104 protein-coding genes and 3 tRNA genes (1 of these 107 only partly in view) are annotated in these 105,547 nt (G+C 66.0%); 41 read left to right on the plus strand and 66 right to left on the minus strand.

Annotation, left to right across the window (positions count from 1 at the left end):
- Nucleotides 1-185 carry the 5' end (the start) of a CaiB/BaiF CoA-transferase family protein gene (locus IPU70_RS16100; RefSeq protein WP_175213885.1) on the minus strand. The gene continues 955 nt to the left of window position 1, outside the view, so the window shows 185 of its 1,140 coding nt (coding positions 1-185); the start codon lies at nucleotides 183-185; its stop codon lies beyond the left edge, outside the window.
- Between the two features lie 272 nt (nucleotides 186-457).
- Between IPU70_RS16100 and IPU70_RS16105 the strand changes: the two genes are divergently transcribed.
- Entirely contained in the window at nucleotides 458-637 is a 180-nt protein-coding gene (locus IPU70_RS16105; RefSeq protein ID WP_059375255.1) for a hypothetical protein, read from the plus strand.
- Between the two features lie 154 nt (nucleotides 638-791).
- The gene (locus IPU70_RS16110) at nucleotides 792-2,000 is read left to right on the plus strand and encodes an NAD(P)/FAD-dependent oxidoreductase (protein WP_207468637.1); all 1,209 of its coding nucleotides are present in this window, start codon (nucleotides 792-794) and stop codon (nucleotides 1,998-2,000) included.
- A gap of 31 nt (nucleotides 2,001-2,031) precedes the next feature.
- Here the strand turns inward: IPU70_RS16110 and IPU70_RS16115 are convergent, their stop codons facing one another.
- The 6 genes from IPU70_RS16115 to IPU70_RS16140 all read right to left on the minus strand — a co-directional run bounded on the left by IPU70_RS16115 (nucleotide 2,032) and on the right by IPU70_RS16140 (nucleotide 6,502).
- A complete protein-coding gene (locus tag IPU70_RS16115) occupies nucleotides 2,032-2,598 on the minus strand; it encodes a GrpB family protein (protein ID WP_207468639.1) in 567 nt (188 codons plus the stop codon).
- Between the two features lie 41 nt (nucleotides 2,599-2,639).
- Nucleotides 2,640-2,906 (minus strand): hypothetical protein, encoded by a 267-nt coding sequence (locus tag IPU70_RS16120; RefSeq protein ID WP_207468640.1) that lies wholly within the window; start codon nucleotides 2,904-2,906, stop codon nucleotides 2,640-2,642.
- Nucleotides 2,907-3,032: 126 nt separating this feature from the next.
- Nucleotides 3,033-4,208 (minus strand): acetylornithine deacetylase, encoded by a 1,176-nt coding sequence (gene argE, locus IPU70_RS16125; protein ID WP_207468641.1) that lies wholly within the window; start codon nucleotides 4,206-4,208, stop codon nucleotides 3,033-3,035.
- Between the two features lie 46 nt (nucleotides 4,209-4,254).
- Nucleotides 4,255-5,220 carry a LysR substrate-binding domain-containing protein gene (locus tag IPU70_RS16130; protein ID WP_013391978.1) on the minus strand — a complete coding sequence of 322 codons (966 nt, stop codon included), beginning with the start codon at nucleotides 5,218-5,220 and terminating at the stop codon, nucleotides 4,255-4,257.
- Between the two features lie 176 nt (nucleotides 5,221-5,396).
- Nucleotides 5,397-6,068: a DUF1028 domain-containing protein gene (locus IPU70_RS16135; RefSeq protein ID WP_207468642.1), complete on the minus strand. Its 672-nt coding sequence runs from the start codon at nucleotides 6,066-6,068 to the stop codon at nucleotides 5,397-5,399.
- A gap of 20 nt (nucleotides 6,069-6,088) precedes the next feature.
- Nucleotides 6,089-6,502: a RidA family protein gene (locus IPU70_RS16140; RefSeq protein ID WP_207468643.1), complete on the minus strand. Its 414-nt coding sequence runs from the start codon at nucleotides 6,500-6,502 to the stop codon at nucleotides 6,089-6,091.
- A gap of 373 nt (nucleotides 6,503-6,875) precedes the next feature.
- Between IPU70_RS16140 and IPU70_RS16145 the strand changes: the two genes are divergently transcribed.
- The 8 genes from IPU70_RS16145 to IPU70_RS16180 all read left to right on the plus strand — a co-directional run bounded on the left by IPU70_RS16145 (nucleotide 6,876) and on the right by IPU70_RS16180 (nucleotide 13,611).
- Nucleotides 6,876-7,673 carry an Asp/Glu racemase gene (locus IPU70_RS16145; protein WP_013391975.1) on the plus strand — a complete coding sequence of 266 codons (798 nt, stop codon included), beginning with the start codon at nucleotides 6,876-6,878 and terminating at the stop codon, nucleotides 7,671-7,673.
- Between the two features lie 43 nt (nucleotides 7,674-7,716).
- Nucleotides 7,717-8,508, plus strand: a complete 792-nt coding sequence (locus tag IPU70_RS16150; protein WP_207468644.1) for a transporter substrate-binding domain-containing protein — start codon at nucleotides 7,717-7,719, stop codon at nucleotides 8,506-8,508.
- 86 nt (nucleotides 8,509-8,594) lie between these two features.
- Entirely contained in the window at nucleotides 8,595-9,308 is a 714-nt protein-coding gene (locus IPU70_RS16155; RefSeq protein WP_207468645.1) for an ABC transporter permease, read from the plus strand.
- The gene (locus IPU70_RS16160) at nucleotides 9,298-9,987 is read left to right on the plus strand and encodes an ABC transporter permease (protein WP_207468646.1); all 690 of its coding nucleotides are present in this window, start codon (nucleotides 9,298-9,300) and stop codon (nucleotides 9,985-9,987) included. The genes IPU70_RS16155 and IPU70_RS16160 overlap by 11 nt, the downstream gene beginning before the upstream one ends.
- 38 nt (nucleotides 9,988-10,025) lie before the next feature.
- Complete coding sequence (locus tag IPU70_RS16165; RefSeq protein ID WP_242702530.1) at nucleotides 10,026-10,811, plus strand: amino acid ABC transporter ATP-binding protein; 786 nt, start codon at nucleotides 10,026-10,028, stop codon at nucleotides 10,809-10,811.
- Between the two features lie 25 nt (nucleotides 10,812-10,836).
- Nucleotides 10,837-11,862 (plus strand): PotD/PotF family extracellular solute-binding protein, encoded by a 1,026-nt coding sequence (locus IPU70_RS16170; protein ID WP_207468647.1) that lies wholly within the window; start codon nucleotides 10,837-10,839, stop codon nucleotides 11,860-11,862.
- Nucleotides 11,863-11,933: 71 nt separating this feature from the next.
- Nucleotides 11,934-12,788, plus strand: a complete 855-nt coding sequence (locus IPU70_RS16175; RefSeq protein WP_013391969.1) for an ABC transporter permease — start codon at nucleotides 11,934-11,936, stop codon at nucleotides 12,786-12,788.
- 1 nt (nucleotide 12,789) lies between these two features.
- Nucleotides 12,790-13,611 carry an ABC transporter permease gene (locus IPU70_RS16180; RefSeq protein ID WP_207468649.1) on the plus strand — a complete coding sequence of 274 codons (822 nt, stop codon included), beginning with the start codon at nucleotides 12,790-12,792 and terminating at the stop codon, nucleotides 13,609-13,611.
- Between the two features lie 578 nt (nucleotides 13,612-14,189).
- On the opposite strand, the gene IPU70_RS16185 is transcribed toward IPU70_RS16180, so the two are convergent.
- The 5 genes from IPU70_RS16185 to IPU70_RS16205 form a co-directional block, all read right to left on the minus strand.
- Nucleotides 14,190-15,149 carry a glyoxylate/hydroxypyruvate reductase A gene (locus tag IPU70_RS16185; protein WP_207468651.1) on the minus strand — a complete coding sequence of 320 codons (960 nt, stop codon included), beginning with the start codon at nucleotides 15,147-15,149 and terminating at the stop codon, nucleotides 14,190-14,192.
- 12 nt (nucleotides 15,150-15,161) lie between these two features.
- Entirely contained in the window at nucleotides 15,162-15,632 is a 471-nt protein-coding gene (locus IPU70_RS16190; RefSeq protein ID WP_207468653.1) for a type II 3-dehydroquinate dehydratase, read from the minus strand.
- Between the two features lie 10 nt (nucleotides 15,633-15,642).
- On the minus strand, nucleotides 15,643-16,257 hold the full coding sequence (locus tag IPU70_RS16195) for a glutathione S-transferase (RefSeq protein WP_207468655.1): 615 nt from the start codon (nucleotides 16,255-16,257) through the stop codon (nucleotides 15,643-15,645).
- Between the two features lie 15 nt (nucleotides 16,258-16,272).
- On the minus strand, nucleotides 16,273-17,271 hold the full coding sequence (locus tag IPU70_RS16200; protein WP_207468657.1) for an NAD(P)H-quinone oxidoreductase: 999 nt from the start codon (nucleotides 17,269-17,271) through the stop codon (nucleotides 16,273-16,275).
- 89 nt (nucleotides 17,272-17,360) lie between these two features.
- Nucleotides 17,361-18,482, minus strand: coding sequence for an ABC transporter ATP-binding protein (locus IPU70_RS16205; RefSeq protein WP_242702531.1), 1,122 nt, complete (start codon nucleotides 18,480-18,482; stop codon nucleotides 17,361-17,363).
- On the opposite strand from IPU70_RS16205, the gene IPU70_RS16210 reads away from it, so the two are divergent.
- Together IPU70_RS16210 and IPU70_RS16215 are read left to right on the plus strand one after the other, a co-directional pair.
- Nucleotides 18,481-18,720 carry a hypothetical protein gene (locus tag IPU70_RS16210; RefSeq protein WP_207468661.1) on the plus strand — a complete coding sequence of 80 codons (240 nt, stop codon included), beginning with the start codon at nucleotides 18,481-18,483 and terminating at the stop codon, nucleotides 18,718-18,720. The two genes, IPU70_RS16205 and IPU70_RS16210, sit on opposite strands and share 2 nt — an antisense overlap.
- 170 nt (nucleotides 18,721-18,890) lie before the next feature.
- Nucleotides 18,891-20,141: an NAD(P)/FAD-dependent oxidoreductase gene (locus IPU70_RS16215; protein WP_207468663.1), complete on the plus strand. Its 1,251-nt coding sequence runs from the start codon at nucleotides 18,891-18,893 to the stop codon at nucleotides 20,139-20,141.
- 109 nt (nucleotides 20,142-20,250) lie between these two features.
- On the opposite strand, the gene IPU70_RS16220 is transcribed toward IPU70_RS16215, so the two are convergent.
- The 11 genes from IPU70_RS16220 to IPU70_RS16270 form a co-directional block, all read right to left on the minus strand.
- A tRNA-Leu gene (locus IPU70_RS16220) sits at nucleotides 20,251-20,335 on the minus strand.
- A gap of 157 nt (nucleotides 20,336-20,492) precedes the next feature.
- A complete protein-coding gene (locus tag IPU70_RS16225) occupies nucleotides 20,493-21,482 on the minus strand; it encodes a tripartite tricarboxylate transporter substrate binding protein (RefSeq protein WP_207468665.1) in 990 nt (329 codons plus the stop codon).
- Between the two features lie 100 nt (nucleotides 21,483-21,582).
- Nucleotides 21,583-22,758: an alpha-hydroxy acid oxidase gene (locus tag IPU70_RS16230; protein WP_207468667.1), complete on the minus strand. Its 1,176-nt coding sequence runs from the start codon at nucleotides 22,756-22,758 to the stop codon at nucleotides 21,583-21,585.
- The gene (locus IPU70_RS16235; protein WP_207468669.1) at nucleotides 22,755-24,152 is read right to left on the minus strand and encodes a VOC family protein; all 1,398 of its coding nucleotides are present in this window, start codon (nucleotides 24,150-24,152) and stop codon (nucleotides 22,755-22,757) included. Before IPU70_RS16235 ends, IPU70_RS16230 begins: the two co-directional genes overlap by 4 nt.
- Before the next feature lie 81 nt (nucleotides 24,153-24,233).
- Nucleotides 24,234-25,175: a LysR substrate-binding domain-containing protein gene (locus IPU70_RS16240; RefSeq protein WP_013391958.1), complete on the minus strand. Its 942-nt coding sequence runs from the start codon at nucleotides 25,173-25,175 to the stop codon at nucleotides 24,234-24,236.
- An 86-nt stretch (nucleotides 25,176-25,261) separates the two neighbouring features.
- Nucleotides 25,262-26,683 (minus strand): YadA-like family protein, encoded by a 1,422-nt coding sequence (locus tag IPU70_RS16245; RefSeq protein ID WP_207468670.1) that lies wholly within the window; start codon nucleotides 26,681-26,683, stop codon nucleotides 25,262-25,264.
- A gap of 77 nt (nucleotides 26,684-26,760) precedes the next feature.
- Nucleotides 26,761-29,016, minus strand: a complete 2,256-nt coding sequence (locus IPU70_RS16250; RefSeq protein WP_207468671.1) for a phosphocholine-specific phospholipase C — start codon at nucleotides 29,014-29,016, stop codon at nucleotides 26,761-26,763.
- Nucleotides 29,017-29,053: 37 nt separating this feature from the next.
- A complete protein-coding gene (locus tag IPU70_RS16255) occupies nucleotides 29,054-29,224 on the minus strand; it encodes a hypothetical protein (protein ID WP_013391955.1) in 171 nt (56 codons plus the stop codon).
- Nucleotides 29,225-29,310: 86 nt separating this feature from the next.
- Nucleotides 29,311-30,330 carry a phosphonate ABC transporter, permease protein PhnE gene (gene phnE / locus IPU70_RS16260; protein WP_207468672.1) on the minus strand — a complete coding sequence of 340 codons (1,020 nt, stop codon included), beginning with the start codon at nucleotides 30,328-30,330 and terminating at the stop codon, nucleotides 29,311-29,313.
- A complete protein-coding gene (locus IPU70_RS16265) occupies nucleotides 30,327-31,172 on the minus strand; it encodes a phosphonate ABC transporter ATP-binding protein (protein WP_207468673.1) in 846 nt (281 codons plus the stop codon). Before IPU70_RS16265 ends, phnE begins: the two co-directional genes overlap by 4 nt.
- Before the next feature lie 17 nt (nucleotides 31,173-31,189).
- Entirely contained in the window at nucleotides 31,190-32,125 is a 936-nt protein-coding gene (locus IPU70_RS16270) for a phosphate/phosphite/phosphonate ABC transporter substrate-binding protein (RefSeq protein WP_207468674.1), read from the minus strand.
- A 230-nt stretch (nucleotides 32,126-32,355) separates the two neighbouring features.
- Between IPU70_RS16270 and IPU70_RS16275 the strand changes: the two genes are divergently transcribed.
- The gene (locus tag IPU70_RS16275) at nucleotides 32,356-33,195 is read left to right on the plus strand and encodes an HAD-IIA family hydrolase (RefSeq protein ID WP_207468675.1); all 840 of its coding nucleotides are present in this window, start codon (nucleotides 32,356-32,358) and stop codon (nucleotides 33,193-33,195) included.
- On the opposite strand, the gene IPU70_RS16280 is transcribed toward IPU70_RS16275, so the two are convergent.
- From IPU70_RS16280 to IPU70_RS16295, 4 genes are all read right to left on the minus strand, one after another.
- The gene (locus tag IPU70_RS16280) at nucleotides 33,189-34,091 is read right to left on the minus strand and encodes a MurR/RpiR family transcriptional regulator (RefSeq protein WP_237709982.1); all 903 of its coding nucleotides are present in this window, start codon (nucleotides 34,089-34,091) and stop codon (nucleotides 33,189-33,191) included. The two genes, IPU70_RS16275 and IPU70_RS16280, sit on opposite strands and share 7 nt — an antisense overlap.
- Nucleotides 34,092-34,255: 164 nt before the next feature.
- Nucleotides 34,256-34,735, minus strand: coding sequence for a preprotein translocase subunit SecG (secG, locus tag IPU70_RS16285; protein ID WP_207468676.1), 480 nt, complete (start codon nucleotides 34,733-34,735; stop codon nucleotides 34,256-34,258).
- 21 nt (nucleotides 34,736-34,756) lie between these two features.
- Nucleotides 34,757-35,503, minus strand: a complete 747-nt coding sequence (gene tpiA, locus IPU70_RS16290; protein ID WP_207468678.1) for a triose-phosphate isomerase — start codon at nucleotides 35,501-35,503, stop codon at nucleotides 34,757-34,759.
- A 141-nt stretch (nucleotides 35,504-35,644) separates the two neighbouring features.
- On the minus strand, nucleotides 35,645-36,622 hold the full coding sequence (locus IPU70_RS16295) for an NAD(P)H-quinone oxidoreductase (protein ID WP_207468680.1): 978 nt from the start codon (nucleotides 36,620-36,622) through the stop codon (nucleotides 35,645-35,647).
- Between the two features lie 146 nt (nucleotides 36,623-36,768).
- Between IPU70_RS16295 and IPU70_RS16300 the strand changes: the two genes are divergently transcribed.
- Nucleotides 36,769-36,856 (plus strand) — tRNA-Ser (locus IPU70_RS16300).
- Between the two features lie 41 nt (nucleotides 36,857-36,897).
- Here the strand turns inward: IPU70_RS16300 and IPU70_RS16305 are convergent.
- The 7 genes from IPU70_RS16305 to IPU70_RS16335 all read right to left on the minus strand — a co-directional run bounded on the left by IPU70_RS16305 (nucleotide 36,898) and on the right by IPU70_RS16335 (nucleotide 41,502).
- Nucleotides 36,898-37,362 (minus strand): DUF302 domain-containing protein, encoded by a 465-nt coding sequence (locus tag IPU70_RS16305; RefSeq protein WP_242702532.1) that lies wholly within the window; start codon nucleotides 37,360-37,362, stop codon nucleotides 36,898-36,900.
- A 60-nt stretch (nucleotides 37,363-37,422) separates the two neighbouring features.
- On the minus strand, nucleotides 37,423-37,860 hold the full coding sequence (locus IPU70_RS16310) for a DoxX family protein (RefSeq protein WP_242702533.1): 438 nt from the start codon (nucleotides 37,858-37,860) through the stop codon (nucleotides 37,423-37,425).
- Nucleotides 37,861-37,903: 43 nt separating this feature from the next.
- Nucleotides 37,904-38,692, minus strand: a complete 789-nt coding sequence (locus tag IPU70_RS16315; protein WP_207468683.1) for a DUF2063 domain-containing protein — start codon at nucleotides 38,690-38,692, stop codon at nucleotides 37,904-37,906.
- A complete protein-coding gene (locus tag IPU70_RS16320) occupies nucleotides 38,676-39,569 on the minus strand; it encodes a DUF692 domain-containing protein (RefSeq protein ID WP_207468686.1) in 894 nt (297 codons plus the stop codon). The genes IPU70_RS16315 and IPU70_RS16320 overlap by 17 nt, the downstream gene beginning before the upstream one ends.
- 59 nt (nucleotides 39,570-39,628) lie before the next feature.
- A complete protein-coding gene (locus IPU70_RS16325) occupies nucleotides 39,629-39,874 on the minus strand; it encodes a DUF2282 domain-containing protein (RefSeq protein ID WP_371818962.1) in 246 nt (81 codons plus the stop codon).
- A gap of 276 nt (nucleotides 39,875-40,150) precedes the next feature.
- Entirely contained in the window at nucleotides 40,151-40,708 is a 558-nt protein-coding gene (locus IPU70_RS16330) for a sigma-70 family RNA polymerase sigma factor (protein WP_207468688.1), read from the minus strand.
- A 146-nt stretch (nucleotides 40,709-40,854) separates the two neighbouring features.
- Nucleotides 40,855-41,502, minus strand: coding sequence for a DUF4202 domain-containing protein (locus tag IPU70_RS16335; RefSeq protein ID WP_207468690.1), 648 nt, complete (start codon nucleotides 41,500-41,502; stop codon nucleotides 40,855-40,857).
- Between the two features lie 305 nt (nucleotides 41,503-41,807).
- Here IPU70_RS16335 and IPU70_RS16340 point away from each other — a divergent pair, with 305 nt between their 5' ends.
- The gene (locus IPU70_RS16340; protein WP_013391945.1) at nucleotides 41,808-42,245 is read left to right on the plus strand and encodes a universal stress protein; all 438 of its coding nucleotides are present in this window, start codon (nucleotides 41,808-41,810) and stop codon (nucleotides 42,243-42,245) included.
- 25 nt (nucleotides 42,246-42,270) lie between these two features.
- Here the strand turns inward: IPU70_RS16340 and IPU70_RS16345 are convergent, their stop codons facing one another.
- From IPU70_RS16345 to IPU70_RS16360, 4 genes are all read right to left on the minus strand, one after another.
- On the minus strand, nucleotides 42,271-43,197 hold the full coding sequence (locus IPU70_RS16345; RefSeq protein WP_207468692.1) for a hydroxymethylglutaryl-CoA lyase: 927 nt from the start codon (nucleotides 43,195-43,197) through the stop codon (nucleotides 42,271-42,273).
- A 17-nt stretch (nucleotides 43,198-43,214) separates the two neighbouring features.
- Nucleotides 43,215-44,174 (minus strand): tripartite tricarboxylate transporter substrate binding protein, encoded by a 960-nt coding sequence (locus IPU70_RS16350; RefSeq protein WP_207468695.1) that lies wholly within the window; start codon nucleotides 44,172-44,174, stop codon nucleotides 43,215-43,217.
- A 70-nt stretch (nucleotides 44,175-44,244) separates the two neighbouring features.
- Nucleotides 44,245-45,453, minus strand: a complete 1,209-nt coding sequence (locus tag IPU70_RS16355) for a CaiB/BaiF CoA-transferase family protein (protein ID WP_207468696.1) — start codon at nucleotides 45,451-45,453, stop codon at nucleotides 44,245-44,247.
- Between the two features lie 163 nt (nucleotides 45,454-45,616).
- Nucleotides 45,617-46,537, minus strand: coding sequence for a LysR family transcriptional regulator (locus tag IPU70_RS16360; protein ID WP_207468698.1), 921 nt, complete (start codon nucleotides 46,535-46,537; stop codon nucleotides 45,617-45,619).
- A gap of 104 nt (nucleotides 46,538-46,641) precedes the next feature.
- Between IPU70_RS16360 and IPU70_RS16365 the strand changes: the two genes are divergently transcribed.
- Together IPU70_RS16365 and IPU70_RS16370 are read left to right on the plus strand one after the other, a co-directional pair.
- Nucleotides 46,642-47,730: an RDD family protein gene (locus IPU70_RS16365; RefSeq protein ID WP_207468700.1), complete on the plus strand. Its 1,089-nt coding sequence runs from the start codon at nucleotides 46,642-46,644 to the stop codon at nucleotides 47,728-47,730.
- A gap of 21 nt (nucleotides 47,731-47,751) precedes the next feature.
- Nucleotides 47,752-49,287 carry a tetratricopeptide repeat protein gene (locus IPU70_RS16370; protein WP_207468702.1) on the plus strand — a complete coding sequence of 512 codons (1,536 nt, stop codon included), beginning with the start codon at nucleotides 47,752-47,754 and terminating at the stop codon, nucleotides 49,285-49,287.
- A gap of 9 nt (nucleotides 49,288-49,296) precedes the next feature.
- On the opposite strand, the gene IPU70_RS16375 is transcribed toward IPU70_RS16370, so the two are convergent.
- Entirely contained in the window at nucleotides 49,297-50,229 is a 933-nt protein-coding gene (locus IPU70_RS16375; protein ID WP_207468703.1) for a LysR substrate-binding domain-containing protein, read from the minus strand.
- A gap of 82 nt (nucleotides 50,230-50,311) precedes the next feature.
- Here IPU70_RS16375 and IPU70_RS16380 point away from each other — a divergent pair, with 82 nt between their 5' ends.
- From IPU70_RS16380 to IPU70_RS16390, 3 genes are all read left to right on the plus strand, one after another.
- Nucleotides 50,312-51,235 (plus strand): carbon-nitrogen hydrolase family protein, encoded by a 924-nt coding sequence (locus IPU70_RS16380; RefSeq protein ID WP_207468705.1) that lies wholly within the window; start codon nucleotides 50,312-50,314, stop codon nucleotides 51,233-51,235.
- A 521-nt stretch (nucleotides 51,236-51,756) separates the two neighbouring features.
- The gene (locus tag IPU70_RS16385; RefSeq protein ID WP_207468706.1) at nucleotides 51,757-52,446 is read left to right on the plus strand and encodes a glutathione S-transferase family protein; all 690 of its coding nucleotides are present in this window, start codon (nucleotides 51,757-51,759) and stop codon (nucleotides 52,444-52,446) included.
- A 171-nt stretch (nucleotides 52,447-52,617) separates the two neighbouring features.
- Complete coding sequence (locus IPU70_RS16390) at nucleotides 52,618-53,181, plus strand: PIN domain-containing protein (protein WP_242702541.1); 564 nt, start codon at nucleotides 52,618-52,620, stop codon at nucleotides 53,179-53,181.
- 15 nt (nucleotides 53,182-53,196) lie between these two features.
- Here the strand turns inward: IPU70_RS16390 and IPU70_RS16395 are convergent, their stop codons facing one another.
- The 4 genes from IPU70_RS16395 to rpsO form a co-directional block, all read right to left on the minus strand.
- Nucleotides 53,197-54,414, minus strand: coding sequence for a threonine ammonia-lyase (locus IPU70_RS16395; RefSeq protein ID WP_013391934.1), 1,218 nt, complete (start codon nucleotides 54,412-54,414; stop codon nucleotides 53,197-53,199).
- A 13-nt stretch (nucleotides 54,415-54,427) separates the two neighbouring features.
- Nucleotides 54,428-55,153, minus strand: a complete 726-nt coding sequence (locus IPU70_RS16400; RefSeq protein ID WP_207468710.1) for a hypothetical protein — start codon at nucleotides 55,151-55,153, stop codon at nucleotides 54,428-54,430.
- 224 nt (nucleotides 55,154-55,377) lie between these two features.
- Nucleotides 55,378-57,540 carry a polyribonucleotide nucleotidyltransferase gene (gene pnp, locus IPU70_RS16405; RefSeq protein ID WP_207468711.1) on the minus strand — a complete coding sequence of 721 codons (2,163 nt, stop codon included), beginning with the start codon at nucleotides 57,538-57,540 and terminating at the stop codon, nucleotides 55,378-55,380.
- Between the two features lie 93 nt (nucleotides 57,541-57,633).
- On the minus strand, nucleotides 57,634-57,903 hold the full coding sequence (gene rpsO, locus IPU70_RS16410; protein WP_006223612.1) for a 30S ribosomal protein S15: 270 nt from the start codon (nucleotides 57,901-57,903) through the stop codon (nucleotides 57,634-57,636).
- Between the two features lie 314 nt (nucleotides 57,904-58,217).
- Here rpsO and IPU70_RS16415 point away from each other — a divergent pair, with 314 nt between their 5' ends.
- Nucleotides 58,218-58,736: a hypothetical protein gene (locus IPU70_RS16415; protein WP_207468713.1), complete on the plus strand. Its 519-nt coding sequence runs from the start codon at nucleotides 58,218-58,220 to the stop codon at nucleotides 58,734-58,736.
- 70 nt (nucleotides 58,737-58,806) lie between these two features.
- Here IPU70_RS16415 and pssA read toward each other — a convergent pair whose 3' ends face one another.
- From pssA to IPU70_RS16435, 4 genes are all read right to left on the minus strand, one after another.
- Complete coding sequence (gene pssA / locus IPU70_RS16420; protein WP_013391930.1) at nucleotides 58,807-59,580, minus strand: CDP-diacylglycerol--serine O-phosphatidyltransferase; 774 nt, start codon at nucleotides 59,578-59,580, stop codon at nucleotides 58,807-58,809.
- A 177-nt stretch (nucleotides 59,581-59,757) separates the two neighbouring features.
- The gene (gene ilvC / locus IPU70_RS16425) at nucleotides 59,758-60,774 is read right to left on the minus strand and encodes a ketol-acid reductoisomerase (protein ID WP_013391929.1); all 1,017 of its coding nucleotides are present in this window, start codon (nucleotides 60,772-60,774) and stop codon (nucleotides 59,758-59,760) included.
- Between the two features lie 76 nt (nucleotides 60,775-60,850).
- Complete coding sequence (gene ilvN / locus IPU70_RS16430) at nucleotides 60,851-61,342, minus strand: acetolactate synthase small subunit (protein ID WP_006223608.1); 492 nt, start codon at nucleotides 61,340-61,342, stop codon at nucleotides 60,851-60,853.
- A gap of 11 nt (nucleotides 61,343-61,353) precedes the next feature.
- Nucleotides 61,354-63,123, minus strand: a complete 1,770-nt coding sequence (locus tag IPU70_RS16435; protein WP_371818963.1) for an acetolactate synthase 3 catalytic subunit — start codon at nucleotides 63,121-63,123, stop codon at nucleotides 61,354-61,356.
- Between the two features lie 417 nt (nucleotides 63,124-63,540).
- On the opposite strand from IPU70_RS16435, the gene IPU70_RS16440 reads away from it, so the two are divergent.
- The gene (locus tag IPU70_RS16440) at nucleotides 63,541-65,763 is read left to right on the plus strand and encodes an FUSC family membrane protein (RefSeq protein ID WP_207468714.1); all 2,223 of its coding nucleotides are present in this window, start codon (nucleotides 63,541-63,543) and stop codon (nucleotides 65,761-65,763) included.
- Between the two features lie 58 nt (nucleotides 65,764-65,821).
- Here IPU70_RS16440 and yaaA read toward each other — a convergent pair whose 3' ends face one another.
- The 3 genes from yaaA to IPU70_RS16455 all read right to left on the minus strand — a co-directional run bounded on the left by yaaA (nucleotide 65,822) and on the right by IPU70_RS16455 (nucleotide 68,709).
- Nucleotides 65,822-66,592 (minus strand): peroxide stress protein YaaA, encoded by a 771-nt coding sequence (gene yaaA, locus IPU70_RS16445; protein WP_207468716.1) that lies wholly within the window; start codon nucleotides 66,590-66,592, stop codon nucleotides 65,822-65,824.
- A 14-nt stretch (nucleotides 66,593-66,606) separates the two neighbouring features.
- Entirely contained in the window at nucleotides 66,607-67,389 is a 783-nt protein-coding gene (locus tag IPU70_RS16450; protein WP_207468717.1) for a 3-hydroxybutyrate dehydrogenase, read from the minus strand.
- A 102-nt stretch (nucleotides 67,390-67,491) separates the two neighbouring features.
- A complete protein-coding gene (locus tag IPU70_RS16455) occupies nucleotides 67,492-68,709 on the minus strand; it encodes a cation:proton antiporter (protein WP_207468718.1) in 1,218 nt (405 codons plus the stop codon).
- A 267-nt stretch (nucleotides 68,710-68,976) separates the two neighbouring features.
- Here IPU70_RS16455 and IPU70_RS16460 point away from each other — a divergent pair.
- A tRNA-Ser gene (locus IPU70_RS16460) sits at nucleotides 68,977-69,067 on the plus strand.
- 612 nt (nucleotides 69,068-69,679) lie between these two features.
- On the opposite strand, the gene IPU70_RS16465 is transcribed toward IPU70_RS16460, so the two are convergent.
- The 3 genes from IPU70_RS16465 to IPU70_RS16475 are packed head-to-tail and all read right to left on the minus strand — an operon-like array spanning nucleotide 69,680 to nucleotide 72,928.
- Nucleotides 69,680-70,297, minus strand: coding sequence for a flavin reductase family protein (locus IPU70_RS16465; RefSeq protein WP_207468719.1), 618 nt, complete (start codon nucleotides 70,295-70,297; stop codon nucleotides 69,680-69,682).
- A 3-nt stretch (nucleotides 70,298-70,300) separates the two neighbouring features.
- The gene (locus tag IPU70_RS16470; RefSeq protein WP_207468720.1) at nucleotides 70,301-71,260 is read right to left on the minus strand and encodes a carbon-nitrogen hydrolase family protein; all 960 of its coding nucleotides are present in this window, start codon (nucleotides 71,258-71,260) and stop codon (nucleotides 70,301-70,303) included.
- 15 nt (nucleotides 71,261-71,275) lie between these two features.
- Complete coding sequence (locus IPU70_RS16475) at nucleotides 71,276-72,928, minus strand: MFS transporter (protein ID WP_207468721.1); 1,653 nt, start codon at nucleotides 72,926-72,928, stop codon at nucleotides 71,276-71,278.
- A gap of 171 nt (nucleotides 72,929-73,099) precedes the next feature.
- Between IPU70_RS16475 and IPU70_RS16480 the strand changes: the two genes are divergently transcribed.
- The gene (locus IPU70_RS16480; RefSeq protein ID WP_207468722.1) at nucleotides 73,100-73,945 is read left to right on the plus strand and encodes an IclR family transcriptional regulator; all 846 of its coding nucleotides are present in this window, start codon (nucleotides 73,100-73,102) and stop codon (nucleotides 73,943-73,945) included.
- 19 nt (nucleotides 73,946-73,964) lie between these two features.
- On the opposite strand, the gene IPU70_RS16485 is transcribed toward IPU70_RS16480, so the two are convergent.
- From IPU70_RS16485 to IPU70_RS16495, 3 genes are all read right to left on the minus strand, one after another.
- Nucleotides 73,965-75,551: an EAL domain-containing protein gene (locus IPU70_RS16485; RefSeq protein WP_207468723.1), complete on the minus strand. Its 1,587-nt coding sequence runs from the start codon at nucleotides 75,549-75,551 to the stop codon at nucleotides 73,965-73,967.
- Nucleotides 75,552-75,649: 98 nt separating this feature from the next.
- Nucleotides 75,650-76,630, minus strand: a complete 981-nt coding sequence (locus IPU70_RS16490) for a tripartite tricarboxylate transporter substrate binding protein (RefSeq protein WP_013391917.1) — start codon at nucleotides 76,628-76,630, stop codon at nucleotides 75,650-75,652.
- Between the two features lie 147 nt (nucleotides 76,631-76,777).
- The gene (locus tag IPU70_RS16495) at nucleotides 76,778-77,905 is read right to left on the minus strand and encodes a mandelate racemase/muconate lactonizing enzyme family protein (RefSeq protein ID WP_207468725.1); all 1,128 of its coding nucleotides are present in this window, start codon (nucleotides 77,903-77,905) and stop codon (nucleotides 76,778-76,780) included.
- Between the two features lie 158 nt (nucleotides 77,906-78,063).
- On the opposite strand from IPU70_RS16495, the gene IPU70_RS16500 reads away from it, so the two are divergent.
- Complete coding sequence (locus IPU70_RS16500) at nucleotides 78,064-78,942, plus strand: LysR family transcriptional regulator (protein ID WP_207468726.1); 879 nt, start codon at nucleotides 78,064-78,066, stop codon at nucleotides 78,940-78,942.
- Nucleotides 78,943-78,952: 10 nt separating this feature from the next.
- On the opposite strand, the gene IPU70_RS16505 is transcribed toward IPU70_RS16500, so the two are convergent.
- Both IPU70_RS16505 and IPU70_RS16510 read right to left on the minus strand, forming a co-directional pair.
- Nucleotides 78,953-80,149, minus strand: a complete 1,197-nt coding sequence (locus IPU70_RS16505; protein WP_207468728.1) for an amidohydrolase family protein — start codon at nucleotides 80,147-80,149, stop codon at nucleotides 78,953-78,955.
- 66 nt (nucleotides 80,150-80,215) lie between these two features.
- Nucleotides 80,216-80,413: a hypothetical protein gene (locus IPU70_RS16510; protein WP_207468765.1), complete on the minus strand. Its 198-nt coding sequence runs from the start codon at nucleotides 80,411-80,413 to the stop codon at nucleotides 80,216-80,218.
- A gap of 191 nt (nucleotides 80,414-80,604) precedes the next feature.
- Between IPU70_RS16510 and IPU70_RS16515 the strand changes: the two genes are divergently transcribed.
- Nucleotides 80,605-81,117, plus strand: a complete 513-nt coding sequence (locus tag IPU70_RS16515; protein WP_207468730.1) for a hypothetical protein — start codon at nucleotides 80,605-80,607, stop codon at nucleotides 81,115-81,117.
- A gap of 319 nt (nucleotides 81,118-81,436) precedes the next feature.
- Nucleotides 81,437-81,769, plus strand: coding sequence for a virulence factor (locus IPU70_RS16520; RefSeq protein ID WP_013391911.1), 333 nt, complete (start codon nucleotides 81,437-81,439; stop codon nucleotides 81,767-81,769).
- 255 nt (nucleotides 81,770-82,024) lie between these two features.
- Here IPU70_RS16520 and IPU70_RS16525 read toward each other — a convergent pair whose 3' ends face one another.
- The 4 genes from IPU70_RS16525 to IPU70_RS16540 all read right to left on the minus strand — a co-directional run bounded on the left by IPU70_RS16525 (nucleotide 82,025) and on the right by IPU70_RS16540 (nucleotide 86,122).
- Nucleotides 82,025-82,273, minus strand: coding sequence for a hypothetical protein (locus tag IPU70_RS16525; RefSeq protein WP_207468732.1), 249 nt, complete (start codon nucleotides 82,271-82,273; stop codon nucleotides 82,025-82,027).
- A gap of 234 nt (nucleotides 82,274-82,507) precedes the next feature.
- Nucleotides 82,508-83,866, minus strand: a complete 1,359-nt coding sequence (serS, locus tag IPU70_RS16530) for a serine--tRNA ligase (protein WP_013391908.1) — start codon at nucleotides 83,864-83,866, stop codon at nucleotides 82,508-82,510.
- Between the two features lie 42 nt (nucleotides 83,867-83,908).
- Nucleotides 83,909-85,249: a replication-associated recombination protein A gene (locus IPU70_RS16535; protein ID WP_207468734.1), complete on the minus strand. Its 1,341-nt coding sequence runs from the start codon at nucleotides 85,247-85,249 to the stop codon at nucleotides 83,909-83,911.
- An 81-nt stretch (nucleotides 85,250-85,330) separates the two neighbouring features.
- Entirely contained in the window at nucleotides 85,331-86,122 is a 792-nt protein-coding gene (locus tag IPU70_RS16540; RefSeq protein WP_013391906.1) for a deaminated glutathione amidase, read from the minus strand.
- A 153-nt stretch (nucleotides 86,123-86,275) separates the two neighbouring features.
- Here IPU70_RS16540 and IPU70_RS16545 point away from each other — a divergent pair, with 153 nt between their 5' ends.
- From IPU70_RS16545 to IPU70_RS16585, 9 genes are all read left to right on the plus strand, one after another.
- Nucleotides 86,276-87,547 (plus strand): amino acid deaminase, encoded by a 1,272-nt coding sequence (locus IPU70_RS16545; RefSeq protein WP_207468735.1) that lies wholly within the window; start codon nucleotides 86,276-86,278, stop codon nucleotides 87,545-87,547.
- Nucleotides 87,548-87,654: 107 nt separating this feature from the next.
- Nucleotides 87,655-89,211, plus strand: coding sequence for an ABC transporter substrate-binding protein (locus IPU70_RS16550; protein ID WP_207468737.1), 1,557 nt, complete (start codon nucleotides 87,655-87,657; stop codon nucleotides 89,209-89,211).
- A gap of 141 nt (nucleotides 89,212-89,352) precedes the next feature.
- On the plus strand, nucleotides 89,353-90,294 hold the full coding sequence (locus tag IPU70_RS16555) for an ABC transporter permease (RefSeq protein ID WP_013391903.1): 942 nt from the start codon (nucleotides 89,353-89,355) through the stop codon (nucleotides 90,292-90,294).
- 1 nt (nucleotide 90,295) lies between these two features.
- Nucleotides 90,296-91,171, plus strand: coding sequence for an ABC transporter permease (locus tag IPU70_RS16560; protein WP_207468738.1), 876 nt, complete (start codon nucleotides 90,296-90,298; stop codon nucleotides 91,169-91,171).
- 2 nt (nucleotides 91,172-91,173) lie between these two features.
- Nucleotides 91,174-92,181 (plus strand): ABC transporter ATP-binding protein, encoded by a 1,008-nt coding sequence (locus IPU70_RS16565; protein WP_207468739.1) that lies wholly within the window; start codon nucleotides 91,174-91,176, stop codon nucleotides 92,179-92,181.
- Nucleotides 92,178-93,179, plus strand: a complete 1,002-nt coding sequence (locus IPU70_RS16570; RefSeq protein WP_013391900.1) for an ABC transporter ATP-binding protein — start codon at nucleotides 92,178-92,180, stop codon at nucleotides 93,177-93,179. Before IPU70_RS16565 ends, IPU70_RS16570 begins: the two co-directional genes overlap by 4 nt.
- Before the next feature lie 36 nt (nucleotides 93,180-93,215).
- Complete coding sequence (locus IPU70_RS16575) at nucleotides 93,216-94,088, plus strand: MurR/RpiR family transcriptional regulator (protein ID WP_207468740.1); 873 nt, start codon at nucleotides 93,216-93,218, stop codon at nucleotides 94,086-94,088.
- 13 nt (nucleotides 94,089-94,101) lie between these two features.
- Nucleotides 94,102-95,556 carry an amidohydrolase family protein gene (locus tag IPU70_RS16580; RefSeq protein WP_207468741.1) on the plus strand — a complete coding sequence of 485 codons (1,455 nt, stop codon included), beginning with the start codon at nucleotides 94,102-94,104 and terminating at the stop codon, nucleotides 95,554-95,556.
- Nucleotides 95,557-95,597: 41 nt separating this feature from the next.
- On the plus strand, nucleotides 95,598-96,011 hold the full coding sequence (locus IPU70_RS16585; protein ID WP_013391897.1) for a RidA family protein: 414 nt from the start codon (nucleotides 95,598-95,600) through the stop codon (nucleotides 96,009-96,011).
- Between the two features lie 49 nt (nucleotides 96,012-96,060).
- On the opposite strand, the gene lolA is transcribed toward IPU70_RS16585, so the two are convergent.
- Together lolA and IPU70_RS16595 are read right to left on the minus strand one after the other, a co-directional pair.
- Nucleotides 96,061-96,684 carry an outer membrane lipoprotein chaperone LolA gene (gene lolA / locus IPU70_RS16590; protein WP_207468742.1) on the minus strand — a complete coding sequence of 208 codons (624 nt, stop codon included), beginning with the start codon at nucleotides 96,682-96,684 and terminating at the stop codon, nucleotides 96,061-96,063.
- A complete protein-coding gene (locus IPU70_RS16595; protein WP_085947787.1) occupies nucleotides 96,684-99,068 on the minus strand; it encodes a DNA translocase FtsK in 2,385 nt (794 codons plus the stop codon). Before IPU70_RS16595 ends, lolA begins: the two co-directional genes overlap by 1 nt.
- 42 nt (nucleotides 99,069-99,110) lie before the next feature.
- Here IPU70_RS16595 and trxB point away from each other — a divergent pair, with 42 nt between their 5' ends.
- Genes trxB through IPU70_RS16620 form a run of 5 tightly spaced genes read left to right on the plus strand, consistent with a single transcriptional unit; the run spans nucleotide 99,111 to nucleotide 102,824 of the window.
- Complete coding sequence (gene trxB, locus IPU70_RS16600) at nucleotides 99,111-100,070, plus strand: thioredoxin-disulfide reductase (RefSeq protein ID WP_207468743.1); 960 nt, start codon at nucleotides 99,111-99,113, stop codon at nucleotides 100,068-100,070.
- Nucleotides 100,057-100,725, plus strand: a complete 669-nt coding sequence (locus tag IPU70_RS16605) for a Smr/MutS family protein (RefSeq protein ID WP_207468744.1) — start codon at nucleotides 100,057-100,059, stop codon at nucleotides 100,723-100,725. The genes trxB and IPU70_RS16605 overlap by 14 nt, the downstream gene beginning before the upstream one ends.
- The gene (locus IPU70_RS16610) at nucleotides 100,722-101,051 is read left to right on the plus strand and encodes a multidrug efflux SMR transporter (RefSeq protein ID WP_013391892.1); all 330 of its coding nucleotides are present in this window, start codon (nucleotides 100,722-100,724) and stop codon (nucleotides 101,049-101,051) included. Before IPU70_RS16605 ends, IPU70_RS16610 begins: the two co-directional genes overlap by 4 nt.
- Nucleotides 101,048-101,695 carry a hypothetical protein gene (locus IPU70_RS16615; RefSeq protein ID WP_207468745.1) on the plus strand — a complete coding sequence of 216 codons (648 nt, stop codon included), beginning with the start codon at nucleotides 101,048-101,050 and terminating at the stop codon, nucleotides 101,693-101,695. The genes IPU70_RS16610 and IPU70_RS16615 overlap by 4 nt, the downstream gene beginning before the upstream one ends.
- Nucleotides 101,682-102,824, plus strand: coding sequence for a hypothetical protein (locus IPU70_RS16620; protein ID WP_207468746.1), 1,143 nt, complete (start codon nucleotides 101,682-101,684; stop codon nucleotides 102,822-102,824). The genes IPU70_RS16615 and IPU70_RS16620 overlap by 14 nt, the downstream gene beginning before the upstream one ends.
- Here IPU70_RS16620 and IPU70_RS16625 read toward each other — a convergent pair.
- Both IPU70_RS16625 and IPU70_RS16630 read right to left on the minus strand, forming a co-directional pair.
- Nucleotides 102,821-104,911, minus strand: a complete 2,091-nt coding sequence (locus tag IPU70_RS16625; protein ID WP_207468747.1) for a sodium:solute symporter family protein — start codon at nucleotides 104,909-104,911, stop codon at nucleotides 102,821-102,823. The genes IPU70_RS16620 and IPU70_RS16625 overlap by 4 nt on opposite strands.
- Nucleotides 104,911-105,189, minus strand: coding sequence for a DUF4212 domain-containing protein (locus IPU70_RS16630; RefSeq protein WP_207468748.1), 279 nt, complete (start codon nucleotides 105,187-105,189; stop codon nucleotides 104,911-104,913). Before IPU70_RS16630 ends, IPU70_RS16625 begins: the two co-directional genes overlap by 1 nt.
- Between the last annotated feature and the right edge of the window lie 358 nt (nucleotides 105,190-105,547).

Consider the following 105,547-nt stretch of genomic DNA (forward strand, 5'->3'; position numbering starts at 1 on the left):
TTGAGCCAGACGAAATATGTGCTGTCGCCCATGACCGCGCCGTCATAGCCGCGCGCGAAATCGCCGGCCGCGCGTTCGATCTTGATGACGCGCGCGCCGGCATCAGCCAGGCGCGACGAGGCATACGGCGCTGCGGCTGCCTGCTCCACAGCGATCACCAGCAGACCTTCCAGGGGCAATGCCATTTTTGTCTCCGATCCAGCATTCGTTTTTTTAATGCTACCGCGTAGTATTAGAACTGACAAGCCCCGGCTCCGGCCGCGCCTGGAACATGGCGGAGCATTGGCATATGGCTGTCACACTCGCGGGCGATACTGCCGTCCGGATATCCGCCAGCCCGCCCGAATTCCGGGAACGCGCCGGATATTCATATAAAAGGTAATTCGTTGGCCGCCGCCCCTGGCCGCCTTACGATAGCTGGCATCGACTGGGCCTGGCGCCCGCAGGAATGCTCCACATGCAACGCTTGATATCCCCTATTCTTACCCGCCGTCCGGTGCTGCTGGCCGGTCCGCTCAGCGCGCGCCGCTATGACGCCGTGGTTTCCCTCAACGCCCACCGCGAAGCCCGCAGGCTGCGCGAATCGGCCCAGCGCATCCTGGCCGTTTCCGCCCGCTACATGTTGCCGGGCGCTTGACCCTGTCCCCAAAAGCTGCGCCGAACACCCGGGCCTGATCCTTCCCCAAGACACGCAACGCCCGCCGCCGCCTTCATGCAGCCCTTCCCGCCGCCACCTGCGGTAGGATTGCCGATTCGGCCCGAAACCGGGCCAGGCAGAACAGGAGTCATGCATGCAGAAGGTGGTAATCGTGGGCGGCGGCCACGCGGCGGCGCAATTGTGCGCCAGCCTGATAGAAGGCGGCTTTCCCGGCAACCTGACGCTGGTGTGCGAAGAGGCCTCGCTGCCCTACCACCGGCCGCCGCTCTCCAAGACCTACATCAAGGATCCGGAAGCCCCGATCCAGTTGCTGCGCGCCGAGGCGGTCTACGCCGACGCCGGCGTACAAGTCCTGCTGGCGGACCCCGCGGTCGGCATCGACCGCGACGCGCGCCGGCTGACGCTGGCTTCAGGCAAGCAGCTGGACTACGACGCGCTGGTGCTGGCCACCGGCACGCGCGCGCGGCGCCTGCCGGACGTGCCCGACGAACTGCAGAACCTGATCTACCTGCGCAACGCCGACGACGCCGCGCGCCTGCGCGCCGCGATCGCGGATGCGCCTTCGGTCACGGTCGTGGGCGGCGGCTTCATCGGCCTGGAAATCGCCGCCACGGCCGGCGCCCTGGGCCGCCCGGTCACCGTCTTCGAATCCGCGCCGCGCCTGCTGGCGCGCTCCGTGTCGCCCGAAGCCTCGGAACACGTCGCCCGCGTGCTGCACGATTCCGGCGTCGACCTGCGCCTATCCTCCGACCTGCAACACATCCGCACGGAAAACGGCCGCGTGCGCAGCGTCGTGGTCAATGACGTGGAACATCCCGTGGACCTGCTGGTCGCCGGCATCGGCGCCGTGCCCGAGATCACGCTGGCGCAAGCCGCCGGCCTGGACTGCCTGAACGGCGTCGTGGTCGACGGACTGATGCAGACCTCGGCGCCGGGCATCTACGCCATCGGCGACTGCACGTCCTTTCCGTATGCGCGCTGGGGCAAGACCCTGCGGCTGGAATCGGTGCAGAACGCCAACGACCAGGCCCGCACCCTGGCCGGCGTCCTGCTCGGCACGAAGACGCCATATCACGCCCTGCCCTGGTTCTGGTCCGATCAAGGCGCTTTGCGCCTGCAGATCGCCGGCCTGGCGCCGCCGGATACCGAACGCGTCCTGCGTCCGGGCGCCAAGCCCGGCAGCTTCTCGATTCTGCACTTCGCCGACGGCCATCTGGTCTGCGTCGAATCGATCAACGCGCCGATGGACCACCTGGCCGCGCGCAAGCTGCTGGAACTGGGGTTGAACCCGCCCCGTGACGTGCTGGCCGACCCGGCCGTGCCGCTCAAGAGCCACTACTGAAGCGGACAAGGACGATCCGCGCCGGCGCGCCTCAGATGAAGCCGGCGGCGCGGAACATGCGCTCGTAGATCTGGCGCAGGACCGCCTCCTTGCGCTTGTTGTACTCCATGACCTGCATCACCCCGGCCGCCGCCTCGCGCTTGGCCTGGGCGTACAGATCGCGGTCGGCATCATGCTGGCGCAGCCAGTCGCGGAACATCCGGTGCCGGATGTTCTCGGGGCAATCCGGACCAAACACGTGCAGGTTCACGCGCGGAGCGGCCAACTGCAGCAGGCGGTGCTGGTGCCAGGACGGCTCCCGCAAGACCAGCAGGTAACCCGCCGCCTCCAGGGCGGGGACATAAGCGTCCTCCTGCACGGGGTCGGCTACCGTCAGATCGATATCTATCACCGGCTTGGCCGGCAGGCCCGGCACCGCCGTCGAACCCATGTGCTCGACCGCCAGCGCGACCGGTCCCAAGGCCTCGCGCACCCGCGACTCAAGCCGGTCATAGCGGACCGGCCAATCGGGGTCATAGGGCATGACCGCGACCGGCTCCGGCGCGGGCTTGCCCCGAACCCAGGGATCCTCGTCCGGGTCCGCGTCGTAGTGCCGCATGATTTCTTCAGGCGTGGGCGCGCGCCGGTTTCCCGCCAGTTTCAATTGCCGAAAGCGCGGCGCAAGCGCTCCAGTTCGGCGATGTTCAGGCGCTTGGCTTCCGCTTCGGCGTAGTTCCGCTCACCCGATTCGTACGCGCCTTTATAGATGCACTTGCTGCGCTTCGCGCACTCGCCTTCGGCGCGGGCGGCAGAGGAATACGATTGGGAACCTTGATCCGAAGTCTTGGAACCGCTCGAAGAGCAGCCGGCCATCAGCGCAGCCGCAAAAATCGCCACGCCCCAGCGGCTCAACGTTTGAATGGACATTTCCTGGCCCTACAGAAAAGCTGTAGCCGACTTTATAGCAGGCTCTTGAATTCAACGTTCAGGCGGCAATTGCTTCGAAACGTTGCTGCCGGCCAGGCTCGAGCCGCGTCGTAATTCGTAAACGGATCAAACCGCCAGATACTGCGTCAACTTCTCCAGCATGGCGTCGCAGGCCTCCAGCTGCGACAACTCGACGTACTCGTCGGCCTTGTGCGCCACCTCGATGCTGCCAGGTCCGCAGATCAGCACCGAGGTCTGCGCCCATAGCTGCTGGAACAGCCCGCCTTCGGTGCCGAAGGCGGCCTTGGTGAGCGGCGTGTCTGGCGGCAGCCATGAGGCCAGCAGCGCGACGGCCGCCGAGTCGTCCGCCGTGGCCAGGCCAGGATAGGTGTTGACCACCTCGATCCTAGGGGGCTCGGCATCCGCCCGCGCGCCCGCGGCGCGCATTTTCGCCCTGGTGAGCTCCAGTACCCGCGCCAGGATCAGGTTCGGGTCATCCTGCGCGACGTTGCGGATCTCGAAATTGACTTCGCATTCCGCCGGCACGATGTTGAGCGCCGTGCCGCCCTTGATGGTGCCTGCATGCACCGTCGTGTACGGCACGTCGTAGCCGGCCTCGCGCGGCCCGTGTTCGGCAAGGTCCTGCTGCACGTCGCGCAGCGCGCCGATCAGATCGCTGGCCGTATGGATGGCATTGACGAAAAACGGCGCCAGCCCGGAGTGGCCCGCCTGGCCGCAACACATGGCCCGATAGGCCGCCTTGCCCTTGTTGCCGGTGCCGATCTTCATCAGCGTGGGCTCGCCCACCACGCAGAGCAGCGGAGCCGGCTTCATGTGTTCCAGCGCTTGCAGCAGATGGCGCACCCCCACGCAGCCGACTTCCTCATCGAACGACAGCGCCAGATGCAAGGGCCGCGCAAGAGGCTGATGGGCCGCGCGGATCATGGCCATCACGGCGCAGGCGACGAAGCCCTTCATGTCCGCGCTGCCCCGCCCATAGATGCGCCCATCGCGCACGGTCGCCTCGAAAGGCGGCGAGGTCCAGGGCTGGCCTGCCACGGGGACCACGTCGGTGTGGCCGGAGAGCAGGATGCCGGGTACATCCAAGGGGCCGACGGACGCGAACAGATTGCTCCGCCGGGCGTCCTGCGGGTCCGCCGCCAACGTGGACGCGATGCCGGCCTGTGCCAGCAGCTCCCGCACGCGCTCGATCAGTTCGATATTGGGCGTCAACGTGACGGATTGAAACGCGAGCAGCTCGCGCAATAGGTCTGGACTGTTGTCGGGGGTCGGTGTGCTCATGGCATGGACCTGCAGGAGGCGGACGGCGCACGGGCGCGCCGCCGGTTCATTTGCTTTCAGGAGGCACGTAAGGGTCGAAGAAACTGCCTTCGCTCATGCCTGGAATGTACTGATCCGAGATATAGGCGCGGCAGCGCTGCATGAACACCTCCGTCAGGCGCGACGGCTTCATCGGCTTGTAGGTGGTGAGGCCCAGCAGCATGGGGCGGTGTTCACCTACCAGGCGCAGCCGCACCAGCCGCTTGCCATCCAGCGCTTGCGTGGACTTCGGCCGCACGTTGAACAAGGCATAGCCGATTCCGTTGGCGACCATGGACCGCACCACTTCCTCCGAGCGTGAGCGCGCCACGATGTTCGGCTCCAGGCCGAACTTCGCGAATAGCGACATGAAATAATCGCGGCTCAAAGGCAAGTCCAGCAGCACCATGGGCAAGCGGGCCAGCTCCTCCAGCGTCACCGCGATCTGCTGCGACAGCGGATGCAGTTCGCTGACCACCACATGCGGCGGCAGGCGCGCCAGCGCCTCGAACGATATTTCGTCGCCCAGTCTCAGGTCGTAGCTCAGCGCGACGTCGATCTCCAGCGAGTGCAGCTTGTCGATCAGCAACTGCTGGTCGCCTTCGGTCATGTGCAGCTCGACTTTGGCGAATGCCCGCGAAAACCCGAAGATCACCTCGGGCGCGATCATGGCCGTGAGGGACTGGAAGCAGCCCACGCGCAAGGTGCCCTGGATGGTATTGCTGGAGACGGACGCGATCTTGTAGAGACGCGACGCGCGCTCGAGCAGGTCTTCGCATTCGCTCATGACCTGCTGGCCGAGCACCGTCAGGGCCAGGCCCTTGGACGGATGCCGCACGAACAGCTGCACGTCCAGCTCGGTTTCGACATGCGCGATGGCGGCCGAAATCGAAGGCGCCGAGATGTGGATCTGGCTGGATGCCGCGGCGATACTGCCATGCTTGGCCGTGGCAACGAAGTACTCCATCTGGCGCAGCGAAATGCGATTGAGCATAGTCCGAAGTGAGAAAACTGGAGCAGGCTGGAGGGAGGTGGCGTTCCGCCTTGCGGGCCGCCACCGTGGCCCGGCGCTGGCATCAGCCGCACCGAGCAAAAGTGTATCCACTATGCCCGGATAAGGGGGCATGGCGCTCCTCGGGTTTTCTCGCACTAGCCGGCTGGCGCAAGCGGTCACAGATTGCCTGGCACGCCGAAACTCGGCGCGGCGCGCGGGTCCCGGGCGCGGGTGATGTAATCCTGGATCTGCGGCTCGTAGACCTTCCAGGCCTCGTAAAGCGTTTCGACAGGACATTTCTCCACCCAGTCCATGCGCAGGTCGACGATGGGCCAGTCCAGGTCCGCCACCACCAGCAGCCCGGCCGAATGCACCGGCCCCTCTTCGCCGCCAGCAGCCTGGCCCGCCAACATGGCCTGCATCAGGCGCTCGGCCAGCGAGCCCGACGCTTGCTCGAACGCCGCCAGCATGGCGGCGGGCACATCCAGCGACGCCAGCATATTGCCGGCGCACGCGGCGTGCTCGCCCTGCGCGCTGGCCAGCCGGCCCAACGCGTTCGCGCCCGTGAAGATGGCCGGCGCCTGCGTGGCGTCGATCGCCATCAATTGCCGGTAGCTGATAAAGGGGCGTTCGGCCAGGGCTTGCAAGGCGCGCTGGGGCGAGTGGCCCTGGCCCATTGCATCAAGGATGAGCGGCCCCAGGGCGGGATCGGTGATGTTCTGGCTGACCGCCGCGCCCACTCCCGCTCGCGCGCGGATGCAGCGCGCCGCGACCGCGGGCGAAGAGGACGAAACGGCCGCGCCGAATTGGCCGGTGGCCGGACAGCGGGCAATGATGGAGAAAGTCATGACCTGGGCCTCCTGTGGCGTCAATCCGGAATAACGGCAGTCGCGTCGATTTCCACCAGCCATTCGGGACGCGCCAGCGCCGATACCACGATGCCGGTGGATACCGGGAACACGCCCTTGAGCCACTTGCCGACCACAAGATAGACCTCCTCGCGATAACGGGGATCGATGAGATAGATCGTGATCTTGCAGATGTCCTGCAGTTCGCCACCGGCTTCCTTGAGCAGCATGTCGATGTTCTTCATTGCCTGCTCGGCCTGCCCTCCCGCGTCGCCGATGCAGACGCTCTCGGAAGTGTCCAAATTCTGGCCAATCTGCCCGCGCAAGAAGACCGTGCTGCCGCGCGCGACGACCGCCTGGCACAGATCGTTGTCGAGTTTCTGTTCGGGGTAGGTCGCCTTGGTATTGAAAGTGCGTATGCGCTTATGCTTCATGGCTCGTATCAGTATTAGGGTTTATCCGAAGACCCCGCGCCTGCCTGGCTGGCAGCATCGCCCAAGGCCTTGACCTGTCCGCTGATGGTCTGCCCAAGCGGGACCGCAGCCTATTTGTTTTTTCTGGTGTCCCGTCTCGGAAATCCTGACGCGGGCGACGCTCGCGGCGATGCGCCTCACCATGTCTCCGGCGGCCTCGCCAGGCCATCAGGAAAATCTATTCATGCCAACGGAAAAGGCGACTTGGTCCCTCGGATCGTCTCTCTCATTATTGGCTTTCGCTGGCGCGGCCGGTGCGGCAGTCGCGGCGATGCCCGGCCCCGGATCGATGACCGACGCCATCTGAAGCAACCTCACCTTACAGAGGATCCGGATGAACACCGCCTCAACTCCCGCGCAAGCCGCCTATCCCCGATTCCGCTACGACGGCTCTGGCGACCTTGCCCGCATCGGGCTGATCTACATCGCCTCCAGCGTCGTGATGGAGGAAGAAATGTGGGCCATGTCCGCCCGCGGCGTGTCCACCCATACGGCGCGCATCAAGCTGCCCAAGGTCACCGTGCAGGGCATCGAGGAAATGATGAACGCCCCGGAGCTCGAGCAGGCCGCGCGCCTGGCCGGCGCCGCCCCGATCGACGTGCTGCTGTTCGGCGGGACCAGCGCCTCCTTTCTGCATGGCACCGCCTACGACCAGGCTCTGATCCAGAAGCTGCGGCAATGGGTGCCGGGGCCGATGATCACCACGGCGTCCACCGCCACGCTCGCGGCGTTGAAGAAGGTCAAGGCCGGCAAGGTTGCGCTGGCCACGCCCTATCTTCCGGAGATCCACGAACGCGCTATCCGCTTCCTGCAGGAAAACGGCCACGAGGTCGTCAAGAGCGCCTGCCTCGGCATCTCGGATGACCACGCGCTGGCCGAGGTATCGCTGGAGAAAGTCTACGACCACGTGCTCTCGGTCGACCACCCCGACGCGACGGCCATCTTCGTCTCGTGCACCAACTTCAGGACCGTCGGGGCCATCGAGGCGCTGGAGCAGAAGCTCGGCAAGCCGGTGATCTCGGCCATCCAGGCCTCGTTCTGGCATTGCCTGGATCTCACCGGCGCGGCAGGCGCCAAGCCCGGCTACGGGTCGCTGTTCAACGCCAACCTGTCCAGGGACAACACGATGTAAGCACTTCGCCGAAGTGCATGACCAATAAACAAGGGGAATAAAAATGCATCTTCACAAAACCATCACGGCGCTGACGCTCGCGGGCGCCTCGCTGTTCGCGCTGGCGCCCGCCCAGGCCGAGAAACTGGTGCTGGGCAACGAGGGTAGCTATCCGCCGTTCAGCATGGTCGACCCCTCGGGCCGCCTGACGGGCTTCGAACCCGATCTGGCGCGCGAGATGTGCAAGCGGATGAAAGCCGATTGCGAAATCGTCGTGATGGACTTCAAGGCCCTGATCCCGGCGCTGCTGCAGAAGAAGCTGGATGCCGTGGTCAGCCAGACCAAACCGCTGCCGGAGCGCAAGGAAAAAGTGCTGTTCGGGCGCCCGGTGCTGTTCAACCCGGACTCCTATGTGGTGCCAGAAGCGAAGAACTACACCTTCACGCCTGAAGGCCTCAAAGGTGTGCGCATCGGCCTGCAACGCGGTTCGGCGCAAGCCAAGTACGTGGGCGAGACATTCGGCAACGCGGTGCAGATCGTGTTCTACGACAACCCCGACCAGATCCGGCTCGACCTGGCCAATGGCCGGCTGGATATGAGTCTCGGCCCCAAGATCAGCTGGACCAACGAGTTCCTGTCCAAGCCCCAGGGCAAGGGCTGGAAATTCGCCGGCGGCGACCTGTGGACCGGCGGCGGCGAAGCCGGCTCGAGCTGGATCGCCCGCAAGGACAGCGGCGAACTGCTCAACCGCATGAGCGCCACGGTCGACGCCATCATCAAGGACTGCACCTTCACCAAGCTGCGCAAACCCTACATGGAAGTGGAGCTCCTGCCCGAAGAGGCGGCCTGCCGCTAGCCGGATCCGCGCACACCGCCAGGGCCTCCGGCGTCAGACCGCCGGGGCCTGGGCGGAATTCTTCATACGCTTGCAAGGACTGCCTCATGCCTTCGATGGGTTTCGTGCAGCAACTCGCGACCGGCGCGCTGATGACGATCCAGGTCGCCGTCTGCGCCTATCTGCTGGCGCTCGCGATCGGGACGTTCTTTGCCCTGATCACGCTGCGGCCAACACTGCTGGCCAGGATCATCTGGATTCCGTACGCCTCCATCTTCACGGGCGTGCCCTCGCTGCTGGTCGGCTTCCTGTTCTATTACGGCGGCTCGGAGATTGTCGCCAGCCTGCTCGCGCCGTTCGGCATCGGCCAGCGTGTCGAGATCACGCCCTTCATGGCCGCGGTGGCGGCGCTGGGCATGGTCTACGGCGCCTACCTGGCCGACCTGATACGCAGCGCGATCCAGAACGTGCCCCACGGACAGTTCGAAGCCGCACGGGTGTTGCTGGTGCCGCGCACCACCATCTGGCTGAAGGTGATCCTGCCGCAGATGCTGCGCCTGGCCCTGCCCGGCATGACCAATATGTGGATCGTCGTGCTCAAGGACACCGCCCTCATCTCGTTGATCGGCCTGAAGGAAATCATGGCCTACGCCAAGCTCGCGTCCGGCGTGACCAAGGAACCCTTCGTCTACTACCTGCTCGCCGCCGCCTTCTTCCTCATGATGACCTGGCTCACCTACTACGTGGCCCGCCGCGTCGAAACCTGGGCGGCGCGCGGCTTCCATCCCGTCGTGACCAAGGGAGCCTCGCATGCACTTTGATTTCCAGGTAGCTTGGGACAGCCTGCCAAAATTGCTGGCCGGCGCCGGCACCACATTCGCCGTGCTGCTGCCGGTGCTGGTCATCGGCCTGCTGCTGGCGCTGCCGGTGGCCCTGGCGAGCTTCCGGCCAGGCCCGCGCGCCATCTTCGCCAGCAGCTACATCGGCTTCTTCCGCGGCGTGCCCAGCCTGGTGCTGCTGTATCTGATCTACAGCGGACTGCCCCAGTTCTCCATCGTGCGCGACACCTTTCTTTGGAACATCTTTTCCAACGCCTATGTCTGCGCGTGGCTGGGCCTGGCGCTGACCCACTCGGGCTTCATGGCCGAGATCATCCGCGGCGGGCTGGCGGCGATTCCCAAGGGCACCATCGAAGCCGCGCAGACCCTGGGCCTGAAGCCCGCGCAAATCCTGTTCCGCCTGCGCATCCCCTTGGTCGCGCGCTATGTGCTGCGCGCCTATCAGAATGAGTTGCTGATCATGGTTAAGAGCACGGCGGCCGTCAGCGCCATCACGCTGGTCGACCTTACCGCGGCCGCCAACACCGTATTCGACTATACCTATGACCCGTTCACGCCCTTGATCACGGCGGCGGCCATTTATTGGTGCATCACCAACAGCATACGTCTTGGGTTCTCGATCGCGGATCGCAGGCTGAACCGCTATCTCGTCAGAATCTGAACCGCCCCGGCCGACCGTCCACCAGAGCGCGAATCATCATGACTGCCATCCTGTCCAGCATCACGCCGCCTTACTCTTCCGCCCTTGCCGACTGTGCGCCTGCGGTGTCCATCTCGGGATTGAACAAGTTCTACGGCACCTTCCACGCCCTGCGGGATATCCACCTCGAGGTGTCCAATGGCGAAATCGTCATCCTTTGCGGGCCTTCCGGATCCGGGAAGTCATCGCTCATCCGCTGCATCAACCATCTGGAGCAGCATGACTCCGGCGACATCCACGTCAATGGCACCGCGCTGACCCGACACCCCCAGGACGTGGAAAAAGTCCGGCGCCAACTGGGCATGGTGTTCCAGAACTTCAATCTTTTTCCGCACATGACGGTGCTGGCCAATTGCACCTTCGCGTTGAAGGTCGCCTTGAAGATGTCCACGCCCGAGGCCGAACAGACGGCACGCGAGTACCTCGCCAAGGTCAATGTGATCGAACAGGCCGACAAGTATCCGATCCAGCTTTCTGGCGGACAGCAGCAGCGCGTGGCCATCGCCCGCGCACTCTGCCTGCGTCCGCGCATCATGCTTTTCGACGAACCGACATCGGCGCTCGATCCAGAATCGGTCGGCTCCGTGCTGCGCATCATGGAGGACCTGGCGCAGACCGGGATCACCATGATCTGCGTCACCCACGAGATCGGCTTCGCCCGCAAGGTCGCTGACCGCTGCGTCTTCATGGAGCGGGGAGAAATCATCGAGACGGCGCCCGCCGAACAGTTCTTTGCCTCGCCCAGGAGCGAGCGCCTGAGGAATTTCCTGGAGCAGGTTTTGTAGTCGGCCACATAGACAAGGGGTTGTCATGATCAAAAGACTCATTTGCGCGGGCATGCTTGCCGGCGCGGCTCTCGCCGGCACGGCGCAAGCGCAGGATGCCCTGGTGGTAAGCACCTGGGGCGGAAGCTTCCGCGATCTCATCGACGAGAGCATCGGCAAGGAGTTCACACGGCAGACCGGCGTGCCGGTGAAGTACATCACGGGCGGCACCATCGACCGCCTGAACAAGGCAAAACTCGCCACCAAGCCTGAAAGCGACATCACCTTCACCACGTCGCACATCGGCTGGCTTTATGTCAATGCCGGCCTGTACGAGAAGCTCGACCTGAGCAAGATTCCCAATTACTCGCATCTGGTCGAACGGGCCAGGATCAGCCCGTACCACATCGGCAGCTGGGCGTATGTGTACACCATTGGCTATCGCCCCGACCTGATTCCTCCCGGCATCACCTTCGACAGCTGGAATGACCTCTGGAACCCGGCGTTGAAAAACAAGCTGTCGGCGCCCGATTTCGATCCCAGCCACATCATCGACATCTCAGCCTTGCTCTCCGGCGGCGACGCCAGCAGCTGGGAAAAAGGCCAGGACAAGCTCAAGGCCCTGAAACCCAACTTCAAGGCCTTCTACACCAACGACGCCAACAGCCAGCAACTGATCGCCGCCGGCGAGACACCGGTGCAGATCGTGCTGTCCATGAACGCGTATTACATGATCGGCCAAGGTGTGCCGATCAAGGTGGCGATGCCCAAGGAAGGCGCGGTTCTGGGCGTGGACACCATGGCCATCATGAAAGGCAGCGCCAAGACCGATCTGGCCTATAAGTTCATGAACATCGCGCTGTCGCCAGAGGTGCAGGCCAAGATCGTGGCCGCCAAGAAAGCCAGCCCGGTGGTCGACGACGCCAAGGTCTCGCCCGAAGACGCCGCGCTGCCGGGCGTATTCACGACCAAGCAGCAATGGGATACCCAGGCCATCGTCATCGACGACAAGCTGCGCGCCGAGAAGACCGCCGAGTGGCGCAAGTGGTTCACCGAGAACATCATGAACTGATTGCCGGACGCCGCGGCCTCACGGTCCGCGGCCTCCCCTCGTTCTCACCGTACACGATGGATGGGTACACCATGGATGCGCGTTCCACACTGAGGGGATGGCTGATCTCCCCGGCAAGCTTCATCGCGCTGTGCATCTGCGTCGCCATGGCGGCCGTGCTGCAGTACAGCTTGCGCACCTTCATTCCCGGCTCCCTGGATGTCGGCGGCCTGACGCTGAATAACTTCTCAGGCCTGGGGAAGCAGATCTATCTCGACGCCTTTACCAACACCCTGCGCCTGAGCGTGGAAACGACGGTCTGCTCCCTGCTCGTGGCCTATCCGCTGGCGTACGCCCTGGTCAGGGTACGCAACCGCTACATCAAGTCTTTCATCCTGATCGTTTCCATCACGCCGCTCTTCCTGGGCGAGATCGTGCGCACCTATTCCTGGATCATCGTGCTGGGCAGCACGGGATTCATCAATTCGATGCTGCTCAAGCTGGGCATGATAGACACGCCGCTGACGCTGATGTTCAGCCACCTCGGCGTGCTGGTGGCGCTGGTGCATGTCACCATCCCCGTGGTCGTGTTGATGCTGGCCACCGCCATCTCGCACATCGACCGCGATTACGAAAAGGCCGCCGAAAGCCTGGGCGCGGGGCCGGTGCGCACCTTCCTGACCATCACCCTGCCGCTGTCCATGCCAGGCATCCTGGCCAGCATCACTACGTCCTTCGCCTGGACCTTCAGCGCCTTCGCCACGCCGCAGATGATAGGCGGGGGCCGCGTGCCGACCGTCTCCACGCTGGTCTACCAGTTGGGATTCTCATCCATGAACTTTCCCTTGGCGGCCAGCCTGAGCGTCATGGGCCTGGGCCTGACGGCGATCTCGCTAATGCTGCTCGGCCGCGTCACGCGCCGCCTCAAGGCCATCGGAGGACACTGACATGAGTATCCGCAAATCCCTGCCCCTGTGGCTGCGAGTCGGGGCGCCCGTCCTGATCACGCTCATCCTTGCCTTCGTGCTGCTGCCGGTCGTGGTGGTGGTGCTGGCCTCCTTCAATGACAAGGCCTTGCTCACCTTTCCGCCGCAAGCCTGGTCCTGGCGCTGGTTCGAGCGCGTGTTCACCTACTCGGATTTCCGTGACGGCTTTCACGCCAGCATGGTGGTTACGCTCTGGTCATCGGTGCTGGCGCTGATCATCGGGACCGGCCTGGCGATCGCGGTCAAGCGCATGGCGTTTCCTGGCAAGAACATCCTGCAGGCCATCCTGCTTTCGCCGCTGGTGATTCCACACTTCACGGTGGGGCTGGGCCTGCTGATCCTGGTGGCGCAGCTGAACATCGACCGCGGCTACGGCATCGTGATCCTGTGCCACGTGATCCTGGTCCTGCCTTTCGTGCTGCGCAGCGTCTATGTCTCGATGGAAAACCTGGACGAGCGCCTGGAGCAGAGCGCCGCCAGCCTCGGGGCCTCGCCCGTGCGGGTGCTGTTCACGATCACGGTGCCCTTGCTGGCGCCCGGTCTGTTCGGCGGGTGGCTGTTCGCGGCCATCATGTCGTTCAGCGAGTTCACCGCGTCGCTGTTCGTGACCACCCAGAACACGCAGACCCTGCCGGTAACCATGTACAACTATGTGCGCGAGTTCGCCGATCCGACCCTGGCCGCGCTGTCGGTGGTGTACATCGTGGTGACCGCCACCCTGTTGATCTTCGCCAACCGCTTCCTGGGGCTGGGCAGGATCCTCAATATCGAGGACAACCACTAGAGAGTTCTGGGTGGAATGTTGCCGATTGGTTTTGTGAGGTCAGGTTCTTGAGCCGCCGGCGTCCGGACTGCGGGATTCCGATGCTCGCCCCAGTGGGGCTGCGCTTCGGATCCCTCCGCCCGGCCACCGGCTCACGGCATCTACCCATGAACGGGTTCCGAAACCAACACATTGGGCGACTGCCAGCCGAGGACCCCGGAGCCATCCGAAGCGCAGCCCCACTGGGGCGAGCATCGGAATGGCGCAGGGCAGCCTCGGCGGCTTAAGAACCCTGACATCCGCAAGCTCGAAGCCCTATCGCCCCTGCACTTCGATTTTGGGAGGCAGCGTTCTTGAGCCGCCGCCGTCCGGACTGCGGGATTCCGATGCTCGCCCCAGTGGGGCTGCGCTTCGGATCCCTCCGTCCGGCCACCGGCTCACGGCATCTGCCTATGCACGGGGTCCGAAACCAATGCATTAGGAGACTGTCAGCCGAGGACCCCGGAGCCATCCGAAGCGCAGCCCCACCGGGGCGAGCATCGGAATGGCGCAGGGCAGCCTCGGCGGCTAAAGAACCCCGACATCCGCAAGACCCAACTTCAATAGCCGCGCGCGGGATCAACGCGGTTGGCGGGTTCCAGGCCCTGACTGACGCGCAGTATGTTGTCGGCGATCTGTCCGGCGGCCGATCCTGGAATCGCCACCGAAGCCAGGTGCGGCGTGATCAGCACGTTGTCCATCGCCCAGAGCGGGTCGCCAGCGGGCAGGGGCTCGCGCTCGAACACGTCCAGCGTCGCGCCGCCCAGATGGCCGCTGCGCAGCAGATCGGTCAGGGCGGTCTGGTCCACCAGCGCGCCCCGGGCCACATTGATCAGGGCCGCTCCGCGGGGCAGACGCTGCAAACGTTCGCGATCCAGCAGGCCGCGGGTCTGCGGCGTCAGCGGAAGCATCATCACCAGTATGTCGGCGCGCGACAACACCGTGTCCAGCGATTCCATGCCGCTGTGGCACTCGACGCCCTCGATGTTGCGCGGACTGCGCGACCAGCCCAGCACCGTCAGCCCCTGGCGGCGCAGCTCCTGCGCCGCGCAGGCGCCCAGCTCGCCCAGGCCCAGCACGGCCACGCGCACGTCCTCGGGCGAACGCGGATGGCGGTAGGCCCACTCGCCCCGGCGCTGCGCCGCTTCGAAATATGGAATGTCGCGCGCATAGCGCAACGCGGCGAACAGCACATAGCCCGCCATCATGCGCGCCATGTTGGGATCAGTGATGCGGGTGATGGGCACGCCGGCCGGCAGGTCCTCGCGGCCCACCAGCGAATCCACCCCCGCGCCCAGATTCACGATAAGGCGCAGGTTCTTCATGCGATCGAAGAAGCCCTGCGGCGCCTTCCAGGCCAGCGCGTAATGGATGCTGGCCGGATCATGCGCTTCGCTGCCATGCACCATGCGCAGGTCCGGCAGGCGCGCCTGCATGGCGTCGCGCCAGGCCGTGTAGTCGTCGAATTCGCTGTAGAAGATCATGGCGCCCGACACGGTGGGGCGGGAGGATGCATGCATGGGCGGTCTACCTCAGGTACTGCGGTTTATCAGGCGGGACATGGCCTCGATGGCCAGTTCATAGCCATCGCCGCCCAACCCCGCGATGACGCCATCGGCGGCCTTGGAAATATACGATTGATGGCGGAAGGCCTCGCGCCGCCAGATATTGCTCATGTGGACCTCGATGATCCTGCCCGGGAAGGATAGCAAGGCATCGAGGATGGGCACCGATGAATAGGTCAGGCCGGCCGCGTTGATGATGACGCCCTGCGCGCTGCCGCGGGCTTCCTGTATCCAGTCGACCAGCTGGCCTTCGTAGTTGGACTGGACGAAGTTCAGCTGGATGCCCAACGAGGCAGCCTTGCTTTCGCAGCGTTGCTGCAACACGGGAAAGCTGTCCGAACCGTAGGTCTTGTTGGCATCCAGTCCGTAGAGATTGGCGTTCGGCCCGTTGAGGAACCAGACGGTGGAGGATGATGGGGTCGCGCTCGGCGTCGTCATGGCGGCTGTCTCAGGTTTCGTGGGGAAGGGTCGCCTGCATGGCAGGCAATTGGTTGAACTCGGCGAACCACGCTGCGGCGCGTGGATGCGCAGCGCGCCAGTCCAGCTCGGGAAAACGGAAATCCAGATATCCCAAGGCGCAGCCGATGGTCAGGTCGCCGATGCTCGGATGCGCTTGCGGCAGACTGTCGGCCTGCGCCTCGATTTCCGTCAGGCAGGCCTGCACCTTGACCAGCTGCGCCTCGCGCCACTGCGGCCATTGGATTTCGGCCGGTCGGGCCGTGTGTTCGTAGCGCGCCAGCAGCGCGGCATCCAGCAGGCCGTCGCCCAGCGCTTGGCGCGTCAATGCCAGCCAGCGCGCCTCGCCAGCCGGAAACAGCTGCGTGTCGCCGGCGGCGCCGGCCAGGTACTCGCAGATCACGCGGCTGTCGTAGAGCGCCCTGCCGTCCGGCAGGATCAGGGTCGGCACCTTGGCCAGCGGATTGTGGGCGGCGATGCGCGCATCGCGGTTCACCGGATGCGCAGCGCTGGCTAGCCATTCGATCCGTTCAGCCTGGCCGGTCAGGTGCGCGCAAGCCATCACCTTGCGCACAAAGGGGGACGTCGGGGCATAGAGTAGTTTCAATCCAGTCTCCGGATGTCAGGGTTTGAGGACCAGCTTGCCGAACACCTTGCCGCTCTCCAGCAACTGGTGCGCGCGCACGGCGTCGGCCAGGGGCAGGCTTTGCGACATCTTGGGTCGGATGCGGCCGGCGGCCACCAAGGGCAGCACGTGACGCCTGAGCGCGGCGGCCATGCGGGCTTTCTCGGCATCGGTCTGCGGGCGCATGGTCGAGGAATGCAGGCTCAACTGCTTTTGCATCAGCGTCAGCAGTTCCACGTTGACGGCCGATCCCTGCAGGAAGGAAAGGCTCACATGGCGTCCACCGAATGCCAGCGCCTGCAGATTGCGCCGCACATAGTCGCCGCCGACGATATCCAGCACCACGTCGACGCCACGGCCTTCAGTGAGGGTGTCGCAGGCCGCCACAAAATCCGTGTCGTGAAAGCAGATCACCTCGGCGGCGCCGAGCTCGCGCAGAGCGTCGAAGCGGTCACGTTCTCCATCGGTCACGACAACCCGCGCGCCGGCGGCATGCGCCATCTGGATGGCCAGCGTGCCGATGCCGCCGCCGCCGCCGTGGATCAGGACTGTCTCGCCCATGCGCAGGCGGCCCAGTTCGAACAGGTTGTGCCAGACGGTGAACAGCCCTTCCGGCAAGGCGCTCGCCTCCGCGTCGTCCAGCCCCCGGGGCGCAGGCAGGGAATGATCCACCCGCGCCACGCACCACGGCGCATAGCCGCCGCCCGCCAACAGGCTCATGAGACGCTGCCCGCGCAAGGACTCCGGCACACCGGGGCCGCAAGCGGCCACCTCGCCGCAGGCCTCCAGTCCGAGCACGTCGGTCACGCCGGGCGCCGGCTTGCTCAAGCCCTGGCGCTGCATGATGTCGGGCCGGTTGATGCCGGCCGAATGCACGCGCAGCAACACTTCGCCGGGCCCCGGTTTGGGTACCGGCCGGCTGGCCAGCGTCAACACCGTGGCATCGCCGGGCTCGCGGGCGATGACGGCTTGCATTTCAACAGGGATCTGGTTCATGGCGTGGTGCCTCGCGGACGAATGGAAACTGGGCGGCCGCGCAGGCGCGGCCGCCAGGAAGGGTGGAACCTCGTGCGATAACCCTGTCTTCAGGACGATGCCTTGAAGACGCTGACCCCGTGGCCGGGCAGCGCAAGCCCCGCCACGGCGCCCACGGGCCATTCATGGATGCAATTCAGATCGGAGGTGCGCACCATGACGTGCTGGCGTCCTTCCACGGGGATATGCACCTCCAGGTACAGATCCACGTGGTCGCCCTGGAAAACGTGATTGACGACCGTGCCGCTCAGGACCGACCCGCTATGCAGGTTTTCCAGCTTGATATGTTCGGGCCGCACGTAGAGATCGAGCCGGTGCCCCTCGTGCGAGCCGCCCACCAGACGGTGGCGGGGAATATGCGTCAGCCCACCGCCCAGGCGCAACTGGATGGTTTCAGCGCTGGAGCCGTGATAGTGCGCGGGCAGGATGTTGACGTCGCCCAGGAACGACGCCACGAAAGGATCCTGCGGATTGCGATACAGCTCATCGGGGGCTGCGACCTGCCGGATCACTCCCTGGCTCATGACCGCAATGCGGTCCGACATGCTCAGGGCTTCGCCCTGGTCATGGGTGACGAATATCGTCGTCACGCCCAACTTGCGCTGGATATCGCGGATCTCCACCTGCATGGCGCCGCGCAAGCCTTTGTCCAGCGCGGAGAACGGCTCGTCGAGCAACAGCACCTTGGGACGGATCACCAGCGCCCGCGCCAGCGCCACCCGCTGCTGCTGCCCGCCGGAGAGCTCGCGCGGTTTGCGCTCGCCCAATCCGTCCAGCTTGACCAGGGTCATGGCTTCGCGCACCCGCTGCTCGATCTCGGCGGCCGGCACGCGCCGCATCCGCAGGCCATAAGCAATGTTGCGCTCCACCGTCATGTGCGGGAACAGCGCGTAGTTCTGGAACACGATGCCGATCTGGCGCTGATACGGCGGCAGTGCCGTGACCGGCCTGCCGTCGATGAAGATCTCGCCGCCGTCCGCGTCGGCAAAGCCCGCGATCAGGTTCAACAAGGTGGTCTTGCCGCAGCCCGACGGGCCCAGCAGCGTCAGGAACTCGCCGCGCTCGATGTTCAGGGACACCTGTTGCAGCACCGTGTGATCACGGTATTTCTTGACCACTCCCTCCAGGCTGACCGCGCTGGAGCTATCGGAGGCAAAGGGGCGATTCGGCATGGCTGCTGCACTCATGGAGTTCAGTCTCCCGACGCAAAAATCCCGGGAAAAACAGGCGGTGGCCGCATGGCACGCAAGGGTGCGACATCAGCGTTCTGGTGGATTCAAGAATACGGCAAAGCCCTTTTTGCAGTGCGTTGCCGATGCTGATGGGGGCCATCGGAAAAACGAAATCGCGATGCCGCAGGCGTGGTCGCTCTCGCCGCCCGCGCAAACCGACACCTTTGCTTTTTCCTAAGTCAGCCGTCCGAAAAACGAAGTTATCAACTCCGGGCTTCAGGATCACACTGCGTGCCTATCGTTCAGCACGCACCTGAATCCTGCGCGCGGTTCGTCGGCCTTCTTGTCCTTGATCTTCGTGTCAGCCTCGAGACGCACCAGGGTCTCGGTATTTCTTAGGATCTTGCAATGTCAATTGAAAAAACCAATACGCTGGTGATCGGCGCCGGCCAGGCCGGCATCGCGATGAGCGAGCACCTTGGCGCCATGGGGGTTCCGCATATCGTGCTGGAACGCAAGCGGATCGCCGAACGCTGGCGCTCCGAACGCTGGGACTCGCTGGTCGCCAACGGCCCCGCCTGGCACGACCGCTTTCCCGGCTTGAAATTCGATGACGTCGGGCCCGACGTCTTTCCGCCCAAGGAGCGCATGGCCCAGTACTTCGAAGACTACGCCAAGATGCTCAAGGCGCCGGTGCGCACCGGCGTCGAAGTCCTGCGCGTCAAGCGCAATGACAAGCGCCCGGGTTTCACCGTCACCACCTCCGCAGGCACTATCGAGGCCCAGCACGTGGTCGCCGCGACCGGCCCCTTCCAGGTCCCCACCTTCCCGAAAATCGTGCCGGAAAGCGCCGGCATCCAGCAGCTGCATTCCTCGGCCTACAAGAACCCGGGCCAACTGGCCGACGGCGCCGTGCTCGTGGTCGGCGCCGGGGCCTCCGGCTCGCAGATCGCCGAAGAACTGCGCCAGGCCGGCCGCACCGTTTACCTGTCGGTGGGCGAACACTACCGTCCGCCGCGCTCCTACCGTGAACGCGACTACTGCTGGTGGCTGGGCGCGCTGGGCATGTGGGATGAAGTCAAGAAAAAGCCCAAGCGCGAACACGTCGCCTTCGCCGTGAGCGGCTATGAAAACGGCAAGACCGTCGACTTCCGGCGCCTGGCCCGCGACGGCATCCAGCTCGTGGGCATCACCACCTCCTACGAGAACGGCGTGCTGCACTTCGCCGACAACCTCGGCCGCGACATCGCCCAGGGCGACGCCGACTACTTCGAAGTCCTGCGCGAAGCCGACGCCTACATCGAGCAGAACGGCCTGGACCTGCCGCCCGAGCCTGATGCCTGGAAACTGCTGCCCGATCCGGAGTGCCTTACCTACCCCATCCTCAGCCTGAACCTGGCCGAGGCCGGCATCAAGACCATCCTGTGGGCGACCGGCTTCAAGGTCGACTTCAGCTGGATCGACGTCGACACCTTCGACGAGAACGGCTACCCCATCCACAAGCGTGGCATCTCGGCCGAAAAAGGCATCTACTTCCTCGGCCTGCCCAACCTCACCAACCGCAGTTCGTCCTTCATCTGGGGCGTCTGGCACGATGCCCGCTACATCGCCGACCATATCGGCATCCATCTCGATTACCTGGCGTACAAGAAGGAGTGACGGACTCGGCGGGCAGCTTGCCCCAGGCCGAATGCAAAAAACCCGCATCTCTATTGAGAATGCGGGTTTTTTTGCAGATGCTCCCGGTAATGCTGGAACATCGAATTCTTGGTGCCGACGGCGAGACTCGAACTCGCACAGCTTTCGCCACTACCCCCTCAAGATAGCGTGTCTACCAATTTCACCACGTCGGCTAACTTCAGCCAGAAAAGCGTGCTTTCCTGGAAAGTCGAACATTCTATCACGCAAATCGGAAATCGGGTGATTCCGTACCGCTATGTCGCTGCGGCGCCACCAATCCGTCCCCAAGAACGCTCCAGAGGGGCCGCGGGCCGCCCCACCCCTCGCCTATCAGTTGATCTGCAGGTTGGTCGCCTTGACGACTTCGCCCCATTTGCGGGTTTCGCTTTCCATGAAGGCCTTGAACGCTTGCGGCGTGTTGGGCGGCGGGGGCATCAGGAAGCCGTTGGTCTGGTAGCTGGCGGCCAGGGCGGCGTCGGAGGTCAGGGCCTTGTTGATGGCGGCATTGACCTTCTGGACGATTTCCGGCGGCGTGCCAGCCGGCGCAAACACGCCAAACCAAGCCGCCACGTCGAAGCCTTCCACGCCCGATTCGGCGATGGTGGGGATTTCCGAGGCGAACGGCACGCGGCTGCCAGTGGTGACGGCCAGGCCGGTCAGCTTGCCGGCGCGCACGTGCGGCAGCAGCGGCGGCAAGTTGTCGAAGATGGAGTCGACTTGTCCGCCCAGCAGGTCGGCCACGGCCGGGCCGCTGCCGCGGTACGGAACGTGCAGGATGTCTATGCCGGTCTTCATCTTGAAGAGTTCGCAGCCCAGGTGGGCGGACGAGCCGTTGCCGGGCGAGGCGCAGGTTAGCTTGCCCGGATTCTTCTTGGCGTAGGCGATGTACTCCTGCACGGACTTGACCGGCACGCTGGCGTTGACGGCCAGGATGTTGGGCACCACGTTCAGCAAGGCGACGGCGTCCAGGTCCTTGAGCGCGTCATAGGACATCTTGGAGTACAGCGACTGGTTGATCGCGGTGGAAATCGATCCCACGAACAGGGTGTAGCCGTCGGGCGCCGAACGGGCGACGGACTCGGCGCCGATGTTGCTGTTGGCGCCAGGCTTGTTCTCCACGACGAAGGTCTGGCCGAATTCCTTGCCCAGCACGTCGGCGATCATGCGGGCGCTGATGTCGGTAGTGCCGCCCGGGGCGTAGCCCACGACCAGCCGCACCGGCTTGGTCGGATAGGCGCCGGCCTGGGCCTGCGCCGGGCCGCTGGCGATGCACGCCAGCACTGCAGCCGCGCCGGCCAATTTGGTATAGAGCTTCTTCATGTTTCCTCCTGTCGAAAACGAATGGGCGCGCATGGGCATGCGCACCGTTTTTTTTGTTGTTGTGCGGGCAGTCCAGCCCGGAGCGGCGCCGCCGCCCGGGTCAGGCGGAGCCTGCTGGCCGTAAGGGCGTGATCAGGTCTGGCGTGAGGTCGGCCAGCGTGGCGCAGCCCAGTAGCGCCATGTTGGTCGAAATCTCGCTGCGGAATATCTCCGCGACCTTGCGGATGCCGGCGCTGCCGGCCACGGCCGCGCCGAACAATTGGGGCCGGCCGGTGAAGACCATGCGCGCGCCCAGGGCCACGGCCTTGAGCACGTCGGAGCCGCGGCGAAAGCCGCCATCGACCATGACCGGGAAACCGGCTGGCACCGCGGCCACTACGTCGGGCAGCGCCTGCAAGGGCGCAATGCAGCCGTCGAGCTGGCGTCCGCCGTGGTTGGACACGATCACGCCGTCGGCCCCCGCCGCGTAGGCCAGGCGCGCATCGTCGGGATGCATCACGCCCTTGAGCACCAGCTTGCCCGGCCAGTTCTCGCGGATCCAGCGGATGTGCTCCCACGAGAGCTTGTCGCGTTCGCCGCGAAAGCCGTTGGGCGGGTCCTGGGTGATGGGCGGACCGATTTCCTCGTACAGGTTCGAGAACCTGGGTACGCCGCTGCCCAGCAGCGTGCGCAGAAAGACATTGAAGCTCCAGCGCGGATGCCGCATGCCGTCCAGCACGACGCTGGGGCTCATCTTGAAGGGCACGGTGAAGGACAGCTTCTGCAGGTTTTCGCGGTTGGCGCCGACGCAGGTGTCGATGGTCACCACCAGCACCGGGATCTCGGCCTGGCGCAAGCGCGCCATAAGCTTGCCGATGCGCTCGGTGTTGCCCGGCAGATAGGCCTGGTACCAGCAGCGCTTGCCGGTGGCCTGCTGCAAACGTTCCAGCGGCACGCTGGAAGCGCCGCTGATGATGAACGGAATCCCGGCCTGCTGGGCCGCCTGCGCCAACGCCAGGTCGCATTCGTGCATGACGATGGCGGAGAACCCGGTAGGCGCGAACCCCAGCGGCATGGCGTAACTCTGGCCGTAGAGTTCGACCTGGCTGCTGCGCTGGTCGACCACGCGCAGCCCGCGTGGACGAAAGCCCACCTCGCCCAGCGCGCGCACGCTCTCGGTCAGCGAAGCGCCGTCTTCGGTGCCGCCACACACGTAGCCTTCGACGCAGCGCGGCATGATGCGCCGCGCTTCGCGCTCGAAGTCGCGCACGGACAGGCAGCGGTCCAGACGGCTCATGCAGCCACCGGCGAGCCGGCTTGCGCGCGCAGCGCCTGCATGCAGGCGTCCAGCGAACGATCCTGCGTGTCCTGGTAGAGCGCCAGCTCGTCCTGCACCTGGGCGCCCAGGGCCTGCTCGAAGGCGGCCTGGCTGGCGTTCTGTACGTACTCTGCCTGGGCCTTGTCGCCCAGATTGGATTGGAAGATGCCGGCAGCGCTGACGGGCAGGAAGTCCTCGTACACCAGCGGCTCGAAGCGGATGTAGCCTTGGGCGATCAGGTCTTGCAGGCCGGCGTCGGGATCCCCGCCCTCCTTGCCGGTCAGGAAATAGCGGAAGTGCGCCAACCCTTGCGCATGCAGTTGCTCGTAGTCGTCCGGGAACGCGGCAAAGCAGTCCTGCAGGTTCTGCATGTAGGCGGCGGCGTTGCCTTCGTGGGGCGCGCCGCTGATGCGGCTGCGGGCCAGGTCCAGCAATTCGTCATACAGCGCCCGGCCCTTGCGGGTCAGCGCCACGCCGCGCTGCTCGATCTCGCCGAAGCGCGCCGTGTGGCTGCCGGCCGCGGACTGGCCGTCGGCGCCGGCGAACAGGACCGCTTCCTCCAGCGCCTTGAAGCTGGTCTGGCGCAACAGAATCGGGCATTTGCGCGGCGGCGGGCCTTCGATCACGGCCTTGGCGGACACGCCGCGGCGCGGCATCTCGGCCTGGGCCTCGTCGATGTCCAGCGTGCGCGGCGTCAGGTGGTTGATGTGCGGCCCCTTGAAGGCCACCACGTCGGCGATCAGGCGATGCTGGCCGTGCAGTTCCTCGTAGTCTTCCAGACTGACGGTCGCCTCGCTGTGCCAGCGGAAGGTATGCAGGGCTTCGGCCACGAACTCGCGGGCATCGGCTTCATCCAGCCCGCCCCGCGCCTCGAAGCCGGCGGCGAGTTCCAGGGCGCGCGCGGTGAAGATCTGGCGCGCGGCCAGGATGCGGGCGGCCTTCGCGCGCAGCGCCTCGTCAGCGATCAGTTCCAGCCGCAGCAGCGAGGTGAAGACGCGGAACGGGCTGGCCTGCAGCGAGGCTTCGTGGGTGGCGCGGAAAGCGGTCGAATGCACCGGCACGCCGGCCGGCGACAGGTCGTAATAGCCCACCGGCTGCATGCCCATCACGGCGAACACGCGCCGCATATTGGCCAGCTCCTGCGCGGTGCCGACGCGGATCGCGCCGTGGCGCTCGACGTCCAGGCGCTCAATCTCGCCGGTGCGCGCCAGCTGTGCAGCCAGTTCGGGTTGTGCTGCCAGGGTCTGGGCGTTGACCTGGGCCACCAGGTCCAGCAGCGTGTCGTACAGCGGCACTTCCGACTTGTACATGTCGGACATGGCGCGGGAGAACCAGGCGCGGATCTGATCCGGATTGACGAAATTCTGACTCATGGCGGGCTCGGCACATCGGTAAACAAGGATGGCCCGCATGACATCATGCGCCGCGACCGCAATCAAATGAAAAAAATTGGCTTAATCAGTCCGTTTTTTCATGGATCGCGTCCGCTGGGCGTCGCGCTCGCGCTTGCGCGCGGCTTCACCTTCCACCCAGGCGACGAACTGCTTGATCTTGGGCACTTCGGCCGAGTGCTCGGAATACGCCACGAAGTACGCGCCATCACTGGGTTGCACGTAATCCCAGGGAATCACCAGTTTGCCGGCCTGCAGCTCTTCTTCGGCCAGCAGGCGCGGCGTCAGCGCCACGCCGCAGCCCCCTTCGGCGGCGCGCACGCACATGTAGAAGGTGTCGAAGCGGGGACCGTGGTAGCTGCGGTCGGACTGGAATTGCTGGCGCGAGAAGTAGTCGTGCCAGGCCTCCGGGCGCGAGGCGCACTGGATCAGCGCCTGCGCGCTCAATGCTTCCAGGCTGTCGACCCTGTCGCCTGGCAGAAAGCCGGGCGCGCACACCGGCACCACCTCGGCCTCGAACAGTTCGCGGCACTGCGCCCCCGGCAGGGTGCCGTGGCCGAAGAAAAAGGAGATGTCGATCTTGGCCTGCATCAGGTCGAAGGGCCGGGTTTCGCTGCGCACCTTGACCTGGATGTCTGGATGCGCGGCCATGAAGCCTTGCAGGCGCGGGATCAGCCAGCGCGCGCCGAAGGTGGGCTGGGTGCCAATGGTGAGCACCTGAGTCTCGCTGCCGTAGGTCAGGATGTAGCGCGATGACATGTCCACCTGGTTCAGGATGGCCCTGACCTCGGACTGGTACAAAGCCCCGGCGGGCGTCAGTTGCAGGCGCCGCCGCACGCGCAGGAACAGCGGATTGCGCAGCAGCGCCTCCAGCTGCGCGATCTGCTTGCTGATCGCGCTCTGGGTCATATGCAGTTCCTCGGCGGCGCGCGTAAAGCTCATGTGCCGCGCCACCGCCTCGAAACATTGCAGCGCCATCATCGATGGCATCAAACGCTTTTCCATGGGGCCGATCCGGGTATGCCTGTGCTGGCGGCGGCCCGCGTCTCATCGCCGGCCGCCGCGCTTGCGGCATTATCGCAGGCCCGCCATCACCACTGGTATCCCACCCCCGCCGCGCCACCGAAGTCGCCGCGGGAGGTGCCGTTGGCCGACACCTTGTAGACCCAGCGCCCCCCGCTGGAAACCCGCGACAGCCCCATGGCATAGCCGGACTCGCCGTTCCAGGTGCCGCCGGCCAGGGACAGCATGTTGCGCCCCGGCAAGTAGGCTTGCGGCAGGGAGGCCGTCGCCATGGCGGCGGCCACGCCCGCGCTCAGCATGCGCTCCTGGGAATCCAGGTCGCTGCGCAGGTTCTGCAAGGAGTGTTCGACGGCGCCCACTCGCGCTTCGCTCGCGCTGCTGGCGGCACGCAACTGCCCCACGTTGACGGCATCGGTGTCCTCGCTGCCTGCCGCCACGCCCGTCACCTGGCGCCCGCCCACGTTCACCTCGCCTGCCGAGCTTTGGGGCTGCGCCATGCCATAGGCCGCGTAGTTTTCCTGCGCGCCGCGCGCTGCGGTGGAACCGGCCCCCAGCGCCACGCTGTTGGGCGCCGCCGCGACCGCGCCGGCGCCCACCGCGACGCTCTGGGTGGCCGCGGACGATTCCGCGCCCACCGACACGCTGCGATCCGCCTCCGAACCGCGCCCGGCATTCGAGCCGATCGATACGTTGTCGCTGCCGCGCACGCCCGAACCCGCGGCCGTGCCCTGCGCCACGTTGTTGTTGCCGACGACCTCGCGGCCGGCGGCCAGGCCGCTTGCCGTATTGCCGTCGCCGTGCACGCCATAGCCCGCGTAGGCGCCGGCGGCCAGGTTGTTGGCGCCGGTCACGTTCTGCCCGGCGTTCTTGCCCTGCGCCAGATTGCCTTCGCCTTCCACGTTCTGGCCCGCGTTCTGGCCCAGCGCCAGATTGCCGTCGCCGACGACATTGCGGCCGGCTTCCTGGCCGAAGGCCGAGTTGCCGTTACCGGTGACGTTGCGCCCCGCGTTGGTGCCATAGGCGGCATTGTTGTTGCCCACCGTGTCCGTGCCGGCCCAGAAGCCATAGGCATCGTTGTAGTCGCCCGTGACGTTCTGGCCGGCGCTGCGGCCGAACGACTGGTTCCAGCCGCCCTGCACATTGGTGCCGGCGTAGTAGCCGATGGCCTGGTTGGCGTTCTTGCCGCCAACCTTGGAACCCGCGCCCTCGCCGATAGCGACGTTCCAGTTGGTGCTCACGTCCTTGCCCGCGCCGTTGCCCAGGCCGATGTTATTGCTGCCGGTCACGTTGGTGCCAGCGCTCTTGCCTATCGCATGATTGCTCTTGCCCGTCACGCCCTGGCCGGCGCCCGGCCCGTAGCCAAGGTTGCTGCCGTCCCACTTCACGGGCGGCGCGGTCTGCGCCTGCGCCGTCGACCCGCCCGCCAACGCGCCCACCAGAACTGCCACCGACAAGCCGTTGGCGGCCAGAATTGCATATGTGTTTTTCATGTGAATATTGATTGTTTATTGTTCAGGACCGGCAGAACGCGCCCCGTTGCGCGCCCTGCCGGTTCATGTCTGGACCATCACAGATGCAACGCCATGGCCGGATCGCTGACGCTGCTGCGGCCGTTCTCCATGCGGCCGGCAAAGCGCCGCTCGAAACCCTCGGCGGTAACGGTGAAGTCGTACCAATTGCCGCTGTCCTTGATGGACCAATGGTGTTCGGCCACCGCGCCCGGTTCGACTGCCAAGGTCCAGGGGCCGTCCGTGCGGTAGGCGTTGGACTGCAAGTTCGCCTGCAAGCGCGCCGCGCCGCGGTTGGAGACCTTCACGTACAGCGCGCCGCCGGCAGGTTCGTAGCAGACCTGCACTTCCAGCGCCGCGCCGCGCTGCGTGTTGCCGGAAAAGGTCCGCACGAAGCCGTTGCTGCTGTAGACCCACAGGTCATAGTCGCCGCCGGTCCAGGTGTCGGACAGCGTCTTGCCCGCTTCCACGGTGTAGCGCCGCGGAATCAGGTCCAGGTTGCGCTTGTCGTACACATGGAACACGGCGCCGGCTTCGCCGGTGTTGCTGAACAGCAGTTCGACCGAGCCGTCCGCACCCAGCCGGGCGCTGGTGTGCAGCTCATAGGGCAGCGCGCGCGACAGCCGCGTGCCGGTCTCCTGGAACAGCGGCTGCGGGATGGCGGGCGCCTGGGTCACCGCGGTCGTGGGCAGCAGCTTCTGCGCCGCGTTGACCGCGGGAAAGTTGCTAGTGTCGGGCAGCGTGGGCACGCGGGGATCGTTGGGACTGACGAAGTCGAAGCAGGTGGTAAGGTCGCCGCAGACCGCGCGGCTCCACGGGCTGATGGCGTCGACCTTGATGTCGAATCGCTGCTCCAGGAAGCGACCCACCGAGGTGTGGTCGAACACCTGCGAGTTGACCCAGCCGCCCTTGCTCCACGGCGACACCACGTACATCGGCACGCGCGAACTCAGGCCCCACGGACGGATGTTGCCGGTGATCTTGTCCTCGGCCTTCAGGTAGTTGCCCACGGAAGCATCGAAGTACTCGCCTTCCAGCGGCACGGTGGACTTGCCCATCAGCACGCCGTTGGCGTCATAGGACGGCACCGCCGGCATGGCCGCGTGGTCGAAGAAGCCGTCGTTCTCGTCGAAGGTCACGAACAGCGCGGTCTTGCTCCAGACTTCGGGATTGGAAGTCAGCGCGTCCAGCACGTCGGCGATGAAGTCGGCCGCGCCGGCCACGCCTTCGCTACTGCCCGGATGCTCGGCCAAGGCTTGCGTGGGCAGCACCCACGACACCTGCGGCAAGGTGCCATTGGCCACGTCCTGCTTGAGCTGCGCGAGGAAATTGACGGCGCCGTCGTTCTTCTCCGGGCCACCAGTCAGACCGTGCTCATAGATCGGCGAGCCCGGCTGCGCGGTGCGGAAGCTCTTGAAGGCCAGGCAGCCGTGCATGGCGCCGGTCCAGTTGTTATTCATGTTCTGGTAGATATGCCAGCTGACGCCGGCGCGCTGCAGCAGATCGGGCAAGGTGTCCCACTTGAAGGCGCTGTTCTTGTACTTGTAGTTGTAGGCGCCGGTCGCGGGGTCGATCTGGCCCGAACCGTCCGTCAGCTGCGCCCGGCCCGCGACCCAGTTGGATGGGCTCGGCCAGCAGCGCGAATTGACGGGCTCCGAATCGGTGTCGGTGCTGTTCACGCCGAGCTTGCGCAGTTCGGGATTGGCGTTTGCGCCCGACCAGAACACGATGCGGTTCGGATCGGTGCCGGTCAGGATGGAACAGTGGTAGCCGTCGCAGACCGTGAAGGCGTCGGCCAGCGCGAACTGGTACGGAATGTCCTCGCGCATGAAGAAGCCCATGGTGGCCTGGTTCTTGAACTGGATCCACTGGTCCATCTTGCCCTGGTTCCAGGCCGCCTGCTGGTCGGGGAAATTGTGCGGCGTGCCCGATCCGATCAGCGCGTTGCTGGTCCTGGAGTCGCGGCGGAAGGGCTGGATGTCCGGGCCGCCCTTGGGATCGGGCTGGAAGAACACCGATTTGCCGCTGGCCAGCGGAATCGGGAAACGGTCGCCGAAGCCGCGCACACCGCGCATGGTGCCGAAATAGTGGTCGAACGAACGGTTCTCCTGCATCAGGATCACGATGTGCTTGATGTCCTTGATCGTGCCGCTGTCGACCGCGGCGGGAACCGCCAGCGCGCGCTGGATCGAGGCGGGCAGCAAGGCCATCGCCGACAGGGCGCCGGCGGCCTGGGCCGAGGCGCGGAAGAACTGCCGGCGGCCCGGCAAGGCCGGGGACACGCTGGCGGAATGCGAGGAATAGGTCTTGGTCATGGGGCTACTCTTGCGTTGGGTTGGGCGGAACGGGCGTTCAGGGCGCGCAGCGCAATTGCGGCGCGGGCGGCTGCGGCTCGGGCTGTCCGGTCTCGGGCGGCGAGGTCGCGCCGTCGTCCGAGTCGTCGTCGCCGCCGCAGGCGGCAAGGGTCAGGCTCAGGGCGATGGCCGCAACAAGGGCGCGGCCCAGTGCAAAGTACGGGGTCATGAAAACTCCTGGTCGGGGAACGTTGCCGGGTCCGTCCGGCAGAAAACCTATCGGGGCGCGGCGACCCGGCGGGCCGCCGCGCCGGCTCAGCTCAAGCGGCGCCGCAACCGGGCGGCAACCTGGTCCAGCAAGAACACGGTGATGAAGATCACGACGAGAATGGTCCCGACGTGGGCGTACTGGTACATGTCGTAGCGGCCTTTCAGCTCCTGCCCGATGCCGCCCGCGCCCACCAGGCCCACCACCGTAGCCATGCGCACGTTGCGGTCCAGGATGTACAGGGTGTAGCCGGTGAACTTGGGCATGACCTGCGGCAGCACGGCATAGGCCAGCACGCGCGGCTTGCTGGCGCCGATCGCCGCCAGCGCCTCTTGCGGCTTGGTGTCGGCCGTCTCGATGTCCTCGGCGTAGAACTTGCCCAGGAAGCCCATCGAATGGATGGCCAGCGCCAGCACCCCGGCAATCGGGCCAAAGCCATAGGCCAGCACCAGGAACAGCGCGCAGATCAGTTCGGGCATGGCGCGGAACATGCTGACGATGGCCCGCGCCGCCACGTACAGCAGCCGGTTGGGCGCGTAGTTGCGGGCGCTGCAATAGGCCAGCGGCACACTGCCCAACACGGCCAGCAGGGTCGCCCAGATCGCGATCTCGAAGGTCTCCACCATCTTGACCGCCACCCGCCACAGATAGCCCAGCGGCTCGACCAGGTAGGTCTGCGTGGATACCTCGTCTTCCATCTTCAACGTGTGCGGATTCAGCCGGCTCTCCGTCACCTGCAACGTTTCCACGCGCGCCAGCCACGGCAGCTTGTCCGGATCGAAGCCCTCGATGCGCGAGGTCTCGGTGCGATACGAGATTTGCAGCGGGAACAGGCTGTCGGCCAGGGCGCCCAGGCCGGACGTGACCTGGGACTGCTCCTTCAGGCCGACCGCGGCCAACGCGCCGTCCAGGGTCAGCGCCGCCATGCGGCCCATCTCGACCCGCTGGCCGGTGTAGAGAAACAGCATCAGCGCGGCGATCACGATCAGCAGCGCGCGGGCGCCGTAGGGCGGATCCAGGCGCCATCCGGCGTTGTCGGCCGGCGTCTTCAATGCGTGCGTGTTCATTGCGCGCCTCCTGCCGACAACACCGCGGGCCGGATCGGCCTGGCCGTGCGCGGCTCGGCATGGCCGCGGCCCGCAAGATCGACGGCAGCCATGCCGCTCTCCGACTGCGGGGCCTGATAGAGCGCACGGGCTGTGGCCTCATCGAACGCGCCCGCCGGTCCGTCGAACACCATGACGCCATGGCGCAAGGCCACGATGCGGTCGGCGAACTCCCGCGCCAGGTCGACCTGGTGCAGACTGCACAACACGGTGGCGCTGCGTTCCCGCGCCTGATTGCGCAACAGCGCCAGGATGTCGCGGCTGATGCGCGGATCCAGGCTGGCCACCGGCTCGTCGGCCAGCAGCAAGGCAGGCGCCAGCATGAAAGCGCGGGCGATGCCCACGCGCTGCTGCTGGCCGCCCGACAATTCGCTCACGCGGCGTTGCAGGTGTTCGGGCTGCAGGCCGACTTCGCGCACCAACCGGCAGGCGCGCTCGCGCAATTCCGCGGGAAAGCGCATCAGATAGGTACGCCATGCCGGCAGGCCGGGCAGCGCGCCCGACAGCACGTTGGTCGCCACCGTGGCGCGCGACACCAGGTTGAAGTGCTGATGCACCATGCCGATCCCGGGCCGTACCGCCGCCAGCGTCGACGGCTGCACCTGCGTGCCATCGACCCACACGTCGCCCTGGGTCGGCGTGGTCAGTCCGTTGGCCATGCGCAGCAAGGTCGATTTGCCCGCGCCCGAAGCGCCCAGGATCACGCAGAACTGGCCGCGCGGCACCTGCAGCGACACCGAGTTCAACGCGGTGGTGCCGTCCGCGTAGCGCATGCCCACCGCGTCGTAGCGCAACATGTCCATTCCGCTTGCTCCGGCGATCACCGCTGGGCCGCCTTCTGCAGGATTTCGCCCTTGATCTCATCGGTCAGCAGAGCCATCTTCGAAGCCGGGCCCGCGAACTGCGCCTCGGAGAACTCGGTATCAAAACGATCCAGCTTGGCGCCGCCATAGCCGCGCACCATATCCGGCGTCACGCCGGGCGCCTGGTGCACCGTGGCAAAGGCCTGCTTGAGCGTGGTCTTCAGCGTCTCGGGCAGCTTGGTGTTCATGGCCAGCGGCGGATACGGGATGGGCTCGCTCTTGAAGATCACCTTCACGGACTTCGGATCCACCGCACCCTGGCGCACCGCCTTGTCGAAGGAGTCGAACGACAGCGCGGCCGCGTCGACCTGGCCTTGCACCAACGCCGCCAGGCTGCTGGCGTGGCTGCCGGTCAGTTGCAGCGCTGCCAGGTCCTTGGCCGGGTCCATGCCGTCCTTGATCATGGACGCCACCTGGAAGGTGAAGCTGGAGGCCGAATTCACATCGCCAAACGCGGCGCGCTTGCCCTTCAGGTCGGCGAGCGTATTGATGGGCGAATCGGCCTTGGCGAACATCGCCGCGTAGTAGGCTGACTCGCCCTTCTGCACGCCCACGGCGAGCAGCTGCGCGCATTGGCGCTCATGCGCCTGCACGTAGGAAACAGGCCCCAGGAACGCGACCTCGGCCAGCTGGTTGCACATGCCTTCGACCACGGCGCCGTAGGACTGGCCCACCGTCAGCTGGAAATGCAGGCCGGTGCTGCGCGTGATCGCGTTGAAGATCGGGGCGTAGTCAGCCTTGGTGCCTGACTCCGTGCCGCCGTCAGCGGGGATGAGCAGCACGCGCAGCGGACGCTGCTGCGAGCCGTCGGCGAGGGATTGGGCTTGCGCGAGAGGCGCGGCGGCCAGCAGGGAAACGAGCGCCAGGGCAGGCGCGCAGGTACGGATATTCATTTCATTGTTCCTGGTCTTGATGAGGTTGCTATCGGGGCGCAACGTGCTTGGCCCTGATTCCGGAACGCAGATTAGTCACCGCACATGACAGGCAAATGAAAATTTCTCAAATCAAAAAATTGAATTTTTGAATTTTGTTCAGATAGAATCACAGCCGCCGGGTACCCCGAATCACAGCGGGCGCCCACTCCTTCAACCCTGCACGCGCTTCGACGCCCAACCGCCGATCCATGACCCGCATTGCCTGCCCTCCCGTCTCCGACTCCCCCCAAGCCCCGACGGCCGAACTGCCCTGGACCGTCCACTCGCGCGGCCTGATCCTGGACCTGGACGGGACCTTGATACGCGGGCATGAGGTGATACCCGGCGCCAGCGAACTGCTGACCCGCTGGGCGGGGCGCTGCGTCATCGTGTCCAATAATTCCACCGATACCGCGGCGGGCCTGGCGCCACGCTTGCGGGCAATGGGCCTGCCGGTAGAAGCCGACACGCTGGTCCTGGCCGGCGAGCAGGCCTTGCGCCATATCGCCCGCCAGCACCCGCGCGCCAAGCTGCTGCTCTGCGCCTCGGACGAGCTGCGGGCCTGCGCCGCAGGCCTTGGGCTGGCGCTGGTGGAGCGCGATGCGGACATCGTGCTGCTGGCGCGCGATCTCGCCTTCGGCTATGGGACGCTCCAGTCCCTGGCAAGGGAACTCGCCCGAGGCGCGGCATTAATGGTCAGCAACGGCGATCTCACCCACCCCGGCCCGCAAGGCGCCATCGTCCCGGAGACGGGCGCGCTGCTGCAATCGGTGCTGGCCTGCGCGCCCGGCGTGCGTCCGCGCATACTCGGCAAGCCCGAGGCCATGCTGCTGGAGGAAGGGTTGCGCCGGCTGGGCCTGACGCCGGCGGACGCCACGGTCATCGGCGACAACGTGCGCACGGATGGCCTGGGCGCGGTGCGCCTGGGCATGGGCTTTCTGCTGGTCGGCAATGCGCCTTACGCGGACGCGCCGGACGTGGCCGGGCTGCTGGATAGCGCATGCCCGCGCAGGCATGCGCTGCCGGCGGGCATCGAAGGCGATCAGTAGCGCTTGTTCGACAGCACGTCGAAAGTGCTGCGCAGGGTAGAGACGGCCTTGTCATAGTCGGACAGGGCCAGGCAGGCGATGAGTGTGTCGATGATGGCCAATTGGGCCAGCCGGCTGGTCATCGCCTCGGTGCGGAAACGGGTCTCGCGCGACATGGTGTGAAGCACCACGTCGGCGTGTTCCTGGATGGGCGATTTGCCGAAATTGGTGATGCAAATGGTGCGCGCGCCGGCTTCCTTCGCCAGCCGCGTCGCCAGCACGGTTTCGTGCGTGCTGCCCGAGTGCGAAATGGTCAGCACGGCGACGTCCGGCCCGGTCAGCGATGCGCTGATGGCTTGCACGTGGGAATCGGTCACTGCCGTGGCATGCAGGCCGATGCGCAACATGCGGTAGTGCGCGTCGTGCGCGATCACGGCCGAGCTGCCGATGCCGTAGATTTCCACACGGCGGGCGCGGCGGATCAGCTCCACCGCCGCCCTCAGCGCGGCCACGTCCAGCACCGATTCGGTTTCCTGCAGGGTCTGGATGTTGCTGTGGAAGATCTTGCTGACGACCTGCTCGGGCGTGTCCTTGGCGGCCAGGTCTTCGTGGATGTACTGCACGGGTTGCACGATCTGCTGCGCCAGCGCGATCTTCAACTGCTGAAAGCCGGTGGCGCCCAGCAGCTTGCAGAAGCCCACCACGCTGCCTTCGCTGCATTGGGTGCGCTCCGCCACTTCACTGACCGACATGTGCACCACGTCCGCGGGATGGCTTATGACGAATTCGCCGATGCGCTGCGAGGCCGCCCCCATCGACGGCAACAGGCTCTGGATGCGCGCCAGCATGGCCTGGGGCGAGCCCCGCTGCGGATCGGCGGCGGACGGCGTTCGGGGGGAGCGTTTGGATGTGGCCATGGCGGGGTCTGGGGACGGAAACCGGATGCGAAGGCAACGATACTCTACCCGCTGCCGGCGCGGCGATGGCGCATGCTACCGGCCGCTGATGACAGGATGTTCGAGCCGCGCGCAGCGCCCATGAAAAAGGCCGGCATGATGCCGGCCTTTCCGTTTGCTGCGGCTTACTTCGCCGGCGTAGCAGGCGTTTCGGCCGGCTTGTCGCCTGCGGCCGGAGCGGCCGGGGTGGCGGGCGCGGCCGGCACCGACGCGTCGGGCTTGGCCGGAGCGGCCGGCACCGAGCTGGCGCCCGGAACCGACGAAGCGCCGGCAGGGGCGGCAGGCGCCGCGCCCGGCACTTGCGGCACCGAACGGTCAGCCGGGAAGCTTTGCATCACGCCGGAATCGACGGCCGGGCCGCTGGTGCCCTTGTGGCTGACATAAGCCAGGCCGGCGGTGGACGCGAAGAAGACCACGGCGGCCCACTTGGTCGCGCGCGACAGGAAGTTCGCCGCGCCGGTGGCGCCGAACAGGCTGCCGGACGAGCCGCTACCGAAAGCGGACCCCATGTCGGCGCCTTTGCCCTGCTGAAGCAGGACCAGGACGATGATAGCCAGCGCCGAGATCACTTGGACGGCCAGCAGGATTTTGAGCATCAAGGGCATTACAGACTCCGGAACGGAAACTTAGATAGCGGCGATTCGCAAAAATTCTTCGGCCACGAGCGACGCGCCGCCGACCAGGGCCCCGTCGATATCAGTCATGGCGAACAAACTGGCGGCATTGGCAGCCTTGACGCTGCCGCCGTACAACACTTGCACCTGCGCCGCGCCCAGCGCGCGCAGGGCGGCGCGGATCGCGCCATGGACTTCTTGCGCCTGCTCGGGGCTGGCGGTGCGGCCGGTGCCGATGGCCCAGACGGGCTCGTAAGCCAGGACCATGCGCGAAACCGTCTCCGCGCCCAGCGCCAGCACGGGCTTCAACTGGCGTTCGATCACGGCCAGCGTGTTGCCGGCTTCGCGGTCGGCCAGGGATTCGCCCACGCACACGACCGGCGTCAGGCCGGCGGCCAGCGCGGCCTGGGCCTTGGCGGCGACGATTTCGTCGGTCTCGCCGTGCAGCACGCGGCGCTCGGAATGGCCAGCCAGGGCCCAGCGGCAGCCGAATTCCTTCAGCATGGCGCCGGAGACTTCCCCGGTGTAGGCGCCCTTGTCATGGGCGCTGACGTCTTGCGCGCCCCAGGACACGCTGCTGCCGGTCAGGGCCGACGCCGCCTGCGCGAGATAGGGAAACGGTACGCAGATGCCGATTTCGCAGTGGCTCGCAGCATCCGCGGCGCGCAGCTCGGTCAGCAACGCGGCGTTCTCGGCCAGGTTGCCGTGCATCTTCCAGTTGCCCAGCACGAGGCGGGCGCGGTTTTCGACTGAAGTCATGGCGAGGTATCTGTATCGGTTGGGCTGGGGCGAGCCAGAGGCTGCTTAGCAACCGCCCACAGGTCTGCCTGGAAAAAATTCCAGGCGAAACCCGTGATTGTATCCTGTTGCGGGACGCTACGCCGGGCGTCCCCCCATTTCTTACATGGTCAGGATGATTTTGCCGATATTTTCACCGCTTTCCATCATGGCATGGGCGCGCGAAGCCTCGGCCAGCGGGAAAGTGGCGTGCACGATGGGCTTGATGGCCCCTTTTTCCAGCAGGGGCCAAGCCTGCTCGCGCAACGCGCGGGCGATGGCCCCCTTGAAGGCGACCGGACGGGGACGCAAGGTGGAACCCGTGATGGTCAGGCGGCGGCGCATGACCTGGGCCGTATCGACATTGGCGTGCGCGCCGCCCAACTGGGCGATGATGACGATGCGGCCGTCGTCGGCCAGGCACTGCATGTCGCGGCCGATGTAATCGCCGGCCACCATGTCCAGGATCACGTCCACGCCGCGTCCGCCGGTGGCGTCCAGCACTTCCTTCACGAAATCCTCGGTCTTGTAGTTGATGCCGCGCTCGGCGCCCAGCGCTTCCACCGCACGGGCCCGGTCGTCGCTGCCGACCGTGGCGTAGACCTTGTGGCCCATGGCGCGGGCCAACTGGATGGCCGTGGTGCCGATGCCGCTGGCGCCGCCGTGCACCAGCAGGGCCTCGCCTTCGGACAGGCGGCCGCGGTCGAACACGTTGCTCCAGACAGTGAAGTAGGTTTCCGGCAGGCCGGCGGCCTCGATGTCGGACAAGCCCTTGGGAATGGGCAGGCATTGCGCCGTGGGCGCAACACAGTATTCGGCGTAGCCGCCGCCCGCCACCAGGGCGCAGACCTTGTCGCCCAGCGCGTAGCCGCTGCCGGCCAGGTCGCCGCCGACGATCTCGCCGGCCACTTCCAGGCCCGGCAGGTCCGAGGCGCCGCGCGGCGGCGCGTAATTGCCTTTGCGCTGGAACACGTCGGGGCGGTTGACACCCGCGGCGCTCACTTTGATCAGGACTTCACCCGCGCCGGTTTCCGGCGTGGGGCGTTCCACGGGGACCAGGACCTCGGGGCCACCAGGGCGAGAGATTTCTACGGCGTGCATCGCGTGCCTCCTTTGCAGCAAATAGATTATTATTGCGCCCTTTACGGCGTATCGCGCTTTCGCCCGGGCAGATTGTTTGCCTGATGGCCGCAGTGCAGGACAATACGCCGTCAAAGCTGTATCCAGTCAGCAGCAGAGCAATCCCCGGAAGCGTGGCAGAGTGGTCGATTGCACCGGTCTTGAAAACCGGCAACGGGCAACCGTTCGTGAGTTCGAATCTCACCGCTTCCGCCAGACCTCCTTTGCGCCGGCCGGCCCGCGCCGCGCGGCCGCAATCACTCCCGCACAGATTCCCGCGCCATGCCGGCGAGCGCCTTGGACATGTTCTCCACGACCGGGCCGCAATCCCCCGCGCCGTGACGCGATGCCACGTACTTCGGGTCGTTGTAGCCCAGCCAGACCTGTCCGCCCGCATCCTGCCAGGCCAGCGCCTTGAGCGGCAAATCGATGCCGGCTGACTGCGCGCATTCCATCAGGGGCGTGCCTCCCTGGGCATTGCCGAACACCAGCAGTTCAGTCGGCCGCAGCGTCTTGCCCACTGCCGCCGCGCCCGCCGCGTGATCCAGGCGTAGAAATATATTGAGTCCCCGGGACTTGGCCGCCGCCTCGAAGCGATCGATGGTTTCCTTGACGCTGACGGGGCTGCGCAAGACGGTCAAGCCATCGGGCGCGGCGGCAGCGCCGGCGGCGCCGGCCACCGATGCGAAGCAGCATGCGGCAAAAATAGTCCTAATGCGCAAACCAATCATATCCACCTCCTTTGATGTCGTTTCCGGCCGGGAACGGCTGGACGACCTAGTTCACGAAGACGTCCGAGTCTTCAGAAAAACGTGCAGCAAATGGTCCAGAGAGACACGGCCAGGCCCGATGGCGATCAAGGCAATCGCCATGGCCGCCCAAGGCAGATGAAAGCTCGCCCATCCCTCGGGCACGATGAGCTGGATCACCGCCGTCATGGCCAGCAAGCCCAGGGCGCCCAGGCGCGTGGCCAGGCCCAGCATCAGCAGAACGGGCAGAGCGATTTCCGCCATGCCCACAACGAGGGCAAGCGCATGCGGCGCTGGCAGGCCATAGACTTGCCCAAAGACATGCAACTTGAATTCCTCCTCGAACAGAAAACCCGCGGCCGGCGACAGCGACAGGAATCCATCCCACTTGGTGAGGCCCGATCTGAAGAAGGGTAACGCAAGCGCAATCCGGAGCGGCAGCGGCGCAGCTGCCCGGGCCGCCTTTTCCATCCAGTCAAGCGCGCGGCCGAACAGGCAGGAAACATGGAGCGCCCTAAGCATGGCGGCTCCCGCCCCGACCCGAATCCACACCAACAACCGCGCCCATCCGAATCAATGCCTCCAGATTCTCCGCAAGGTCGAAGCCCGGATCGGCAGCAAGGGCGATCTGCGTGGCCTGCAATAACGTCAGGCCCTGCCCAAGCGCGATCGCGAAGTCGTGGCTCGCGGGCAGCACCTGCCGGATATCCACCTCTGCGTCCGGGCGCAGCACCAGGGTGTCCTGGCTTTCCGAAATATCGACTGGCGCTGGCACGCCGCCAGCGGTGTTCATGCGCCAGATGGTGAATGCAGGAAAGCGCGAGCGCACCGTCCGGATGGACGGATGCAAGCGGAACCGCAAGAAAGGCGCCTGGCCAAACGGCACTTCCGTGAGCGCGCCGGGATCGAGCGAGGCCTCGTCGCGCTCGTGATACGCCTCGGTCGCGGCGCGCTCGATGCGGGCGACGTCGGCGAGATACGGCAAGGCGGCAGCGGGCGCGAAGGACTCGATGTAGTCCGGGAATCCGGCGCCGTAGCGCAGCAGCACCGGCGACGCCGGCGGCCGTGCAGCCGCGAACAACCGGGCCATCATTGCGAAGAACTCGTCTCCCACCAGCTTGGCGACGCAGGGAAAGCTCACCCGCAGCGCCTCGGTCAGTCCGACAAGAACATTGTCTCTGTACACGGCGAACCGCCTGGCGCTCGGCGCTCCCCCAGGTCCGAGCAGCCGTGGCGGCACCGGCTGGCCGGGATCGAGCAGCGCTGCGGCGAACTCCCGTTGGCGCTCAGCCCAATGTGCCATAGCGTCGCTCCCGCACGTTCGACAAGTGCATCAGCGCCTCGGCCATTACTGCCTCCGCGTGCAGCTCGGGCCATGCAGGCACATTGGCATCCCGCTCGATCAGCGTGGGCACTGGCCCCACGCGCTGGATGACTTGCCGGAACAGGTCCCACACCGGTTGGTCCACGCACCGGTCATGCGAGTCGATCAGCAAAGCGCGCCCGTCCTCGTCCAACTGGGGGGAATTGCCGGCCAGATGGATTTCCTGAACGCAAGCCAGGGGAAAGTCGTGGAGGTAGCCGCGCGCATCCCATTGCTGATTGGTGCAGGCCACGTGCACGTTGTTCACGTCCAGCAGCAGACCGCATCCGGTGCGCCGGGCGGTCTCCCGGATGAAGTCTGGCTCCCGCCAGGAGCTTTCCTCGAACCAGAGATACGTCGACGGGTTCTCCAGCAGCATCTGGCGGCCCAATTCGGTCTGCACCTGGTCGACGTGCTGGCAGATGCGGTCCAGCGCGGCGTCGGTGTACGGCAGCGGCAACAGGTCGCCAAAGTAGCTGGTCCCGTGCGCAGACCAGGCCAGGTGTTCGGAAAACAGGCCGGGCTCGTAGCGCCGGATCAGCGCCTTCAGCCGCTTCAAATGCTGCGGATCCGGCGGCCTAGCGCCGCCTATGGACAGGCCCACGCCGTGCAGCGACAAGGGATAGCGGTCACGAATCGCCGTCAACTGGCGATGAGGAGGACCGCCGGACCCCATATAGTTCTCGGCGTGGACTTCAAAAAAACCGATATCCGGCGAGGTCTCTATGATGCTGCGGCAGTGCTCGGGTTTGAGGCCCACGCCAGTGCGGGCAGGAATGTCCTGCCCCCGGGCGTATGCGACATGGTGGTCGTTCATGGCGATCCTCTCTTGAAGCGTGGCGGACCGGGCGAAACGCCGACCGCCAGGCGTCTGCCTCAGGCGGGCTTGGCTTCCAGGCTGCCCTTGCCGGCAGGCGTGGCGATCGTGGTGCAGGTCCCTTGCGGAACCAGCTTCCACGCATTGCCCTGGTAGTCAGCCGTACTGGTGCCCGCGCAGCTGGTGCCTGCGCCGGCATAGCAATCGTTCTGGCCTTTGAGCGCGACGCCATAGCACTTTTCGTACTTGCCGGCCTTCATCTTTTCCATGGTCTTGGCCTGGTTCTCCTGCATTTTCTTTTCCATGTCGGCCTTGCTCATCGTGCCCTGCGCAAGCGCAGGCGCAGCGAAAGCGCTCATGGCGGCGGCGAAGGCGGTGGCCACGGCCACCGACAGCATGCGGTTCGATACTGGGTTGGACATTTCGATCTCCTGACAGAGGGAAGCGGCCGGGTCAGCTCCGGGAATCGGCTGACAACGACCTGCCTCAACCCCTAAGAGGAGGGAAGCGGGCAAAACGGTTCGCGGGAATGAAAAAAAATTCCACAGGGTTGCGCCCGGAGCCGGCCGTGCGTGCCCCTGTTACTTCCCTGGAGCGCGCGACGCCGGGGCCGGCCCCGTGCTGAGCATGTACTCGCGCACCAGCTCACGGGCGCGGTGCAGCCGGCTCTTGACCGCGCCGGGCTGCTCGCCCAAGCGGGCTGCGATCTCGGCAATGGTCAATTCCTCGAAGTCGCGCAACAACACGACCTCGAGATAGTGGGCCGGCAACGACTCCAGGGCATTGGCGAGGTCTATCCTGAGCTCGTCGTCGGGCCGGTGCAGCAGTTGCTCCTCCGCCGCCTCGTCCGGCAGCGGGTCGGTCTTGAACATGATGCGGGCGAGCTTGCGGCACTCGCGCTTGACGACCATGAACAGCCAGGACGAAAAAGCGGCCGCGGCTTTCAGTCCGCTGACCTTGCGGGAAATGATCAGCAGCGACTCCTGGACGGCGTCATCCACATCGCTGGCCACGCAGTGCTTGTAGGCATAGCGGCGCGCATCGGCCTGGCAGACTGCCAGCAGGCGCGCCAATGCGGCCGCGTCGCCGGTCTGCGCGGCGATGATCAGATTATTGCGGTCGCTGGTTTGATCGCCCACGCTTGTCTCCTGTGTCTTGCGCACTGGCAAACCGGAGCCGTGCACCTTCGATCTTGCGGCAAGCTACAGACTACCGTACGAATGAAGCCTCGACAGGAACATATCCCCCCAATCTGCTGATTCCGCGCCCCGCGTTGCCGTCCGGATCAGGGATTTCCGTCCCGCGCCCCGTCGCGGGATTCCCCACCCGCCAGCGCCGCGTTCAGATAGCCCTGGCCGAGCTCGCTGAACGACAGCGACGCCGCAGCCAGCCTGCCGGCATCGTCCATCTTGCTCCAGGTCTTCTGCAACACCGCGACGACCTTGTCCGGATAGCGGTCGCAGAAATCCTCGTACTGACGCTCCAGGAACACCAGGCATAGTGCGTTCTCCATGCATTGCACGTCGGCATCGCGCTTGATGCCATGCTTGCGCACGATCTTCAGCACTGCCTGCACGGTTTCCGCATCATGTCCCGCGGTCGCGAGCAGTCTTGCGGCGATGCCCGCGTGATGCTCCTTGAGCGTATTGCGCCATTGCAGATAGCCCGCCCTGCCGGCGGGACAGGCGTCGCGCGGCACCTCCCAGCGGCCGATGTGCTGGCAACGGGCAGCCAGGCGCAAGGCAGTGCCGGCCTGCGGCGCCAACTTCAGCACCCAGCCGTGAAGGAATTGGGCGTGCAGCCATTCACGCGGCTGCATCGCGCCATCCCAGGAAAGCAGGTTGGGATCACGCCGGTTGTAGTCATCGAACAGCTGCAAGGCGCGCTGCAGCGGCGCATTCTCAGCGTCCGTCGGGGTGGGCGGGAATTCCATTCCAAACTCCTGTCTCGTCTTCAGTCAGATAGCAGCCGGGATCTTCGGCCCAGAGATCGCCCGAGTGCTTCCGCGCACGGATGCGCGTATTGCCGCTGCAGATCTCCAGAAAATCCGCTCCATGGCGGCCCGCGTAGTTCAAGTGCGAAAAGTAGCGCAGACGCAGAGGTGCGCCGGCCGCAAGCGCCGTGTTTCCCTCGCGGTTCGCCGAATGCCGCCACAAGGCGTAGTATGAGGATAGCTGCTGTTCACGCTCCTAGGGCCGCGCGGACTCGCGCCGCCCTCCACACCCTCAGGAGGTCGTCATGTACAAGCACATACTCATCCCCATCGACGGTTCCGCACGGGCCTATGCCGGCCTGGCGCAAGGGCTGGGCCTGGCCAGCGCCCTGGGCGCCAGCGTCACCGTGTTGACGGTATACAGCGCCTTCCGCCCGACTTCCATGGAAACCGTGCACCTGGAAGGCGTGCACACAGAGTATGAACGCGAGGCCACGGAATCAGCCAGGTCGTACTTGTCGCAAGCCGCCGCGCAGGCCGACGCGGCAGGCGTGCCCTGCACCACCGAAATGCGCGAAAGCAACAACCCGGCACAGACCATCATCGACGTCGCCATGACGCAAGGCTGCGACCTGATCGCCATGGCCTCGCGCGGCCACGGCGGGCTGGCGGCCGTGCTGTTGGGCAGCCAGACGCAAAAGGTGATGGCGCATTCGACGCTGCCGGTGATCGTCTACCGCTGAGGCGGGCGTCTCGCGCGTCCCAGCGCTATGCTGCGGCCAGCGCCCCGTAGGTCTTGGGAATGCCGGCGGCCGCCACGCCGCTGCGCAGATGTTCTTGGGGCAGCGCCGCTGCCAGCAAGGTGCGCGCCGCCAATAGCCGCGGCAGATCCACGCCCGTCCGGTACCCCATGCTTTCCAGCATGAAGACCAGGTCTTCGGTGACGATGTTGCCCGACGCGCCGGGCGCGAAGGGGCAGCCGCCCAGGCCGCCCAGGCAGGAATCAAAAGCGCGGATGCCCTCGTTCAGGCCGGCCAGCGCATTGGCCAGGCCCAGCCCCATCGTGTCGTGCAGGTGCAGCTTGACCAGCCGCGCGCCCACGGCGTCCTGCGTGGCGCGCACCGCGTCGCGCACCAGTGCAGGATGGGCGTAGCCCACGGTATCGGCCAGCGCGATCTCATCGGCGCCCGCCAGCGCGGTGGCGGCGGCCACCCGCGCCACCCGGCCCACCGGCACCGCGCCTTCAAGTGAACAACCGAAGGCCGTGGCGACCGCCGCGTCGATGCGCATGGGCCTCGGCTGCGCCCGCGCCCAATCGACAATCGACGCCAGCACGTCCACCTGCGCGTCGGTGCCCTTGCCCACGTTGGCGCGGCTATGCGTGTCGCTGACCGAAACGGGAAACGACAGCGCGTGCGCGCCGGCCTCGTAGGCAGCGATGGCGCCCTTAAGGTTGCAGACCAGCGCGACCACGGTCAGGCCGTCGATCTTCAAGACTTCGGGCAGGACCGCGCCGGTATCGGCCATCTGCGGCACCAGCCGCGGCGACACAAAGCTGCCCGCCTCGATCTCGCGCAGGCCGGCGTCGGCCAACTGCCGGATCCAGCGCAACTTGTCCGCCGCCGACATCATGCCCTTGGCCATTTGCAGCCCGTCGCGCGGACCCACTTCGCAAAGCCTGATTTCCTGGTTCATGTGCTGTCCTATCCTGTTTACTGCTGCACCACGATGCCCGCGCTCTCGATGGTCTGGCGCGCCTTGCCGATGTCCGACTGGATCAGCGCGGCGAACTGCTCGGTGGATACCGGATCGGTTTCCAGTCCTTGCGCCGCCAGCGCCTCCTGCACGTCCTTGCGCGCCAGCAGCTTGTTGAAGTCACTGTTCAGGCGCGACACGATGGCCGGCGGCGTCTTGGCCGGGGCCAGCACGCCGTAATAGGTCACCACGCTGAAATCCTTGTAGCCCAGCTCCGCCACCGTGGGCACGTCCGGCAGCGCCGGGTTGCGCTTGGGCGAAGTCACCGCCAGCGCGCGCACCTTGCCGGACTTGATGAGCGTGGCCGCCGACGAGATCGAGGAACCCGCGAACTGCAAATGCCCGCCCATGAGGTCCGCCAGCGCCGGCGCCGAGCCCTTGTACGGCACGTGTTGCATCTTGAAGCCGGCCGCATGCTGCAGCATTTCGATAGCGATGTGCACGCCCCCGCCCGTGCCCGAGGTACCGTAGGAGATCTTGTTGGGATCTTTCTTCGCGGCGTCGATGACTTCGGGCAAGGTCTTGTACGGCGAGTTCTCCGACACCAGCAGCACCATCGGCGTGGTGGCCACCAGCGCCACCGGGGCCAGGTCCTTGACCGGGTCGTACGCCACCTTCATCAGCAGCGGAATCAAGGTGACGTTGTCGGACTGGCCGATCACCAGGTCATAGCCCTGCGCCGGCGAACGCGCGGCCTCGGCCAGGCCCAGCGCCGTGCCCGCGCCCGGCTTGTTCTCGGGGATGACCGACCAGCCGTTGAGCTCATGCAGCTTGGTGCTCATCAAGCGCCCGATGTAGTCGGTGCCTCCGCCCGGCGTGGACGGGATGATGATGCGGATGGGCTTGCTGGGGTAGTCCTGGGCGTGTGCGGCACAGGCGACGGCCAGCGCGGCCACCGCGAATAGTTTGCGGATCATCTTGTCTCCTCTTGGATGAATGTCTTGGCGGTCTGCGCCGCCTCGACCGATATCGGGCGCTAAAGCTCCCTTATGCAATCACTCCGGCTGTGCGCAGGGCCTCGATGCGCGCGGCATCCCAGCCCAGCCCCTGCAGGATGGCCTGCGTATCGCCGCCTTGCCGCGGTGGATCGGAACGCTTGCCGGCCTTCAGGCCGTCGAATTCGATGGGCAGCGCGGCCGCGGATATCTCGCCGCCGTCCGGCAGCCGGGTCTTCAACAGCGCGCCGCCGGCGTTCAGATGCGCGTCGTCCAGCAGGTCGTGCGGCTGGCGTATCGGACCGTAAGACAGTCCGGCCGCCTCCAGCGCCGCGCACAGCTCGTCGGTCTTCCAGGTCTTCAGGATCTCGCCCACGCCCGGCACCAACCAGGGCCGCGCGGCCTCGCGGTCGACGGCGGTGGCCAGGCGCGGATCCGCGGCCCACTCGGGCGGCAGGAATTTCTGGGCAAAGTTGCGCCACTGCGCATCGCCGACGACGGCGACGAACACCCGTCCGTCCGCGGTCTCGAACACGTCGTACACGCCCCAGGGCGGCCGGCGTTCCGCGCCCATGGGCTTGGGCGCCGCGCCGGTCAACTGGAACTGGGCGATGAACTGCGCGACCAGCAGCAAGTTGTTCTCGAACAGGCCGGAGCGCACGTGCCGGCCGCGCCCGGTGGCGTGGCGGTCGTGCAGCGCCGCCAGCGCGCCCACCACGCCGAAGGTGCCCCCCAGGATGTCGTTGACCGAGGCCGCGACGCGCTGCGGCGTATCCGCCCCGCCGTTGATGTAGGCCAGCCCGCCCATCATCTGCACCACTTCGTCGAGCGCGGTACGCTGCTTGTAGGGGCCGGACAGAAAACCCTTGAGCGACACGTAGATCAGCCCGGGGTTCTCGGCGGACAACGACTCGTAGTCCAGCCCGTACTGGGCCAGGCTGCCGTCGCGGAAATTCTCCACCACCATATCGGCCTGCAAGGCCAGCTGGCGCACCACGGCCTGCCCTTCGCGGGTCTTCAGGTCGATCGCCAGGCTCTGCTTGTTGCGGTTGAAGACCGGGAAATAACCGCTGCCCGAGCCTTTCAGCCGGCGGGTGCGATCACCTTCTATCGGTTCCACCTTGATGACTTCGGCGCCCAGGTCCGCCAGCGCCAGGCCGGCCGCCGGGCCCATGATCATGTGGGACAGCTCCAGCACCTTGATGCCGCGCAGCGGCAATTCGGTGTGGTCCATGAAGGGTGAAGCCGGTGTTGCTGCCATCTGCATATCCTCGGGCCTGACGCGATGAAGAACGGGCGGCGGAGTGAGCCGATGCCCCTATTCCTCCATCATCGACGGCAAGCCGGACCGGTGGGTAGCGGTCTTTCAGCACCGGGGCATTCTCGTTTGGGAACGTTCGGGAAAGCCCTGAGCCCCGCGACAATCAGGCTGCGTCGGCCACGCCTAGGTGCGCCAGCAGCACGCGGGCAGCAGGCGGCAAGGCCTCCAGCCCCAGCACGGCAATGCACAAGGAAGTGCTGGACCAGGCTCCGGAGAGCGGAATGAAGCGGATGTCCAGATTGGCGTGCCGCGCCTTGAGATACATGGGCACCACGGCCACGCCCATGCCGCGCGCCACCAGCATGCAGATGGTTTCATGCGAGCTGACCCGGGCGCTGATGCGCCGCGCCACGCCCGCATCCTGCGCCGCCTGCTGGAACACCGCGCTGATGCCATTGTCGCGGTTCAGCTCGATCTGCTCGAAGGGCAATAGCTGCGCGTAGTCCAGCGTGTCGCGGTCGGCCAGCAGATGCTGCCCGGGCACCACCGCCGCCAGATCGCAGCGGCCGCAAGCAAAGACCTGCAAGCCGTCATGGCCGAAGTCGGAACCCACCGCCACGTCGGCCTGCCCGTCCAGCACCGCGCGGAACACTTCCTGGGTGGTGCCCTCTTCCAGCGAAATGTCGATCTGGGGATAGGCGCGGCGGAAGGACTGGATCTGCGCCGGCAATTCGCCAGACAGGGCCGCCACACTGACGGCCAGCCGGATGCTGCCGCGCACGCCGGTGGCAAAGCCCGCCATCTCGCGGCGCATGCGGTCCATGCTCTGCAACACCATGCGCACATGCGTGGCCAGGGCATTGCCCGCCGGCGTGGGCTGCACGCCCTTGACCCCGCGTTCCAGCAGCGGCACCCCGAAGGCGTCCTCCATCTCCGACATGCGCTTGCTGACGGCGGAAGGAACGATGTTCTCGCGGGCGGCGGCGCGCGCCAGGCTGCCCTCTTCCAGCGCCGCCAGGAACAGGCGCAGAGAGACGGGATCGATATCGCGGGGATGTGGCGCAGGGGACTGGACGGGTTTCATGCCCGGAAGTGTCGTGCTTTGCGCCCGCCCAGGGATCGGGGTTTTCCCGGTAACATCCGCACTCCCCACGCTCATGCGGTTTTCTCGCGCCGCCACCGCCGCCCATGCAATGCCCCCGCTGCAACTGGCAGAACCCGGCCTCCAATACCCTGTGCTTCAGCTGCAATACGCCGCTGACCGCCCCGGCAGCGGCCGCGCCTGCCGCAAAGACGGCAAAAGCGGCCAAGCCCGCCCAGACCCGCGCCGGCAATGCGCCGGTCTTCCCCGGCATTTGGCCCCGGCTGGGCGCCACCGCGATCGACGCCGCCGTGATGGTAGCGGCGATGATCGGATTCAGCACGGCCGCCAACCTGACCTACGAATCGCTGGCTGGCGATCCGCGCCCCGTCCTGCTGGCGATGGCCGCCGGCTTCATCGGCCTGATGCTGCCGGCGCTGATGGACGCCTGGGGCGGCGGGTCCCCGGGCAAGCGGCTGCTGAAGCTGCGCGTCGTGAACCGCAATGGCGACAATCCCGGCGTCCTGCGCGCCAGTTGGCGCCACTTGATGAAATACGTGCTGAACCTTGCCCTGCCCGGCATCTTCTACCGCATCCAGCGCACCATCTTCGGCGACCGCGCCATGCATAACTGGATCTCGGGCAGCTACGTGGTGTCCAGCCAGGCAGACCCGCGAGCCATCCGGCCCGCCATCGCCAAGACCCGCTCCATCACGGGCGCGGGCAAGTTCATCTTCACCGTGCTGGGGGTGCTGGCGCTGGTGGCGGGCGGCATGATCATCGGCGCCATCGTCATGGACTCGAAGCAGGAAGACAACCCCTTGCGCGCCGAGGTGATCCACCTGGACCTGGTATCGCAACCGGTGCGCATGCTGGCCGAGAACCATTACCGGCGCACCGGGGCCTACGCCCCGGACATGGCGGCGCTTGGCGTCACTCCGGAATCGTTGAAAAGCAGCGGCTTCAGCGCGCTGAGCCTGAATCCGGTCAACGGCGTGCTGCGCTTCACCATCGCCGGAGAGCCCGGCACCGCCGACGCCCCCGCGTTGAGCGGCAAGCACCTGGTCTACCTGCCCGAACTGCGCTCGGAAAAGAAGGGCGGCGGCATCCGCCGCTGGCAATGCGGCAGCGACGACATCCCGCGCGCCGACCGCCCCTACAGCTGCCGCCACGAAGCCGGCGCCTCGGCACCCTAGTCCCGACACGGAATCCCGCGCATGTCCAGCCTGATCGAATCCATCCATCGCGCCGACGACGGCGACGAGCACGCGCAAATGCTGGCGCTGTGCGAACAGGGGCTGCGCGAACAGCCCGCCTCCGCCCTCATGTGGGCGCTGCGCGCCCGCTATCACGACAAGCGCAACGCCCATGCCGCGCGCCAAGCCGATCTGGACCGGGCGCTGGCGCTGGACCCGCATTGCGGCGACGCCATCCGCGTCCAGTGCACCGCGCTCTACAACGCGGGCGAACGGCAGGAAGCCTGGCGCATCCTGCGCGACGCCCAGCAGCGCGCGCCCTCGCACTTCGGGCTGCTGATGGCGCAGGCCTATCTGCTGATCAACGACCGCCGCCTGGACGAGGCCATCGCATGCTGGACCCGCGCCGCGCAATTGCGTCCATCCACCGGCGCGCCGCATTGCTACATCGCGTCCAACCTGGCCAATGCCGGACGCCACGCCGAGGCCGAGCCCCATTTCCGGCGCGCGACCTCGCTGGCGCCGGGCAACGGCATGTTCCTGTACGACGCCGGCAATACCTATCGCAGCCTGGGCGACCTGCGCACCGCCATCGCGATGTTCGACCGCGCCCGCGCGATTCTGGGCGAGCAGAACGCCATCCAGCACAACCGCGCCTCGTGCCTGCAAGCGCTGGAACGCCACGCGGACGCGGTCGAGGAATGGACCAGCCTGCTGCGCCGCGAACCCGACTGGGACTGGCCTCTGGAGGGCAAGGCGCGCTCCCTGCACCGGCTGGGCCGCGCGGACGAAGCCGTGCCGCTATGGCGGCATCTGGACGCGCTCTCGGACAGCGGCTGGGAAGGCCGCAGGGAACAGGCTCGCGAGTACGTGCGCAGCGGCGATCCGGAACTGGCCGAGCAAGCGCTGCAAGGGCTGGACCCGATGACCAGCGACGATGCCCAACTGCTGTTCGTGGCCGGCAACGCGCAACGCGACCAGCGCAACTGGGACGAAGCGTTGGCCTACTACCTGCAGGGCTACGAGCTGGCGCCCGACAACGACTTCCTGCCCGGTAATGCGGCTGACATGCTGAACCGGCTGGAACGTCACGACGAAGCCTTGCCGCTTTCTGAGGTGGCGATCTCGTTGGATCCTGACTGGCTGAAGTGGCGCCGCTCCCGCATCGAAGCGCTGACCCATCTGGGCCGCGCGGACGAGGCCATGGCCGATGCCGACCGCGCCATGGCGCGCTGGCCCGATGACGGCGCCCTGCACGCCGAACGCATCAACGCGCTGATCGCGGCCAAGCGCCACGACGAAGCGCTGGCGGCCTGCGACCGCCTGATCGCGATGGATCCGGAGTACCGCAGCTGGGCGCTGTTTTCGCGCGGCCAGGCCTACGGCGAGATGAAGCGCCATGCGGAGTCCGCCATGGCCTATCGCCAGGCCGCCGCAGCCTATCAACAGAACGGCAAGCCGCAGTACCAGGAGTTGTCCTTGAACAATGCCTTGGCCGCGGAACAGGCCGCCGCCGCGCCGCGCGGCCTGCTGGGCCGGCTGTTCGGACGCAAGTAGGCCGCGTGCCTACCCGGCGCGCTCCCATTCATAGCCGTTCAACAAGCCCAGCAAGCCGCGCCTCGCAGCCGCCACCGCCTCATCGCGCAAGGCGTCGGGACGCCAGCCCATTTCGATGGCGTACCCCGGCATGGCGACCGGACAAGGCAGCATGCGCAGGCCGGACGCCGCCGCCAAACCGCGCGCCGCATGCGCGGGCAGGGTCGACAGGGCATCGCTGCCCGGCAGCAGGAAGGCCAGCGCCGAGAAATGCGTGGTCGAGGCCTGCACCCGGCGCGTCAGCCCCAGCCCATGCAGCACTTCATCCACCACGCCGATGAATCCGCCGGACGACACCAGGATGTGCTGGCGGCGGACGAATTCCTCCAGCGACAGGGTCGTCTGCCCCGGCGCCAGGCTGGCGGGGTCCAGCAGGCAGGCATAGCCGCCCTGTCCGACCGTCACGCGCTGCAAGGCATGCGCGGCCAGTCCGCCCGAGGCGATCACCAGATCGGCCTCGCGCGCCATCAGCATGTCGGCCGCCAGCCGGCTGTGGGTCTGCCGGAAGATGATGCGCAGGCCGGGCGCGCTTTGCGCCAGCGCGCGGATCGCGTCCCGCCCCAAGGCGATCTCGAAATCGTCCGACAGGCCCAGCGTGACCGACCTGCCGGCAAAGCCCGCCGCGCCGGGACGCGCCAGCGACAGGCTCTGTCGGCACTTGTCCAGCGCCTCGCCGATAACGGGCCGCAACTCGCGCGCCCGCAGGCTGGGCGTCAGCCCCCGGCCCGTGCGCGTGAACAGCGGATCGCCATAGAGCCCGCGCAGGCGCCCCAGCGCCGCGCTGACGGCCGACTGCGTCACACCCAGGCGCAGCGCGGCGCGCCCGGCTCCGCCCTCGTCGTAGATGGCCTCGAAGACCTTGAGCAGGTTCAGGTCCGCCGATTCGATATCAATCTGGTTCATATCATTTATCTCTGACCAGGATTGATTGATTTTAGAGCCGGTCTGACACTGAAGCCTGTTTCTACTCCACCCGAGCCCCGCCATGACCACGAAAACCGTCGCCGCATTGCAGATCGGCTCCTCGCCCGCAGGCCGCGCCCGCACCCTTGAAGACATCCTGGCCTACGAAAGCGAAATCGCCGCCTCGGGCGCCTCGCTCGTGGTCATGCCCGAAGCACTGCTGGGCGGCTATCCCAAGGGCGAGATCTTCGGCACCCGCCTGGGCTATCGCCTGCCCGAAGGCCGCGAGGCCTTTGCCCGCTACTACGAAAACGCCATCGACGTGCCCGGCCCCGAAACCGAGGCGCTGGCGGCCTTGTCGCAGCGCACCGGCGCCAGCCTGGTCGTGGGCGTGATCGAACGCGGCGGCCACACGCTGTACTGCACCGCCCTGTTCTTCGAACCCGCCACCGGCCTGGCCGCCAAGCACCGCAAGCTCATGCCCACTGGCACCGAACGCCTGATCTGGGGCCAGGGCGACGGCTCGACCCTGCCGGTGGTCGACAGCGGGGCCGGCCGCATCGGCGGCGCCATCTGCTGGGAAAACCACATGCCGCTGCTGCGCACCGCCATGTACGCCAAGGGCGTGGAAATCTGGTGCGCCCCCACCGTGGACGAGCGCGACATCTGGCAATGCTCGATGCGCCACATCGCCCATGAAGGCCGCTGCTTCGTGGTCAGCGCCTGCCAGGTGCAGCCCTCGCCCGCCGAGCTGGGCCAGGACGTGCCGGGCTGGGACGCTAACCGGCCTCTGATCAACGGCGGCTCGGTCATCGTCGGCCCGCTGGGCGACGTGCTGGCGGGTCCCTTGCGCGGCAAGGCCGGCCTGCTGACCGCCCAGATCGACATGGCGGAACTGGTGCGCGCCCGCTACGACTTCGACGTGGTGGGCCACTATTCGCGCCCCGACGTCTTCGCGCTGACGGTGGATGAACGCCCGCGCCCTGCCGTGCGCTTCGTCTCCTGAGCGCCAGCGCCCAGGGGCCCGCATTCCGGCTCCCTGACGCCGGGATGGTATAGTCTCGCCCGCTGCCGGCCCTTCCGGGACCGCGCAACGCCCGAGTGGTGAAATTGGTAGACACAAGGGACTTGAACTAATTTGAGCCCTTTGGGGGAAACTCCAAAGGTGTAGCCCGTCAAACTCGGCGAATGCCCTGGACCCGTTCCGAGCCAACGCCGAGCCAAGCCCTGGTCGCAGACCGGGGAAGGTGTAGAGAGCAGACGGCGGGCACCTAAGGCCAGAAGGCTAAGGTGAAGGCGTGCTCCAGACCACGAACAGCGCAACCGCGCTGGCGGCGAAAGCCGAAGTGGTAAGAAAATCCCTCGGCCTCGCGGCCGTACCGGTTCGATTCCGGTCTCGGGCACCACCCGCAACAGGCAAGGCGTCCTCCCTTCGTCGCAAGCCGGCGAACCGCCTGCCTCGCCAAACTGATGCGCGCAAAAATCCCTCGGCCGTTCTAAGCTAGACCGGTAACCAGGGAGCGCGCCATGATCACCCTCTACTCGTACCCCGGGCTCTACGGGCTGGAAGACAACAACCCCTACGGCCTGAAGATCTACGCCTTCCTGAAGCTGTGCCGGCTGCCGTTCGACCACCGGCATACGCTCGACGTGCAGTCCGCTCCGCGCGGCCAACTGCCCTACATCGCCGATGGCGATCTGCGCATCGGCGACAGCGACGCCATCATCGCGTACCTGAAGCGCCAGTACGACCTGACCATCGACGGCTCCCTCACGCCGGTGCAGCAGCGGCAGGACCTGCTGGTGCGCCGCGCGCTGGACGACCTGTACTGGGTCATGTCCTATTCGCGCTGGCGCGACGACCGCTACTGGCCGGTCTTCCGCAAGGCGCTGCTGGACACCCATCCGGACGTCACGCACGAGCAACTGGAGGCCGCCCGCCAATACAATTTCCAGCGCTACCACTACCAGGGCATCGGCCGCTATGCGCCCGAGGACGCCTACGCCCGCGGCGTCGCCGATCTGGAGGTCATATCCAGCCTGCTGGGAGACAACGGTTTCATGTTCGGCGCCAATCCCGGCAGCGTGGACGCCGGCCTCTACGGTTTTCTCGCCAATATCTATTTCTACGCCATCGACACCCCGCTCAAGCAGTGCCTGGTGTCGCGGCGCAATCTGGTGAGCCACTGCAACGCCGTGCGCGCCGAGCTGGGTTAGGGAGGGCCGGGGTACGCAAAAAAAGTTATTCTTGCGCCTCGTTTTTCATTTTTTCGCCCTGCTCGTCGCCCCGATCCCGCTTCGGCGCAGCTTCCGCCGCAGGGCTCCAGACCTCACTTGACCACCGCTTCCTCCTCCCCGCCCTTCATCGTCCTCGACGCCTGCGTCCTCATGTCCGGCATCCTGCGCCGCCTGCTGCTCAGGCTGGCCGAGGCCGGCGTGTACACGCCAGTCTGGACCGAGCGCATCGGCGACGAATGGCGCCGCAACGCCTCGCGCATCTGGGAAATCCCGCCGGAAGTGATGATGGAAATGTGGGACGACATGAATGCCCGTTTCCCCACCGCCCGCGAAGCGGACACGCAGGTCTACGAGGCCTCCTTGCGCTACAGCGACCCCAAGGATTTCCACGTGATCGCGGCCGGCCTGGCGCGGCGCGCGCGCTGCGGCTTGCAGCAACCGCCGGTGGTGCAGGTGCTGACCTGGAACCTGAAGGATTTCAACCGTTCCGAGCTGCGCCGCCAGGGGCTGGATGTCTACAACCCCGACCGCATGCTGACGCAGTGGTGGCAGGCCGCTCCCGACGCCATCCGTGCGGCGGCGGCGCAGGTGCCCGCGGACTACGTGGCCCTGGGCCGCGAGCCCGAGCCGCTATCGGCCACGCTGCACCGCGAGCGGCTGTACGGCCTGAAGAGCCTGCTGGCGCGCGACGCCGCGCAGCGTGGCGCCGCCTGAATCGCGCCTGCGTGCTCAGTGGTCGTGATTGCTGGCGGCGAAGCCCGCCGCGTTCAGCACTTCGATCACTTCCTGGATGTGCTCATGGCCGCGCGTCTGCAGCACAAAATCCACTTCGACATTGCGCACCGGCAATGAGGTGAAGGCGCGCTGGTGGTGCACTTCGGTGATGTTGGCCTGGGCGTCGGCGATGAGCTTGGTGGCATGCGCCAGCGCGCCCGGCAGATCGCGCAGGTCGACCCGGATGCGGGCCAGCCGGCCGGCGCGCACCATGCCGCGCTCGATCAGTTCGCCCAGCATCAAGGGATCGATGTTGCCGCCGGTCAGAACCAGGCCGATGCGCTTGCCCTGGTAGCGGTCGCTGCCTTCCTCCTTCGCGCGCAGCAGCGCGGCGAGGCCTGCGGCGCCCGCCCCTTCGACCACCGATTTTTCAATTTCCAGCAGCACCACGATGGCGTGCTCGATATCGCTTTCGCTGACCAGTTCCAGGCGGTCGACCAACTGCGTCACGATGGGCTGGGTCAGCGCGCCCGGCGACTTCACCGCGATGCCTTCGGCGATGGTGTATGCGCCCTGCGGCATGGTCACGCCCTTGACTGCCGCGTACATGGAGGGGAAACGCTCGGTCTGCACGCCGATGATCTCGATGCCGGGCTTGAGCGCCTTGGCCGCGGTGGCGATACCGGAAATCAGGCCGCCTCCGCCGATGGCGATGACCAGGGTATCCAGCTGCGGCTGGTCTTCCAGCATTTCCAGCGCTACCGTGCCCTGCCCCGAAATGACCGCCTCGTCGTCATAGGGGTGGATCATGATCAGGCCGCGCTCCTGCGCCAGCTCGTAGCCGCGCGCCTTGGCGTCGTCGAAGGTATCGCCGGCCAGCACCACCTCCGCGCCGAAGCGGCGGGTGTTGGCGACCTTGACGGTAGGCGTGAAGCGCGGCATCACGATCACGGCGGGCACGCCCATGCGCTGGGCATGGTAGGCCACGCCCTGCGCGTGGTTGCCTGCCGACACGGCGATCACGCCCTTGGCGCGTTCTGCTTCCGACAGCGTCAGCATCCGGTTGAGCGCGCCGCGCTCCTTGAACGAAGCCGTGAACTGCAGGTTCTCGAACTTCAGCCAGATCTCGGCGCCGAAGATGTCGGACAGCGTGCGGGACAGGGTAAACGGGGTCTTCAGCACCTGGCCGCGCAGGTTCTCGCGGGCGGTCTGAATGGAGGCGATATCGATCACGGTGGAAATCCTGTTAGCGCACCGGCAGGAAATTGAACAGCAGCAGGCCCTGCGCGTAGTTGATCCCGATACGCCGCGTGTTCTCGCCGAGCAGATTGGCGATCAGGTCCAGGCGGCCGATGATGGCGCCGAATTCGCGTTCAAAGCTGAGGTTGGTGGCGTTCTGGGACATTTCATTGGCCAGCAGCAAAGGTTCGCCCTGGGCATTGCGGCGCGACGCCAGCAGCCAGGCGGCTGCCTCGACGTTCCGTGCGGCATTGTAGACCCGCTGCCCATCCAGCGCGTCGGTGGCGTACAGGCGGGTCTTGCCGTTGTGCGCCGCGATGATGGTGTCGGCCAGGCCGTAGATGAAGGCGCCGACCCGGTCGCCGGAATAGTTGGGGTCGAGGGCCACGGCCAAGATCTGGATGTCGCGCAGGCCCGCCAAGTCCTTGGGCGGGATGCGGACCTCGATGGAATGCTTGACCAGCAACACCGCCTTGGCCAGGTCAGGCGCGCCAGTCTTGCGCCATTCGCGCGGATTGCGCCGGTAGAGCTTGTCCAGCAGGACGTACAGGCTGGCCAGGTTGTCGCGCACCTCCAGCGTGACGGTGCGGTTGAAGTCCGTCTGGCCGAACTGGTCGGCGGACATGTCTTCGCTCTTGGGACTGCCCTGCCCCGGCCCAGGGCTGCTCATGCAGCCGGTCAGCAGCGCCGCAAGCAGCGCCGCGGCACTGGCGGGTCTGGCCCACGCCGTCATGCCTTGCCCATCCGTTTCCCCCTTTTTGCCACGTCGCGCATGCCGTCCTCCGCAATCGGGGGGCTGCGCTCTCGCGCAAGACTTTACAGGAAGGTAGCCGCAGTTGGGAGATGTCCGGGGCCTGAAGAAGCAAGAAGATGAATCGGGCATGGCCACCGCGGCCGCGGCCGGCCCATGAAAAACGGCGCCCGAAGGCGCCGTCTCATGCTACCGGTCAAGCAGGCTTATTCAGCTTGCGGTTCCGATTGCGGGGCAGCTTCGGGAGCCGCAGCGGCTTGCTGCTGCTCGATGCCGCCGATGGCCTTGATGGACAGGCGCAGGCGGCCCTTGTCGTCGGCCTCGATGACCTTGACGCGGACTTGCTGGCCGACCTTCAGCACATCGTTGATGTTGGCGATGCGGTAGTTGGCGATTTCCGAGATGTGCAGCAGGCCGTCGCGGCCCGGCAGCACTTGCACGATGGCGCCGAAATCCAGCAGGCGCAGCACGGCGCCTTCGTAGATCTGACCCACTTCGACGTCGGCGGTCAGCTCGACGATGCGGCGCTGGGCTTCCTTCGCCTGCGCTTCGTCGACGCTGGCGATCACGATCGTGCCGTCGTCGGAGATGTCGATCTGCGTGCCGGTTTCTTCGGTGAGCGCGCGGATGGTGGCGCCGCCCTTGCCGATCACGTCGCGGATCTTCTCGGGGTTGATCTTGATGGTCAGCATGCGGGGAGCGAAAGCCGACAGCTCGCCACGCGAACCGTCCAGCGCTTCCTTCATCTTGCCCAGGATGTGCAGGCGGCCTTCGCGGGCTTGAGCCAGCGCCACTTGCATGATTTCCTTGGTGATGCCCTGGATCTTGATGTCCATCTGCAGTGCGGTGACGCCGTTCTCGGTGCCAGCAACCTTGAAGTCCATGTCGCCCAGGTGATCTTCGTCGCCCAGGATGTCCGTCAGCACGGCGAACTTGCCACCGTCCAGGATCAGGCCCATGGCCACGCCGGCCACGTGATCCTTGACCGGCACGCCGGCGTCCATCATGGCCAGCGAGCCGCCGCAGACCGAAGCCATCGACGAGGAGCCGTTGGACTCGGTGATTTCCGACACGATACGGATCGTGTACTGGAAGTCTTCAGGCGCCGGCAGCAGCGGAATCAGCGAACGCTTGGCCAGGCGGCCATGGCCGATTTCGCGGCGCTTCGGCACGCCGATGCGACCGGTTTCGCCGGTGGCGAACGGAGGCATGTTGTAGTGCATCATGAAGCGGTCGCGGTACTCGCCCATGAGCGCGTCGATGATCTGCTCGTCTTGCTTGGTGCCCAGCGTGGCCACGACCAGCGCCTGCGTTTCACCACGGGTGAACAGCGCGCTGCCGTGCGCGCGGGGCAGCACGCCCAGACGCACGCTGATGGGGCGCACGGTGCGGGTGTCGCGGCCGTCGATGCGCGGCTCGCCGTTCAGGATCTGGCCGCGGACGATGGCCGATTCCAGCGAGAACATGATGTTGTCGACGGTCACGGCGTCCGGCAGCGCTTCGCCCTTTTCGGCGGCGGCGGCAGCCAGCTTGGCCGACACGTCAGCCGACACTTCGCGCAGCTTGGCGGTGCGGGCCTGCTTTTCGCGGATCTGGTAAGCGGCGTTCAGGCCTTCCTGGGCAGCGGCGGTGACCGCGGCGATCAGGGCCTCGTCCTTGGCAGGAGCTTGCCAGTCCCAATCGGGCTTGCCGGCGTCCTTCACCAGTTCGTGGATGGCGTTGATGACGGCCTGCATTTGCTGGTGGCCGTAGACCACGCCGCCCAGCATGATTTCTTCGGACAGCTGGTCAGCTTCCGATTCCACCATCAGCACGGCGTTTTCGGTACCGGCGACAACCAGATCCAGCTTCGACGACTTCAGTTGCGAGGCGGTCGGGTTGATGGCGTACTGACCATCGATGTAACCCACGCGCGCGGCGCCGATCGGGCCGTTGAACGGGATGCCCGAAATGGCCAGCGCGGCCGAGGCGCCGATCATGGCGGCGATGTCGGGATCGATCTCGGGATTGACCGACAGCGTGTGGATGACCACCTGGACTTCGTTGTAGAAGTCTTCGGGGAACAGCGGACGCAGGGGACGGTCGATCAGGCGCGAGGTCAGCGTTTCCTTCTCGGAGGGCTTGCCTTCGCGCTTGAAGAACCCACCCGGGATACGGCCGGCGGCGTAGGTCTTCTCGATGTAGTCAACGGTCAGCGGGAAAAACGTTTGACCCGGCTTGGCCTTCTTGGAAGCCACGACGGTGGCCAGGACGACGGTGTCCTCGATCGACACCACCACGGCGCCGGAGGCCTGGCGAGCGATTTCGCCAGTTTCCAGGACGACCGTGTGCTGGCCGTACTGGAACGATTTTGTCACTTTATTGAACATGACGATTATTCCTTACAAATGAAAAACCGTGGCCGTCGCGACATGCGTCGCACCGACCACGGTTATTGCGTCATGGGGAGCCAGCCCCGTCGATCACTTGCGCAGACCGAGTTTTTCGATCAGTGCGCGGTACGAATCGGGATTGCGGCCCTTGAGATAGTCGAGCAGCTTGCGGCGACGGCTGACCATACGCAGCAGACCGCGGCGCGAGTGATGGTCCTTCATGTGTTCTTTGAAGTGACCGGTCAGTTCGTTGATACGGGCGGTGAGCAGAGCCACCTGAACTTCGGGGGAGCCGGTATCGCCTTGAGCGCGTTGGAATTGCGCGACGATATCGGATTTCTTGATGTCAGCTACAGACATTTATGACCTCTTCGGACATGCGACAGGGCCGAGGCGCCCTGACGTGGTTTGGAAAAAATTTTGCGCGAACCTGGCTGAATTCGCTTTCTCACTGCTGCCATTGATGACTCAAACAGAAGCCTGGAACCTGGTTGTGGACGCGGTGTTTCGACACCGGGACCTGATACCTGGACCCGCTCTGCGGCCAGCGCAAAGGATGTTGCAAAATCAATACACTTGATAAAGCTCGATGATTATAGCCGATTCGATAAAATTACCCCAGTGACGGGTGCCCGCCCCCGCTGCGGGCCGCAATCCGACGTCAGGAGAGAAACATGTCTAAATATTACCGAAGCGCCCGCATCGCGCTGGCCGCCGCCGCGCTGGCCACCTTGGCGGCGTGCGCGAACATGGCCCAGATTCCGCCCGGCACGCCCTACGCAGATGTGCAAGCCCAATTCGGCCGGCCCAACTTCGAATGCCCGCAAGCCAATGGCGGGCGACGCGTGATCTGGACGCAGCAGCCCATGGGCCAGTATGCCTGGGGCACCAATGTCGGCGCCGACGGCCGCGTGGGCCCGGTGGTGCCACTGTTGACGGACGCGCACTTCAAGGTCCTGAGCGAAGGCGAATGGGGCCCCGACCGCGTGCGTTGCGAATTCGGCCCGCCCGCCAAGATCGAGGAAGCCGGCCTGGGCGAAAAGCGCGAGGTGGTCTGGTCGTACCGCTATAAGGAAAACGGCGTCTGGAACTCGCTCATGTACGTGTACATGAGCCGCGACGGCAGCAAGCTGACGCACTTCCACCCCGGCCCGGACCCCATGTATGACGACGACCGGCTCATGTGGCACTGAACCCTCCGCCCCTGAAAAACAAAACCCGCCATCTGGCGGGTTTTGTTTTGGGCGGCAAGGCTGCCGCGGATCAGGAGGATTGGCTGCGGCGTTCCTGCGTCAAACGGCGCGCGCGGTTCCAGCGCCAGGCCCACATGATCCAGCCCGACAGCCCATACAGCACGAACAAGCCGAACAGCACGACCGGAGGATCGCTGGACACGAACACGAATACCGCCACCACCAGCAGGATGCCCCAGAACGGCACGCTGCGGCCCAAGGCGAAGCTCTTGCCGCTGAAGAACGGCGCGTTCGACACCATGGAAATGCCCGCGTACATGGTCAGCGTGAACGCCGCCCAGGCCATCAAGCTGTCATGGATGGGCAGCTTGTTGTCCACCGCCAGCCAGACAAAACCCGCCACCAGCGCACCCGCGGCCGGGCTGGGCAGGCCCTGGAAGTAGCGCTTGTCCACCACGGCGATATTGGTGTTGAAGCGGGCCAGGCGCAGCGCCGCGCCGGCCACATAGACGAAGGCGGCGAGCCAGCCCCAGCGGCCCAGGTCGTTCAGGATCCATTCGTACATGACCAGTGCCGGCGCAACGCCGAAGGAGGTCATGTCGGACAAGGAGTCGTACTGCTCGCCGAAGGCGGATTGCGTGTTGGTCAGGCGGGCGACCCGGCCATCCATGCCGTCCAGCACCATGGCCGCGAAAATGGCGATGGCGGCGACTTCGAAGCGGTCGTTCATGGCCTGCACGACGGCGTAAAACCCCGCGAACAGTGCCGCGGTGGTGAACGCATTGGGCAGCAGGTAAATGCTGCGGTGGCGGTTCTCGGAATCGCGCATGGAAAAATTGGGCATGGTCTCAATAACTTACAACGAACATTGAAAGGTTAACCCATCTGGCCCCGCTTGCGGGGCGGAGCAAGCCGCGTGCCTGGCCAGATCGTCAGGGACGCCAGAAAAAAAGCGGCATGCCTTCGCAGGCATGCCGCTTCGACCCTGATTGCGCGGGGGCAGGCCCCGCGCAGACATGGATCAGTTCTTGGACTTGTCCACCAGCTTGTTGGCGGCGATCCAGGGCATCATGGCGCGCAGCTTGCCGCCCACTTGCTCGATCTGCGATTCCGCGTTGATGCGGCGGCGCGAGGTCAGCGTCGGAGCGCCGGCGGTGTTTTCCAGGATGAACTTCTTGGCGTATTCGCCGGTCTGGATGTCCGTCAGGCACTGGCGCATGGCCTTGCGGGTTTCGTCGGTGACGATCTTCGGACCCGTTTCGTACTCGCCGAACTCGGCGTTGTTCGAGATCGAGTAGTTCATGTTGGCGATGCCGCCTTCATAGATCAGGTCGACGATCAGCTTCAGTTCGTGCAAGCACTCGAAGTACGCCATTTCGGGCGCGTAGCCGGCTTCCACCAGCGTGTCGAAACCGGCCTTGATCAGTTCGACGGTACCGCCGCACAGCACGGCCTGTTCGCCGAACAGGTCGGTTTCGGTTTCTTCGCGGAAGTTGGTTTCGATGATGCCGGCACGGCCGCCGCCGTTGGCGCTGGCGTACGACAGGGCCACGTCACGCGCGGCGCCCGACTTGTCCTGGTACACGGCCACCAGGTGGGGCACGCCGCCACCTTGCTTGTACGTGTTGCGCACCGTGTGGCCCGGGGCCTTCGGGGCGATCATGATGACGTCGATGTCTTCGCGCGGCACGACCTGGCCGTAGTGCACGTTGAAGCCGTGGGCGAACGCCAGGGCGGCGCCGGGCTTGATGTTGGCGTGCACTTCCTTGTTGTAGACCGAGGCGATGTTCTCGTCGGGCAGCAGCATCATGACGATGTCGGCGGACTTGACCGCGTCGGCGACTTCCTTGACTTCCAGGCCGGCGTTGGCGGCCTTGTTCCACGAGGCGCCGCCCTTGCGCAGGCCGACCACGACCTTCACGCCGGACTCATGCAGGTTCTGCGCGTGCGCGTGGCCTTGCGAGCCGTAGCCGATGATGGCAACAGTCTTGCCCTTGACGAGGGAGAGATCGCAGTCTTTGTCGTAGAAAACTTTCATGGTTGTGCTCCAGATTCCAGTATTTTGGATATTTGTTTAATTCAGATGTAGGGTGCGGCTTGGCCTGGAAGGCCGGTCAAATCTTCAAAATCCGTTCACCGCGTCCGATGCCGGACACGCCGGTGCGCACGGTTTCAAGGATTGCACTGCGGTCCAGGGCCTCCAGGAAGGCCTGTACTTTTTCCTGCACCCCCGTCAGTTCGATGGTGTAGGACTTGTCGGTGACGTCGATGATGCGGCCGCGGAAGATGTCCGCCATGCGCTTCATTTCCTCGCGTTCCTTGCCGACCGCGCGCACCTTCACGAGCATCAGCTCGCGCTCGATGTGCGCGCCTTCGGTCAGGTCGACGACCTTGACCACGTCCACCAGGCGGTTCAGATGCTTGGTGATCTGCTCGATCACCTCGTCCGAACCGGTAGTCACGATGGTCATGCGCGACAGCGTGGAGTCCTCGGTGGGCGCCACCGTCAGGGTCTCGATGTTGTAGCCCCGCGCGGAAAACAGGCCCACCACGCGCGACAGCGCGCCGGGTTCGTTTTCGAGGAGGACGGAAATCACGTGCTTCATGGGTGGCCTCCTTACAGGTCTTCAGAGCCAAGCAGCATTTCGGTCAGCCCGCGGCCGGCCTTGACCATCGGCCACACGTTCTCGGTGCGGTCGGTGATGAAGTCCAGGAAGACCAGGCGGTCCTTGTGCTTCTTGAACGCTTCGCGCAGCGCCGGCTCGACGTCCGCCGGGCGTTCGATGCGCAGACCCACGTGGCCATAGGCCTCGGCCACCTTGACGAAATCGGGCAGCGAATCCATGTAGGACTCGGAATAGCGCGAACCGTAGTCGATCTGCTGCCACTGCCGGACCATGCCCAGGAAGCGGTTGTTCAGGCAGATGATCTTCGGCGTCAGGCGATACTGGTGGCAGGTCGACAGTTCCTGGATGTTCATCTGGATCGAGCCTTCGCCGGTGATGACGGCGACGTCGTGTCCAGGATTGGCCATCTGCACGCCCATGGCGTACGGCAGGCCCACGCCCATGGTGCCCAGGCCGCCAGAGTTGATCCAGCGGCGCGGCTTGTCGAACTTGTAGTACTGCGCGGCCCACATCTGGTGCTGGCCCACGTCGGAGGTGACGAAGGCGTCGCCGCCGGTCACTTCCCAGAGCTTTTCCACCACGTATTGCGGCTTGATGACCTCGTCCGAGTTGGTGAACTTCAGGCATTCCTTGCCGCGCCAGGACTCGACCTGCTCCCACCACTTGGTGATCGGGGCGGGCTTGTGCTCGGCCGCAGCGATGTCGTACTGCGCGCTGAGGTCGGCCAGGACGTCCTTGACGTTACCGACGATCGGGACGTCCACGCGCACGCGCTTGGAGATCGACGAGGGATCGATATCGATATGGATGATCTTGCGGGCGTTCTGGGCGAAGTGCTTGGGGTTGCCGATCACGCGGTCATCGAAACGGGCGCCGATGGCCAGCAGCACGTCACAATGCTGCATCGCCATATTGGCTTCGTAGGTGCCGTGCATGCCGGGCATGCCGACGAATTGGCCGCTGCTGGCCGGGTAGCCGCCCAGGCCCATCAGGGTGCTGGTGCAGGGCGCGCCCAGTTGCGACACGAGCTTGTTCAGCTCGGGCGCGGCGTTCGACAGGATGACCCCGCCGCCCGTGTAGATCATGGGCCGCTCGGCGGCCAGCAACATCTGCACGGCTTTCTTGATCTGCCCCTGGTGGCCCTTGTTGACGGGCGCGTAGGAACGCATCGAGATTTCGCCCTTGGGCGGCGTGTATTTGCACTGCGCGATGGTGATGTCCTTGGGGATATCCACCAGCACCGGGCCGGGACGGCCGGTGCGCGCGATGTAGAACGCGCGGCGCATGGTTTCGGCCAGGTCCTTGACGTCGCGCACGAGGAAGTTGTGCTTGACGCAGGGACGCGTGATGCCGACGGTGTCGCATTCCTGGAAGGCGTCCTCGCCAATGGCCGCAGTGGGCACCTGCCCGCTGATGATGACCATGGGGATGGAGTCCATGTAGGCGGTGGCGATGCCGGTGACGGCATTGGTCACGCCCGGTCCGCTGGTCACGAGGCAGACACCGACCTTTTGCGACGAGCGCGAATAGGCATCGGCGGCGTGCACGGCGGCCTGCTCGTGACGAACCAGGATATGCTGGAATTTGTCTTGCTTGAAAATCGCGTCGTAGATGTAAAGCACCGCGCCGCCGGGGTAGCCGAAAACGTGTTCCACGCCTTCATCGGCCAGGCAGCGCACGACGATATCGGCGCCATTCAGTTCCATGTTGTCATTCCTTTCAGTACCGGCCCTGCAACCCTGACTGCTGCTCGCCCGGATACGGCGGCAACTGAACCCATACCGGTTCCGACAACATGATCCGGCGCTTTGCGGCTCACGGAGCCACGCCACCCGGACACCTTGCCGACCCGGCACACGCTCGACAGAACGCAGTGCAAACGCCCCTGGGGGACGCTGGAGGTCGAAATGGAAGCCTTGGCAACACACGCTTGTGGCGCGGCCAACGGCAGGTGTAACTGCTGCGGGATGGCTGGGAGGTGACCCTGGCAATCCGCCTCAACGCGCCGGTTTCGGATAGGCAGACCGGCGCAAGTGGAGCAATTTACCGCGTTGCGTCAAAGGTGGCAAATCGGCCTTTCGCGGACCGTTGCAGGGAAGGTTCGGTAACTATCTGGCCCCAAAAAATAGAGCAGCATCTCTATACTTGTTTTGTCGTCCAGAACCGAGCCCCCACCCATGGATTTGCGCATAGCCAGCATCCGCCGCTTCCTCTACAGCCACTACTTCTTCGGAGGGGTGCGCCAGGGGGTGGGGATGCTGTTGCCGGTGCTGGTGCTGGGCGGCGTCTTCGGCAACTACACCACCGGGCTGGTCGCGACCTTCGGCGCGCAGTGCCTGGCCATCATCGACCAGCCGGGCGGGCCGCAGCGCCATCGCACCAACGAGATGCTGGGCGGCGCCGCGCTGGGCACCCTGACCGTCATCATCACCGGGTTCGCTTCCTCGTATCCCGTGCTGATCTGGCTGGCGGTCATTGCGCAGTGCTTCGTCTATTCGATGTTCACGGTATTCGGCAAGCGCGGCGGCCTGATCGGCTTTGCCGGCCTGCTGCTGATGACCTTGACCATGCATTCACCGCTGGCGCCCCACGAGGTCCTGGCGCACGCCGCGGCCACGCTGGGCGGGGCGCTGTTCTACGTCGCGTTCAGCCTGGGGTTCTCGCGCCTGTTCTGGCTGCGCGAGGAGCAGCAGGCCATGTCGGTGGCGCTGTTCGCCACCGCCGACTACGTGGCTGCCCGCGCCGCCTTCTACGATGAAACCGCCGACCTGGACGACGCCTACCGCGAACTGATCCAACGCCAGTCGGTCATGACGGAAAAGCACCAGGCGGCGCGCGACATGGTGCTGCGCGCCCTGCCCCGCGGCAAGGGCCTGGGCGACCGCCAGCGCGTGATGATCTGGAACATGTTCGTCGACATGCTGCAACTGCTGGACACGCTGGTGGCCACGCATACCGACTACGCGGCGCTGCGCCGCGCGCTGGCCGGCAGCGACTGCCTGATGTTCATGCGCGACGCGCTGGTGAAGATGTCGCTGGAGCTCAACCGCATCGCGCTGGACGTGTCGCGCGGGCGCAAGGTGCAGTACCGCAGCAGCGCCAAGGCCGAGCTGCGCGCCATCGAGTACGAAATCGAACAGCTCAAACAGCAGGGCCTGGGCGAGCGCGAGCCCGAGATGCTGGCGCTGATCGTCCAGGTGCTGCGCAGGCTGCGCAATTCGGCGCGCATCGTCGACCGCCTGGCCGACCACACCGCCGCCTCGCCCGAGGCCAAGCCCACCGACGTGCTGCGCATCAACAAGTCGCTGACGCGCTTCATTTCGCGCCAGGAATTCCGCGTGGGGCTCTTGACCAGCAACCTGCGCCTGGATTCGCCGCACTTCCGCTATGCGCTGCGCGTCACTGCGGCCGCAGCCATCGCCATGACCCTGGCCAGCCAGTGGCTGTCGCCGGCATTTTCCGCGCACAACTACTGGATCATGCTGACTATCGTCATCATCATGAAGCCGGGCTTCGCGCTGACGCGCCAGCGCAATAGCTGGCGCCTGACGGGCACGCTGATCGGCTGCATCCTGGCCCTGTTGCTGTTCAACCTGACCGACCGCCCGGAACTTCTGTTCGCGGCGCTGCTGGGGGCCTGCATCATGGGCAACAGCCTGGTGCAGTTGAACTACATGGCCAGCGCCACCTTCAATACGCTGTTCGTGGTGCTGGTGTTCCACTTCGTGTCACCAGGCACGGTGTCCATGTCGGTGATCGGCGAACGCGCCATCGACACGCTGATCGGCTGCGCGCTGGCGCTGATCTGCAGCTACATCCTGCCCTGGTGGGAGGCCCGCTACCTGAAGCCGCTGGCGGCCGCGGCCACGCGCGCCAACCGCGAGTACCTGATTGCGGGCATGCGCTACGTCGAAGCCATGCAGGCCCACGGCGCGCCCGTGGGCGCCGCCGCCGGCGAAACCCCGGCGGTAACCGACGCCGACCTGGCATGGCGACTGGCGCGCAAGAACGTGCACATCTCGTTCAGCAATTTCGCCGAGGCCTTCTATCGCATGATGAGCGAGCCCACCTCGCACCAAGTGAGCGTGCCCGAGCTGAACAACCTGCTGATCCAGAACCACATCCTGGCCTCGCAGATCACGGCGGCCATACCCATGCTGGCCGCCCTGCCCGCCACGCCCGAGGCCGTGCAGCGGGCGCTGGCCGGCATGGTGGACCTGCTGGACGAAAACCGCGCGCAGGCGCCTACCGGCCTGCCGAACCAGTTCGAGACCGAAGGCGAGCAGGCCGCGCTGGTCTATCCGGTCAAACAAATGCTGAAGGCCGCGCACATGATCCGCCAGGAACTGCACGCGCTGGCCGATCCCACGCACGCGCCGCCAGTGGCGGCGGCAGCGTGACTACCCTGGATTGATCAGGCGAAATCGGGACGTCCCGGGCGCGAGGCCCGGGACCGGGTCAGACCTTGCGGCGGAAGACCAGCTTGTCGTCCGACGACGCGGAGGCGTCGAACTTGTAGCCTTCCAGGTCAAAACCCTGCAGGCCTTCCGGCTTGGACACCTTGTGCAGGATCGCATAACGCGCCATCAAGCCACGCGCGCGCTTGGCGTGGAAGCTGATGACCTTCCAGGCGCCGTTCTTCCAGTCCTGGAACACGCATTGCACCACGCGCGCCTTGAGAGTCTTCAGGTCAACCGACTTGAAGTACTCCTCGGACGCCAGGTTGATGATCACGGGCGCTTTCTGGCCGGCCTGCCGTTCGTTCAGGTAGCCGGCGATGGCCGGGCCCCAGTACTCGTACAGGTTCTTGCCCTTGGGCGTGGCCAGGCGCGTGCCCATTTCCAGGCGGTACGGCTGCATCAGGTCCAGCGGGCGCAGCACCCCATACAGGCCGCTCAGGATGGCCACGTGCTCTTGCGCCCAGTCCAGCTGCTTGGCCGACAGGGTCGCGGCCTCCAGCCCTTCGTAGACGTCGCCGTTGAAGGCCAGCACCGCCTGGCGCGAATTGGCCTGGGTGAAGCTGCGCTTCCAGTGGGCATAGCGCTGCACGTTCAGCTCGGACAGCGCCGGGCTCAGGCTCATGAGCTCGGAGATGTCCTCGGCCGATTTGGTCTTCAGCACCTTGATCAGGCCGGCGGCCTGGTCCACGAACAGCGGCTGGGTATGCGTCTCGATGTGCAGCGGCGAGTCGTAGTCCAGCTTCTTGGCGGGAGAAAGCAGAAACAGCATTCGGGTATTCCTTTTTAGCGTGCCGTCCAGCCGCCATCGACCGAGACGGACGTACCTGTGATTTGCGCAGCGGCGTCCGAAGCCAGGAACACGGCGGTGCCCCCCAGTTGCTCCGGCGTCACGAATTGCAGCGACGGCTGCTTTTCGCTCAGCAGTTCGCGGGCGGCGGCTTCCTGGTCGACGCCGTCCTTTTCCGCCAGCGCGGTGATCTGCTTTTCAACCAGCGGGGTGCGGACCCAGCCCGGGCAGATGGCGTTGGCGGTGATGCCTTGGCCCGCCGTCTCCAGCGCGGTGACCTTGGTGAAGCCGACCACGCCGTGCTTGGCTGCGACGTAGGCCGACTTGTTGGCCGAGGCCACCAGGCCGTGGGCCGAGGCGATGTTGATGATGCGGCCAAAGCCCTGCTTCTTCATGTGCGGCAAGGCGGCGGCGGTGCCGTGGAACACGGCCGACAAGTTCAGCGCCAGGATCGCGTCCCACTTTTCGGCAGGGAAATCCTCGATCAGGGCGGTGTGCTGGATGCCGGCGTTGTTGACCAGGATATCGATGCGGCCCATCTGGCGCACGGCGTTCTCGACCAGCTCGCGCACGGCGGCGCCCTTGGACAAGTCAGCGCCGTCGTAGATCACCTTGACGCCATGCTTGTCGGCCAGGCCTGCGCGGACCTTTTCGATCTCGGCGGCATCGCCAAAGCCGTTCAAGACGATATCGGCGCCTTGCTGGGCAAAGGCGGTGGCGATACCCAGGCCGATGCCGCTGGTGGAACCGGTGACAAGGGCGACTTTTCCTTTAAGCATGAGCATTCTCCTGTGGTCGGGCACATTGGACGGGCCAAGCGAGGATCAAGTGTAGCTGCCCGGCAAGACGGCAATCATGCCATGCCCGTACGCTGCGCAGGGTCAAGCAGCGGGAGGAGGATCGCGCGGCACGGGCGGCTGGGACGCCTCGTCCTTGGCGGGTTCCGCCGTCGGGAGATCGGCCATGCCGCCGCGGTTCTCGGGGATGCGTTCCAGCAGCTTGATCAACACAGGCACCACGCCCATTGAAATCGCCACGATGACCGACAGCAGGTCGCGCTGTTCCAGGTTCATCAGGTGGTTGTCCCAGGCTTCATTGAAGATGGCGAAGCTGAACTCGCCGCCCTGCGCCAGCGCTAGTGCAAACAGCAGGCGGTGATAGCGCGGCAACCCCAGAAAGCGCGAAAAACCGTACAAGATCAAGGCCTTGACCAGCAGCAACGCGAACACGCCCACGAAGATGAACGGCCAGTGGTCGGCCACCACCTTCAAATTCACGGACATGCCGATGGCCACGAAGAACAGGCCCAGCAGCAAGCCCTTGAACGGGTCGATCGCCTTTTCCAGATCGTGCCGGTAGCGGGATTCGGCCATCAGCACGCCCACCAGGAATCCGCCCAGGCCGGCGGACAGGCCGGCAAAGTCAAATAATTGGGCGGCGCCCACCACCATCAACAGCGCGGCGGCGGTGAACAATTCGTTCAACTGCGCCTTGGCCGCCCATCCCAGCAGCCGCAGCCGGTAAGCGGCTGCCACTACCAGCACGGCAATCAGCGCCTCCTTGAAGGAAGGCGCCGACGCGCCATCGGAACCCAGCAGGCCCGCCGCCACCAGCATCGGAATCGCGGCCATGTCCTGGAACAGCAGTATTCCCAGCGCCGACCTGCCCAATGGCGTGCGCGTCAGCACGCGCTCGTCCAGCAGCCGCAAGGCCACCGCCGTGGACGACAAGGCCAGCGACAAGCCACACAGGATCGCCGCCTGCCACTCCATGCCCGCCAGATGCCGCAGCGCCGCGCCGAACACCACCGCCAGCAGCAAGCCGCAAGCCAACATCTGCAAGGAACCCAGCACGAAGACTTCGTTGCGCATGGCCCACAGGCGTTTGGGCGAAAGCTCCAGCCCGATGATGAACAGCATCATCACCACGCCCCACTGGGACACGTTGATCATGGTGTCCACATTGGTGACGAGCCTGAGGCAGGACGGCCCCACCAGCACGCCGGCCAGCAGGTAGCCCGGGATGGCGCCCAGGCCCAGCAACTGGGTCAGGGGCACGCACAGCACGGCCGCAAGCAGGAGTATGAGGATCAGATCCATGGGACTAGCGGTTCCGGGATGAACGCCGAGACGGATGGATGCCTGGGCAGGAACGTCAGGCATATCGGAATTCTGGGCAAAGAACGCCGCCTCCGAAAGCCGGTTGAAACCCGCTGTAGGGGACTTTCAATCACCCCCTTTACACAAACAAAAAAAATCCTGTAGAATTGCGGGCTTCGCTGCTTCGACAACGAAGATCCTTCCGACCAGGGATCTTTTGTGGAAGACCCGGCCCCCGGGTAAACCGCCGTTACGAAACCCAGCCACGGAGAGGTGGCAGAGTGGTCGAATGTACCTGACTCGAAATCAGGCGTACGGTATCCCCGTACCGTGGGTTCGAATCCCACCCTCTCCGCCAAGTATTGCAAAAAAGGCCAATCCCTCGGGATTGGCCTTTTTCTTTTTCCTTCGGACTTCATAAAAACTAAAAACGCACAGGCTCAGCGCACGCCGGCTTGCGTGTAGGCTGCCCTGCGCCATTCCGCTGCTCGCCCCGGCAGGGCTGCGCTTCGGACGGCTCCGGGGTCCTCGGCTGGCAGTCGCTTAATGCGGTGGTTTCGGACCCCGCTCATGGGCAGATGCCGTGAGCCGGTGGCCGGGCGGAGGGATCCGAAGCGCAGCCCCACCGGGGCGAGCATCGGAATCCCGCAGTCCGGACGCCGGCGGTTCAAGAACCCTGCCTCGCACAACCGAAGTGCGGAGCGGCAGCGCTTCGAGCTTGCGGATGTCGGAGTTCTTTAGCCGCCGAGGCTGCCCTGCGCCATTCCGATGCTCGCCCCGGTGGGGCTGCGCTTCGGATGGCTCCGGGGTCCTCGGCTGGCAGTCGCCTAATGCGTTGGTTTCGGACCCCGTTCATGAGCAGAGGCCGTGAGCCGGGGCCGGGCAGAGGGATCCGAAGCGCAGCCCCACCTATGGACCCATGTCACTTTGGCACCATATGGCAAGTGCGCAGGCCGCCCCCGCCTGACTATCACAACGGCGCCGTCGGCCGCGCCAACTGAAACAGGTCCGTGCTTCGCGCGTACCAGCCGCCGCCGTGCATGCGCGCGATCAGCCCCATGGCCGGCGTGTCCATGTAGCCGCGCTCGGCGTCCTGCACATAGGCATCGTCGACGTGCGCGCCCAGCACCTGGCCGATCACCACGAGCTGGCGCGGACCGGTCACGATGGTCGCCTGGCTGACGCATTCCAGCGACACCGGAGAGCCCTTGATCAGCGGGGGACGCACATGGGTTGCCGGCAGCGCGGTCAAGCCGGCCGCCGCCAGTTCATCCACGTCCGCCGGATAATCGGCGCAGGTCTGGTTCATCTGCGCGACCAGCGACTCCGGTACCAGGTTCACCACGAACTCGCCGTTCTCGATGATGTTGGCGCCGGAGTCCTTCAGTTCGCCGCTGGCATGGCGCATCAGGCCGATGGCGACCGTCGGCGGCTGAGGCCCCATGACATTGAAGAAACTGAAAGGAGCCGCGTTGACAACGCCTGTGCCGGAAATCGTGGTGAGCCACGCGATCGGGCGCGGCGTGACGGTCGAGGTCAGCACGTTGTAGACCGTCTGCGTCGGCAAGGCGCTGAAATCAAAATGCATGACTCAAGCCTCCTGTTGCTGGCCGCCGTTCAGCGCAGCGACGGCGCGCTTTTCGCGCGTGTCGACCTGCAGCTGAAACACGTCCGGACGGGCGTAGTGGCCGGAGACGTCGAAGTCGTACTTGCCGCGCAGGATCTGGTTCGGATTGATGTCCGCGTACAGAATGGTCTCGGCGGAAAAATCCGGGCCGGCCAGCACTTCGCCCAGCGGGTCGATGATGGCGCTGCCGCCACGCATCAGCACGGTGTCGGGCGCATCGCCCAGCGCGCATTCGAAGTCCTCGGGATAGGCGTCGCGGCGCAGGTGCTGGCAAGCCGTGAGCACGTAGCAACGGCCTTCCAGCGCGATGTGGCGCATGCTGGGAATCCAGGAATCGCGATCATCGGCGGTCGGCGCGCAATACAGCGCGACGCCCTGGCTGTACATATACATGCGCAGCATGGGCATGTAGTTTTCCCAGCAGATGACGGCGCCGATCTTGCCGTAGGGGGTATCGAAGACGGGCATGGTGGAGCCGTCGCCAAAGCCCCAGATCAGGCGTTCGCCCGCGGTGGGCATAAGCTTGCGGTGCTTGCCCGCCAGCCCCTCGCGGCCGTTGAAGTACAGCACGGTGCAGTACAGCGTGCCGCCGTCGGCCTCGATGCAGCCCATGACCACGAAGCTGTCGGTGTCGGCCGCGGCCTGCGCCACCAGCGCGACTTCCTCGCCGTCCAGGCGGATGGCCTGGCGGTGATAGCTGGCGAAGGCGTCGCGGCCTTCGGGCTTGCGCATGCCGATGGGCGCGCCGAAGGAGTTCCCCTTGGGATAGCCGCCGAGGAAGGCCTCGGGAAACACCAGCACGCGGGCCCCCTGCTCCGCCGCCTGGCGGATCAGGGAAGCTGCCTTCTCGGCGCAAGCGACGCTGTCGGTCGGAATGGATGCCGCCTGGATGACGGCAGCCTTGAAGCTCTGTTGCATGGACATGTCTCTCCTTTTTTCTCAGTGCGCGTCGTCTTCGTCGATGGCGCGGGCGCGGGTATTCGGCAAGAACAGGCTGCCGATGACGCCAACCACCGCGGTCACGACGACCGGATACATCAGGCCGCCAAAGATATTGCCGCTGGCCTGGGCCAGGTAAGTGGCGGTAAAGGGCACGATACCGCCAAAGATGCCGGCGCCGATGTGGTACGGGAAGGATAGCGCCGTATAGCGGATGCGGGCCGGGAACAGTTCGACCAGATAGGACGCCACCGGGCCGTAGACCATGGCGACGACGGCGGTCATCAGCACCAGGATCAGGATGATGGTCGTGCGGTCGACGCGCGCGGGATCGGCGCGCTCCGGATAGCCGGCGGCCGTCAGCGCGCTGGTGTATGCGGCGCGGTCAAAGCCGTTGACGGTCGTGCCGCCCACGCTCATGGCGATGCTCTGGCCGGGCAGCGGCGCGGCGTATTCGAAGTTGATGCCCTTGCCGACCAGGAATTTCTTGGCCTGCACGCAGACCTTCTTGTGGTCGGCATGGCTGCCTATCATTGCCGCCTGCAGGCCGAAGTCGCAGGCGCCGCCGCTGGTGTCGGCATGCACGCGCACCGGCGTGCTCTGCATGGCCTGGGCCAGCGCCGGATTGCCCGCCTTGAGCAGCACCTCGAACATGGAGTGGTAGCCGATGGCGGCAACGAACAGGCCGACCATCATGATCCACTTGCGGCCGATGCGGTCCGACAGCCAGCCGAACAACACGAAGGTCGGCGCGCCGATGATGAAGCCGATCAGGATCAGCGTGTAGACGCTGGTCTGATCCAGCTGCACGGCCTGCTGCAGGAAGATCATGACGTAGAACTGGCCGGTGAAATAGGTTGCGCCCTGCCCGGCGGTCACGCCGATCAGCGCCAGCAGCACCAGCCTAAGGCTGGACCATTGGCCGAAGGTTTCCTTGACCGGATTCTTGGACAGGCGGTTCTGCTGCTTCATGCGCGTGAACACGGGCGACTCGTGCAGCTTGGCGCGCACGTAGATCGAAATCGCCAGCATCACGATCGACAGGATGAACGGCAGGCGCCAGCCCCATTGCCGGAAATCCTCCGCGCTCATGGCTGCCTGGGTGCACAGGATCACGATCAGGGACAGGATCAGGCCCGCCGACGAGGTGATCTGGATCCAGCCCGTCAGCAGTCCGCGGCGCTTGGGCTCGCAGTGCTCGGCCACATAGATGACCGCGCCGCCGTACTCGCCGCCCACCGCCAGGCCCTGCACCACGCGCAGGGTCAGCAGCAGGATCCACGACAGGTGGCCGGCCGATTCATAGGTGGGCAGGCAGCCGATCAGCACGGTCGCGCCGCCCATCATGACCACGGTGATCAGGAAGGTGTACTTGCGGCCCAGCTTGTCGCCCAGGTAGCCGAACATCACCGCGCCCAGCGGCCGGATGATGAAGCCCACCGCCAGCGCGCCCAGCGCGGCCAGCAGCGCCACCGTGGGGTTGTCCTGCGGGAACAGCACCTGGCTCATGAAGACGGCCAGGGTCCCGTAGATGAAAAAGTCGTACCACTCGAACAAGGTGCCCAGGGTCGAGGCCACCACGACCTGGCGCTCCTCCTTCCTGCTGAGCGTCGGACCCGCGTCGATCCGCTGCATTGCCACATTCGCTTCCATGCCTGCTTTCCCCAATCGTTTTAGATTGATAATGCTGTAGTCATTAACTATTATCAAACTTAAACCAGCACATGAAAAACTAGGGAAAACCCGGCGCGGCGGCCGTTAGGCCCGGGCAGATGCGGCGCGCCCCGCTGCTACACTCCCGCCAGAAAATCAGTGGAGGCAGCAATGGCAAGGCCCGCCGGCAAGGTAGAAAAGAACGCGGAACAGGCGCCCGCCGTCGCGCGCAGGGGCATCCAGTCGATCGAAGTGGGGTTCCGGATCCTGGACGTCATCCGCAAGGCCGGCCGCCCGCTGCCCCTGAAGGAAATCGCCGACGCCTGTGAATTGACGGTGCCCAACGTCCACTACTACCTGGTCAGCTTCCAGAAGGTGGGTGTGGTGCAGCAGCACGCGGATACCGGCCACTACGGCCTGGGACCGTATGCCTTGCGACTGGGCCTGGCGGCCCTGGAGCAGTTCGACGTCTTCACCACCGCCCGGCCCATCATGGCCGAAGTGGCTGCGATCACCGGCCACACCGTGTTCCTGGGCGTGTGGGGCAACAAGGGCCCGACCATCGTCTACCGCGTCGAAGGCGCCCGCAGCCGCCCCCTGCTGGAATTGCGGGTGGGCAGCGTGCTGCCGCTGCTGTCGTCCGCGCTGGGCCGCAACTTCCTGGCCCACTTGCCGGAAGCCAGCACGCGGGAACTGCTGGAACAGGAAATGGCCTCCGCAGGATCAGACGGATATGGCGCGGCCGGCAGGTCCTACACCCAGAAAGACGTGCAGGCCATCCGCGAGGAAGTGCTCCAGCACCACCTCAGCCGCTGCCGCGATGCGCTGCTGCCGCACTTCACGTCGCTGTCGGCGCCCATCTTCGACATGCTGGGCGAAATGAAGGCGGCCATCACGCTGATGGGCCCCGTGGGCGCCATCGACGATGATCTGCAATCCGATACGGCGCGGCTGCTCAGTGAAAAGGCCCGTTCGATCTCGGCCACGGCGGGCTGGGTGGAGCCGCAGGCGCGCTGAGCGCTGCGGCAGCCTCCCCTCACGCCCGCGCGTCGGGCATCCGGCTGGGCGGCGGCGTGCTGGCCACGTTTTTCTTGTAGTAGGCGATGAACTCCGGTGCCGGCATGGGCTTGCCGTACAGCCAGCCCTGGCCGAAATCCACCTCGCGCGCTTTCAGGTGGTCTTCCTGCTCCTGGCGCTCGATGCCTTCGGCCACGGTCAGCAAGTTCAGCGACTTCGCCATGTCGATGATGTGGTCGGTCACCTTGTGGGTGGCGGAATCGGTGCCGATGGTGTCGACGAAGGACTTGTCGATCTTCAGGGAGTCCAACGGCAGCCGTTGGAGATAGGACAGGCTGGAGTAGCCCGTGCCGAAGTCGTCGATGGCCACGGCGTGGCCTTGCGCGCGGGCCTGCTCGATGACGCTGCAGGCCTTGTCCACATCCATGAAACCGCGCTCGGTGGCTTCCAGCCAGATCTGCCGGGGGTCGATGGCCGTCCCTTCGAGCATGCGCTGCAGCACCCGCAGCGCCCGGCCGTCCTTGAGGTCGCTGGCGCTCAGGTTGACGGAGATGTGCGCCCCGCGGTCCTCGCCGAGCAGGTCTTCCATGTCCCGGATCACCAGGCGGAACACCTCTTCGGTGATGTGGGTCATCAATCCGTTGTCTTCGGCGATGGAGATGAACAGGTCTGGCCGCAACGACTTGCCGCAGCGCCTTGTCCATCGGACCAGCGCCTCCGCGCCGATGCAGCGGCCGGTGCGCAGATCGATGATGGGCTGGTAGTGCACGACGAACTCCCGCCGCCTGATGGCGGCGGCGAGTTCGCCCGCGATGGACAGGCGCCGGCGCGACAGCCAGACCACCAGCGCGATCATGACAGCGGCGACCAGCGCGCCGATGGGCAGCCAGAACAGGCGCTCGCGCGGCAACATGTCCAACGCTTCGGTTTGCGGTTCGAGCAGGACGACGGCCAGGTCCGCATTGCGGGCAACGGCACTGAGATAGGCCTCATCGATATCCAGCTTGCCGCCGTTGAGCGCCTGCGACACCAGCACGAGATCGGGATCATTGCGAGTGCCAAGCATGCCCACGCCCGGCAGGACCACGGCGAGCTGGGCGCCGTCCGTAGCCGCCTTTTCGGTGAACCGGCCCGGTTCGAACAAGGCGCTGTATTCACCCTGGCGCACGGCGACCATCCTGATGCCGGGGCTCAGGACGGGAACCGCGTCCAGTAACAGACGACCGCCGTTGGCCAGTTCGACCTGGGCTGGAACCAGCGGCTCCTCGTAGCTGGGCACCCCCCAGGTGGTGCATTGGACGACTCCGCCGGCAACATAGGCCAGGTCGTCCACGGCCCGGTCCCGCAGGGCCAGGGCGCGCATGTGGCGGATGTGCTGCGGCGAACAGGGATCGAACGCCAGACCGTCCAAGTCGCGCAACGTGGCCACGGTCTGGTCCAGCAGCTCCTGGGTTTCCGTCAAGATGCGCTGGGCTTGGTCATCCAGGTAGCGCTGCTCGCCCGCGATGGCGCGGGACCAGGACATGTGCAGCGCGAAGCCGATGGGCAGCAGCGCCGCAGCGGCGGCGAGAGCGATGGCGATGCCGATTACTAACTTGCGCGGCATCGAGGCCGTCCCCAGGGATCGCCGGCTGGCGAGGTTATATCTTTTTACACTTTTTGGGGGACTAGTGTCTCCTTCAATTTCCGCCCTCCGACGGCGTTTCAGCCTTCAGCGACGATCTTCGCGTCGCGGATGGTCTGGGCGTACTTCTGCTGCTCCTGCTTCATGAAATCGGCAAAGCGCTGGACGCTGCCGCCGCCGTCCTCCGCGCCCACCTGCGCCAGCTTTTCCTGCACGTCGGCCATCGCCAGGACGCGGTCGATGTCCTGGTTCATGCGCTGGACCATGGCGGCGGGCATCTTGCCCGGACCGACCATGCCGAACCAGATGCTGGCCTCGAAGCCGGGATAACCTTGCTCGGCCACGGTCGGCACATTGGGGTGGCTCTTGGAGCGCTGCAACAGGGTCTGCGCCAGCGCGATCACCTTGCCGGATTGCACCAGCGGCGTGGCGGTGGTCATGCCTTCGAAGCAATACTGCACGTGGCCGCCCAGCAGGTCGTTCATCAAGGGCGCCGAGCCCTTGTAAGGCACGTGCAGCACATCGATGCCGGCGCGGGCCTTGAAGATTTCCAGCGCCAGGTGCTGCGCCGAACCGCTGCCGGCCGAACCGAACACGATCTTGCCCGGCTGCGCCTTGCACAGCGCAACCAGTTCGGGCAGCGTCTTGGCGGGCTGCGCGGCGCCGCCCATCAGGATGGTGGGGGTCTTGCCGACCAGCGCGATGGGCGTGAAGTCGCGCTCCACCGAATAGGCCAGCTTGGGCTGCAGGCCCGGCGCGATGCCGTGGCTGTTGACGTGCGCCATCAACAGCGTGTTGCCGTCGTTGGGCTGGCGCGCCACCTGCTCGGCGGCGATGATGCCAGCCGCGCCGGCGCGGTTTTCGACGATGACGGGAATATTCCACATCACGCCCAGCTTCTGCCCCAGCAGGCGCGCCAGAACGTCGGTGCCGCCGCCAGCCGGAAAGCCCACCACGATCTTTACCGGCCCCTGCGGCAGGTCTTGCGCCCGCGCCGCCGCCGGCAGGACCAGCGCGGCTCCCAGCGCCGCGGCGCCGGTCATGAATTGCCTACGTTGCATTGCTGCCTCCTCGCGCGCCGGTCCGATGGCCGGCGACTGGTTATCGAAACACTGCCAGCATTCACCGCCTCCGGCCGTCTTGCGCGACCTGGCTGCGGCGCTCCTGCGCGGCTCGTCGCGGCCGGCCGGCCGCGGTTCCGCCATTCATTACTTACCGACGCGGCTCCACTTGCCGTAGCGTTCGACCATGCGCTCGTCGAAGCCGAAGCCCAGGCCGGGCTCCTGGTGCAGCACCACACGCCCCTGCTTGTGCGTCAGTTGGCGATCCACCAGCCTGCGGAAGTTCAGCACCTGGTCGTCCCAGAAGAATTCGACATAGCGCGCATTCGGCGTCGCGGCGACCAGCGGCGCGTGCACGTCATGGAACCAGTGCGGGCAGACAACCACGCCGTAGCTGGCGGCGGTAGCGGCGATGCGCTTCCATTCGGTGATGCCGCCGCAGACGGCTGCGTCGGTCTGCAGGATGCCGGCCGCGCCCTTGTCCAGCAACTCCTTGTGATACCAGCGGCCATAGCCGATCTCGGCGGTGGCGATGGGCAGGCGCGTCAGGCGCGCCAGCTTGGCATGGCTGTCGATGTCGTCGGGGCCGAAGGGTTCTTCAATGAAGTACGGATCGTACTGTTCGAAGCGGCGGATGTATTGCATGGCCTGGGTCACGTCCTGCCAGGCGTTATTGCAGTCCATCATCAGTTCGACGTCGGGTCCGATGGCCTCGCGCGCCGCCTTCAGGCGCGCCTCTTCCTCGGCCGGGGACAGGCGGCCGGTCTTCATCTTCACGGCGCGGAAGCCCTTGGCCACGTAGCTCGCCATTTCCTCGCCCAGGTGCTGCGGCGTCTTGCCGTCCAGGTAGTAGCCGCCGCTGGCGTAGGCCGGCACGGTTTCCAGTTCGACCGCGCCCAGGTACTTGTGCAGCGGCAGGCCGACGGCCTTGGCGTTCAGGTCCCACAGCGCGATGTCCAGGGCGCTCAGCGCCCGCATCACGGTGCCTTGCCGGCCTTGCAGCAGGGCTTCCTGGTACATGGCCTGCCACAGGCCCTCGACGGCATGGGAATCCTTGCCCAACAGCACGGGCCCCAGCAGATCCCGCACCGCGGCCTCGAAAATGGCGCCGCCGGCGCTACCCACGTAGCAGAAGCCGATGCCTTCCACCCCGTCGGAGGAGCGGACCTTCACCAGGCCGTAGTGGCGCGTCGACACGCTGCGGTTCGAAAACGAGGTGACCTTGTCCAGGGGCACCGCGGCGGCGCACACGTCTATGGATTCAATGATGGGCACAACTGGCTCCTTGGTAAGCGGGATGGTCGGGCGGGGCCGGCGCGGCGTGCGCGGCCTCAACGCTCTGTCTGTATTCTTGCCGCAGCCAAAGAAAACAACAATTATCTTCATCCATCTTTAGAATATGGAAAAAACGTCTTTTAAGGAGGGCCACGCCGGTGGATTCGCGCTTTCTGCAAACCTATGTGCACGTGGTGGAGCTGGGCTCCATCGCCCAGGCCGCGCGCCACCAGGGGCTGACGCCCGCCACGGTGCAGCAACGCCTGCGCGCGTTGGAAGCGGACATGGGCAGCGCCTTGATCGCGCGCTCCGGGCGCACCGTGAAACCCACCCAGGCGGGCCTGCGGATTCTGGAGCGCGCCCGCGCCATCCTGCGCGACGTGCGCGACCTGCGTTCCGCCGCGTCCGATACCGAATTGCCGGCCGGCCCGCTGCGCCTGGGCGCCACCCCCACCGCGCTGACCGGCATCATGCCGCCCGTGCTGCGCACCTGGACCGCGCGCCATCCCCACATCGAAATCTACATAGAACCCGCGCCCACCACCCTGCTCTACGGCAAGGTGCTGTCGGGTGAACTGGACGGCGCGCTGCTGGTGCATCCGCTGTTCGCCATCCCCAAGACCTGCGCCTGGCGCGACCTGCGGCAGGAACCCCTGGTGCTGGTCACGCCGGCCGGCATGGAGGTGCGCGATCCGCTGGCAGTCATCGCCCGCGAACCCTACATCTGCTATGACCGCAGCGTAGTCGGCGGCAAAATGGCCGACGACTACCTGCGCACGCGCAGCTTGCGGCCGCATGTGCGCTTCGAGCTCGATGGCATCGACTCCATCGCCAAGCTGGTGTCGGAAGGATTGGGCGTTGCGCTGCTGCCCGACTGGGCCAGCTCGGGCGAACCGTCAGCCCGCGTCAGGCGCTGGCCGCTGCCGCCGCCCTGCCCGGTGCGCACCGTGGGCGCGATATGGCTACGCTCTGGCGTGCGCTCGGCGCTGATGCAGGCGTTCGTGGAAATGGCCGAGGCTCAGCTCGGCCAGGACTAAGCAGGAAAGATCAGCCCTGCGGGTCCGCATCGCGGCCATCGCGGGCCACCACCACACCGCCGGACACCACCAAGCGGCGCGGCGCCCGCGTCGCCACGGCCTGCGCGATGCAGCTGGCGCCGACCAGCACCAGGTCGGCGCGTGCGCCCGGCGCCAGGCCATAGTCCGCGAAACCACAGGCGCGGGCCGCGGCCGCGGCCACGCAGTCGAACGCCCATTCAACCTCGTCGTCGCGCCGCAGATCGTTGCGCAGGCCGATCAGCATGGCGCGCGCCAGCATGTCGGGGCTGCCGTAAGGGGTCCAGGTGTCGCGGATGCCGTCGTTGCCGCCGAAAATCGTCACCCCCGCCTCTCGGCAGGCGCGCACGGCGGGTACGGGACGCGACGGCGGCGCCGTCGTCAACAAGGCCACCTCCAACGCGGCCAGCCGCCGCAGCAGGCCGTCCAGCCGCTTCGCGTCCACGCCGCCCAGACAGAAGGCATGGCTGATGACGACCTTGCCCTGCATGCCCAGCGCCTGGACCCGGTCCAGGATCAGGTCCAGCGTGAACGCGCCCAGTTCGCCTGGCTCGTGCAGATGGATATCGATGGGCTTGCCGTGCTTGCAGGCGATGCCGAACAACACGTCGAGCGATCTCGCCGGATCGCGGTCTATGGCCGACGGATCCAGTCCGCCCAGCACGTCCGCGCCCTGCGCCAGGGCCTGGTCGAGCAGCTCGGCCGTGCCGGGTCGGATCAGGAGGCCCGACTGGGGAAAAGCCACGGTCTGGATCTCGACGCGTCCGGCCAGTTCCTGGCGCGTGGCGTGCACGCCTTCCAGGTGGCGCAGCCCGGCGTCGGTATCGATGTCCACGTGAGTGCGGATGCGGGTCGTGCCTTCGCGCAGGAAGGCCAGCGCCAGGGCGCGCGAATGGCTGGCCGCGTCATGGCCGCTGCGGGCGCGCCAGGCGCGCTCGTTCTCGATGCGGTCAGTCAGCGCCGGCCCCACCTCGTTCACGTACCAGGGCGAGTCCCAGGTGGTCTTGTCCAGGTGCGTATGGCCTTCGACCAGACCGGGCAGCAGCAAGGCGCCCGCGCCGTCCTCGACAGGCACGCCCGGCTCGGCGGCGAGGCCGGGCCCGATACTCTGGATGCGTCCGCCGCGCACCAGCACGTCCACCGCGGCGCCTTGCGGCGCGCGGACATTTTTCAACAACAAATCAGTCATGGCAGGCTTCCAGGCGCCGCGCGTGGCGGCCGGCCTTGCGCAGACCAGGCGGCACGCGCCGTCAACTCAGGCTTGAGGCGGTTCAATCCAGAAAAAACGTTCGCCCTGGCGGACCATGTCGGCCACGCCTTCGGCGCCGATGCGGTAGTCCGTGCCCATCAGCGTGGCGCCGCCATCCTCGTGGATATGAATGATGGCCAGCGGGTCGTTCGCCATGGAGTACCAGTAGTAACCCGGCTTGAGATCATGCAGGTTCGTAGTCATGTTTCGAGTATACAAACATCCCCGCGCCGTATTCAAAAAGACACAAAAATCCAGGCTATGCCTGACATGATCGACACGAGGCGGCATACTTCCCGATTCCAGGCCCAAACCGCCCGCACCGTTGGCATGCGTCGACCCGGCAGTCACCGCGAGGGCGCATATGCTTTGATCGTGAGAGGAACCGCGAGCGTATGAAAAGGCAGTCTCTTCAATTCAGCGAGCCGCTTAAACAAGCTGTTTTGGACGGCCACAAAGTACAGAGCCGGCGCATCCTGAAGCCGCAACCGACCAAATTGACCACGGTCTGGTATGCCGATGCCGCGGATTCCGGCAGGTGGGTGGCCATGGGCCCCTCGCTGGATCATCCGTCTGAACTGCGCAAGACCTCCAGTTGGGTCAGATGCCCTTATGGAAAATCCGGCGACAGCGTCGAATTGACCGATGAAGCTGGCAATACTTTCGCCACCGCCGTCATCGTGGGGGTGCGGGTCCAGCGCCTGCAGACCCTGTCCGAGGCCGACGCGCGCGCCGAAGGCACGCAGGCCCTGTATCAGAGCTCTGCGCTGCTGCCGGGCGTCCCGCTGCAAACCGCGTTTGCATTGACCTGGTGCGAGCGCTACGGCTCGCATGCATGGGCCGCCAACCCCTGGGTATGGGTGGTCGAATTCCGCCGCCAGCACGCCGACGGCGAGCAGGACGCCTAGAGCGGCTTGTGCCGGCCCGCCCGGAAAACTGGTGCGCCCGCGCAACGCCGTTACGTGGAAGCAGGGCCGGATGGTGACCGCCTGTAACCTGCCCGCCCGGCTTCACCTGATTCCAGGCGATTTCAATCGATTTCAATTGCTGCGGCTCCCGAGCGGACGATTGCTGTTGCGTGGCAGCAAGCCGCATGCCTTCTTTGCGGGGACGGTTGCGGATTGTCGCGATTGACGCCGGCCCGCTTACTTCTGCCTGATCAAAAAGCCCGAAAATGGCATCAACCAATACTCAACTTTGCTGCGTCATGCGGCAGGCAGGTGCAACATGAAAAAATGGCTTATTGCTGGTGCTGGTGCCGCTGGTCTGCTGATCTCCAGCGTCGCTCTGGCTCGCGTGGACGTCGGCATCTCGATCGGCATACCGGGCGTCGTGTACCCCGCGCCGGTCTACGTCGCACCGCAGCCGGTGTACGTGGCGCCCCCGCCCCCTGTCTATTACCGCCCGGCGCCGGTGTATGTCGCGCCGCCGGTGGTTTACCCGGCGCCGGTTTATTACCGCGGCGGCGGCCGCTACTATGACCGCGGTTATTACTATGGTCGCGGACGCGGGCACGATCATCACCACGGCCGCGGCCGCGGACATGACCGCGACGATTAAGCCGCGGGACGGCCGCCAGGCGCGAGCCTGATAACTCCGGAAAAGACAAAGGCCACTCGCAAGAGTGGCCTTTTTTCTGCGCGGCATGTCCGGTGCCGCTCGCAGGTGCCTCAGGCCGCAGGGGCCGGCACGGGTTTTCCGGCCAGCACGGCCGGTTGCTGCGGGGTTTTGCTGGCTTTGCCATCGCTCCACCGCGGCGCTTCCTGAACGAGATCGATCCAACGGCGGGGCTCGCTCGACGACCGCCACCAGCCATTATGCGGACGCATGGGCAAACTCCGGCTCACCGTTGAAACGCACGCCGTTGATACCCTGGAACAGGTGCAGGCTTTCCTGCTCGGCTTCGTGCAGGCTCGAAAACGGCGCCTGGCCTGGCACGGTCCAGCATTTTTCCGGCGCGGTGCCGCCGACGCGGCGGGTCCATATCTGCACACGGTAGCCCTGCTCGTCTTCCTGAGCCACGGAGCATCTCACACGAAAATCTCCAATCATTCTTGAAGTCATGGGCAACTCCTTGTTATTTAAGTGAATGAAGCGTGTAGCACACGGGGCGTATTGTGCCGTAACTATCCGGCCCTTTTATTGGAATACACAATTGCTCACATCATAATCAAGCGCTCTCGTCCCCAGGTTAATGACCTGAAGCGACAGGAATATGTATTGATAATAAAAAAAAACGGAGCCCCAAAGGCTCCGTCTTTTACTCCGCCAAATGACGGATGGACAGGCTATGTCGCGTCAGGCTTGCGCCGCCGGATTCAATACCGTCAGGCCGCCCATATAAGGCTGCAGCGCCTGCGGAATCAGCACGCTGCCGTCGGCTTGCTGGTGATTTTCCAGCACCGCGACCAGCGCGCGGCCCACGGCCAGGCCCGAACCATTGAGCGTGTGGACATATTCCGGCTTACCTTGGGCATTGCGGAAACGCGCCTGCATGCGGCGGGCCTGGAAGGTCTCGCAGTTCGACACCGAGGAAATCTCGCGCCAGGTGTTCTGCGCCGGCAGCCACACTTCCAGGTCATAGGTCTTGGCCGAGCCGAAACCCATGTCGCCGGTGCACAGCAGCACCACGCGGTACGGCAGGCCCAGCAGCTGCAACACGCGCTCGGCGTGGCCGACCATGTCCTCCAGCGCTTCGTAGGACTGATCGGGCTGCGTGATCTGCACCATTTCGACCTTGTCGAACTGGTGCTGGCGGATCATGCCACGGGTATCGCGGCCGCCGCTGCCTGCTTCGGAACGGAAGCACGGGGTATGCGCGGTGAGCTTGAGCGGCAGGTCGGCGGCGGCCTGGATGGTGTCGCGCGCCACGCTGGTCAAGGTGATTTCCGAGGTGGAGATCAGGTACTGGTCTTCACGCACATAAGGCTTGCCCTGGTCGTCGACCTTGGGATCGTCGTCGCCGCCTCCCTTGGACACGGCGAACATGTCGTCCTTGAACTTCGGCAACTGGCCCGTGCCATACAGCGTCGAGGCATTGACGATGTAGGGCGTATAGCACTCGGTATAGCCGTGCGTGCCGGTCTGCAGGTCCAGCATGAACTGCGACAGCGCGCGGTGCAGGCGCGCAATGGGGCCGCGCATGAACGAGAAGCGGGCGCCGGACAGCTTGGCGGCCATGTCGAAATCCAGGCCCAGGGGTTCGCCGATGGCGACGTGGTCGCGCGCCTCGAACGCCAAGGCGGGCGGATTGCCATCGGCGCCGGCCGCGCCAGGCAGCCAGCGGCGCACCTCGACGTTGTCGTCGGCGGACTCGCCCAGCGGCACGCTGGCGTGCGGCAGATTGGGCACCGACATCAGCAATTCGTTGAGCGGCTGCTGCAAGGCGGCCAACTCTTCTTCGAGCTGCTTCAGGCGCACGGGCACGGCCTGGGATTCAGCCATGACGGCGCTGGCGTCCTCGCCCTTGGCCTTGAGCTGGCCGATCTGCTTGGCCAGCGCGTTGCGGCGGGCTTGCAGGGACTCGGTTTCGGTCTGGACGGCCTTGCGGCGGGATTCCAGCTCATTGAACCGTTCCGTGTCGAAGGACACGCCACGGCTTTTGAGGCGGTCGACGACGGTTTGCAGGTCTTTGCGCAGCAGTATCGGGTCTAGCATGGTGATATCGGTGAGGTTGCGTGAAGCAACGGGCGCGGCCCGTTACCGTTTCTTGGCGCGTTCCTGGGCGTCCAGCTCGCGCAGGAATGCCAGCTTTTGCTGGATTTTAGCCTCCAGGCCGCGATCGGTCGGCCGATAGAAGGAGGGATTGAGTCCATCGGGGAAATATTGCTCGGCGGCGGCGTAGCCATGCGGCTCGTCGTGCGCGTAGCGGTAGGCCTTGCCGTGGCCCAGCTGCTTCATCAATTTGGTGGGCGCGTTGCGCAGGTGGATCGGCACCGGCGCGCTGCCGTGCTCGGCCGCGAACTTGCGCGCCTGGTTGTAGGCGTTGTAGACGGCGTTCGATTTGGCGGCGCAGGCCATGTAGACCACCGCCTGCGCCAACGCCAGCTCGCCTTCCGGCGAGCCCAGGCGTTCATAAATGTCGGCGCCGTTCACGGCCAGGTCGGTGGCGCGGGGATCCGCCAGGCCGATGTCCTCCACCGCCATGCGCACCAGGCGGCGCGACAGGTATTTGGGATCGGCGCCGCCATCGATCATGCGGCAGAACCAGTACAGCGCGGCGTCGGGATTGGAGCCGCGCACCGACTTGTGCAGCGCGCTGATCTGGTCGTAGAACGCGTCGCCGCCCTTGTCGAAGCGGCGCAGGTTCTGCGACAGCGAAATCTCCAGCCAGGCCGCGTCCACCGTGTCGCGGCCGGCGGCTTGCGCCGATTCGGCCACCACTTCGACCGCGCTGATCAGGCGGCGCGCGTCGCCGTCGGCCCAGGCCGCCAGCTGTTCGCGCGCGTCTGCATCGACATGGATGCGCTCGCCCTCTTCCAGCCCGTCGTTCAGGGCCTGCACGGCGCGGTCGACCAGTTGCTGCAGTTCCTCGGCGGTGAGCGATTGCAGCACGTACACCCGGGCCCGCGACAGCAACGCCGAATTGACCTCGAACGAAGGATTTTCGGTGGTGGCCCCGATGAAGGTGAACAGCCCGCTTTCCACATAGGGCAGGAACGCATCCTGCTGCGCCTTGTTGAAGCGGTGCACCTCGTCGACGAACAGGATGGTGCGGCGGCCCTGGCCTTGCGCGATCTGGGCCACCGTGACCGCGTCGCGGATGTCCTTGACCCCGCCCAGCACCGCCGAAATGGCGATGAACTGCGCGTCGAAGCCGTCGGCCATCAGTCGCGCCAGCGTGGTCTTGCCCACGCCCGGCGGCCCCCAGAAGATCATGGAGTGCGGGCGGCCCGACTCGAACGCGACGCGCAGCGGCTTGTCCGGCCCCAGCAGGTGCGACTGCCCGACCACGTCGGACAGCGTGCGCGGGCGCAGCCGTTCGGCCAGGGGCACATAGGGCCGATGCGCAGGATCGGCCGCGAAGAGATCGTTGCTCATTGGCAGGAGATGAGGGGAGACAGCAAGTAATTCAAGTCAGCATTACACCATGGCAACGGTCCGCGCCTCCCCAGTACGGCCCTAGGCCAGCCCCGGCAGCCCGAAGCGCCGGTTCGCCAGCACCGGCAGCACCTTGCGGGCATGGGCCAGGCGTTCGGGGTCGATGTCGGCGAACACCAGCGCCGGCGCCTCGCCCGCGCGCGCCGTCACCACGCCCAGCGGGTCCACCACCATGCTGCAGCCGATGTTGCGTTCGCCGCATTCGCCGGTGGCCGCCACATAACAGGTGTTTTCCAGCGCCCGGGCCGTGACCAGCACTTCCCAGTGCATTTCCTTCAACGGGCCGCGGACCCAGGCGGACGGCAGCACCAGCAGGTCCGCGCCATCCAGCGCCAGGCGCCGCGCCAGTTCGGGGAAACGCACGTCGTAGCAGGTCATCAGCCCGACGCGCAGGCCGCCGATGTCCAGCAACGGCGGGATGTCGATGCCGGGCGTGACGTTGGTGGATTCCTTCATGTTGAAGGCGTCGTACAGGTGCAGCTTGCGGTACTGGGACAGGATCTGGCCGTCGCGCAGCGTCACCAGCGTGTTCCAGACGCGCCCTTCCCCCGTTGGCACGTGCACGCACATCATGGTCGCCAGCTGCGAGCCGCGGCTGGCTTCCAGCAGACGGCTCATGAAGGGGCCGTCCAGCGGCTGGGCCGCCTTCAGGACGATCTGCGGATCGGTGATGTCGCGAGCCAGGATGCCTTCAGGCAGGACCAGCAGGCCGGCGCCGCCGGCGCGGGCGCGTTCCATCAGGTCGATGCAGACCTGGGCGTTTTCTTCCCAGACGCGGCTGACGGCGAACTGGCCCAAAGCAACTTTCAGCATGACGCTTTCCTTGTATCGGAGGTTTTTCCTATTGTCGCGCCAACCGCCGGACAACGCCGACTACGGGAAACTCCTAGCTCCCGCTTGTAAATTCTTTTCACGATAATGAAAAAAACCAGGTTTGACGTAAATATTTTCCATAGCAGGCGCCCCATGACGAATTCCTCCTCCCCCGCAGCCCCCCTGGACGTGAACGGCAAAGGCCTGGGCGCCTTTCCGGAATCCTGTACCACCGCGGGCGTGGCCGCGCTGAACTGGAATCTGCTCAATGAGGACGTCAGCCTGCCCGTGGCGGTGCTGTACGAAGCCCGGGTGCGCCACAACCTGCAATGGATGCAGCGCTTCATGGAAGCGTACAAGGTCAAGCTGGCGCCGCATGGCAAGACCACCATGAGCCCGGCGCTGTTCAAGCGCCAGATCGAGGGCGGCGCCTGGGGCATCACGCTGGCCACCGCGCCGCAGGTCCAGGCCGCCTACCAGCACGGCATCCGCCGGGTGCTGATGGCCAATCAGCTGGTGGGCCGCGCCAACATGGCCATCATCGCCCGCCTGCTGCGCGACCCGGCCTTCACCTTTTTCTGCATCGTGGACTCCCCCGCCAACGCGGCCCAGCTAGGCGCCTACTTCGGCGAACAGGGGCTGACCTTGCCGGTGCTGATCGAACTGGGCCCGCAGGGCGGCCGCACCGGCGTGCGCGACGATGCCCAATTGCAGGCGCTGGTCGAAGAGATAGGCAAATGGCCCGGCCTGGCCCTGGCCGGTATTGAAGTCTACGAAGGCGTGCTGCAGGAAGAAAACGCGATCCGCGCCTTCCTGCGCCGCGCCACCGACTCCCTGCGCAGCCTGGCCACCGCCGGCCGCCTGCGCAAGAACGGCCCGGCCCTGATCTCCGGCGCCGGTTCGGCCTGGTTCGACGTGGTGGCCGAGGAATTCTCGCAGCTGGACATCGGCGCGCCGCTGGAAATCGTGCTGCGCCCCGGCTGCTACCTGTCGCACGACGTCGGCATCTACCGCTCGGCCGCCGAACGCATCAATGCCCACAACCCGGTTGCCCAGAAAATGGAACCCGGCCTGCAGCCGGCCTTGCAGGTCTGGGCCTATGTGCAGTCGCTGCCCGAACCGGGCCGCGCCATCGTCGCCATGGGCAAGCGCGACGCTGCCTTCGACGCCGGCCTGCCCACGCCCGCCGCGCTGTTCCGCCCTGGCCGCGACACCGCGCCCGGCCAGGCCCCCGCGCACTGGAAGCTGAGCGCGATGATGGACCAGCACGCCTTCATGCAGATCGGCGCAGGCGACGACATCCAGGTCGGCGACATGATCGCCTTCGACATCTCCCACCCCTGCCTGACCTTCGACAAGTGGCGCCAGGTACTGCTGGTGGACGAGCAATACCGCGTCACCGACGTGGCCGGAACCTTCTTCTGAACGTCCCTGCCCGCCGCGCCGGAGCGGGGGCAGGAAGCATCGCGGGACCCCGGCGCACTCATCTAACTACAAGCAAAACCCGTTTTTGACCCTCTGGAGAGAGAATCATGAACTTCCGTACCTCCCGGCGAGGCGGTGGGCTCAATAGCCTGCTGCTGGCCGGCGCAATTGGCTTGACCGCATTGTCGTCCCCCGCCCTCTGTGCCACGCCGATCAAGGGAGGCACGATCTCGGTCGCCACCATAGGCGAGCCGCCCACGCTGGATCCGATGACCAGCACGGCCGACCTGGTGGGCATCCTGACCCAGCACTTCTTCGAAACGCTGTACACCTTCGACGGCAAGTGGAACCTGACCCCGCTGCTGGCCGACAAGCTGCCGGAAGTCTCCGCTGACGGGCTGATCTATACGATCCCGCTGCGCCAGGGCATCACCTTCCATGACGGCTCCAAGATGGATTCGTCCGACGTGCTGGCCTCGCTCAAGCGTTGGACCGAGACCGCCACGCGCGGCAAGATGGCCGCCAAGATCATCACCGGCATGGAAGCGCCGGACGCCAACACCATCCGCATCACGCTCAAGCAGCCCTATGCGCCGCTGACGGCATTGCTGGCCATGAACAACAGCGCCGCCGTCATCATGCCCAAGGGCAAGATCGCGCCGGCCCTGACTGAATTCATCGGCACCGGCCCCTACCAGTTGAAGGCGCGCGTGCCCGACCAGTACATCCAGCTGGTCCGCTTCGAAGGCTACAAGCAGCGTGAAGGCGAGCCCGACGGCTTTGGCGGCGCGCGCAAGCAGTACCTGGACGAGATCCGCTTCGTGCCGGTCAGCAATGCCAACACCCGCGTCGAAAGCGCGGTGGCCGGCCAGTTCGACTATGTCGACTCGCTGCCGGTGGAATCGCTGCCCAAGCTCAAGAACGGCCGCTCCGACCCCGTCATGCTCAAGCCCTTCGGCTGGCCGCGCCTGGTGCTCAACACCAAGCAGGGCATCATGTCGAACCTGGCGGTCCGCCAGGCCGTGCAGCTGGCGCTCAACGAAGAAGACATGCTGTACGCCGCGTTCGGCGACAAGAACTTCTACAAGCTCAACGGCGACCTCTATCCCGAGGGCTATCCCTGGGCCACTTCGCTGGGCGGCAAGGTCTACAACAAGGGCGACGCCGCCGGCGCCAAGAAACTGGTGGACGGCGCCAACGTGCAGGACCGCAAGATCCGCATCCTGACCAGCCAGCAGTACGAGTTCCACTACAAGATGGCCCTGGTGGCCGCCGAATACCTGAAGGCCGCCGGCTTCACCGTCGACATGCAGGTGGTGGACTGGGCCACGCTGACGCAACGCCGCCAGGATCCGGCGCTGTGGGACGTCTTCATTACCCACAGCCCCTTCCTGCCCGAGCCGGCCCTGATCGACTTCCCGTCCAAGGACGCGCCGGGCTGGTGGGACACGCCGCGCCGCAACCAGACGCTGGACGCCTTCAACCAGGCCGGCAGCCAGGAAGAGCGCGTCAAGCGCTGGGCTGACGTGCAGCAGGCCGTGTACGACGAAGTGCCCTTCATCAAGGTCGGCGACTTCAACGCCCAAGCGGCACGCTCGCCGTCGCTGCAAGGCACCAAGGCCGTGCCGTGGCCCTACTTCTGGAACGCCTGGAAGTCGAAGTAAACGGCGTGGCGCGGCAGGGCAAGGGCGCAAACAAGACCTCCTGCCGCGCGCGACGCATCAGCGCATGCCGCGCGGAGCGCGCCGTCTCAACGAGCGCGCCGCCCTCTCCCCACGATACGACGCTTTTTTAGGACATCCATCGTGTTGCGTTATCTCTTAAACCGGCTGGTCGGACTGGTGGCCGTGATGTTCATCGTCGCGACCATCGTGTTCGTGATCATCCGCGTCACGCCTGGCGATCCGGCCGCCGTGATGCTGGGTCCGCAGGCCAGCCAGCAGGACATCGCCGCGCTGCGCACCCAGCTGGGGCTGGACCAGCCCATGGTCGTGCAATACCTGTCGTGGCTGGGCAAGCTGGCCCAAGGCGACCTGGGCCAATCCATCTTCATGAACAAGCCGGTGCTGTCGGCGCTGGCCGACCGCGCCGAGCCCACCATCCTGCTGACGCTCATGTCGCTCTTGATCGCCAGCGCCATCGCGCTCCCCGTGGGGATCCTGTCCGCGGTCAAGCGCGGCACCACGCTGGACCAGTCGGTGCTGTCGTTCTCGATGTTCACCTCCAGCGTGCCCAGCTTCTGGCTGGGGCTGCTGCTGATGCAGGTGTTCTCGGTCAAGCTGGGATGGCTGCCAGTGGCCGGCTACGGCGGACCGGACGCCTCGCTCATGACCCGGCTGTCGCACCTGATCCTGCCCGCCGTGGTGCTGGGCCTGGTGAACTCGGCGCTGATCACGCGCTTTATCCGCGCCAGCATGCTGGACGTGCTGCGCGACGACTATGTGCGTACCGCGCGCGCCAAGGGCCTGCCGGAAAGCAAGGTGATCCTGAAGCACGCCGTGCGCAATGCGCTGATCCCCATCCTGACGGTGCTGGGCCTGACCACGGCGCTGCTGATCAGCGGCGCGGTCGTGACCGAAACCGTGTTCGGACTGCCCGGTGTGGGCAGCCTGGTGGTGTCGGCGGTGCTGCGCCGCGACTACCCCGTCATCCAGGGCGCGCTGCTGATCATCGCGGCCATCTATGTCCTGATCAATCTCATCATCGATCTGCTCTATCTGCTGGTCGACCCCCGGGTGCGCTACTGATATGGCTATCGCAACTTCCGCAAACTCCGCCGCTGGTGCCGACCGCTGGCAGGTCCTGCGCCTGCTGGTGTCGCGCAAGACCGTGCTGATCAGCCTGATCGTGATCGTCGTGCTGGTGGCCGCCGCGCTGCTGGCGCCCTGGCTCAGCCCCTACGATCCGTTCAAGCTGTCCATCATGAACCGGCTCAAGGCGCCGGGCGCCGCGCACTGGTTCGGCACCGACGACTTCGGCCGCGACGTGTTCAGCCGCGTCATCTACGGCGGACGCCTGTCGCTGATGGTGGGCTTCTCCGTCGTCATCGTGTCCAGCATCCTGGGCATCGCATTGGGCCTAATCGCCGGCTTCTTCCGCACCGCGGACAAGTTCGTGTCGCGCCTGATCGACGCCATGATGGCCTTCCCCGACATCCTGCTGGCGATCTCGCTGGTGGCCGCGCTGGGTCCCTCGCTGGTCAACGTGGTGATCGCGCTGGGCATCGTCTACACGCCGCGCCTGGCCCGCATCGTGCGCGCCTCGACCCTGGTGATCCGCGAACTGCCCTTTGTTGAAGCGGCCCGCGCGCTGGGCGTGCCCACCTGGCGCATCGTCACCGTGCACGTGCTGCGCAACCTGGTGTCGCCCATCCTGGTGCAGGGCACGTTCATCTTCGCCTACGCGATCCTGGCCGAAGCCGGCCTGTCGTTCCTGGGCGTGGGCGTGTCGCCCGACATCCCGACCTGGGGCACCATGATCAACGCCGGCCAGCAGTACATGGGTTCGGCCGACTGGATCATGATTTTCCCCGGCATCGCCATCGTGTTGTCCGTGCTGTCGCTGCAACTGGTCGGCGACGGCCTGCGCGACGTCCTCGATCCGCGCCTGCGCAAGGAGCTGTAATCATGACCGCAAGCACCCGAGACGTCGTGCTTTCCGTGGAAGGGCTGAAGACCTGGTTCCACAGCCGCGACGGCATCGCCAAATCGGTGGATGGTGTGACCTTCGACCTGGCCCGCGGCGAAACGCTGGCCATCGTCGGCGAGTCCGGTTCCGGCAAGTCCGTGACCAGCCTGTCCATCATGGGCCTGCTGCCCAAACCGGCCGGCCGCATCGAGGCCGGCAGGATCCTGTACCGCGACCGCCAGGGCGCGCAGCACGATCTGGCTCAGGCCACGCCGGCCACCCTGCGCAAGATCCGCGGGGCCGAAATCGCCATGATCTTCCAGGAGCCCATGACCAGCCTGAACCCGCTGTACACAGTGGGCGACCAGATCGCCGAGGCCGTGCTGCAGCACGAAGGCGGCTCCTATGACGCCGCGCTCCGGCGCGCCCGCGAAATGCTGGAGCGCGTGGAAATCCCGGCGGCCGACCGCCGCGTCAACGAGTACCCGCACCAGATGTCGGGCGGCATGCGCCAGCGCGTGATGATCGCTTTGGCCCTGGCCTGCAACCCCGCCGTGCTGATCGCCGACGAGCCCACCACCGCGCTGGATGTGACCGTGCAGGCGCAGATCCTGGACCTGCTGCGCCGGCTGCAGGCCGAGATGAACATGAGCATCCTATTCATCACCCACAACCTGGGCGTGGTGGCCGAGATCGCGCATCGCGTGGCGGTCATGTACGCGGGCCGCGTGGTCGAGGACGCCGGCGTCTACGACCTGTTCGAAAAGCCCACCCATCCCTACACCCGCGGTTTGCTGTCCTGCATTCCCACCGCCGCCCTGCTGGCCTCCGGCGAACGCCTGCGCGCCATTCCCGGCAACGTGCCCAGCGTGCTGTCGCTGCCGCCCGGCTGTACCTTCGCGCCGCGCTGTCCCCTGGCCGCCGACGACTGCCGCGCCGCCGTGCCCGAACTCCTGCCAGTGCAGACCGAACACCGCGCGCGCTGCATCAAGGTGAATCCGATATGACGACTAGCCCCATTCCCATCCGCGCCGAAGAGCCGCTGGTGCGGATCCAGGACCTGAAAGTCCACTTCCCCACCTCGCAGGCGCGCAACGCCCCTGTGGTGAAGGCCGTGGACGGCGTCAGCTTCGACGTGCCGCGCAACACCATCGTCGGTCTGGTCGGAGAGTCCGGCTCCGGCAAGACCACCACGGGCCGCGCCCTGCTGCGCCTGTTCGCGCCCACCGCTGGACGCATCCTGTTCGACGGCCAGGACATCACCAAGCTGTCCGAAAAGCAGATGCTGCCCTGGCGCCGCCGCATGCAGATCGTGTTCCAGGACCCTTACGCCAGCCTCAACCCGCGCATGACGGTGGCCGAGATCCTGGGCGAGGCGCTGGACACGCACCGCCTGGCGCAGAACCGCCGCATGGCCCGCATCGGCGAGCTGCTGGAACGCGTGGGGCTGAACGCCGACCACAGCCGCCGCTATCCGCACGAGTTCTCGGGCGGCCAGCGCCAGCGCATCGGCATCGCCCGCGCCCTGGCGGTCGAACCCGATTTCATCGTGGCCGACGAGCCGGTCTCGGCCTTGGACGTCTCGGTGCAGGCACAGGTGCTGAACCTGCTGCAGGACCTGCAGCGTGACCTGGGGCTGACCATGCTGTTCGTGGCCCACGACCTGGCGGTGGTGGACTATCTGTGCGACGAGGTCGTGGTGATGTACCTGGGCCGCGTCATGGAACGCGGCCCCACCAGCGAGGTCTATGCCCGCCCCCGCCATCCCTATACCCGCGCGCTGCTGTCCGCCGCGCCGGTGCCGGACCCGCGCGCGCCGCGCTCGCGTATCCTGCTCAAGGGCGACATCCCCAGCCCGGTCAATCCGCCTTCCGGCTGCGTGTTCCGCACCCGCTGCCCGTACGCCATCGAAAGCTGCGCGACCACCGAGGCGCAGGCCGCCAACGTCGGTCCGGGCCACTATGTGGCTTGTTCGCGCATCGGCGATGCCGAACTGGCCGCCTGATCGCCGCCCTGTCCAGACCAGACCCAGGAAGCCCACATGAACATCATCCGCGACATCGTCTTCCAGATACGCAGTCGACGGGACTCGCTGAGCGTGACCGAACGCAAAGTCGCCGACGCCATCCTGGACGACATCATCTGGGGCGCCAGCGCCACCGTCGACCAACTGGCCGCCAAGGCCGGCGTCAGCATCGCCACCATCTCGCGCTTCGCCCGCACGGTCGGCTGCGACGACACGCGCGACCTGAAGCTGAAGCTGGCCCAGGCCAGCACCGTGGGCAGCCGCTTTCTCGACCCCAGCGCGCCGCCCGAGGAAAGCACCTTCTACGCCCGCATCTACGCCGACATCGAAAGCACGTTGCGCGCGCACCTGCCCAACTTCACCGAGCAGCTGTTCGAAGCCGCGGCGGGCATCGTCGACGGCGCCCGCATGATCTACGTGTTCGGCATGGGCGGCGCGTCGGCCGTGCTGGCGCAGGAAGTGCAGTCGCGCCTGGTGCGGCTGGGCTACCCCATCGCCGTGTACAGCGACGCGGTGCTGCTGCGCATGGTCGCGGCCACCCTGGACGAGCGCGATGCGGTACTGATCCTGTCGGCCTCGGGCCTGACGCCTGAAATCGTGGGCGCGGCCCGCATCGTCAAGCAGTACCAGGCGCGCATCGTCGCCATCACCGACGCGACCTCGGCGCTGGCCGGGCTGGCCGACGTGGTCCTGCCCATCCGCACCGACGAAACCGACTTCATCTACAAGCCCTCGGCGTCGCGCTACGCGATGATGCTGGCCATAGACCTGCTCTCGACCGAACTGGCCATGCTGAACCAGGAAGAAAACCGGGAGCGCCTGCGCCGCATCAAGCTGGCGCTGGACGAACACCGCGGCGGCCCGAACCGCCTGCCGCTGGGCGATTGAACTGGAACACAAGATGTACGACACCCTCATAGGCAATGTGCTGGTCCTGGACGGCACCGGCGAACCCGCCTACCGCGCCAGCGTGGCGCTGGCCGACGGCCGCATCGCCGCCATCGGCGACCTGCCCGGCGCGGCCGCCCGCCATATTTTCGACGGCACCCGCCTGGCGCTGGCTCCCGGCTTCATCGACGTGCATACCCATGACGACACCAACGTCATCCGCACGCCGGACATGCTGCCCAAGCTGTCCCAGGGCGTGACCACCGTGGTGGTGGGCAATTGCGGCATCAGCGCCTCGCCCGTGGCCTTGCGCGGCGAACCGCCGGATCCGATGAACCTGCTGGGGTCCCGCGCGGATTTCAGCTATCCCACCTTTGCCGACTACACCCGCGCCATCGAGGCCGCGCAGCCTGCCGTGAACGTGGCGGCGCTGGTCGGCCACACCGCCCTGCGCAGCAATCACATGGACCGGCTCGACCGCGCCGCCACGCGCGAGGAAGTGCTGGCCATGCGCGAGCAGCTGCGCGACGCGCTGGCGCATGGCGCCATCGGCCTGAGCACGGGGCTGGCCTATGCCTCCGCCTTCGACGCGGACACCGATGAGGTCAAGCTGCTGGCCGAGGCCCTGGACGAATTCGGCGCGCTCTACACCACTCATCTGCGCTCGGAATTCGCCGCCATCCTGGAGGCCATGCAGGAAGCCTTCGACATCGCCCAGCACGCCCGCGTGCCCGTGGTGGTCTCGCACCTGAAGTGCGCCGGCGCCGGCAACTGGGGCCGCACGAAGGAAGTCCTGGCCACGCTGGAAACCGCGGGCCGCCTGCAACACGTGGGCTGCGACTGCTATCCCTATTCCGCCAGCTCGTCCACGCTGGACTTGAAGCAGGTCACTGACGAGTTCGACATCGACATCACCTGGTCGGTGCCGCATCCGGAGCAGGCCCGCCGCAAGCTCGCCGACATTGCCGCCGACTGGGGCCTGCCCTTGGTGGAGGCGGCCGCGCGCCTGCAGCCGGCCGGCGCTGTGTACCACAACATGCACGAAGACGACGTGCGCCGCGTGCTGTCGCACCGGCTCACCATGGTGGGCTCCGACGGCCTGCCCAACGACCCCATGCCGCATCCCCGGCTGTGGGGCGCGTTCCCGCGCGTGCTGGGACACTACAGCCGCGACGTGGGCCTGTTCCCGCTGACCGAGGCCGTGCACAAGATGACCGGCCTGTCCGCCGCCCGCTTCGGCCTGGCCGATCGTGGGCTGGTGCGCGAGGGCTATCATGCGGACCTGGTGCTGTTCGATCCGGCCACGGTGATCGACCGCGCCACCTTCGCCGCCCCGGTGCAGACCGCCGCGGGCATCGAGGCGGTCTGGGTCAATGGCGCCCTGTCCTACCGCCAGGGCGAGGCCACGGGCGACCGCGCCGGCCGCTGGCTGCCGCGCAGCGGCGACCTGCGTAAGAACTTCCAATAGGCGCCCTGCGCCAGACCGACCCTCATTCCAAGGAGAGAACCATGAGCACAGCTCCCACCGCCGACAACAACGGCATCACCCGCTACGGCGTCGCCGGCGGCACCGGCCAGGGCGGCTCGCACATGCCCTTTGCCCGCGCGGTCGCGGCCGACGGCTGGCTTCACGTGTCCGGCCAAGTGCCGATGGACAATGGCGAAGTCGTCGAAGGCGGCATCGTGACCCAATCGCACAAGGCCATCCAGCAGGTCCTGGCCATCCTGAAGGAAGCCGGCTACGGCCCCGAACACGTGGTGCGCTGCGGCGTATGGCTGGACGACGCGCGCGACTTCGCGTCGTTCAACAAGGTGTTCAAGGAGTATTTTGGGGAGAACCCGCCGGCGCGGGCCTGTGTGCAGTCTTCGTTGGTCGTCGACGCCAAGGTCGAGGTCGATTGCATCGCGTATAAGCGTCCTTGAGAGGTCCTTGCGCTTAAAAAAAATGCCCGGCGACGCCGGGCATTTTTCATCACATCTTCACCACGTCCACGCCCTTGGGCGCGACGAATTGGAATTCCTTGGCCGGCAGCTGTGGATTGGCGGCAATGCCGGACAGATCCACGCGGGTGGTTTGTCCAAACGAGTCCAGCAGCTCCACGCGCACCGGCAAATTGTCCTTCATGCCGATGTCCACGCGCGAGAAACCCGCATCGGCGGTGCGCGGCTTGGCGCGCAACCAGTCGATCCCGTCCTTGGACGGCAGGGCCGAGACGTCGAACGACTGCTCCAGCGAGCCCGAGCCGAACAGGATGGCCGCAGGCGAGGTGCCGATGGCGGCGTCGACCTTGCGTTCGGTCACCTGGGCCAGGTCCGGATCGAACTGGAACACCTGGCGGCCATCCGACACCACCAGCTGTTCATAGGGCTTCTGCACCGCCCACTTGAATTTGCCGGGGCGCTGGAACGAAAACACGCCGGTCTGGGCAGGCTGCGTGCGGCCCTGGTTGTTCACCGTGTACTGCGAGAACGAACCGGTGGCGGAGGTCACCGTGGCCACGAAGGCGCGCAACTGCTCCTGCGCGCTGGCGGCGAACGCCAGGGCGGGCGCCAGGCTCAGGGCCGCGACGGCGGCCAGTCGGCGGAACATCTTCATCAAGCTTCCTCTCGGGCGGCGGCGGCCGCGGGAACGAGGATCTCGCGGTTGCCATTGGACTGCATCGCCGACACCATACCCGATTGCTCCATCTGCTCCAGTAACCGGGCAGCACGGTTGTAACCAATGCGCAGGTGGCGTTGCACCAGCGAGATGGAGGCGCGGCGGTGCTTGAGCACCACTTCGCACGCCTGGTCGTACATCGGATCCGATTCGGCGTCGCCGCCGATGCCGGTGACGCTGCTGGCGCCTTCGCCGCCGTCACCGTCCAAGCCGCCTTCCAGCAGGCCTTCGATGTAGTTGGGTTCGCCCTGCGCCTTGAGGCTTTCCACCACGCGGTGCACTTCGTCATCGCTGCAGAACGCGCCGTGCACGCGCACCGGCAGGCCGGTGCCTGGCGGCATGTAGAGCATGTCGCCCTGGCCCAGCAGGGTTTCCGCGCCCATCTGGTCCAGAATGGTGCGCGAGTCGATCTTGGACGACACCTGGAACGCGATGCGCGTCGGGATGTTGGCCTTGATCAGGCCGGTGATCACGTCCACACTGGGACGCTGCGTGGCCAGGATCAGGTGGATGCCGGCGGCGCGCGCCTTCTGCGCCAGGCGGGCGATCAGTTCTTCGATCTTCTTGCCCACCACCATCATCAGGTCGGCGAGTTCGTCGATGACCACCACGATGGTGGGCAGCGGCGACAGCGGCTCGGGTGCGTCCGGCGTCAGCGAGAACGGATTGGGGATGGGTTCCTCGCGCTTGATCGCGTCGCGGATCTTGGTGTTGTAGCCCGCCAGGTTGCGCACGCCCATCTTGCTCATCAGGCGGTAGCGCTTTTCCATTTCGCCCACGCACCAGTTCAGCGCGTTGGAAGCATGGCGCATGTCGGTGACCACCGGCGCCAGCAAGTGCGGAATGCCTTCGTAGACGCTCATTTCGAGCATCTTCGGGTCGATCAGGATCAGCCGGGTGTGGGACGCGTCCGCCTTGTACAGCAGCGACAGGATCATGGCGTTGATCCCCACCGACTTGCCCGAACCGGTCGTACCCGCCACCAGCAGGTGGGGCATCTTGGCCAGGTCGGCCACCACCGGGTTGCCGGCGATGTCCTTGCCCAGCGCCATCGTCACGACCGAATGGCTGGCGTGATAGGTCTGCGAACCCAGGATCTCGGACAGGCGCACCATCTGGCGGCGCGGGTTGGGCAGTTCCAGGCCCATCAGGTTCTTGCCCGGAATGGTTTCCACCACCCGGATGCTGACCAGGCTGAGCGCGCGCGCCAGGTCCTTGGCCAGGTTGACGATCTGGCTGCCCTTCACGCCCGTGGCGGGCTCGATTTCGTAGCGCGTGATGACCGGGCCAGCCTGCGCCGCCACCACGGTGACCGACACGCCGAAGTCGGCCAGCTTCTTTTCGATCAGGCGCGAGGTGAATTCAATGGTTTCGGCCGACACCGTTTCCTGGTTGGCCAGGGGCGGATCCAGCAGGCTGATCGCCGGCAGGTCGCCTTCGGCGCCGCCCGAGGGCGCGAAGAACAGCGATTGCTGTTTTTCCTTTTCGACCCGTTCGGACTTGGGCACCACGGTAATCGCCGGTTCGATCCGGACCGGCTGCTCATGGACCAGTTTTTCCTGCTTGGCCACGACCTGTTCGGTGCGCACGGCCTTGGCGACTTCACCGACCTTGCGGTCTTCGCGCGCGGCATAGGAATCGCGCACGCGGCGTACCAGGCCTTCCAGCCAGGAGCCCACGCGTTCGGCGATGGACAGCCACGAGAACGAGAAGAACAGGCTCAGGCCGATGGCCAGCATGACCAGGAAGGCCAAGGTGCTGCCAGTGAAGCCGATGCTGCGGCCGATCAGGTCTGCCAACGTCTGGCCGATCACGCCGCCGGCGCCGCTGGTGTTTTCCGAGGCGCCGGGCAGGTGCGTGCCGCGGCTGGCCAGGCGCAGGGCTTCCATGCCCAGCGAACCAACCAGCAGCAGGAAGAAGCCGATGCCTTCTTCCCAGTGGACGCGGGGCAACACTTCCGGTTGCTTACTATTGGTAACGCGAAGGTGGCTGGCCAGGCGGCGGTAGCCCGCCCGCACCCGGTGCAGCAGCAAAATCACCCACCACCAGGCGGAAAAACCGAACAGATAGAGCAGGATGTCCGCCAGATAGGCGCCCAGGGTCCCGCCCCGGTTGTGGATGGCGCCGGCGGGGACGGAATGCGACCAGCCCGGGTCGGCGGCGTTCCAGGTGGCCAGCACCAGCGTCAGCCAGGCCGCCAGGGCGGCGAAGAGGATCCAACGGGCTTCACGCAGCAGCGCGGACAAGCGCGTCTGCAGGGGGGAAGGCCCGTTACGGGTGTTGCGCGAGGCGCGCGGAGAAGCAGTCGAGATACGCGGCATGCGGCTCATTATAATTGGGCGTTAACCTAAAGATACCCGCCCATGTCCACGCCTACGCACGCTAAAGTTTTGATACTCGGTTCCGGCCCTGCCGGTTACACGGCGGCCGTCTATGCGGCACGCGCCAATCTGAGCCCTGTTCTTGTTACAGGTCTGGCCCAAGGCGGCCAGCTCATGACCACCACGGACGTCGACAATTGGCCGGCCGACGCCGATGGCGTGCAGGGTCCGGACCTGATGCAGCGCTTCCAGAAGCACGCCGAACGCTTCAACACCGAAATGATCTTCGACCACATTGCCAAGGTCGATGTGTCCAAGCGCCCGTTCACCCTCACGGGCGACACCGGCAAGATCTACACCTGCGACGCCCTGATCATCGCCACCGGCGCCTCGGCCAAGTATCTCGGCCTGCCCTCGGAAGAGGCCTTCATGGGCCGCGGCGTGTCCGGCTGCGCCACCTGCGACGGCTTCTTCTACCGCAACCAGGACGTGGTCGTGGTCGGCGGCGGCAATACCGCCGTGGAAGAAGCGCTGTACCTGTCGAACATCTGCCGCAAGGTCACCCTGATCCACCGCCGCGACAAATTCCGCGCCGAGCCCATCCTGGTCGACAAGCTCATGAGCAAGGTCGAGAACGGCAACATGGAACTGAAGCTGTTCCATACCCTGGAAGAAGTACTGGGCGACGACAGCGGCGTGACCGGCGTGCGCGTGCGCCACGTGGACACCGGCGCCACCGAGGACATGACGGTCACCGGCGCCTTCATCGCCATCGGCCACCAGCCCAACACCGAGATCTTCCAGGGCCAGCTGGAAATGAAGGACGGCTACATCGTCACCAAGAGCGGCCTGTCCGGCATGGCCACCATGACCTCGGTCCCGGGCGTGTTCGCCGCCGGCGACGTGCAGGACCACGTCTACCGCCAGGCCATCACCAGCGCCGGCACGGGCTGCATGGCCGCGCTGGACGCACAACGGTGGCTGGAGAATGCGGGGCAGTAAGGTCGGCCTGGCCGACCTGAAACGCCTGAAGAAAGACCTGCAGGCCGAACGCGAGCGCGCCGCCCTCGCCCAGCGGGTGGCGGTGCTGAAAAAGCCCGAAACCGCCCCCGTGGACGACATGGCGGCGTTCAAGCGCACCATGAAGTCGGTCACGCCGATCAAGCAGGCCGCCCGGGTGGAACACAAGCCCGTGGCGGAACCCGCGCCCGCGCTGCGCCGCGCCAATGCCTTGGGCGAAACGCCCGCGCGCGCCGATGCCGGGGTCTCCGATGGCGGTGAAATCACACACCTGCTGTCCGAAGCCGGAACCGCCTTCGTGCGCAGCGACGCCGCGCCCGATACCGCCCGCAACCTGCGCCGCGGCCAATGGCGCGCCGGCGCCGAGCTGGACCTGCACGGCCTGCGGGTGGAACAGGCCCGCCACGCCCTGCTGTCGTTCCTGGACGAATGCCAGGAACACGGCATCCGCTGCGTGCGCGTGGTGCACGGCAAGGGCTACGGCTCGCAGGGGCTGGAACCGGTCTTGAAGGACAAGGCGCGCACCTGGCTGGTGCAGAAAAGCGAAGTGCTGGCATTTTCCGAAGCGCCCGAACGCGAAGGCGGCGCTGGCGCCCTGCTGGTGCTGCTGCGGCAATCCGAAGGATCGCGCAAATGAAGTGGCTCTACCTGGGTGTGGCCATCATCGCCGAGATCTTCGCGACCAGCGCGCTCAAGGGATCCGAAGGCTTCACGCGCCTGACGCCGTCCATCATCACGGTGGTCGGCTACCTGATCTCGTTCTATTTCCTGTCGCTGACGCTGCGCGAAATTCCCGTGGGCATCGCCTACGCGATCTGGTCCGGCGTGGGCATCGTGCTGATTTCCATCGTGGGCGCGGTGCTGTTCAAGCAACACCTGGACACGCCCGCGCTGATCGGCATCGGACTCATCATCGCCGGCGTGGTGGTGATGAACGTCTTCTCGAAATCCGTCTCGCATTGAAGCCCCGCGCCCAGCCGACGGCGTACTTCCGCATCCGCCGCTGGCTGGCGGCGGCTCTGTGCCTGGGCGGCCTGGGCCTTCTGGCGGCAGGCAACGCCTGGGCCCAGGACTTCAACCGCGCCGCCGAACTCGTGCGCTACCGCACCTGGCTCACCGCTTTCAAGCAAGACCTGGACCGGCTGTCCGCAACGCCCCGCCCGCTCTCGGAGACCGAGCTGGACGCGCTGTTCGCCCGCACGGTGACGCCTGGCACGCGCGGCGCGGGGTTCATCCGCCAGGCCTTCACGCAGCGCGGCGGCGAAGGCGGCTACTTTCCAAGACCCGGCCCGCGCGCCGTGCTCATGGCCGTGCTGGACAGCGCCATCCCCGCCGGCCAGGGCGGCATATACCCCGAAGCGGACCCGGCTCTCAACGTCACGGACCTGACCGTCTGGTACCTGCATGTGGATGTCGGCGACATGACCAATACTTACCTGCTATCGGGCGAACACTTCACGCCTTACCGGCTGCCTCCTCCCGGCAAGCTGGAGCGCAACGCCTACCCCTTCCTGCTGATGGACACACGCAATGGCGCCCTGCGCCTGGGCGGCGTCAGCAGCGAACTCTGGGGGCTGATCGCCTACCTGCACAATGCCACGCTCTGATTGCACGCTGCGCCTGCTTGCGCTGACGGCGCTGTCCATGGCGCCCGGGCTGGCGAACGCGCTCTGCGAACCGCTGGCCGCGTCCGCAGAGCGCCAAACCAGGGTGATGGACATTTCCCTGGACGACACGAATACTTTGCTGGCGCTGGACGGTTCTCGTATCCGCTCATGGCTGCCAAGCGTCGCCATCGACACGGGCGCCCGCGCCACCGCCGTCATCTGGGCCGAACGCGTGGACTGGTCGGTCTACGCGGCCGCGCCCAACGCCCGCATCGGCGTCACCATGCTGCGCTGGGAAACCGGCGCGGACGGCCGTCGGCATTTATGCGGCATTGCCCGCTACAGCGCCAGCGCCGTGCAGGAAGCCCGGGAATCGGGCATGGCCGCGCTCCCCGCGCCGCACGCGGAAACGCGCTTCTACTATGACGCCAGCGGCCGCTTGACGGGCTACGAAGAACGCTCGCGCGCTTGGGACGGCCGCCGCAACCCGCCAGCGCGGTTCTGCCTGCGCTACGACGCCCACGGCTGGCTGGCCGAGCTGGGCGCCAACGATTGCGCCGCAGCGTCCCGGCCCGTGACCCGCTACGTGCATGACGAAGCGGGCCGGCTCCTGCGCACCATTTCGTATCAAGAAAAATCCGACGACGCGTTCGAAGTCGTGACGCACGATGCCCAAGGCCGCGAGGCGCTGCGCTATTTGCGCCAACGGCAGACATGGGCGGACGAGGCCCCCGTGCTGGGGCTGCCCTACCGCGCCAGCCCGAACCCGTACGCCGTGCTGGTACTGCCCGGCCCGGCCTGGCAAGCGCCCGCGCTGGACTCGTACCACTACGACTGGACCGTCGTGCAGCCCAGGAAGACTGCCGAGGGCACGGCCAGCATCTATGCCGCCAAGCGCGACCCCGCCCAGGTCCTGGCAAAAGGCACCAGCGACGGCAACGGACAGTTCCCCATGAGCGCCGCGCAACGCAAGCGGATCTGGGACGCCGCCGGCCGGACGCCGGGCGGCGTGCAATGGCTATGGGCGCCCGGCCAGACCTATACCTTGCTGCAAGCCATGCCTGCGGCGCAGTGGGCGTCCTGCATCGACCCGGAAAACCGTAAGGCCGACGCCTGCGGCACGCCTTAGGCGCGCTCCCCCTGCGGCTTGGACGCGCCCGGATGGCGCAGATAGTCCACCAGCGCCAGCGTGGCGCGGTCGGGCGGCGGCGTCAGCAGCGATACCACGATGATCGTCAGGAAAGCCACCGGCGCGCCGAACACGCCCGCCGCGATCGGCTGAATGCCCCACCACAGGTCCACCGGCTGCGTGCGCGAAATGCCCAGCACCCATTCGCGCAGCCACGGATGCGTGTGGGTCATGTAGGCGAACGTCACCGCCAGTCCCGCCGCCATGCCCAGCGTCGCGCCCCATTTGTTGGCGCGGCGCCAGAACACGCCCATGACCAGGGCCGGGAAGAAGGACGAAGCCGCAAAGGAAAACGCGGCCGACACCATGAAGAGTATGTCCGCCGGCTTGCGCGCGGCCACCCAGGCGGCGCCAAACGCCACCAGCAGCAGCAAGATCTTGGACACCATCACGCGGCGCGCTGCCGACATACGCGGCGACACCATCCGGTACCACATGTCGTGCGACAGGGAGTTGGACAGCGTCAGCAACAAGCCGTCGGCGGTGGATAGCGCCGCGGCCAGGCCGCCCGCCGCCACCAGGGCCGATATCACGTAAGGCAAGCCGCCGATTTCCGGCATGGCCAGCACCACCACGTCGGCGCCCATGCTGATCTCGCTGAGCTGCACGATGCCGTCGCGGTTGACGTCGGTCACGTCCAGCAGATTGCTGTCGACGGCGCTCCAGGCATGCACCCAATTGGGCAGGCTGAGGAAGCTGGATCCCACCACCTGGGTATAGACCTCGTACTTCACCAGCAGCGCCAGCGCCGGCGCCATGAAGTACAGCAGCAGGATGAACAGCAGCGACCAGCACACCGACTTGCGCGCCTCGATGACCGAAGGCGTGGTGTATGAGCGCATCAGGATATGCGGCATGCCCGCGGTGCCCAGCATCAGACAGAGCACCAGCGCCAGGAAGTTGATGCGCATGTTGCGCTGCTCTTCCGGGTCCTTGGAGGGAAAGGGTTCCGCATGCGGCGTGGCCGGCGCCGCCCGCGCTTCGAAAGTGGCTTTGGACTGCGACCATGCAATGCGCGCCTCTTCCACGCTGCCGGGGTAGCTGGACAGCTCGCGCTCCGCCGAGCGGATCTCGACCATGGGCGCATCGGTGGCGTTGAGCTGGGCCAGCCGGCTGCGCAGCTTGTCCTTTTCCAGCGTCCAGGATTCGGGCAATGCCGCCACCCGGCGGCCCATCTCGTTGGCGCGCTCTTGCCAAAGCCGGCGCGCCTCGATTTCGGAGGGATCATTCTGCAGGTACACCTCTTTTTCGGTGACCTGCTGCAGCACCACGCCAGCCGACAACTGCGGCACGGGCATATTGGTGTGCTTGATCGACAGCCACACCACCGGCACCAGATAGGCGATCACCAGGATGATGTACTGCCCCACCTGCGTCCAGGTGACCGCGCGCATGCCCCCCAGGAACGAACAGACCAGCATGCCGCCCAGCGCCACGAAGATGCCGAGCTCGAACGAAATTCCGGTCATGCGGGTGGTGATGATGCCCACGCCGTAGATCTGCGCCACCAGATAGGTGAAGGAACAGAGAATGGCGCAGGCCACGCCCGCCAGGCGCGGCATGTTGCCGCCATAGCGCGCGCCCATGAAGTCGGGAATGGTGTATTGGCCGAAGCGGCGCAAGTAGGGCGCCAGCAGCATCGCCACCAGCACGTAGCCGCCGGTCCAGCCCATGATGTAGGCCAGCCCGCCATAGCCCGTCAGGTAGAGCGTGCCCGCCACGCCGATGAAGGACGCCACCGACATCCAGTCGGCGGCCGTGGCCATGCCGTTGTAGATCGCCGGCACCCGCCGGCCGGCCACGTAGTACTCGACCTGGTCCGAGGTCCGGCAGACGATGCCGATGCCGGCGTACAGGCTGACCGTGACCAGCAGGAACACGTAGCCGATCCAGTTGCGCGGCATTCCGAGGATCTCGGCCAGCGCCATCAACAGGATCATCAGCGCGAAGCCCGCCGTGTACAGCACGTAGATGCGGCGCAACCGGACTCTGAATTGCTGGGGCGTATCTCCGCTGAAAAACGGCATCAGCGGTGTCCTCCGGGCTCTTCGAAGCGCTCATCGGCGCGATTCATGACCCGGGCGTAGATACCGATGATGATCAGGTAGGCCAGCGGCGCGCCATAGGCCGCCATCCAGAATGCGAAGGGCCAGCCGATGAAGTCGAAGTTCAGGCTGCGGGCGAAATAGGCGGGAATGAAGGTCAGCGCGGCCCAGACGACGAGCAGCACCAGGATCAACCGCAAGTTGCGGCGCCAATAGGGAGTCGAGGCTGGTTTCGAGGATGAAAGGCGCGATTCCGACATAGCTGGGATGAGCTGACCCTGTCTGATTATCGCGAAACGCGGCGCCTGAAAAGCCCTGGTACTTGAAATGCCGGCTTTTTATGCGACAACGGCTGGCACTACCTGGTGCCAGCCGCTGTGCGTTTTGCTTTTTTTGGGTACTGCTTTACTTTTTTTATGTACCGGTGCCGCCGGTATTTGCCCATGCAGGGCTTTGTCTCCTCACCTGCATGGGATGAGATTCTGCACCAGAAGCGGGATTGTCACACTAGGGGAATGCCCTAAGAAGGAGCATTCATTTACATATTTCCCGCACCAAGTTGGTGCAATTTGGGTTGTAGGTTCTAAATACTGGGATTTTTTAAACGCCCTAGAGCCG

The organism is Achromobacter sp. SD115 (assembly GCF_017355315.1).
GTDB classification, from domain to species: Bacteria; Pseudomonadota; Gammaproteobacteria; order Burkholderiales; family Burkholderiaceae_B; genus Achromobacter; species Achromobacter xylosoxidans_B.

What these genes read in the sequence shown, in the direction of transcription:
- IPU70_RS16470 (WP_207468720.1), bottom strand. Translation starts at nt 71,260, where the DNA reads ATGTCCATGCAACAGAGCTTCAAGGCTGCCGTCATCCAGGCGGCATCC.
- argE (WP_207468641.1), bottom strand. Translation starts at nt 4,208, where the DNA reads ATGAGCACACCGACCCCCGACAACAGTCCAGACCTATTGCGCGAGCTG.
- IPU70_RS16605 (WP_207468744.1), top strand. Translation starts at nt 100,057, where the DNA reads ATGCGGGGCAGTAAGGTCGGCCTGGCCGACCTGAAACGCCTGAAGAAA.
- IPU70_RS16580 (WP_207468741.1), top strand. Translation starts at nt 94,102, where the DNA reads ATGTACGACACCCTCATAGGCAATGTGCTGGTCCTGGACGGCACCGGC.
- IPU70_RS16560 (WP_207468738.1), top strand. Translation starts at nt 90,296, where the DNA reads ATGGCTATCGCAACTTCCGCAAACTCCGCCGCTGGTGCCGACCGCTGG.
- IPU70_RS16105 (WP_059375255.1), top strand. Translation starts at nt 458, where the DNA reads ATGCAACGCTTGATATCCCCTATTCTTACCCGCCGTCCGGTGCTGCTG.
- IPU70_RS16255 (WP_013391955.1), bottom strand. Translation starts at nt 29,224, where the DNA reads ATGACCCCGTACTTTGCACTGGGCCGCGCCCTTGTTGCGGCCATCGCC.
- IPU70_RS16620 (WP_207468746.1), top strand. Translation starts at nt 101,682, where the DNA reads ATGCCACGCTCTGATTGCACGCTGCGCCTGCTTGCGCTGACGGCGCTG.
- IPU70_RS16565 (WP_207468739.1), top strand. Translation starts at nt 91,174, where the DNA reads ATGACCGCAAGCACCCGAGACGTCGTGCTTTCCGTGGAAGGGCTGAAG.
- IPU70_RS16370 (WP_207468702.1), top strand. Translation starts at nt 47,752, where the DNA reads ATGTCCAGCCTGATCGAATCCATCCATCGCGCCGACGACGGCGACGAG.
- IPU70_RS16475 (WP_207468721.1), bottom strand. Translation starts at nt 72,928, where the DNA reads ATGGAAGCGAATGTGGCAATGCAGCGGATCGACGCGGGTCCGACGCTC.
- IPU70_RS16545 (WP_207468735.1), top strand. Translation starts at nt 86,276, where the DNA reads ATGACGAATTCCTCCTCCCCCGCAGCCCCCCTGGACGTGAACGGCAAA.
- IPU70_RS16200 (WP_207468657.1), bottom strand. Translation starts at nt 17,271, where the DNA reads ATGAACCAGATCCCTGTTGAAATGCAAGCCGTCATCGCCCGCGAGCCC.
- IPU70_RS16390 (WP_242702541.1), top strand. Translation starts at nt 52,618, where the DNA reads ATGTCCGGCATCCTGCGCCGCCTGCTGCTCAGGCTGGCCGAGGCCGGC.
- IPU70_RS16355 (WP_207468696.1), bottom strand. Translation starts at nt 45,453, where the DNA reads ATGGCAGCAACACCGGCTTCACCCTTCATGGACCACACCGAATTGCCG.
- IPU70_RS16280 (WP_237709982.1), bottom strand. Translation starts at nt 34,091, where the DNA reads ATGGCCACATCCAAACGCTCCCCCCGAACGCCGTCCGCCGCCGATCCG.
- IPU70_RS16320 (WP_207468686.1), bottom strand. Translation starts at nt 39,569, where the DNA reads ATGAACGACCACCATGTCGCATACGCCCGGGGGCAGGACATTCCTGCC.
- IPU70_RS16215 (WP_207468663.1), top strand. Translation starts at nt 18,891, where the DNA reads ATGTCAATTGAAAAAACCAATACGCTGGTGATCGGCGCCGGCCAGGCC.
- IPU70_RS16350 (WP_207468695.1), bottom strand. Translation starts at nt 44,174, where the DNA reads ATGATCCGCAAACTATTCGCGGTGGCCGCGCTGGCCGTCGCCTGTGCC.
- IPU70_RS16190 (WP_207468653.1), bottom strand. Translation starts at nt 15,632, where the DNA reads ATGACGACGCCGAGCGCGACCCCATCATCCTCCACCGTCTGGTTCCTC.
- IPU70_RS16575 (WP_207468740.1), top strand. Translation starts at nt 93,216, where the DNA reads ATGAACATCATCCGCGACATCGTCTTCCAGATACGCAGTCGACGGGAC.
- IPU70_RS16505 (WP_207468728.1), bottom strand. Translation starts at nt 80,149, where the DNA reads ATGACTGATTTGTTGTTGAAAAATGTCCGCGCGCCGCAAGGCGCCGCG.
- IPU70_RS16450 (WP_207468717.1), bottom strand. Translation starts at nt 67,389, where the DNA reads ATGCTTAAAGGAAAAGTCGCCCTTGTCACCGGTTCCACCAGCGGCATC.
- IPU70_RS16185 (WP_207468651.1), bottom strand. Translation starts at nt 15,149, where the DNA reads ATGCATGCATCCTCCCGCCCCACCGTGTCGGGCGCCATGATCTTCTAC.
- IPU70_RS16510 (WP_207468765.1), bottom strand. Translation starts at nt 80,413, where the DNA reads ATGACTACGAACCTGCATGATCTCAAGCCGGGTTACTACTGGTACTCC.
- rpsO (WP_006223612.1), bottom strand. Translation starts at nt 57,903, where the DNA reads ATGTCTGTAGCTGACATCAAGAAATCCGATATCGTCGCGCAATTCCAA.
- IPU70_RS16630 (WP_207468748.1), bottom strand. Translation starts at nt 105,189, where the DNA reads ATGTCGGAATCGCGCCTTTCATCCTCGAAACCAGCCTCGACTCCCTAT.
- IPU70_RS16155 (WP_207468645.1), top strand. Translation starts at nt 8,595, where the DNA reads ATGCCTTCGATGGGTTTCGTGCAGCAACTCGCGACCGGCGCGCTGATG.
- IPU70_RS16315 (WP_207468683.1), bottom strand. Translation starts at nt 38,692, where the DNA reads ATGGCACATTGGGCTGAGCGCCAACGGGAGTTCGCCGCAGCGCTGCTC.
- IPU70_RS16365 (WP_207468700.1), top strand. Translation starts at nt 46,642, where the DNA reads ATGCAATGCCCCCGCTGCAACTGGCAGAACCCGGCCTCCAATACCCTG.
- IPU70_RS16120 (WP_207468640.1), bottom strand. Translation starts at nt 2,906, where the DNA reads ATGTCCATTCAAACGTTGAGCCGCTGGGGCGTGGCGATTTTTGCGGCT.
- IPU70_RS16595 (WP_085947787.1), bottom strand. Translation starts at nt 99,068, where the DNA reads ATGCCGCGTATCTCGACTGCTTCTCCGCGCGCCTCGCGCAACACCCGT.
- pnp (WP_207468711.1), bottom strand. Translation starts at nt 57,540, where the DNA reads ATGTTCAATAAAGTGACAAAATCGTTCCAGTACGGCCAGCACACGGTC.
- phnE (WP_207468672.1), bottom strand. Translation starts at nt 30,330, where the DNA reads ATGAACACGCACGCATTGAAGACGCCGGCCGACAACGCCGGATGGCGC.
- IPU70_RS16225 (WP_207468665.1), bottom strand. Translation starts at nt 21,482, where the DNA reads ATGAAGAAGCTCTATACCAAATTGGCCGGCGCGGCTGCAGTGCTGGCG.
- IPU70_RS16480 (WP_207468722.1), top strand. Translation starts at nt 73,100, where the DNA reads ATGGCAAGGCCCGCCGGCAAGGTAGAAAAGAACGCGGAACAGGCGCCC.
- IPU70_RS16525 (WP_207468732.1), bottom strand. Translation starts at nt 82,273, where the DNA reads ATGACTTCAAGAATGATTGGAGATTTTCGTGTGAGATGCTCCGTGGCT.
- IPU70_RS16165 (WP_242702530.1), top strand. Translation starts at nt 10,026, where the DNA reads ATGACTGCCATCCTGTCCAGCATCACGCCGCCTTACTCTTCCGCCCTT.
- IPU70_RS16490 (WP_013391917.1), bottom strand. Translation starts at nt 76,630, where the DNA reads ATGCAACGTAGGCAATTCATGACCGGCGCCGCGGCGCTGGGAGCCGCG.
- IPU70_RS16140 (WP_207468643.1), bottom strand. Translation starts at nt 6,502, where the DNA reads ATGAAGCATAAGCGCATACGCACTTTCAATACCAAGGCGACCTACCCC.
- IPU70_RS16335 (WP_207468690.1), bottom strand. Translation starts at nt 41,502, where the DNA reads ATGGAATTCCCGCCCACCCCGACGGACGCTGAGAATGCGCCGCTGCAG.
- tpiA (WP_207468678.1), bottom strand. Translation starts at nt 35,503, where the DNA reads ATGACTTCAGTCGAAAACCGCGCCCGCCTCGTGCTGGGCAACTGGAAG.
- IPU70_RS16310 (WP_242702533.1), bottom strand. Translation starts at nt 37,860, where the DNA reads ATGGAAAAGGCGGCCCGGGCAGCTGCGCCGCTGCCGCTCCGGATTGCG.
- IPU70_RS16235 (WP_207468669.1), bottom strand. Translation starts at nt 24,152, where the DNA reads ATGAGTCAGAATTTCGTCAATCCGGATCAGATCCGCGCCTGGTTCTCC.
- IPU70_RS16270 (WP_207468674.1), bottom strand. Translation starts at nt 32,125, where the DNA reads ATGAATATCCGTACCTGCGCGCCTGCCCTGGCGCTCGTTTCCCTGCTG.
- IPU70_RS16535 (WP_207468734.1), bottom strand. Translation starts at nt 85,249, where the DNA reads ATGAGCAACGATCTCTTCGCGGCCGATCCTGCGCATCGGCCCTATGTG.
- IPU70_RS16455 (WP_207468718.1), bottom strand. Translation starts at nt 68,709, where the DNA reads ATGGATCTGATCCTCATACTCCTGCTTGCGGCCGTGCTGTGCGTGCCC.
- IPU70_RS16150 (WP_207468644.1), top strand. Translation starts at nt 7,717, where the DNA reads ATGCATCTTCACAAAACCATCACGGCGCTGACGCTCGCGGGCGCCTCG.
- IPU70_RS16380 (WP_207468705.1), top strand. Translation starts at nt 50,312, where the DNA reads ATGACCACGAAAACCGTCGCCGCATTGCAGATCGGCTCCTCGCCCGCA.
- lolA (WP_207468742.1), bottom strand. Translation starts at nt 96,684, where the DNA reads ATGAAGATGTTCCGCCGACTGGCCGCCGTCGCGGCCCTGAGCCTGGCG.
- IPU70_RS16295 (WP_207468680.1), bottom strand. Translation starts at nt 36,622, where the DNA reads ATGCACGCCGTAGAAATCTCTCGCCCTGGTGGCCCCGAGGTCCTGGTC.
- IPU70_RS16440 (WP_207468714.1), top strand. Translation starts at nt 63,541, where the DNA reads ATGGATTTGCGCATAGCCAGCATCCGCCGCTTCCTCTACAGCCACTAC.
- IPU70_RS16610 (WP_013391892.1), top strand. Translation starts at nt 100,722, where the DNA reads ATGAAGTGGCTCTACCTGGGTGTGGCCATCATCGCCGAGATCTTCGCG.
- IPU70_RS16625 (WP_207468747.1), bottom strand. Translation starts at nt 104,911, where the DNA reads ATGCCGTTTTTCAGCGGAGATACGCCCCAGCAATTCAGAGTCCGGTTG.
- IPU70_RS16340 (WP_013391945.1), top strand. Translation starts at nt 41,808, where the DNA reads ATGTACAAGCACATACTCATCCCCATCGACGGTTCCGCACGGGCCTAT.
- pssA (WP_013391930.1), bottom strand. Translation starts at nt 59,580, where the DNA reads ATGCCCAATTTTTCCATGCGCGATTCCGAGAACCGCCACCGCAGCATT.
- IPU70_RS16465 (WP_207468719.1), bottom strand. Translation starts at nt 70,297, where the DNA reads ATGCATTTTGATTTCAGCGCCTTGCCGACGCAGACGGTCTACAACGTG.
- IPU70_RS16115 (WP_207468639.1), bottom strand. Translation starts at nt 2,598, where the DNA reads ATGCGGCACTACGACGCGGACCCGGACGAGGATCCCTGGGTTCGGGGC.
- IPU70_RS16325 (WP_371818962.1), bottom strand. Translation starts at nt 39,874, where the DNA reads ATGGAAAAGAAAATGCAGGAGAACCAGGCCAAGACCATGGAAAAGATG.
- IPU70_RS16485 (WP_207468723.1), bottom strand. Translation starts at nt 75,551, where the DNA reads ATGCCGCGCAAGTTAGTAATCGGCATCGCCATCGCTCTCGCCGCCGCT.
- ilvN (WP_006223608.1), bottom strand. Translation starts at nt 61,342, where the DNA reads ATGAAGCACGTGATTTCCGTCCTCCTCGAAAACGAACCCGGCGCGCTG.
- IPU70_RS16585 (WP_013391897.1), top strand. Translation starts at nt 95,598, where the DNA reads ATGAGCACAGCTCCCACCGCCGACAACAACGGCATCACCCGCTACGGC.
- IPU70_RS16345 (WP_207468692.1), bottom strand. Translation starts at nt 43,197, where the DNA reads ATGAACCAGGAAATCAGGCTTTGCGAAGTGGGTCCGCGCGACGGGCTG.
- secG (WP_207468676.1), bottom strand. Translation starts at nt 34,735, where the DNA reads ATGCCCTTGATGCTCAAAATCCTGCTGGCCGTCCAAGTGATCTCGGCG.
- IPU70_RS16160 (WP_207468646.1), top strand. Translation starts at nt 9,298, where the DNA reads ATGCACTTTGATTTCCAGGTAGCTTGGGACAGCCTGCCAAAATTGCTG.
- yaaA (WP_207468716.1), bottom strand. Translation starts at nt 66,592, where the DNA reads ATGCTGTTTCTGCTTTCTCCCGCCAAGAAGCTGGACTACGACTCGCCG.
- serS (WP_013391908.1), bottom strand. Translation starts at nt 83,866, where the DNA reads ATGCTAGACCCGATACTGCTGCGCAAAGACCTGCAAACCGTCGTCGAC.
- IPU70_RS16205 (WP_242702531.1), bottom strand. Translation starts at nt 18,482, where the DNA reads ATGCCGAATCGCCCCTTTGCCTCCGATAGCTCCAGCGCGGTCAGCCTG.
- IPU70_RS16230 (WP_207468667.1), bottom strand. Translation starts at nt 22,758, where the DNA reads ATGAGCCGTCTGGACCGCTGCCTGTCCGTGCGCGACTTCGAGCGCGAA.
- ilvC (WP_013391929.1), bottom strand. Translation starts at nt 60,774, where the DNA reads ATGAAAGTTTTCTACGACAAAGACTGCGATCTCTCCCTCGTCAAGGGC.
- IPU70_RS16110 (WP_207468637.1), top strand. Translation starts at nt 792, where the DNA reads ATGCAGAAGGTGGTAATCGTGGGCGGCGGCCACGCGGCGGCGCAATTG.
- IPU70_RS16415 (WP_207468713.1), top strand. Translation starts at nt 58,218, where the DNA reads ATGTCTAAATATTACCGAAGCGCCCGCATCGCGCTGGCCGCCGCCGCG.
- IPU70_RS16275 (WP_207468675.1), top strand. Translation starts at nt 32,356, where the DNA reads ATGACCCGCATTGCCTGCCCTCCCGTCTCCGACTCCCCCCAAGCCCCG.
- IPU70_RS16540 (WP_013391906.1), bottom strand. Translation starts at nt 86,122, where the DNA reads ATGCTGAAAGTTGCTTTGGGCCAGTTCGCCGTCAGCCGCGTCTGGGAA.
- IPU70_RS16175 (WP_013391969.1), top strand. Translation starts at nt 11,934, where the DNA reads ATGGATGCGCGTTCCACACTGAGGGGATGGCTGATCTCCCCGGCAAGC.
- IPU70_RS16550 (WP_207468737.1), top strand. Translation starts at nt 87,655, where the DNA reads ATGAACTTCCGTACCTCCCGGCGAGGCGGTGGGCTCAATAGCCTGCTG.
- IPU70_RS16515 (WP_207468730.1), top strand. Translation starts at nt 80,605, where the DNA reads ATGAAAAGGCAGTCTCTTCAATTCAGCGAGCCGCTTAAACAAGCTGTT.
- IPU70_RS16245 (WP_207468670.1), bottom strand. Translation starts at nt 26,683, where the DNA reads ATGAAAAACACATATGCAATTCTGGCCGCCAACGGCTTGTCGGTGGCA.
- IPU70_RS16130 (WP_013391978.1), bottom strand. Translation starts at nt 5,220, where the DNA reads ATGCTCAATCGCATTTCGCTGCGCCAGATGGAGTACTTCGTTGCCACG.
- IPU70_RS16145 (WP_013391975.1), top strand. Translation starts at nt 6,876, where the DNA reads ATGAACACCGCCTCAACTCCCGCGCAAGCCGCCTATCCCCGATTCCGC.
- IPU70_RS16265 (WP_207468673.1), bottom strand. Translation starts at nt 31,172, where the DNA reads ATGGACATGTTGCGCTACGACGCGGTGGGCATGCGCTACGCGGACGGC.
- IPU70_RS16570 (WP_013391900.1), top strand. Translation starts at nt 92,178, where the DNA reads ATGACGACTAGCCCCATTCCCATCCGCGCCGAAGAGCCGCTGGTGCGG.
- trxB (WP_207468743.1), top strand. Translation starts at nt 99,111, where the DNA reads ATGTCCACGCCTACGCACGCTAAAGTTTTGATACTCGGTTCCGGCCCT.
- IPU70_RS16240 (WP_013391958.1), bottom strand. Translation starts at nt 25,175, where the DNA reads ATGGAAAAGCGTTTGATGCCATCGATGATGGCGCTGCAATGTTTCGAG.
- IPU70_RS16135 (WP_207468642.1), bottom strand. Translation starts at nt 6,068, where the DNA reads ATGACTTTCTCCATCATTGCCCGCTGTCCGGCCACCGGCCAATTCGGC.
- IPU70_RS16180 (WP_207468649.1), top strand. Translation starts at nt 12,790, where the DNA reads ATGAGTATCCGCAAATCCCTGCCCCTGTGGCTGCGAGTCGGGGCGCCC.
- IPU70_RS16250 (WP_207468671.1), bottom strand. Translation starts at nt 29,016, where the DNA reads ATGACCAAGACCTATTCCTCGCATTCCGCCAGCGTGTCCCCGGCCTTG.
- IPU70_RS16520 (WP_013391911.1), top strand. Translation starts at nt 81,437, where the DNA reads ATGAAAAAATGGCTTATTGCTGGTGCTGGTGCCGCTGGTCTGCTGATC.
- IPU70_RS16360 (WP_207468698.1), bottom strand. Translation starts at nt 46,537, where the DNA reads ATGAAACCCGTCCAGTCCCCTGCGCCACATCCCCGCGATATCGATCCC.
- IPU70_RS16375 (WP_207468703.1), bottom strand. Translation starts at nt 50,229, where the DNA reads ATGAACCAGATTGATATCGAATCGGCGGACCTGAACCTGCTCAAGGTC.
- IPU70_RS16385 (WP_207468706.1), top strand. Translation starts at nt 51,757, where the DNA reads ATGATCACCCTCTACTCGTACCCCGGGCTCTACGGGCTGGAAGACAAC.
- IPU70_RS16400 (WP_207468710.1), bottom strand. Translation starts at nt 55,153, where the DNA reads ATGACGGCGTGGGCCAGACCCGCCAGTGCCGCGGCGCTGCTTGCGGCG.
- IPU70_RS16210 (WP_207468661.1), top strand. Translation starts at nt 18,481, where the DNA reads ATGGCTGCTGCACTCATGGAGTTCAGTCTCCCGACGCAAAAATCCCGG.
- IPU70_RS16170 (WP_207468647.1), top strand. Translation starts at nt 10,837, where the DNA reads ATGATCAAAAGACTCATTTGCGCGGGCATGCTTGCCGGCGCGGCTCTC.